The organism is Variovorax xiamenensis, assembly GCF_050916385.1.
Taxonomy (GTDB): domain Bacteria; phylum Pseudomonadota; class Gammaproteobacteria; order Burkholderiales; family Burkholderiaceae_C; genus Variovorax.
Genome location: NZ_CP139038.1, coordinates 509,483 through 621,935 on the forward strand (window position 1 = coordinate 509,483; position 112,453 = coordinate 621,935).

The following is a 112,453-nucleotide window of genomic DNA, read 5'->3' on the forward strand; positions in this document are numbered from 1 at the left end:
GGCCGGAGAGCCACCACGCGGTGGCCTTGCTCTTCGATGCGCTCATGCTGCAACGGCCTTGTCTTCCGCCGGCAGCAGCCGCATGCAGTGCGCCGGCCAGTCGATGCCGGTGCGGCTGCCTTCCGCGAGAGCCTCGCGCCCGTCGTTGGGGCTCAGCACCATGAGCTCGCCCACCGCGGTCGCCACGCGGTAGAGCCACTGGCTGCCGAGGAAGAAGCGCTCCAGCACCTCGCCGTCGATGCGGCCCCGGCCCGGCGCCACCAGCTGCAGCTTCTCGGGCCGCACGCTCAGCAGCGCGGCGGCGTCGACGCTGAAGCCCGTGTCGTCCACGTCGAGCGAGAGCGCGCCGACCTCCACGCAGGTACGCTCCGCGCCGCTGCCCGACACGCGGCAGTCCAGCAGGTTGGCCTTGCCCACGAAGGTGGAGATGAAGCGCGTGCTCGGGTGCTCGTACACGCGCTGCGGATGGTCGATCTGCGTGGCACGCCCGCCTTCCATCACCACCACGCGGTCGCTGATCGACATGGCTTCGCTCTGGTCGTGCGTGACCATCACCGTGGTGGTGCCGACCTTGCGCTGGATCTGGCGCAGCTCGAACTGCATCTCCTCGCGCAGCTTGGCGTCGAGGTTGGACAGCGGCTCGTCCAGCAGCAGCACCGGCGGCTCAATGACGAGCGCGCGCGCCAGCGCCACGCGCTGCCGCTGGCCGCCCGAAAGCTCGCGCGGGTAGCGCGCGGCGTGCTGGTCCAGATGCACCAGCGCCAGCGCCTGCTTCACCCGTTCGGTGCGCTCGGCCTTGGGCATCCTGCGCATCTCCAGGCCGAAGCTCACGTTGTCGGCCACCGTCATGTGCGGGAAGAGGGCGTAGGTCTGGAACACGATGCCCAGCCCACGCGAGTTGGCCTTGGCGTGCGTGATGTCCTTGCCCGCGAGCTCGATGCGGCCGCTGCTGACGGCCTCGAAGCCCGCGATCATCTGCAGCGTGGTCGTCTTGCCGCAGCCCGAGGGGCCGAGCAGCGAGACGAACTCGCCCTTTTCCACCGAGAGATTCATGGCCGACACCGCGCGGGTGGCGCCATAGAACTTGGTCACGTCGGTGAGCTGTAGGAATGACATGGAACGGGCCTTTCTTCGGGGGCGAAAAAGATGGCTTCGGGCACCTTGCCTCGGCTTGGTGCGGGCCATGGACAGCTTGCTGTTCTTGATTCACTCTATTGCAACGATTGCGCCAGATCGCCTCGGGTATTCCATTAATCAGAATATTTCTTCAAATTATTCCGTTTAACGGAATATGATGGCCGCATCAGCCAAATCGAATTCCGCAGGAGGAAGGTATGGAGAGCACTTCGGCGGCACCCGCCGTCAGCAGCAGCGGCGTGCCGCGCGTCTTTTCGGTGATCCGCGCGCTCGGCGCGGTGCAGGCCGAGGGCGGCCGCGTGACCCAGATCGCACGCTCGGTGGGCCTCACGCAGGCCACCACGCACCGTTTGCTGCAGTCGCTCATGGCCGAGGGCATGGTCGAGCAGGACGAGCGCAGCAAGCTCTACCGCCTGAGCATCGATTTCTTCGCGCTGGCCGCGAGCGCCGGCAACCCCGGCGACCTGCGCTCCATCTGCCGTCCCGTGCTGCTGCGCCTGTGCGCCAGCCTGGGCGACAGCATCTTCCTGCTCGCGCGCAGCGGCTTCGACGCCGTGTGCCTCGACCGGAGCGAGGGGCCGTTCCCCATCCGCTCCTTCACCGGCGACATCGGCGGGCGCATCGCGCTGGGCGTGGGGCAGGGCGCGCTCGCGATCCTCGCCTTCCTGCCCGAGGCCGAGCGCGAGGAGGTGATCCGCTTCAACCTCTCTCGCGTGCGCGAGTACGGCGTGTACGACGAGGTCTACCTGCGCACCGAAATCGAGCGCGTTCGCCAGGCCGGCTTCGCGGGGCGCAACACCGGCCTGCTCGAAGGCATGGCCGGCGTGGCCGTGCCGATCCTCGACCGCGAAGGGCGCGCGGTGGCGGCACTGAGCGTGGGCACCATCGCCGACCGGCTGAATGCGGACCGCATGCCGACGGTGGTCGAACTGCTGAAACGGGAGGCCGCGACCATCGGGCCGAAGATCAATCCCTTCGACGCGACGCTGAGGCGGCCCGCGCAGAGCCTGGCGGGGTCGCCTGCGGGGCAGAAGATTCCCTTGCCCGAGGCGCCGGGGCCGGGCTGAACAAGGAGCCGACCATGAACAACCCCTCGATCCTCTACCCCGTCTTCGCCCTCGCGGCCCTCACCGGCATGGTGCTGCTGCTCATTCCCTTCACGCGCGTTCGCGCCGTGCTGCGCCGCGAGATCCGGGCGGCCGATTTCAGGCTGGGCGAGTCGGAGGCCGTGCCCGATGCGGTGCGCCTGCCCAACCGCAACTACATGAACCTGCTGGAGCTGCCGGTGCTGTTCTACGTGGTGTGCCTGATCTTCTACGTGGCGGCGCAGCCGACGCCCGCGGCGGTGTGGCTGGCCTGGGCCTACGTCGGGCTGCGGGCGCTGCACAGCGCTGTGCACCTGACCTACAACCATGTGCTGCACCGGCTCGGCCTGTTCGCGGCGAGCAACGTGCTGCTGGTGATGCTGTGGATCCTGGCGGCGACCCGGCTTGTGCGCTAGGCGCACGTCAACGGCCTGGGATCCTTCCTGAAACGCATCAGGTCCTTCCATATTTTCATTAGGCAATCGGGCGGGATTCGCTGATATTGGCCGGATTACGCCCCTCGGCCCTCGTTGCCTTCCTGTTCCCTTCCGTCCATCTGCCTCCCGGAGCGCGTCCATGTCCGAATCCCAAGCCCCCGTTTCCGTCGCCACCGAAGTCGAACAGCTGCTGCAGCGCCTCGGCGTGCCCCGCAGCGCCCACACCGGCGGCGAGCTGACGGTGCGCTCGCCCGTCAGCGGCGAGGTGGTTGCGCAGGTGCCGCAGACCTCGCCGGCCGAGGCCACGGCGGTGATCGGCCGCGCGCACGAGGCCTTCAAGGCCTGGCGCAACGTGCCGGCTCCGCGCCGCGGCGAGCTGGTGCGCCTGCTGGGCGAGGAGCTGCGCGCCGCCAAGGCCGACCTGGGCCGCCTCGTCACGCTGGAGGCCGGCAAGATCCCGTCCGAAGGCGCGGGCGAGGTGCAGGAAATGATCGACATCTGCGACTTCGCTGTCGGTCTCTCGCGCCAGATCTACGGCCTCACGCTGGCCACCGAGCGCGCCGAGCACCGCATGATGGAAACCTGGCACCCGCTGGGCGTGTGCGGCGTGATCTCGGCCTTCAACTTTCCGGTGGCCGTGTGGTCGTGGAACGCGGCGCTGGCGCTGGTGTGCGGCGACCCGGTGGTGTGGAAGCCCTCCGAGAAGACGCCGCTGACCGCGCTGGCCGTGCATGCCATCGCGCAGCGTGCCATCGAGCGTTTCGGCGACGCGCCCGAAGGCCTGCTGGGCCTGCTGCTGGGCCAGCGCGACATCGGCGAGCTGCTGGTGGACGACCACCGCGTGCCGGTTCTCTCGGCCACCGGCTCGACCGCCATGGGCCGCCAGGTGGGGCCGAAGCTGGCCGCGCGCTTTGCCCGCGCGATTCTGGAGCTCGGCGGCAACAACGCCGCCATCGTCACGCCCTCGGCCGACCTCGACCTCGCGCTGCGCGGCATCGCCTTCGCGGCCATGGGCACGGCCGGCCAGCGCTGCACCACGCTGCGCCGCCTGTTCGTGCACGAGAGCGTGTACGACCAGCTGGTGCCCAAGCTGGCCAAGGTCTACGGCAACGTGCAGGTGGGCGATCCACGCGAGGCCGGCACGCTGGTCGGACCGCTGATCGACCGCGCCGCCTTCGACGGCATGCAGAAGGCGCTCGGCGAAAGCCGCGAGGCCGGCGCCAAGGTGCACGGCGGCCAGCGCGTGGAAGGCATCGGCACGAAGGACGCCTACTACGTGCGCCCCGCGCTCGTGGAGCTGAAGTCGCACGAAGGCCCGGTGCTGCGCGAGACCTTCGCGCCCATCCTGTACGTGGTGCGCTACAGCTCGCTCGACGAGGCCATCGAACAGCACAACGCGGTGGGCGCGGGCCTGTCGTCGTCGATCTTCACGCTGAACATGCGCGAAGCCGAGCGCTTCATGTCGAGCTCGGGCTCGGACTGCGGCATCGCCAACGTCAACATCGGCCCGAGCGGCGCCGAGATCGGCGGCGCCTTCGGCGGCGAGAAGGAAACCGGCGGCGGACGCGAAGCCGGCTCCGACAGCTGGAAGGCGTACATGCGCCGCGCGACCAACACCATCAACTACTCGACCGCCCTGCCTCTGGCGCAGGGCGTGACCTTCGACATCGGCGACTGACCGATCGCTTCGCGGACTGTCCGGGCCTGCCGCTTCGCGCGCCAGGCGGGCAGCCGCATGCATTCATCGCAACCAGAACCACAACCAGGAGACAGAAAAAATGAGGATTTCCTTCAAGGCCATCGCTGCCGCAGCCGCGCTGCTGGCACTTTCGCTCGGCGCCACGGCCCAGACCGCCGCCGGCGGCACGCTCGACAAGATCAAGTCCAGCGGCAAGGTGGTGCTCGGCGTGCGCGAAGCCTCGCCGCCCATGGCCTACATGCTGGGCGCGGGCGAGAAGTACGTGGGCTACCACGTCGAGCTGTGCGAGCGCGTGCTGAAGGACATCGCTCCGCAGGCGAAGCTCGAGTACATGGCCGTGACCGCGCAGAACACCATCCCGCTGGTGCAGAACGGCACGCTCGACATCGGCTGCGGCCCCACCACCAACAACACGGCGCGCCAGCAGCAGGTGGCCTTCGCGCTCACCACCTACGTGAGCGAGGTGCGCATGGCCACCAAGGTCGACTCGGGCATCACCAACCTCGACCAGCTCGCGGGCCGCAACGTGTCGGCCTCCACCGGCACCACCGCCGTGCAGCTGCTGCGCAAGCGTGAGCGCGCGCAGAACGTCTCGTACAACACCATGCTCGGCAAGGACCACCTCGAGAGCTTCCTGCTGATGGAGTCGGGCCGCGCCGATGCCTTCGTGCTCGACGACAACCTGCTGGCCGGGATCATCGCGAACTCGAAGAACCCGTCGGCCTACCGCATCGTGGGCGAGCCGCTGGGCTCTGAGCCGATCGCGCTGCTCTTCCGCAAGGACGACCCGGCCTTCAAGGCCGCGGTGGACGACTCGCTGCGCCGCATGATGAAGAGCGGCGATCTCGAGAAGATCTACACCAAGTGGTTCGTGGCGGCCATTCCGCCGAAGAACACCAGCCTGAACCTGCCGATGAGCACCACGCTCAAGCAGCTCATCGCCGAGCCCAACGACAAGCCGCTGGAGGCCTACACCAAGTGACAGCAGATACCGTTGCCTTCTCTCCGGCGCAGCGCGTGCGCGCCATCGGCGTCTCGGAGATCCTGCGCATCACCGACCACGCCAATGCGCTGAAGCGCGCGGGCCGTCCGGTGATCGTGCTGGGCGCGGGCGAGCCCGACTTCGACACGCCGCAGAACGTGCGCGAAGCCGCGGTGCGCGCCATCGGGCGCGGCGACACGCGCTACACCGTGCTCGACGGCAGCCCGGCGATGAAGGCAGCGGTGCAACTGAAGTTCAGGCGCGACAACGCGCTCGACTTTGCGCTCGACGAGATCAGCGTGAGCGCGGGCGCCAAGCAGGTGATCTTCAACGCGCTGATGGCCAGCCTGAACCCCGGCGACGAAGTCATCCTGCCTGCGCCGTACTGGACCTCGTACGCGGACATCGTGCAGATCTGCGGCGGCGTGCCGGTGCCCGTGGCCGGCACCGAGGCCAACGGCTTCCGGCTCGATGCCGCGCAGCTCGAAGCGTCCATCACGCCGCGCACGCGCTGGCTGTTCCTGAACTCGCCCTCGAACCCGAGCGGCGCGGCCTACAGCGCCGACCAGCTGAAGCTGCTGTGCGAGGTGCTGTTGCGCCATCCGCAGGTCTGGGTGCTGGCGGACGACATCTACGAGCACATCCTCTACGACGGGCTGGCCTTCGCGACGCCCGTGGCGGTGGAGCCGCGGCTGCGCGAGCGCACGCTGACGGTGAACGGCGTGTCCAAGGCCTATGCGATGACCGGCTGGCGCGTGGGCTACGGCGCCGGTCCGCGCGCGCTGATCGCGGCCATGGCCGTGGTGCAGAGCCAGACCACTTCGTGTCCTTCGTCGGTCAGCCAGGCCGCAGCCATCGAGGCGCTGACGGGGCCACAGGACATCGTGGCCGAGCGCTGCGCCGACTTCCAGGCGCGGCGCGACTTCGTGGTCGCCGCGCTGAACCGCGCGCCGGGCCTGCACTGCCGCGTGCCCGAAGGCGCGTTCTACACATTCGCGAGCTGTGCCGGCGTGCTCGGCAGGCGTACCCGCGGCGGCGCGCTGCTGCAGACCGACAGCGACTTCTGCCGCTACCTGCTGCAGGACTTCGAGGTCGCGGTGGTGCCGGGCAGCGTGTTCGGGCTGGCGCCGTACTTCCGGATCTCGTATGCGACCTCGATGGCGCAACTGGAAGAGGCCTGCAAACGCATCGCCGCCGCCTGCGAAGCGCTCGAGTGATCGATCTCCTTCATCTCATCGGAAAAACTCCATGACCACACCCCGCACCGGCGGCCAGATTCTGGTCGACCAGCTCATCACCCACGGCGTCGAGCAGCTCTTCTGCGTGCCCGGCGAGAGCTTTCTCGCCGTGCTCGACGCGCTGCACGACGCCTCCATCGAAGTGACCGTGTGCCGCCAGGAAGGCGGCGCGACGATGATGGCCGAGGCGCAGGGCAAGCTCACCGGCAAGCCGGGCGTGTGCTTCGTCACGCGCGGGCCGGGCGCCACCAATGCGTCGGCCGGCGTGCACATCGCGCACCAGGACTCGACGCCGCTGCTGCTGTTCGTCGGCCAGGTCGCGCGCGACGCGCTGGGCCGCGAGGCCTTCCAGGAGCTGGACTACGGCGCGGTGTTCGGCACCATGGCCAAGTGGGTGGTGCAGATCGACGACCCCGCGCGCGTGCCCGAACTGGTGTCGCGCGCCTTCCATGTCGCGACTTCGGGCCGCCCCGGGCCTGTGGTGATCGCGCTGCCGGAGGACATGCTGACCGAGGCCGCGACGGTGGCCGACGCGCAGCCCTACGCCGTCACCGAAACCCATCCCGGCGCGGCGCAGATCGCCGAGCTGCAGCAGCGGCTGTCGCAGGCGCAGCGGCCGGTGGTCATCCTGGGCGGCAGCCGCTGGTCGGAGAAGGCATCGCGGCAGTTCGCGGACTTCGCGGCGGCGTTCTCGCTGCCCGTGTACTGCTCGTTCCGCCGCCAGATGCTGATGTCGGCCGATCACCCGAGCTATGCGGGCGACCTGGGCCTGGGCGCGAATCCGCGCATGCTGGAGCGCATCCGCAATGCCGACCTGGTGCTGCTGGTGGGCGGGCGCCTGTCGGAAGTGCCGTCGCAGGGCTACGAGCTGCTGTCCATTCCGCAGCCGAAGCAGGCGCTGGTGCACGTGCATGCCGATGCCGACGAGCTCGGCAGGCTGTATCGACCGGCGCTGGGCATCCACGCCACGCCGCAGGCTTTCGCCGAGGCCGTGTCCACGCTGCGGCCCGCGCGGGTTGCCGCATGGCAGGCGGAAACGAAGACCGCGCGCGAAGACTTCCTGCGCTGGAGCGACCCGTCGCCCATCCGCATTCCGGGCCCGCTGCAGATGGGCGAGGTCATGAAGCACCTGCGCGAGGTGCTGCCGGCCGACACCATCTTCTGCAACGGCGCGGGCAACTTCGCCACCTGGGTGCATCGCTTCTGGCCGTTTCGTTCGTATGCCAGCCAGCTCGCGCCCACCAGCGGCTCGATGGGCTACGGCCTGCCGGCCGGCGTCGGTGCCAAGCGCCTCTGGCCGCAGCGCGAGGTGGTGGTGTTCGCGGGCGACGGCGACTTCATGATGCACGGTCAGGAGTTCGCGACCGCCGTGCAGTACGGCCTGCCGATCATCGTGGTGCTGCTGGACAACGCCATGTACGGCACGATCCGCATGCACCAGGAAAGGCACTATCCGGGCCGCATCAGCGCCACGCAGCTGAAGAACCCGGATTTCCGCGGCTATGCCGAGGTGTTCGGCGGCCACGGCGAACGCGTGACCAGCACCGAGGAATTCGGCCCCGCGCTGGCCCGCGCCAGGGCCAGCGGCAAGCCGGCGATCCTGCATTGCCTGCTGGACCCGGAAGCAATCACGCCCGCCAGCACGCTGCAGTCGATTCGCAGGGCCGCGCTGGCCGCGGACTGAGCCGGCAGCGTCAGCGCAGGCCGCCTACGTATCGGGGCGGGGGCGTGGGCGGCTGGCCGTCGGGCTGCCGCGCCGCCAGCCGGGCGGCGCGTGCCAGCGGCTCCATCGCCTGCTCCAGCCGCGTGGCGAGCAGGTAGAGCTCCTCGTCCTTGGTGTCGGCCGCGTGCGCGCGGGTCATGCGCACGATCTCGGCGGCGTACTCGGCGTTGGTCGCCATCCATTCGGTGTCGGTCACGCGGCCGTGCTTTCGCCGCAGCGCCACGTGAAGGCGGGCGGCGAGGGCGATGCGTTCGCTTTCGGACATGGATGGCATGGTTCCTCCGTCGGTAGGTCAACTGCTCCCGAGATGTTCCCTGTGCTGTGCAAGATCGAGGCCCAGCAGCTCGCTGTCGGCATCCACGCGCAGGCCGACCATGACGTGCACCAGGAACAGCACCACCGCCGTCCCCGTCGCACTGAAGATGGCCACGCTGCCGACCGCGATCGCCTGCGTCAGCACGTCGCCGGTTGCGCCCGAGATGCGCGGGTCGGCGAACACGCCCGTCAGCAGCGCGCCCACGATGCCGCCGATGCCGTGCACGCCGAACACGTCGAGAGAGTCGTCCGCGCCCAGCAGGTGCTTCAGGCCGGTGGCTCCCCAGTAACAGGCCAGCCCGGCGATGGCGCCGATGGCCAGGGCTGCCGGCGGCGTGACGAAGCCGGCCGCCGGCGTGATGGCCACCAGACCGGCCACCAGGCCCGAGCACAGGCCCAGCAGCGACGGGCTGCGCCGCACGATCCACTCGCCGAGCATCCAGCTCATGGCGCCGGCGGCCGCCGCGATGTGCGTCACCAGCATGGCCAGCCCCGCGCGGCCGTCGGCCGCCACCGCCGAGCCGGCATTGAAGCCGAACCAGCCCACCCAGAGCAGGCCTGCGCCCGTCATGGTGAGCGCCAGGTTGTAGGGCTCGAAGGCTTCGCGGCCATAGCCCTTGCGCGAGCCGAGCGCGTAGGCGCACACCAGCCCCGCGATGCCCGCGTTGACGTGCACCACCGAGCCGCCCGCGAAGTCGAGCGCGCCCATCTGCGCGAGCCAGCCGCCGGGCTCCCACACCCAGTGGGCGATGGGCGCGTACACCAGCACGCTCCACAGCAGCGCGAACCACAGGATCGCCGAGAAGCGCATGCGCTCGACGAAGGCGCCGAGCACGAGGGCCGTGGTGATGATCGCGAAGGTGAGCTGGAACATCGCGTAGACCGGCTCGGGCACGTTGGGCGCCACGTGGCTCACCGCGAGCTGCCCGGCCTCCTTCAGGTACTCGAAGCCCGAGAACCAGAGGCGGGCGGTGCCGCCGAGCCAGGGCCAGCCCTCGGTGAAGGCCAGCGAATAGCCCACCGCGAACCAGGTCAGCGAGACCGCCGAGGCGATCGCCACCACTGCCGCCATGGTGGCCAGCACGTTCTTGCGGCGCACCATGCCGGCGTAGAAGAGGGCGATGCCGGGCAGCGTCATCAGCAGCACCAGCGCGGTCGAGGTCATCATCCATGCGGTGTCTGCCGCGTTGATGGAGGCTTGCGGTGCCAGGGCCATGGTCGCTTTTCTTCTTCAAGTGATGGACTCAGGCGCCCCGTGCACAAGTCGTGCCACGTCGTTAACTATCAGAAACACTTTGGTTTGCAAACCTGGCTTCCTCGGTAAGGCAAAGCGGGTAATTCCCAATGCACTGAGGAGGTGCGTGCCCCTAAAGTCTGCGCACTCGCGAACGGGCCCTGCTCGTGTGCCGAGGGTCCGAGGAGACAATCCCCCCAAGCAACAAGAAAAATCTTCAAAGGCTCCGTACGAGATGCCTGTTCGACTTTGGAAGGCGCCGCTGGTCGGCGCCTTTTTTATTTGCGCCAACGCTTGAGGCGCGGGCCTTTTTAGCTACTTTTTCGATAGCACCGGGGTGAGACAATCCACCCCCTATGGAAATGCTGGTGGTGACGGGCGCCTCTGCGCTCGCGGGTTTTGTCGATTCGATCGTGGGCGGGGGCGGGCTGATCCTGGTGCCCGCGCTGTTCGCCGTTTTTCCGGGCGCACCGCCCGCGACCCTGCTGGGCACCAACAAGAGCGCGTCCATCTGGGGCACGGCAGCCGCCGCCGCCCAGTTCAGCCAGCGGGTGCAGATGCGCTGGGGCGCCCTGTGGCCGGCCGCGCTGCTGGGCTTTGCGGGCTCGATGCTGGGCGCCTGGGGCGTCACCATGTTCCCGGGCGACTTCCTGCGCAAGGCGCTGCCGCTGATCCTGCTGGGCGTGCTGCTGTACACGCTGGCGCGCAAGGACATGGGCCGTATGCACGCGCCGCGCTTCTCCGGGCGCGCCGAGACGCTGGCGGCCTGCACCATCGGGCTGTCGATCGGGCTGTACGACGGCTTCTTCGGGCCGGGCGCGGGGAGCTTCCTGGTGTTCCTCTTCGTGCGCTGGATGGGCTACGACTTCCTCAACGCCTCGGCCTCGGCCAAGATCATCAACACCCTGACCAACGCCGCCGCGCTGATCCTGCTGGCCGCCAAGGGCCACGTCTGGTGGCACTACGGGTTGGTGATGGCGGTGGCCAACGTGGCCGGCAGCCTGCTGGGCACGCGGGTTGCGCTGAAGCACGGCGCCGGCTTCGTGCGCGTGGTGTTCATCGTGGTGGTGAGCGCGCTGATACTGAAGACCGCCTACGACGCATTCCTGAAATAGCGAAACACGAAAGTCGCCCGATGCCTCCCTCCGAAGACCCAGCCGAGCCGCCTGTCTCCGTCAGCTTCTGGCAGGCCTTCGGCTACTGGCTCAAGCTGGGTTTCATCAGCTTCGGCGGGCCGGCCGGGCAGATCGCGCTGATGCACCAGGAGCTGGTGGAGCGCCGGCGCTGGATCTCGGAAAAGCGCTTCCTGCACGCCCTCAACTACTGCATGCTGCTGCCCGGCCCCGAGGCCCAGCAGCTCGCCACCTACATCGGCTGGCTCATGCATCGCACCTGGGGCGGCATCGCGGCGGGCGTGCTGTTCGTGCTGCCCTCGCTCTTCATCCTGATCGCGCTGTCGTGGGTCTACATGGCCTACGGGCAGGTGCCGGCGGTGGCGGGGCTGCTGTACGGCGTGAAGCCGGCGGTGACGGCCATCGTGCTGTTCGCGGCCTGGCGCATCGGCTCGCGGGTGCTGAAGAACGCGTGGCTCTGGGCGATCGCGGCGGCCGCCTTCGTGGCGATATTCGCGCTGCAGCTGCCGTTTCCGCTGATCGTGCTGGTGGCCGGGGCCATCGGCTACCTGGGCAGCCGGGTGGCACCCGAACGCTTCGCGCCGGGCGGCGGGCATGCGGCGTCGGCGGCCTCGGCCGGCCCGGCGCTCATCGACGACGACACGCCGACGCCCGCGCACGCGCGCTTCGGCTGGGGCCGCTTCTGGCGCGTGCTGGGCGTGTTCCTCGCGCTGTGGCTGGGCGCCATGGGTGCGCTTACCGCGCTGTACGGCTGGCACGGCACGCTCACGCAGATGGGCTGGTTCTTCACCAAGGCCGCGCTGATGACCTTCGGCGGCGCCTACGCGGTGCTGCCCTACGTGTTCCAGGGCGCGGTCGACCACTACGGCTGGCTGGGCGCCACGCAGATGATCGACGGCCTCGCGCTGGGCGAGACCACGCCGGGGCCGCTCATCATGGTGGTGTCCTTCGTGGGCTTCGTCGGCGGCTGGAACCAGGCGTTGTTCGGCGCCGGGTCGCTCTTCACCGCCGGCGCGGTGGCGGCAACGGTGGTGAGCTTCTTCACCTTCCTGCCGTCCTTCCTGTTCATCCTGCTGGGCGGGCCCTTCATCGAATCGACGCACGGCAACCTGAAGCTCACCGCGCCGCTCACGGCCATCACCGCGGCGGTGGTGGGCGTGATCGTCAACCTGGCAGTGTTCTTCGCCTGGCACGTGCTGTGGCCCAAGGGAGCCGGAGGGGGCTTCGACGCGGCATCGGCGGCGATCGGGCTGATCGCCGCCGTGGCGCTGTTCCGCTTCAAGGCCGGGGTGATCCCGGTGGTGCTGGGCTCGGCCCTGCTGGGGCTGGCGTGGCAGCTGTTGCTGCTGCCACTGCTCGTGCGCTGAAGAGGATCAGTCCTCGACGAAGGCCTCTTCGCGCTTGGCCTTGATGGCCGGCAGGAGCACGATGCCCAGCAGCAGCACCGCCGCGACCAGCAGCCCCGCCGACAGCGGCCGCGTGACGAACACGCTCCACGCGCCGCGCGACAGCAGCAGCGCCCGGCGCAGGTTCTCTTCCATCATCGGCCCGAGGATGAAGCCCAGCAGCAGCGGCGCAGGCTCGGTGCGCAGCTTGATGAACAGATAGCCGATGAAGCCGAAGGCCGCCACCATCCACACGTCGAAGGTGTTGTTGTTGGTCGAGTACACGCCGATCGCGCAGAAGAGAACGATCGCCGGGAACAGGAACTTGTAGGGCACCGTCAGCAGCTTGATCCACATGCCGATCAGCGGCAGGTTCAGGATGATCAGCATCGCGTTGCCGATCCACATCGAGGCGATCAGGCCCCAGAAGAGCTCGGGGTTGCTGGTCATCACCTGCGGACCGGGCTGGATGTTGTGGATGGTCATCGCGCCCACCATCAGCGCCATCACCGCGTTGGGCGGAATGCCCAGCGTCAGCAGCGGGATGAAGGAGGTCTGCGCGCCGGCGTTGTTGGCCGACTCGGGCGAGGCCACGCCGCGGATGTTGCCCTTGCCGAACGGGACTTCGCCGGGGCGCATGCGGATCTTCTTCTCCAGCGCATAGGAGGCGAACGAGGCCAGCAGCGCGCCGCCGCCCGGCAGGATGCCGAGTGCCGAGCCCAGCGCCGTGCCGCGCAGCACCGCGGGCAGCATGCGCTTGAAGTCGTCCTTGGTGGGCCACAGGCCCTTGACCTTGTGCGTGAACACCTCGCGCTCGTCGTCGGGCTGCGAGAGGTTGCCGATGATCTCGCCGTAGCCGAACACGCCCATGGCGATGACCACGAAGCCGATGCCGTCGGTGAGCTCCGGGATGTCGAAGCTGTAGCGCGCCACGCCCGAGTTGACGTCGGTGCCGACGATGCCCAGCAGCAGGCCCAGCACGATCATCGCCACCGCCTTCAGCAGCGAACCCGAGGCCAGCACCACCGCGCCGATCAGGCCAAGCACCATCAGCGAGAAATACTCGGCCGGGCCGAACTTGAAGGCCAGCTCGGTCAGCGGCGGCGCGAAGGCGGCCAGGATCAGCGTGCCGACGCAGCCGGCGAAGAACGAGCCGAGGCCCGCGGCCGCAAGTGCCGGGCCTGCGCGGCCCTGCCTCGCCATCTGGTAGCCGTCGATGCAGGTGACCACGGACGATGACTCGCCCGGCAGGTTCACCAGGATGGCCGTGGTGGAGCCGCCGTACTGCGCGCCGTAGTAGATGCCGGCCAGCATGATCAGCGCCGACACGGGCGGCAGCGCATACGTGGCCGGCAGCAGCATCGCGATGGTCGCGACCGGGCCGATGCCCGGCAGCACGCCGATCAGCGTGCCCAGGATGCAGCCGATCAGGCAGTAGAGCAGGTTGGTGAAGGTGAACGCGACGCCGAAGCCGGTCGCGAGGTTGCTGAAGAGTTCCATGGCGGTGTTCTCCTCAACCAGCGATGAAGGTGGGCCACACCTGGATCTGCAGCTTCAGCGCCCAGATGAACGCCACGTAGCTGCCGGCCGCCAGGATGGTCGCGAGGATCAGCACGTCGCGCAGCTTGAAGTGCTCGCCCGCCATGCTCGAGATGATCGTGAGCGCGTAGATCGCGATGATCATCCCCATGGCCGGCAGCCCGATGCTGGGCAGCCCGCCCAGCAGCACGCCGAAGGCCAGGTTCGCGCCGAGCACGAAGGCCAGCGGCTTCCAGGCCCACTTGCCGATCGGGTCGCCGTCGGTGGTCTCGACCACCAGCGCCTGGAACATGATGATCGCGCCCAGCACCGCCAGCAGGATGCCCAGCATGAGCGGGAAGTAGCCCGGCCCCATGCGGGCGCCGTCGCCGATGGTGTAGGTGGTGGCGCCGATGGCGAAGGCGCCCCCCACGGTGGTGAACATGACTCCTGAAAAGAAGTCCGCCTGACTCTTTATCCGCATGTCTCGCTCCTCTTGTTATGGAGGAATGAGGGTCGGTCCGCGGGCCTGACCGTTGGCTGACCAGTGCGGTACGAACAAATGCGTACCGCATGGCAAGGGTTCTTCCCGGTTCGGGCGTTTTCCCCAATGAAAAAAGCTCCCGAAGGAGCTTTTCATCCAGAGGCCCGAAGGCCCTGAAGGGAGGAGAGCGGGAGGGCTCAGTAGCCGCCGCGGCCACCGCCGCCGTAGCCACCACCGCCGCCACCGTAACCGCCGCCACCGCTGCGGTCGCCGCCGTAGCCGCCACCACCGCTGCGGCCGCCGCCACCGTAGCCGCCGCCACCACCGCCGTAGCCGCCGCCACCGCTGCGGGGGGGACGGGCTTCCATCGGACGGGCTTCGTTCACCGTCAGGGCGCGGCCCTGCAGGGGCTGGCCGTTCATGGCTTCGATGGCTGCGAGTGCTTCGGCATCCGTGCCCATTTCGACGAAGCCGAAGCCCTTCGAACGGCCGGTGTCACGTTCCATCATGACCTTGGCGCTGACGATGGCACCGAACTCGCCGAAGGCTTGTTCGAGGTCGTTGTCACGCACGGAGTAGGCGAGGTTGCCTACGTAGAGTTTCTTGCCCATTGAGGGACTCCTGATTCAAACCAAACAAAAACAAAAAGCGATGGAGTCCCAGAATCACAACAAACAAAATGCGCTGTGGCGCGAAACTGACCGATCACCGAATTACGTGCACGGGAGCCGCAAGGCCCGCTGACACGTAGCGGGCATTATCCAGCCCGATTTGCAAAAAAACAGGGTGAATTTGTGTGTTATGGGGAAACTCCCCGGACAGACGGGCGGTTTCGCAACGGTTTGAGCAGGTCCGAAAGCCCGTTGTGGTCTATTTCATGCATCAGCGCGAGCAGCCTGCCGATCTCTCCCGAGGGAAAACCCTCGCGTGCGAACCAGTTCAGGTAATTTCCGGGCAAATCGGCAATCAGCGTGCCCTTGTGCTTGCCGAAGGGCATTTCGAGTGTCACCAGCCGTTGCAGGTCTTCGGGGTTCATCGCGTGCTCAGCCTCCCGTGCGTTTGACCGTGTGGCCCAGCTTCGCGAGCGCGGCGATCACCGTCTCGCGGTGGTCGCCCTGGATTTCGATCGTGCCGTCCTTCACCGTGCCGCCCGTGCCGCAGGCCGCCTTGAGCTGCTTGCCCAGCGCCAGCAGCGCCGCCGCGTCGAGCGCCACGCCCTTGACGACGGTCACGCCCTTGCCCTTGCGCCCCTTGGTCTCGTGCGACACGCGCACAATGCCGTCGGTGGCCGGCGTGCTGCGCGCCTTCTCGAGTTCCTTGCAGCGGCAACGGGCCACGGGCTCGCCGCATCCGGGGCACATGCGTCCGCCCCCGTCGGTGGAATACACCAGGGTGCTGCCGCCGGACTGGCTGGCGCGCTGCTGTTTCATCGTCGACATCCGATACGCCTCTTCGTACTTTCTTTCGCTGGTTTCCGCTCTCTGCCCGCTGCGCTCATCAAAAAACACATGCCATTCGATTCACTGGGCCTGGCCCCCGCGCTCGTGCAGGCTGCCGCCCGAAGCGGCTTCGCAACGCCGACGCCCATCCAGGCCGCGGCCATTCCCGCGATTCTGCAAGGCCGCGACGTGCGGGGCTCGGCGCAGACCGGTTCCGGCAAGACGGCCGCATTTTCCCTTCCCCTGCTGCAGCGCCTGGCCTCGCAGCCCGCGCAGGGCCCGCGCCGCGTGCGCGCGCTGGTGCTGGTGCCCACGCGCGAACTCGCGGGCCAGGTCGGCGACACCATGCACGACCTGGCGCAGCACCTGCCGCAGCGCCTGAAGATCGTCACGGCCTTCGGCGGCGTGTCGATCAACCCGCAGATGATGAGCCTGCGCGGCGGCGCCGACATCGTCGTCGCCACGCCGGGCCGACTGCTCGACCTGGTGGAGCACAACGCGCTGAGGCTCGACGCCGTCGCCATGCTCGTGCTCGACGAGGCAGACCGCCTGTTCGACCTGGGCTTCGCCGAAGAACTCGGCCGCATCCTCGAACTGCTGCCGAAGCGGCGCCAGAACCTGTTCTTCTCCGCCACCTTCCCGCCGGCCATCCAGGCACTGGCCGACCGCATGCTGCACGACCCCGCCATCGTCGACGTGCAGGGCGAGCCGGGCACCGCGCCCGACATCGTGCAGCGCGTGATCGAGGTCGACGCCAGCCGCCGCACGCAACTGCTGCGCCACCTGCTCGTGCAGCACGAGAACGAATGGGGCCGCGTGCTGGTCTTCGTCGCCACGCAGCACGCGGCGCAGACCGTGGCCGAGAAGCTCTACCGCAACGGCATCTACGCCGTGCCCTTCCACGGCGACATCGCGCAGGGCACGCGCAGCAACATCCTCTCGCAGTTCAAGCAGAGCCGGTGGGACGTGGTGATCGCCACCGACCTCGCCGCGCGCGGCATCGACATCGCGCAGCTGCCCGTGGTCATCAACTACGACCTGCCGCGCTCGCCGACCGACTACATCCACCGCATCGGCCGCACCGGACGCGCGGGCGAAAGCGGACTGGCGATCAGCTTCGTGAGCGCGGCGACCGAGGCGCACTTCCGGCTGATCGAGAAGCGCAACGGCCTGAAGCTGCCGCGCGAGCGCGTCGAGGGCTTCGAGCCGACGGAAACCGCGCCGCCGGTGGTCGATGCCTCGGGCACGGGCGGCATCAAGGGGAAGCGGCCGAGCAAGAAGGACAAGCTGCGCGCGGCGGCTGCGCTTGCTGCCGCGAAGGGGGACGCTGCCGGGAAGAACGACTGAGCAGCGGCGACGACCGACCGACGCTGATCAGCCCGCCGCGTAGTCCACCTGGTGCCGCGCGATCCGCAGGTCGCCCAGCTCTTCCCGCACCCGCAGATGCGCCGGATGCGTGGCATAGCCGTCCAGCGAGGCCTGGCTGTCGAACTCGCTGTAGAGCACCACGTCGCAGGCGTAGTCCACGCGGCTCGAGTCGATGCCCACTTCCATGTGCAGCAGGCCCGGGATCTGTCCGCGCAGCGATTCGAACTTGTGCTTGAGCAGCTGCGTGGCCTGCTGTTTCTGCGCCGGCGAATCGGCGCGCAGGTTCCACATCACGATGTGCTTGAACATGGATCGGCTTGTCTGGAAATGAAGAAGGAGCGAAAGCAGTGCGGCCGATCGTAGGCACGCCGCGCGCGAAACACCAGACGCCGCGCGGGGCGCCGGTGAAGAACAGTTTTCCGCTTTCGCGTCGTCAGGCGGGCTTGGACAGGAAGCTCGCCAGCAGGTCCACCGGCAGCGGGAACACGATGGTCGTGTTCTTGTCGGCGCCAATCACCGTGAGCGTTTCGAGGTAGCGCAGCTGGATGGCCTGCGGTTCCTGCGCCAGCACGCGCGCGGCCCTGGCGAGCTTCTCGGATGCCTGCAGCTCGCCTTCGGCGTGGATCACCTTGGCGCGCCGCTCGCGTTCGGCCTCGGCCTGGCGCGCGATGGCTCGCACCATCGATTCGGTCAGGTCGATCTGCTTGATCTCCACGTTCGACACCTTGATGCCCCATGACGCCGTCTGCGCGTCGAGCGACTCGCGCACGTCGAGGTTGAGCTGTTCGCGCTCGGCCAGCATGTCGTCGAGCTGGTGCTTGCCCAGCACCGAGCGCAGCGTGGTCTGGGCCAGCTGGCTGGTGGCGTTGAAGAAGTCCCTGACCTGGATGATGGCTTTCTCGGCGTCGACGATGCGGAAATAGACCACCGCGCTGACCTTCACCGACACGTTGTCGCGCGAGATCACGTCCTGCGTGGGCACTTCGAGCACCACGGTGCGCAGGTCCACGCGCACCACCTGCTGGATGGCCGGTATCACGAGCACCAGGCCGGGCCCCGAGACCTTCGAGAACCGTCCGAGGGTGAAGACGATGCCGCGTTCGTACTCCCGGAAGATCCAGATCGCGGAAAAGAGCAGCACCGCCAGCAGGACCACGATGACGGCGCCGGTGACTGCGGTGAGAGAGAGCATGACGGTCTCCTGCAACCCAGCGAAAGCGCTGGATGGTTGGACACCCGGCGCGCGGCGGCGTTCCGCGCGGCGCCTACCAGCCCATCTGCCTGGCCGCCAGCTCCTTCATGATCTCCTCGGCCCCGCCGCCGATCATCATCACCTTGACTTCGCGGTAGACGCGTTCGCTCACCGTGCCGCGCATGAAGCCCATGCCGCCGAGGATCTGCACTGCCTGGTCGGCGCAGAACTGCATGGTCTGCGTCGCGTGGTTCTTCAGCATGCAGATCTGCGCGACCCACTCGGGCGCGTTGTGGTGCCCGGCCGCTTCCAGCGCATCGCCTTGCGCAGACACGGCCTCTATCCACGCCTCGGTGGAGGCGATGCGCATCTGCATGTCGACCAGCTTGTGGCGCACCGCCTGGTGCCCGATGAGCGGAGCGCCGAAGGCCTTGCGCTCGCGCGCCCAGGCCAGCGCCTCGTCGAGGCAGGCCTGCGAGAAGCCCAGTGCGCCCGCGGCGAGGCCGATGCGCTCGCCGTTGAAGTTGCCCATGATCATGCGGAAGCCTTCGCCTTCGTTCCCGAGCAGGTAGCGCGCGGGCACGCGCACGTTGTCGAAGTGCAGCGTGGCAGTGTCGGAGCACAGCCAGCCCATCTTCGAGAGGCGCGTGCGCGTGAGGCCCGGCGCGTCGCCCGGCACCAGCAGCATCGAGATGCCGCCCGCGCCACGGCCCTCGCCGGTGCGCACGGCCACCGTGATCCAGTCGGCGCGCATGCCGGAGGTGATGAAAGTCTTCTCGCCGTTGACGACGTAGTGGTCGCCATCGCGCCGCGCCGTCGTGCGCAGCGCCGCCACATCGGAGCCGCCGCCGGGCTCGGTGATGGCGAGCGCCGCGATCTTCTCGCCGCGCAGCACCGGCGGCACGACCTCGCCGCGCACCGCGTCGCTCGCATGCAGCACCACCGGCGGCAGGCCGATGTTGTGCGAGAACAGGCTCGCGAGCACGCCGCCGCTCTTGCCATGGCGCGCGAGTGCGATCCACGCGGGCAGCTTGAGCGAGTACGAGGCGGGCGTGCCGCCGAGTTCTTCCGGATAGCCCAGGCCCAGCAGGCCGAGTTCGGCGGCGCGCGCATAGAGCGTGCGCGGAAACTCGCCCGCGTCGTCCCACGCTTGCACGTTCGGCGCGATCTCGCTTTCGGCGAAGCGCCGTACCGTGTCGGCGAGCGCGGCGCGGTCGGCTTGCAGTTCGGCGTCCATGCCGTGTTCAGCCGCGCGGCGGCCGCTTGGCGATGCCCATGGTCTTCGCGAGGATGCCCAGCATCACCTCGTCGGCTCCCCCGCCGATGGAGCCCAGCCTGCCGTCGCGATACAGCCGCGAGACGCGGTTCTCGAGCGTGAAGCCCATGCCGCCCCAGAACTGCAGGCAGGTGTCTGCCACCTGCCGCGTGAGCCGGCCGGTCTTGAGCTTGGCCATCGACGCGAGTTCGAGCACGTCTTCGCCCTTCACGTGCAGGTCGCAGGCGCGGTAGGTGAGCGCGCGCAGCGCCTCCACCTCGGTCTTGAGCTCGGCCAGCTTGAACTGCACCCACTGCTGGTCGGCCAGCGTGGAGCCGAACATCTGGCGTTGCTGCGCCCATTCGATGGTCTGCGCGATGCAGTCTTCCATCGGCTCCAGCGAACTCGCGGCCGCCCAGAGCCGTTCTTCCTGGAACTGCTGCATCTGGTAGACGAAGCCCTGGCCTTCCTCACCGATGCGGTAGCGCTGCGGCACGCGCACGTTGTCGAAGTAGATGAGGCCGGTGTCGCTCGAATTCATGCCGATCTTGCGCAGCTTCTTCGCCTTCTCGATGCCGGGGCTGTCCATCGGCACCATCACGAGCGACTTGTTGCGGTGCACGGGCCCGTCGCCGGTGTTGACCAGCATGCACATCCAGTCGGCCTGCAGGCTGTTGGTGATCCACATCTTCTGGCCGCTGATGAGATAGTCACCGCCGTCCTTGCGTGCGTGGCTCTTCAGGCCCGCCACGTCGCTGCCCGCGCCGGGCTCGCTCACGCCGATGCAGCCGACCATGTCGCCAGCGATGGCGGGGGCGAGGAACTCGCGGCGCAGCTCGTCGCTGCCGAAGCGCGCGAGCGCGGGGGTGCACATGTCGGTCTGCACGCCGATGGCCATCGGCACGCCGCCGCACGAGATATGGCCCAGCGCCTCGGCCATGGCCATCGCGTACGAGTAGTCCAGGCCCGCGCCGCCGAAGGCCTCGGGCTTGTTCAGGCCCAGCAGGCCGAGGTTGCCGAGCTTCTTGAAGACTTCGTGCGCGGGAAAGATCTCGGCTTCTTCCCACTCGTCCACGTGCGGGTTGATCTCGTCGTCGATGAAGCGGCGCAGGGTCTTCTGGATCTCGAGGTGTTCGTGGCTGTACTGCATGAAATGGTCTCCGGTCGATCTTTCGTTCGTCTGTTCTCTCGTTGTTCTCTACTTGTCCTGGAACACGCGCGGCGCCTGCGCGAGATGGAAGCCGTCGAAGGGCTTCACCGCGCGGCGCTCCCGCGCCTGCGCGTCGGGAAGCGCCATCGGCCAGCCCATACGCACCTGCGGGCGGGCGCCGTCCACGCGCAGCACGCTGCCACTGATGAAGCTCGCGGCCGGGCCCAGCAGGAAGACGATGGCGGCGGAGGTCTCGGCCTCGTTGCCGAAGCGCCCGGCCGGCACGGTCTTGCGCATGGCGCGCAGCATGTCGCCTGCCTCGGGCGGGTAGTGGTCCATGCCGCTCGATGCGATGTAGCCCGGCGCCACCGCGTTCACGCGCACGCCGCTCGCGGCCCATTCGAGCGCGGCTGTCTCGGTGAAGCTCACCATGCCCGCGCGCGCCGCGCCGCTGTGGCCCATGTTGGGCATGGAGCCCCACATGTCGGCCACGATGTTGACGATGGCGCCGCCGTGGGCCTGCATGCTCTGCAGGAAGCACTCGCGCGCGACCAGGAAGCCGCCCGTGAGGTTGGTGTGGATCACCGCCTCCCAGCCCTTGGCCGAGATCGCATGCAGCGGCGTGATGTACTGGCCGCCCGCGTTGTTCACCAGCCCGTCGATGCGGCCGTGCACGGCGACGATGCCCGCGACGGCCTCGCGCACCGCGTCCTCGTTGCGGATGTCGAAGGCCTGCGTGGAGGCCTTGCCGCCGGCGGCCTCGATCTCGGCGCGCACCGCGTCGAGCTTCTCGGGCTTGCGCCCGACCAGCACCACCTGCGCGCCCAGCGCGGCGAGTTCGTGCGCGGTGCAGCGGCCGATGCCGGAGCCGCCGCCGGTGACGACGACGACCTGCCCGTCGAACAGGCCGGGCGCGAAGACGGAACGGTAGTGGGAAGAGGCTGAGGTCATGCGTTTGGCTTTCGGAAAGGCGTGGAGGCGAGCACCGTCATGCATCGGCGACCTGCGCGACCACGTGGCGCGCCGCCACCTGCGCGCCCACCGCGACATGCAGGGCGACCCGGCCGGCGCGCGGCGCGCAGTGCACGTGCTCCATCTTCATCGCCTCGAGCGTGACGAGCGGCTGGCCCGCCGCAACGGCGTCGCCCTCGGCCACCAGCAGCGCGATCACGCGGCCGTTCATGGAGGCGCGCAGCAGGCCGTCGCCTCCGTCGGCATCGGCGCGGGTTGCGGCGACGTGCGTGAGGTTGTCGAGCCGGTGGGCCTGGCCGTCGTGGTGGAAGAACACGCGGCCGTCGTGCCGCGCGACGAAGGCCTGCGCGGAAAGTCCGTTGAAGGAGAAGCGCAGGCTGCCGTCGCCGGGCAAGGCGAGCAGAGCGAGCTGCACCGGTTCCTTGCCGTCGAGCGCGATGTCGAAGCGGCCGGCGCCGCGCGGCGTCACGCGTGCCGCGTGCACCGTGCCGTCGAGCTCGAAGCGCAGGGCGTTGGGCAGCGTGTGCGCCAGCGGAGAGGGCCAGCCGCGTTCGCCGAGCTGGAGCAGCAGCGCGGCGAGCAATGCGGCGCGGGTCCGGGCCGGCTCGTCATCGGCGAGCAGCGCGTCGATGTGATCGGCCACGAAGGCGGTCGTCGCCGCGCCGTTCGCGAAGACCTCGTGCGACAGCGTGCGCTGCAGCAGCTGCTGGTTGGTCGGTATGCCGAGCGCGACGGTGTCCTGCAGGCCGGCCAGCAGCCGCTGCCTCGCGTCCTCGCGCGTGCGGCCGCTCGCCACCAGCTTGGCGATCATCGAGTCGTAGAAGGGCGGCACCTCGGCGCCGTCGCGCAGGGCGTGCTCGGTGCGCAGCGCGGTAGAGGGCCGCCATGCCGCGAGCGTGCCGCCCTGGGGCATGAAGCCTTGCTTCGGGTCTTCGGCGCACAGGCGCACCTCGATCGCGTGGCCGGCGATGCGCACGTCCTGCTGCGCGATCGGCAGGGGCTCGCCGGCCGCGACGCGCAGCTGCAGTTCGACCAGGTCGAGTCTGGTCACTGCCTCCGTCACCGGATGCTCCACCTGCAGCCGCGTGTTCATTTCCATGAACCAGTACTGGCCATCGGCGTCGAGCAGGAATTCGAGCGTGCCCGCGCCTTCGTAGGCGATGGCCTTCGCCGCCGCCACGGCCGTGGCGCCCATGCGTTCGCGCAGCGCTTCGGAGACGGCGGGCGAGGGTGCTTCCTCCACCACCTTCTGGTGCCTGCGCTGCACCGAGCAGTCGCGCTCGCCGAGATGGATGGCGTTGCCGTGCCGGTCGGCGAACACCTGCACCTCGACATGGCGCGGTGCGACGATGGCGCGCTCCAGGATCACGGTGGCGTCGCCGAATGCATTGAGTGCTTCCGACTGCGCGCTGCGCAGTTGCTCGGCGAAGTTCGCGGCCGAGGTGACGAGCCGCATGCCGCGTCCGCCGCCGCCGGCCGTGGCCTTGATCATCACGGGCCAGCCGATGCGCGCGGCTTCGGCGGCGAGCGTCTTCTCGCCCTGGTCCTCGCCCTGGTAGCCCGGAATGCAGGGCACGCCCGCCGCCTGCATCAGCCGCTTGGCGCCGGCCTTGTCACCCATCGCGCGGATGGCCTCGGGCGAGGGGCCGATGAAGACCAGCCCGGCATCGCGGCAAGCCTGCGCGAAGGCCGCGTTCTCGGCGAGGAAGCCGTAGCCCGGATGCACCGCGTCGGCGCCGCTGGTGCGTGCGGCCTCGATGATCGCGGCGATGTTCAGGTAGCTCTGCGCGGGCAGGGGCTCGCCGATGCACACCGACTCGTCGGCGAAGCGCACGTGCTCCGAGCCGGCGTCGGCGCTGGAGTACACGGCCACGGTGCGAAAGCCCATGGCGCGCGCGGTGCGCATCACGCGCATCGCGATCTCGCCGCGGTTGGCGACCAGGATCTTGCGGAACCTGGCGATGGTGCTGTTATTGGTGGTGTTGCTGCTCATGGACGTGCCACCCCGAACTGCATGGGTTGCGTCGTGCGCGCATCGGCGTCGCGGCACACCGAGAGAACTTCGGCCAGCACGGCGCGCGTGTCGCGCGGGTCGATCACGCCGTCGTCCAGCAGCAGGGCGCTGGTGGTGAACACGCTCATCTGCCGGTCGAAGCGCTCGATGACCTGCTGCTGCATCGCGTCGATCTTCGACTGGTCGACCGCGCCCTTTCGCGCCATGCCTGCCTCCATCACGATCGCCATGGTCTTCGCCGCCTGCTCGCCGCCCATCACGGCGGTGCGCGCGTTGGGCCAGCTGAAGCAGAAGCGCGGCGCGAAGCCCCGGCCGCACATGCCGTAGTTGCCCGCGCCGTACGAGGCGCCGCACAGCAGCGTGACCTGCGGCACGGTGGCATTCGAGACGGCCTGGATCATCTTCGCGCCGTGCTTGATGATGCCGGCCTCCTCGTGTGCGCGGCCCACCATGTAGCCGGTGATGTTCTGCAGGTAGACGATGGGCGTGCGCGACTGGCAGCAGGCCTGGATGAAGTGCGTGGCCTTGGTGGCGCCGTCGGAGTCGATGGGGCCGTTGTTGGTGATGATGCCCACGGCGTGCCCCTCGAGACGGATGTGGCCGCAGACGGTGGCGCTGCCGTAGTGCTCGCTGAACTCCAGGAACTCGGAGCCGTCGGCGATGCGCGCGATGACCTCGCGCATGTCCACCGGCCGCCGCCCGTCGGTCGGCATGATGCCGAGCAGGTCGTCGGCGTCGTAGCACGGCGGCGCGAACCGGCGCGGTTCTTCGTCGCGTGCCCAGTCGATGCCGCCGAGGATCGAGCGGGCGATGCGGATGGCGTCGCGGTCGTCCTCCGCGAGGTAGTCGCCCAGGCCCGAGATGTGGGTGTGCATGACCGCGCCGCCGAGCTCTTCCTCGGTGGCGATCTCGCCCGTGGCCGCCTTCAACAGCGGCGGCCCCGCGAGGAATGCGCGCGTGCGGTCGCGCACCATCACGATGTAGTCGGAAAGCCCGGTCTGGTAGGCGCCGCCCGCGGTCGAGGAGCCGTGCGTCACCGTCACCACCGGCAGCCCCGCGGCCGAGAGCCGCGCGAGGTTGCGGAAGATGTTGCCGCCGCGCACGAAGTCCTGCACGCGGTAGTGCATGAGGTTGGCGCCGGCGCTTTCCACCAGCTGCACGTAGGGCAGCCTGTTCTCCAGCGCGATCTCCTGCACGCGCAGCTGCTTGTCCAGGCCCATGGGCTGCAGCGCGCCGGCGTCGATGCCGGAGTCGGAGGCGTTGACCATGCAGCGCACGCCCGAGACGTAGCCGATGCCGGAGATCAGTCCTCCGCCCGGCACGCTCTTCGCGAGATCGGGGTTGTCCTGTCCCAGTCCCGCGAGCGAGGCCAGCGGCAGGAAGGGCGCGCCGGTGTCCAGCAGCAGTGCGATGCGCTCGCGCGGCAGCAGTTGCCCGCGCCTGGCGAAGCGCTCGGCCGAGGCGCCGGAGGCCGCGACGGCGCGGGCTTCATGCTCGCGCACCTGGCCGAGCAGCGCCAGCATGCTGGACTGGTTGGCCTGGAAGGTGTCGCTGGCCGCTTGCAGCCGTGATTCGATGACTGGCATGTGAGAGTCCGTGCAGATCGTTTTTCTTGCTCTGCACGGACTCTAGGACGCGGGCGCCGCGCCCGCTTGCGCTTACTGGCTGGTGCCCGCCGGCCCTCCGGCGCGCATCTCAGCCGGCACGCACGCGCCGGGCGGCGACCGGGGCGTCGAGGCTGCTGCCCGTGACCACCCAGTAGATGAAGATCAGCACCGCGCCGGCCGTGCCGAACACCGTGAGGCCCATGTAGCTGCCGCCGATGGCCAGCGCGTCGACCGGCGCCGCGGCGGTGCAGACCATGCTGGCCGCGCTCATGCCCACGTAGTGCATGGTGCAGACCGCCACGCCCATCACCGCGGCGGCCGCGACCTTGTGCGTGAACTTGCGCAGGTTGAAGGCGAGCCAGAGGGCGGCTCCGGCGGCGGTGACGGCGATCAGCACCGACAACCCGACCGTCGCCAGGTCGAGGTTCATCGAGGCGCGCATGTTCATCGCGAACATGCCCATGTAGTGCATCACGCACACGCCCAGGCCTGCCAGCAGGCTGCCCGCGAGCCAGCCCGGCTTGCTGAACTTGCGCCGTCCGCCGGCCATGTACAGCGCGATGCCCGAGATCAGGATGGCCGCCACCAGCGACACCACCGTGAGCGGCATGTTGTACGAAATGGCTACTGGCAACCGGTACGCCAGCATGCCGATGAAGTGCATCGACCAGATGCCGATGCCGCCCAGCGCCACCGCCGCGCAGGTCACGACGGCGAGGTTGGGCTTGCCGTCCGCGCCGACCATCCGGCCGGCGCAGATCAGGGCCACCAGCGAGCCCGCGAAGGAGATGAGGAAGGAGAGCGCCACCATGCCCAGGGAGTACTCGGGCGACAGGATCTGGCCTACGACGAGCGGAGTCATGCGATGTCCCTTTCAGGTCAAAAGAGCGTTTCGCGGACCCCCGGTCGCCGGATGCGAACGGGACGCCGCAAGACGTCCCGCGCAGTCTGTAATGTTTGTTTTAAAAAGTAAACTGAAATTTACACTTATTGTTACGCTACCTTACCGGGCTGATTCGATATATCGCATTGTTGCGGTCGGCCGCCATGTAGACCGTGCCGTCGCGGCCCACTGCGACGCCCGTGACCACGTAGGGCGGCGGCAGTCCGGGGCCGGGCGCAAGGCCGATCGGCAGGTTCTCGGCAATGGTGCGACGGCTGCCGTCGGGCGCGATTTCCACCAGCCGCCGCGCCGCGCTCTCGGCGACGATGAAGCTGCCCCAGGGCGTCTGCGCCAGGCCCTCGGGCAGGGCCAGCCCCTCGGCCACCGCGCGCAGCGGGGCGCTGGCATCCAGCGGAATGCGCAGCAGCCGGCCGGCCGCCTCGGTCACGTAGAGCGCGCCGTCCTGGCCGACGATCATCTGCACCGGGCCGTTCAGGCCGCTGGCGAGTACTGACTTTTGCGCGAACTTCGGCCCGCTGGCGCGCGTGATGCTGCCGGTGGCGATCTCGGCGTAGATCACGCTGCCGTCGGGCATGGGAATGGCGTCGAACGGCGCCTTCAGGCCGTGGATGGTCTCGACCGTCTTCAGCGTCTGCCGGTCGACCAGCTGCACCGAGCCCGTGAACCACGAGCTCAGCGCGAAGAGCTTCGGCGACAGGCCGACGGCGAATGGGTAGTCCAGGTCGGGGTCGCGCTGCATGCGGAACACGTCGCGCACCTCGCCGTTGCGCACGTCGACCTGGCGGAAGCCGAAGACGTCGGCCACCCAGAGGTCGTCGCCGTCGATCTTCATGCCCGCCGGCGCCGCCACCTTGCCGCTGGTGAGCGTGCGCAGCTCGCCGGTGGCGGGGTTGAAGGCCTGCACTTCGTTGTTGGCCATGTTGGAGACGTAGATCGTCCCGTCCGGGGCGATGGCGAGGTTGTCCAGCGACGGCTGCAGCTGCTTCGCGACCGTCTTGCGGCCCGTGGCCAGCTCCACCCGCACCAGTTCGCCGCTGCGCGCGTCGACCACCCAGAGGTTGCCCTTGCCGTCGAGGTTGGCGGCCGCCGGAATCCTGAAGCCGTCGGCGATCACGGTGAGGTTGCCGTTGGCCGGATCGATCTTCACCACCTGGCCCTTGAACCACAGCGGCCCGTAGAGCATGCCGTCGGGCCCCACCTCGAAGCCGTTGAAGCCGCCCATGTCCTTCCTGATGAGCCGCGGCGGCTTCTGGCCCTCGCGGTCGATCTCCCACAGCGCGTCGCCGAGGAACACCTGCGAGGCGTAGAGCTTGCCGTTGCGGCGGTCGAAATCGAGCGAGTTGAGGCCGGGCAGGTCCTTGGCCAGCACGCGCATGGGGGCGGTGTCGCTCTCGCGGTAGCGCAGCATGCCCATGAGGTAGTTGGTCCATGCCAGCTCGCCCTTCGGGCCCACGGCGATGTCGTCGGCCTGGCCTTCGGGCGCATCGATGAATATCTTCGCCGCGCCGGTGTTGCGGTCGACTTCCCACATCGTGTTGCCCAGCACCGAGCCCGCGAGCAGCCGGCCCTTGGCGTCGATGGCCAGCCCGTGCACCCCGGCGAAGGCCGAGGGCGCGACCAGCGCCTCGGGCGCCGCCCACGAGGCGGGCCGGGTCGTCTGGTCCGCCGGCGCGGGCCGCGTGGCGGCGGATGCGGCAGGCGAGGCGGGAGCCTTGGGCGGGGCCGACGTCGGCGGCGCGAGGCTGCTGCAGGCGCCCAGCAGGGCGAGGGTGGCGGTCAGCGCAAGGGCGCCGATGCGTCGACGGGGCATGGTTGGCTTCTCCTCTTGTGGATGCTGCGGATGCGCGCAGCAGTCTAGGAGCAGGAAGGCGCCGCGGAGTCCCGGCGGGGACAGGATGCGGACTTTCGTTCGCTGTGGATTACCCGCGGCCTTCAGCCGCACTTCAGCCTGCGGATCAGCCGCGCAGGAGTTGCGTCGCGGTATGGATCAGCAGCCCCACCAGCCCGCCCACCAGCGTGCCGTTGATGCGGATGAACTGCAGGTCGCGCCCGATGTGGCGCTCGAGCTCGACCGTCATCTCCTGCGCGTTCCACTCGCCCACGCGCTCCTCGATGTAGCGGCGGATGTCCTCGCGGTAGCGCTCGATGGCCAGCGGCGCGGCCGCCTCGATCTGCTCGTTGATCCAGCGGCGGATGGCCTCGTCGCCCTGCAGCCGCGTGCCCAGCGCGGCCGCCATCGAGGCAATGCGCCGGCGGATGGCCGAGTCGTTGCGGCCCAGGTCGTCGTGCAGCCATGCGAGCAGTTCGCCCCACAGCCCGTGCAGGTAGTCGCCCAGCGCGGGGTGCGCGACAAGCTCCGCGCGGATCTGCTCGCCGCGCTGCTGGAACTCGGGGTCGAGCTTCAGGCGCACCACGAAGTCGTCGACGAAGTGGTCGAAGCGCCTGCGCATCGGATGGTCGGGTTCGGCCGCGAGCTCGCCGATGGTGCGCGCCACCGCCGCGACGATCTTGCGCGTGGCCAGCTTGGCCGCCACCTGGTCGAGGCCTACGTAGCGCAGCGTCTTGATCTCGCGCGCGATCGCGTCGGTGATGTGCGCCTGCACCTCCTCGCCTTCGAGCAGGCCGGCCACCTGCTGCAGCACATCGTCGAGCAGCGCCTGGTGGCGCCCGCCTGCGGTGAGCGCATCGAGCGCCTGGCCGGTGAGGCGCGAGAGGTCAATCTTCGCGAGGCCTGCCGCGGCGGCGCGGCCCATGAAGTCGCGCACGCGCTCGTCGTCGAAGGCCGAGAGGCCGTAGCGCGTGGCGGCCACGCCCCATTCGCCGAGTTTCTCGCCGCTGGCGGGCCGCGCCAGCCATTCGGCGACGCGGCCGGCCGCGTCGAACTGCCGCAGCTTGGCGAGCACCTGCGCGGTGCTCAGGAAGTTGTCGCAGATGAAGCCCGCGAGCTTGGCGCCGATGCGGTCCTTGTTGCTCGGGATGATGGCCGTGTGCGGAATCGGCAGGCCCAGCGGATGGCGAAAGAGCGCCACCACCGCGAACCAGTCGGCGATGGCACCGACCATCGCGGCCTCGGCGAAGGCCGCCACGTAGCCCCAGGCCGCATGCTGGTCGTGCAGCACGCTCGCCACCGCATAGAGCAGCGCGGCGCCGCACAGCAGGCCGAGCGCGACGCGCTTCATGCGCCGCGACGCGTCGATGTTGCCGCCGTTCTCAGCCAATGCTCGGCGTGGATGCCAGGCGCTCCATGAACAGCTCGCAGCGCGCGAGTTGTTCGAGGCTCACGAACTCGTCGGGCTGGTGCGCCTGCTCGATGCTGCCGGGGCCGCACACCACGGTGGGGATGCCGGCGTTCTTGAAGAGACCCGCTTCGGTGCCGAAGGCCACCAGCGTGGTGCGCTCCTCGCCCGAGAGGCGCTGCGCCAGCTTGGTGATGGGGTTGTCGGCCGCACCCAGGAAGCTCGGGATCTCGCAGATGGTTTCGAAGCTGAAGCCCGTGTCGGGCGCCACCTTCTTCATCGCGGGTTCGAGGCTGCCAGCGTAGGCGACCACCTCGGCCTGCATCTTGCCTGCGTCGGCGGTGGGCAGGTCGCGGAATTCATAGCGGAACTCGGCGTCGCGCGGCACCACGTTGTCGGCGATGCCGCCATGGAACTGGCCCACGCTCGCGGTGCTGAAGGGCACGTCGAAGCCTTCGTAGCGCGGCTCGCTGCGCTCGAAGCCCTCGGCCATGTCGCGCACCTTGCCGATCACCCGGGCCGCCATCTCGATGGCGTTGACCGACTTCGGCGTGAGCGAGGAGTGCGCCTCCTTGCCGCGCACGCAGCACTTGTAGCGGTACACGCCCTTGTGCGCGATGGCGGGCACCATGCTGGTGGGCTCGCCCACGATGCAGGCGATGGGCTTGATGCCGGCGTCGCGCATGTCGGCGATGAGTTCCTTCACGCCGAAGCAGCCGATCTCTTCTTCATAACTGAAGGCGAAGTGCACCGCGAAGGGCGAGTCGCTTTCCAGGAAGCGCTTCGCGTTCGACAGCGCGATGGCGATGAAGCTCTTCATGTCGGCCGAGCCGCGACCGTAGAGGCGCTCGTTCTGCACCACGGCCGAGAGCGGATCGACGCTCCAGTCCTGGCCGTCCCAGGGCACCGTGTCGGTGTGGCCCGAGACGATCACGCCGGCTGGCTTGCCTTCGCCCAGCGTGGCGAAGAGGTTCGCCTTGGTGCGTTCGGCGTTGTAGGTGATGCGGCTCTTGACGCCCAGGGCCGCGAGGTGGCTCTGCGCGAAGTCGATCAGTTCGAGGTTGCTGTTGGCACTGACGGTGTTCATGCGCACCAGGGTCTGGGCCATCAGCAGGCTTTGGGGGGAAAGCGTGTGGAGCATGCAACACATTCTCCCGGAAGTCGGCGCCGTGCGTGCATGGATGTCGAAGCTGTCACTCCGAGCGGGTACCCTGCGCCTCCCATCCAGACGGAGAAACCCCGACCATGCGCACTTCTCTTCAGATCGCCCTGACCTCCACCGCAGCCCTTGCCCTGGCGGCCTGCAGCAGTACCGGCCCCTCCGGCGGCGGCAACAAGCTGCTGACGCTGGACGGCAATCCGCCGCTGGTCATTGCCCATCGTGGTGCATCGGGCTATCTGCCGGAGGAAACCCTCGAAGCCTATGCCCGCGCCATCGAGCTCGGCGCCGACGTGATCGAGATGGACCTGATCTCCACCAAGGACGGCGTGCTCATCGCCCGCCACGACCCCAACCTCGCCATCAGCACCGACGTCGCCAGGCACCCCCGCTTCGCCTCGCGCAAGAAGACCATCAAGGTCGACGGCGAAACCCAGACCGGCTGGTTCAGCAACGACTTCACGCTGGCCGAGATCAAGACCCTGGGCGCGATCTCCACCGACCCCGAGCGCCCGCGGCAGTTCGACGGCAAGTACAAGGTGCCGACCTTCCAGGAAATCATCGACTTCGCCAAGGCCAAGTCGAAGGAAACCGGCCGCACCATCGCCATCTATCCCGAGACCAAGAACCCGACCTACTTCCGCGACCTCGGCCTGCCGATGGAGGACAAGGTCATCGCCGCCATCAACGCGGCCGGCTGGAACAGCAAGACCGCGCCCATCTACGTGCAGTCCTTCGAGCCGGGCAGCCTCAAGTACATGAAGAGCAAGGGGCTGAACACCAAGCTCATCCAGCTCATCGACGGCGACAGCGTCGACATGAAGACCGGCGCCGTGACCTTCGCGGTGCCCAGCGACCGTCCCTACGACTGGACCAAGGCCGGCGACAAGCGCAACTTCGACGTCATGGTCACGCCCGCGGGCCTGGCGGAGATCAGGAAGTACGCCGACGGCATCGGCCCCTGGAAGCGCTACATCGTGAGCGTCAAGGGCACCATCGGCGCGGACGGCAAGCCGGTGGACGTCAACAAGGACGGCAAGATCGACGACGCCGACGCGACCTCGATGGCGCCCACCTCGCTGATCGCCGACGCCCACAAGGCGGGCCTGTTCGTGCACCCCTTCACCTTCCGCAACGAGTCGCGCCGACTGGCCTCCGACTACGGCAAGGACGGCAAGAACGAATACGGTGCGTACTACAAGCTCGGCGTGGACGGTGTCTTCACCGACTTCACCGACACCGCGCTGGCCGCGCGCGCCGACTACCTCAAGAGCATCGGACGCTGATCGATCAGGGTATCGTCGGGGGCATGACCACCGACGACCTCTCCCCGCGCGACCTCGAACTGCTTCGCATGGCCATCCGCCTGTCGGATGAATCGAAGGCGCGCGGGCGCCATCCCTTCGCCGCGCTGGTGGCGAACGAGCATGGCGAGGTCGTCGTCACCGCGGGCAACAACTCGATGCCGCCCGAGGGCGACCCCACGCAGCACGCGGAGCTGGTGGCCGCCGCGCAGGCCGCGCGGCTGCTCACGCCCGAGGAACTCGCGCGCTGCACGCTCTTCACCAGCGCCGAGCCCTGCTGCATGTGCGCGGGCGCGATCTACTGGACCAACATCGGACGCGTGGTCTATGCGCTTTCCGAGCACGCGCTGCTCGGCCTGACCGGCGACCATCCCGAAAACCCGACCTTTTCGCTTCCCTGCCGCGAAGTCTTCGCGCGCGGGCAGCGGCGCGTCGAGGTCGTGGGGCCGCTGCTCGAGCAGGAAGCAGCCGCACCGCATGTGGGCTTCTGGAGCGGCGCGCACTGAAGGAGGGCACGGCGGATGGCCGCCTTGCCTCTGCTTGACCTCCAGCGCATGAGGACTGCGCGCGACTGAGCGTTTTCCGCGGTGCCTCGCGACGCCATAGTGGATAGACTGGCGTTTTGAGACGACACCCCATGAAACTCATCGACTCGCTCGTCACGCAGGCGGCAGGCATCGCCGCCATCCGACGTGACCTTCACGCACACCCTGAACTCTGCTTCGAAGAAGTCCGCACCGCCGACGTGGTGGCAGGCAAGCTCACCGAATGGGGCATCCCCATCCACCGCGGCCTGGGCACCACCGGCGTGGTGGGCATCGTCAAGAACGGCACCAGCAACCGCGCCGTCGGCCTGCGCGCCGACATGGACGCACTGCCCGTCACCGAGCTCAACACCTTCGCCCACGCCAGCAAGCACCATGGCAAGATGCACGCCTGCGGGCACGACGGCCATACGGCCATGCTGCTCGCTGCTGCGCAGCACCTGTCGAAGAACCGCAACTTCGACGGCACCGTGTACCTCATCTTCCAACCCGCTGAAGAGGGCGGCGGCGGTGCCCGCGAGATGATCAAGGAAGGGCTCTTCGAGAAATTCCCCATGGATGCCGTCTTCGGCATGCACAACTGGCCCGGCATGAAGGCCGGCCAGTTCGCGGTGAGCCCCGGCCCGGTGATGGCCTCGGGCAACAAGTTCTTCGTCAACGTGGTCGGCAAGGGCGGCCACGCGGCGCTGCCGCAGACAGGCGTCGATCCGGTGCCGATCGCCTGCGAGATCGTGCAGGCCTTCCAGACCATCCTCACGCGCAAGATGAAGCCGACCGATTCGGCCGTGATCTCCGTCACCACCATCCACGCGGGCGAGACCAACAACGTGATTCCCGACAACTGCGAGCTGTCGGGCACGGTGCGCACCTTCTCCATCGAGGTGCTCGACATGATCGAAGCGCGCATGAAGCAGATCTGCGACCACATCTGCGCCGCGCATGACGCGACCTGCGAGTTCCGCTTCGAGCGCTACTACCCGCCCACCATCAACACCGAAGCCGAGGCCGACTTCGCGCGCCGCGTGATGGGCGACGTCGTCGGCCCCGAGAACGTGCTGAAGCAGGAAGCAGCCATGACCTCGGAAGACTTCGCCTTCATGCTGCAGGCCAAGCCCGGCGCCTATGCCTTCATCGGCAATGGCGACGGTGCGCACCGCGACGTGCACCACGGCGAAGGTCCCTGCACGCTGCACAACGCGAGCTACGACTTCAACGACGATCTGATCCCGCTGGGCGCCACCTGCTGGGTGCAGATCGCGGAGCAGTTCCTCAGGAAGCCCGGCGGCACCGCCGCCTGATCGCCCAGCCACCGAGAAAGGTCCAGCGCCACATGATCGGAATCGCCGAAGCCTTTTCGCCGCGCTATGCACAGGCGCGCCAGAAATTCCTGCAGGGCTGCGTGAGCGCCGGCCTCACGGTCGAGCCGCATGCGCACCCGCTCAAGGGGCGCGAGGGCGAGGAGCTCTCGATGGACGTGGCGCTCGACGGCAAGCCCGATGCGCAGAACCTGCTGATCGTGAGCAGTGCATGCCACGGCGTCGAGGGCCATTGCGGCAGCGGCGTGCAGGTGTTCGCGCTGCACGACGCCGAATGGCGCGAGAAGGCGAAGGCGCAGGGCGTGTCGGTGCTTTACGTGCATGCGCTCAACCCGCACGGCTTCTCGTATGGCCGGCGCGTGACGCACGAGAACGTCGACCTGAACCGCAACTTCCTCGACTTCTCGAAGCCGGTGCCGGTCAATGAGCCGTACGCGAAGCTGCACGAGCTGCTGCTGCCCGACACCTGGCCGCCCACGCCGGAGAACCAGGCGGCCATCGACAAGTGGATCGGGAAGCATGGCGCCACCGCCTACCAGGCGGCCGTGACCAGCGGGCAGTACCAGTTCGACGACGGCCTGTTCTACGGCGGCAAGGCGCCGACCTGGAGCAACAAGACCATCCGCGAGGTGCTGCGCCGCCATGCGGGCAATGCGAAGCGCATCGCGTGGATCGACTTGCACACGGGGCTGGGCCCGAATGGCCTGGGCGAGCGCATCTTCGCCTGCCGCGACGACAAGGTCGCCTATGCGCGCGCCAACGCGTGGTGGGGCACGCCGGCGGCGCCGGTCACCTCCATCTACGACGGCTCTTCCACCTCGGCGCTGCTGCGCGGGCTGATGTGGGATTCGGTGTACGAGGAGTGCCCGCAGGCCGAGTACACCGGCATCGCGCTCGAATACGGGACGCTGCCCATGCTCGAAGTGACCGGCGCGCTGCGCGCCGACCACTGGCTGCACAAGCACCCCGAGGCGCCGGCCGACCTGGCCGACGGCATCCGGGCGCGCATGGTGGAGGCGTTCTACACGGACACCGACGCCTGGCGCGGGCAGATCGTCAGCCAGGCGCGCCAGGCCATGTTCCAGGCCGTCGACGGGCTGAGCTGACCCACCCCCAGGCTTCGCGCACTTCGTGTCGCTTCGCCAACCCCTTCAAGGGGGCAATACCTGCGGCCCGGCAAAGCCGGTTCCGCGGTATTCCACGAAAGAACTTCAGGTCCTGACGCGGCCGTCGCCCGTCAGCATCGAGAGCTCGACGAACTTCGAGCCCACGTGGTTCTTGGCCGAGAACGACACCTCGAAGCCGCCGAACTGCTGGCGGTCGATGCTTTCCAGCCCGGCGATCAGGCTCTCGCGCGTGGGCTTGCCCGGCGCCTTGCGCAGGCCTTCCACCAGCACCTTCGCGGCGAGGTAGCCCTCCAGGCTCGAGAAATTGACGCTGGCGCCGTTGACCTTGCGCGCCGCCTCGGCGAACTCGCGCGCCAGCGCATTGGCCTGGTTGTAGGGCGAGGGCACCACCTGGGTGATCATCACGCCGGCGCCGTCCTTGCCCAGCTCGTCCGCCAGCGCCTGCGTACCGACGAAGGACATGTTGAAGAAGGTGCCGCCGTAGCCCGCCTTGCGCGCTTCGCGGATGAAGGTCGCGCAGGCCTTGTATGCGCCCACCTGCACCACCGCGTCGGGCCGCGCCGCGACGATGGCCTTCACGGCCTGCGCCACGTCGGCCGAGTTGCGCTCCACCGTGGCCAGCGCGACCGGCTTGAGCTGCTGCTCGCCGAGCGCCAGCGTCACGCCGTCGAGCCCGGCCTTGCCGTAGGCGTCGTTCTGGTAGAAGACCGCGATCTTCTTCAGGCCCAGGTGGGTGAGCTGCTTCACCATCAGCGCCGTCTCGTCGTTGTACGAGGCGCGCAGGTGGAACACGTTCTTCTGGAAGGGCTCGCGCAGCGACATCGCGCCGGTGAAGGGGGCCACGAAGGGCACCTTGTCCTTCACCGCCAGCGGCAGCGCGGCCAGGCTGGTCGGGGTGCCGATGTAGCCGAAGAGGGCGAAGACGTCCTCCTCGATCAGCTTCTGCGTGTTGGCCGCGCAGCGGTCGGGCTCGTAGCCGTCGTCCAGGTTCTTGATGACCACGTTGCGGCGGCCCGGCTGGGCGTTGTACTGGTCCAGGAACAGCTTGGCGCCCTGGTGGAACTGGATGCCCAGCTGCGCCGCCGGGCCGGTGAACGGCGCCGACTGGCCCAGCATCAGCGGCGTGTCGCCCTGCGCCCGGGCGATGCCGAAGCCGCCCAGCGTGGCTGCCGCGCCTGCGGCCAGCGAAAAATGACGTCGATTCAACAACATGATGAAAACCCACTCCTGCGCTCTGACTCGCGCACAAATTAGACTTGCCCGATGGCCCACGCACCGGATACCTCGCTCGAAGAAGCGCCCTCCCAGCCCGCAACGACCACCGTGCTGGGCGCATGCCCGCACGACTGTCCGGACACCTGCGCGCTGGTCACCACCGTCAGGGACGGCGTTGCGGTGAAGCTGCAGGGCAACCCGGCCCATTCGCACACGGGCGGGGTGCTGTGCACCAAGGTGTCGCGCTACATCGAGCGAAACGACCATGCGGAGCGGCTGATACAACCCCTGAAGCGGGTCGGCCCCAAGGGAAGCGGCCAGTTCGAGCCGGTGAGCTGGGATGCCGCCCTGGACGACATCGCCGCGCATCTTCAAGTATTACAGGGAAAACCCGAAGCTATTGTCCCCTATAGCTATGCGGGCACCATGGGCCTGGTGCAGGGCGAGTCGATGGACAGGCGCTTCTTCCACAAGCTGGGCGCCACCCTGCTGGACCGCACGATCTGCTCGATGGCCGGCGGCGAGGCCATGCTCTACACGCTGGGCGGCAAGGTCGGCATGCGCATCGAGTTCTTCGCCGAGGCGAAGCTCATCCTGATCTGGGGCAGCAATTCCATCGCCAGCAACCTGCATTTCTGGCGCCACGCCCAGGCCGCCAAGCGCGCAGGCGCCCGGCTGGTGTGCATCGATCCGCGCCGCACCGAGACCGCCGACAAGTGCGACGAGCACATCGCCCTGCTGCCCGGCACCGACGCCGCGCTGGCGCTGGCCCTGATGCACGAGCTGATCGTGAACGACTGGCTCGACCACGACTACATCGCCAACCACACCCTAGGCTGGGAGCAGCTGCGCGAGCGCGCGCTGCAATGGCCGCCGTCGCGCGCGGCCGAGGTCTGCGGCATTCCCGAGGAGCAGATCGTCTCGCTCGCGAAGGCCTACGGCACCACGAAGCCGGCCGCCATCCGCCTGAACTACGGCATGCAGCGCGTGCGCGGCGGCGGCAACGCGGCCCGCGCCGTCGCCTGCCTGCCGGCGCTGGTGGGCGCCTGGCGCGACCGCGCGGGCGGCCTGCTGCTGAGCAGCTCGGGCCATTACCCGGTGGACCGCGCCGCGCTGCAGCGCCCCGACCTGCTGGCCGGACGCAAGCCGCGCACCATCAACATGAGCACCATCGGCGACGCGTTGCTCGACACCGCCAATCCGGTGAAGGCCATCGTGGTCTACAACAGCAACCCGGTGGCGGTGGCGCCCGAGTCGGCCAAGGTGGCGGCTGGCTTCGCGCGCGAAGACCTCTTCACCGTGGTGCTGGAGCAGTTCCGCACCGACACCGCCGACTACGCCGACTACCTGCTGCCCGCCACCACGCAGCTGGAGCACTGGGACATCCACTGCAGCTACGGCCACACCGACGTGCTGCTGAACCGCCCGGCCGTGGCGCCGCGCGGCGAGGCCCGCAGCAACGCCTGGGTGTTCCGCGAGCTGGCGAAGCGCATGGGCTTCGACGAGCCCTGCTTCTCCGATTCCGACGAGACGCTGTGCCGCACCGCCTTCGCCGAGCGCAACATCGATTTCTCCGAGCTGATGGCCCAGGGCTTCAGCAGCCTGAAGCTGCCCGAGGCTCCGTTCGCCGCAGGCCGGTTCCCCACGCCTTCGGGCCGCTGTGAATTCTTCAGCGACCGCCTGCAGGCCATGGGCATGGACGGCCTGCCCGACCACGTGCCCAACTGGGAGCCGGCAGGCAGCTCCACCGAATTCCCGCTGGCCATGATCTCGCCGCCGGCGCGCAACTTCCTCAACTCGACCTTCGTCAACGTGACGAGCCTGCGCGCCATCGAGGTCGAGCCGCTGCTCGAGATCCACGAGGCCGACGCCGCCGCGCGCGGCATCGAGGACGGGGCGACGGTGCGCGTGTTCAACAAGCGCGGCGAGCACCGCTGCCGCGCCGAGGTCTCGCGCCGCGCGCGCCAGGGCGTGGTGCACGGCATGGGCATCTGGTGGCGCAAGCTCGGCATGGACGGCACCAACGTCAACGAGCTCACCAGCCAGCGCCTGACCGACATCGGCCGCGGGCCGACCTTCTACGACTGCCTGGTCGAAGTCGAGAAGGTGTGAGGCCTCTTCGCGTTCTTCCGGCGCTTGCGTTCGCCGGCTCGCTGCTCCTGCTCACCGGCTGCGCCGACCTCGGCTACTACTGGCAGTCCGCCAGCGGCCACATCGGCATCATGCGGGCCGCCAAGCCGGTGCCCGAGTGGCTGGCCGACCCCTCGGTGTCGGCGGCGCTGAAGGCCAAGCTCGAGCTCACGCAACGCATACGCCGCTTCGCCTCCAGCGAACTCGGGCTGCCGGACAACCCCAGCTACAAGTCGTACGCCGACCTGCATCGCCCCGCGGCCGTGTGGAACGTGGTGGCGGCACCGCCGTATTCGCTCACGCTCAAGAGCTGGTGCTTCCCGGTGGCGGGCTGCGTGGGCTACCGCGGCTACTACAGCGAGGAAGCGGCCAAGGCCGAAGCCGAGGAGCAGAAGAAGCAGGACCTGGAAGTGGCCGTGTACCCGGTGCCCGCGTACTCCACGCTGGGCTGGATGAACTGGGCCGGCGGCGATCCGCTGCTGTCCACCTTCATCGGCTACCCCGAGGGCGAGCTCGCGCGCATCGTGTTCCACGAGCTCGCGCACCAGGTGCTCTACGTGGCCGGCGACACGGTGTTCAACGAGTCGTACGCCACGGCGGTCGAGCGCATCGGCGGGGCGATGTGGCTGCAGCGCGAGGCCGGCGAGCCGGCGCGGCGCGAATACGCGCAGTTCGACGCGCAGCGCCAGGAGTTCCGCGCGCTGGCGCTCGACACCCGCCGCGCCTTGACCAAGGTGTACGAGTCGCCAGAAGCCAAGGCCAAGGACTGGGCGAAGGTGGAAGTGATGAAGCAGGCAGCCATGGCCGACTTCCGCGATCGCTACGCGAAGCTGAAGGCCGGCTGGTCGGGCCCGCGCCAGAACGCCTACGACGCCTGGGTGGCGCGCGCCAACAATGCGGCCTTCGGCGCGCAGGGCGCGTACGACGACCTCGTGCCCAGCTTCGAGAAACTCTTCGAGCGCGAAGGCCGCGACTGGCCGCGCTTTTACACTGAGGTCCGGCGCATCGCCGCGCTGCCGACCACGGAAGAACGTCGCTCGGCCCTGCAGGCGGCGACCGGCATCCTGCAAACCCACTACAGCCCGGAACAGAAAAACGGAGATCACGGTGCCTGACATCCATATCGAACGCAACCACACGCTGGGCATCGCGAGAGCGCGTGTCGTCGCACGCAAGTGGATACAGCAGGCCGAACAGGAGTTCGGCCTCGAATGCGTCTACACGCAAGGCGAAGGCTGCGACACCGCCACCTTCACGCGCGCCGGCATCGACGGCACCGTCGAAGTCACCGACACCACCTTCAAGCTCGACGCGACGCTGGGCTTCCTGTTCAGCAGCTTCAGCGAAATGATCGAGCAGAAGATCACGCGCAACCTCGACGCGATGCTCGACGCCCCGCGAGGCGGCGGCACCCGCCTCGCCTGAGGCCCTCCGGCTTCAGACGATGGTGTAGCCGCCGTCCACCGGCAGCGCCACGCCGCTCACCATCGACGCGCCGTCGCCCAGCAGGAAGAGGATCGGCGCCACCACTTCATCCACCTGCGCGAAGCGGCCCAGCGGAATGTTCTTCAAGGCGGCCGCGCTCTTGGCCGGATCGGACCAGGCCTGCTCGGCCATCGGCGTGAGCGTGACGGTGGGGTTCACGCTGTTCACGCGGATGCCGTGCGGCCCGAACTCCAGGCACAGCGATCGCGTGATGGCGTCCATCGCGGCCTTCGAGGCGCAGTAGCAAAGGTGCGCATCGAGCGCGACCAGCGCGGCCTGGCTCGACACGTTGACGATGCTGCCGCGCACGCCGGCCGCGATCATCGCCTTGCCGCAGCGCGAGGCCACCAGCGCCGCCGCGCGCGCGTTGACGGCCATCACCGCGTCGAAGCTGTCGGCCTGCAGTTCGATGGCGGATTCGAGCAGCGCGATGCCGGCGCAATTCACCACGAGATCGAAGGCGGACAGGGCAGCGAGCGCGCGCTCCAGCGCCGGCGCATCGGCCACGTCGAGCACCAGCGGCGTGCAGCCGGCTTCGTTGTGCAGCGCCGCCAGTGCCGCGGCATTGCGCCCGATGGCCGTGACCTGTGCGCCCGCCTGCGCGAGCCGCACCGCCACCGCGCGGCCGATGCCGCTGCTCGCGCCGGTCACGAGGGCGCGGCGTCCGGAGAAGTCGAAGGAAATGGTCATTTCAGCCGCTGCATCGCATCGCGCAGCGCGGGGTAGAGCGATTTGTAGATGTCGAAGCGTTCGCGATACACGGCCTGCGCGCGGGGCTCGGGCCGCGCCCGCTCCACCAGCGTGACCCAGCCGCGCTCGGCGGTGGCCGCGTCGACCAGTCCGGCGCCGAGCGCCGCGAGCATCGCCGCGCCCAGTGCCGCTTCCACTTCCTGCTCGATGGTGAACACCGGGTAGCCCGTGATGTCCGCCACGATCTGCATCCAGAGATCGGAATGCGCCGCGCCGCCGACCACGATCAGCCGGTCGTCCAGCGGCTGGCCGCTCTGGCGGCCGGCCTCGATGTTGTGCTGCAGCGCGAAGCTCACGCCCTCGAGCACCGCGCGGTACAGGTGCGCGCGGCTGTGCGCGAGCGAAAGCCCGATGAACGCGCCCTTGGCCTGTGCGTCCCAGATCGGGCTGCGCTCGCCCATGAGGTAGGGCAGGAACACCAGGCCCTCGGCACCGGGCGGCACGTCGACCGCCTTGCGCTCGATGAGCGCGTGCGCGTCCTCGCCGGTGCGCGCCGCCTCCGCGATCTCGGCCTGGCAGAAGGCCTCGCGGAACCAGGTGACCGCGGCGCCCGCCGTGATCGCGCCGCCGAACACATAGCTGCGGTCCGCGCCGCGGTACACGTGCGGCATGGTGATGAGCTTGTGCCGCGCATCGACCGTGGGGCTCACGAAGCCCCAGCACATGCTGGTGCCGATCATCGCCACGTGGTCGCCGCTGCCGGTGACGCCCGCGCAGAAGGTGGCGACCGCCGCGTCGACCCCGCCCGCCATCAGCGGCATGCCTTCGGCAAGGCCCAGCTTCGCGGCCCATTCGGCACCCAGAGCGCCGACCACGTCGCTCGACTCCACGAGGCGTGGCGGCATCATGCGCGACGGAATGCCGAGCATGCGCATCGCTTCTTCCGACCACTGCCGGCGCGCCGCGTCGTACACGCCGCCGATGTTGCCGGCCGAGCTGTGGTCGACAGCGAGCTCGCCGGTGAGCCGCCAGTTGACGTAGCTGTTGGGCGGCAGGAAGTGGCGCGTCTTCGCCCACACCTCGGGCAGGTGCTCGCGCACCCACAGGATCTTGGTGAAGCCGTAGTAGCTGTCCACGCCGTTGCCGGTGATGGCCTGCAGCCGCGCCACGTCGACATTCGCGTTCACCGCGTCGACCTCGGCGGTGGCGCGCCGGTCCATCCAGATCAGGCAGGGGTGCAGCGGGCGCATGCCGTCGTCGACCGGGATGCCGGCGCCGCCGTAGAGGCTGCTCACGCACATCGCGGCGATGTCGGAGGGCGCGACGCCGCTGCCGGCCACGCAGGCGCGCACGCTCTCGCACACCGCGTCGAACCACACCTCGCAGTCCTGCTGCGCCCACAACGGCTTCGGCGTCTCGGGCTGGTAGGCCACGCTGTGCTGCGAATGCACCTTGCCGTCGATTCCGACGAGCAGGCACTTGGTGCTCTGCGTGCCGATGTCGACGCCGATCACGTATTTCATGGTGTCCTCTGGCTGGTTGTCTCTCAGGATCGGGGCTGCGGCTTCAGCAGCACCTTGATGGAATCCAGCGAGTTTGCCAGCGCGAAGGCGCGCTCCCATTCGGTCAGCGGAAAGTCGTGCGTGACGATGCCCTTCGAGGTGACGAGCCCGCGCGCCAGCAGGTCGATGGCCACGGGGTAGCAGTACGGCCCCAGGTGCGCGCCGCGCACGTCGAGCTCCTTGCGGTCGCCGATGATCGACCAGTCGGCGCTGGTCTCGGAGCCGAACACGCTGAACTCCACGAAGCGGCCGAGCTTGCGGATCATCTCCAGGCCCTGCGTCACGCCCGCGGGCACGCCGGTGGTCTCGATGTACACGTCGCAGCCGTAGCCGCCGGTCAGCCCTTTGACGATGGCGTCGGCGTTCTCGGTCTTCGGGTTGATGACGACGTCGGCGCCGTACTGCTTCGCGAGCGCGAGGCGCTCGGGCACGAGGTCGATCACGACCAGCTTCTTCGGCGTCTTCAGCGCGGCCACCTGCACCATCATCAGCCCCAGCGGACCGGCGCCGGCGATCACCACCACGTCGTCGAGCTGGATCTCGCCGCGGTTCACCGTGTGGATCGCGCACGAGAGCGGCTCGATGATGGCCGCGTCTTCCAGCGAGATGCCGTCGGGAATCCTGTGCACGCGGGCGGTGGGCGGCAGCCGCATGTAGTCGGCCATGCCGCCGTCGGCCACGATGCGCTGGAAGCCGAAGATGTTGTGCACCTCGCACATCCAGTACTTGCCCGAGGTGCAGAAGCGGCACTTGCCGCAGGGCACGATCTGCTCGGCGATCACGCGGTCGCCTTTCTCCACGCCGAAGTGCTCGGCCGCGCCTTCGCCCAGCGCCTCGACGTAGCCGAAGAACTCATGGCCCGGGATCACCGGTGCCTTCACCCACGAGGGCTGCCCGTCGCCGCCCCAGAACATCTTCGCGCCCGAGTGGCACTTGCAGTCGGAGGCGCAGATGCCGCATGCGGCGATGGAGATCAGCAGCTCGTTGGCGCCGATGACCGGCATGTCGACGGTCTCGAGCCTGTAGTCCTTGGGGCCGTGGCAGACGACGGCCTGCATGGAGGCGAGTTGCGAGATGGCGCCCGAGGTACCGGGCTGGAGCTTTTGATAGGACACGGGATTCCTTGAGGTCTTGGAAGGGAACGAGGGGGCAGGCGACGGGGAAGTCAGCGCTTGGCTTCCCGGCTGATGAAGATGGCGAGCAGCACGATGCCGCCCTTGATGATCAGTTGCAGGTACGGCGACACGCCGATCATGTTCAGGCCGTTGTTCAGCACGCCCAGCAGCAGCGCGCCGACCAGCGTGCCCACGATGGCACCGCGTCCGCCCGCGATGGAGGTGCCGCCCATCACCACCGCGGCGATGGCGTCGAGCTCGAAGCCCACGCCCACGCCGGGCTGCCCGCTGGTCACGCGCGAGGCCTGCACGATGCCGGCCACCGCTGCGGTGAAGCCGCTGAGCGCGTACACCAGCAGCTTGTAGCGCGACACCCGCACGCCCGACAGCCGCGTGGCTTCCTCGTTGCCGCCGATGGCGTACACGTAGCGGCCGAAGGGCGCCATGTTCAGCAGCACGTAGGCCGCGAGGTAGGTCGCCAGCATGATGAGGATCGGCACCTTGATGCCCGCCAGCACGCCGCCGCCGAGGAAGGCGAACGAGTCGGGCAGCCCGTCGATGGGGTAGCCGCCCGTGTAGATCAGTGCGATGCCGCGCGCGATGCCCATGGTGGCCAGCGTCACGATGATGGGCGGCATGCGCAGGTAGGCCACGCAGTAGCCGTTGAAGAGGCCGATCACCACGCCCACGCCGAGGCCCAGCGGCACGGCGAGCACCGGCGGCAGCCCGAACTGCACCATCAGCCCCGAGGCCAGCGTGCCCGAGAGCGCCACCACCGCGCCCACCGAAAGATCGATGCCGCCGGTGAGGATCGCGGCCGTCATGCCCACCGCGATGATCGCGTTGATCGACGACTGCAGCGCGATGTTCTGCAGGTTGCTCCACGAGAGGAAGTTGTCGGTCGCCACGATCATGAAGACCGAGATCGCGACCAGGCCCACCAGCGGAAGAAAGGCCGTCGAGCGGCGCAGCCGGGTGAAGAGCCCGCCGGCGGGAACCGGCGGCACGGGATGGGTGGCGGTGGCGTTCATTGCAGGCCCCCTTTGGTTGCGTGGCGCATGATGTCGCCGGAGTTGATGGAGTCGCCCTCGAGCGTGGCCACGATGGAGCCGCCCGAGAACACCGCGACGCGGTCGCACATGCCGACGATCTCGGGCAGCTCGCTGGAGATCATCACGATCGACTTGCCCTGCCGCGTGAGTTCGCGCATGAGCCCGTAGATCTCTGCCTTGGCGCCTACGTCGATGCCGCGCGTGGGCTCGTCGAAGATCAGCACCTCGCAATCGTGGCCGAGCCAGCGCGCGATCACCACCTTCTGCTGGTTGCCGCCCGAAAGCGTGGCCACGCGGGTTTCGATGCCGGGCGCCTTCACGCCGACGCGGCGCGAGAGCTCGGCGGCCGAGCGCTCTTCCGAGGCCCTGCTGACCAGCCCCGCGCTGCGGTGCCTGCCCAGGTTGTTCAGCGAGATGTTGAAGCGGATCGTGAAGTCGGTGATGAGCCCTTCCACCTTGCGGCTCTCGGGCAGCAGGCCGATGCCGTGCTCCAGCGCCTGCGTCGGGTCGTCCAGCCGCACGGGCACGCCGTTGCGCAGCACCGTCTTGCGATGGGCGCGGTCGGCGCCCATCATGCCCAGTGCCAGCTCCGTGCGGCCCGAGCCGACCAGGCCCGCGAAGCCGAGGATCTCGCCTTCGTGCAGCTCGAAAGCGTTGACGGGCCCGCCTTTCGAGAGCTGGATGTGCGGCACTTCCAGCACCTTGCGCCCGCGCGGCGCGGGCTGCGGCTTCGGCGGAAAGCTGTGCTCGATGCGCCGGCCCACCATCATCTCGACCAGCGCATCGACGTTCGTCTCGCCCACTTCGGCGTGCCCCGCGTTGGCGCCGTCGCGCAGCACGCTGATGCGGTCGCACACCTCGAAGATCTCGTCGAGGTGGTGCGAGATGAAGATCATCGCCACGCCCCTGGCGCGCAGCTCCCGCATGATGTTGAACAGATGCCCGGCCTCGTTCGGCGTGAGCGTGGCGGTGGGCTCGTCGAGCACCAGCAGGCGCGCCTTCAGCGACAGCGCCTTGCCGATCTCCACGAACTGCTGCTGCGCCACCGAGAGGCGGCAGATGGGCGCGTCGAGGTCGATGTGCACGCCCAGTTCGTCGAAGAGTTCGCGCGCCGAGCGCTTCATCGCCGCCTTGTCCATCAGCCCGAAGCGGTTCTTCAGGTAGCGGCCGAGGAAGATGTTCTCCACCGCGTTCAGGTACGGGATGAGGCTGAACTCCTGGAAGATGATGCCGATGCCCGCCGCGATCGCGTCGTTGTAGCCCGCGAACCTGCGCTCGCTGCCCTCGATGAGGATGCGCCCCTCGTCGGCCTGGTGGATGCCGCCGAGGATCTTCATCAGCGTCGACTTGCCCGCGCCGTTCTCGCCGAGCAGCGCGTGCACCTCGCCCTTGCGGATCGAGAGGTCGATGCCCGAGAGCGCCTTCACGCCGGGAAAGCTCTTCGAGACGCCTTCGAGCCGTAGCATTTCGGCTGTGTCTTCCATGGCCATGCCTCGCTCGGATGCGCCTTACCAGCTGAAGGTCTTCGCGCCCTCGGCGTCGATCAGCTTCACGTCGACAGGCACGGCGGCCGGCACGTTGGCGCCCCACTTCTTCGCCAGCGCGATGCCGATGGCCAGGCGGATCTGGTCGCGCGGGTACTGCGCGGTGGTGGCGATGAACTTCGAGCCCGGCTTCTGCATCGCCTTGATGGCCTCGGGCGCGCCGTCCACGCTGGCAAGCTTCACGTCCTTGCCGCTGGCCTCGATGGCCGCGAGCGCGCCCATGGAGCCGCCGTCGTTCACGCTGAAGATGCCCTTGAGGTCCTTGTTGGCCTGCAGGATGTTTTCGGTCACGGTGAGCGCGGTGGCGCGCTCCTGCTTGCCGTTCTGCGTGCTCACCACCTTGATGCCGGGGTACTTGGCGAGCGCCTCGCGGCAGCCCTTCACGCGCTCCAGGATCGGCACCACCGGGATGCCGTCGAGGATGGCCACGTCGCCCTTCTCGCCGATGTTCTTCGCGAGGTAGTCGCAGGCCAGCCGGCCGGCGTCGGTGTTCTTCGAGCCCACGAAGGAATCGACCGGGCCCTGCGCGTTGGCGTCCACCGCCACCACCACCAGGTTCGCCTTCTTGGCCGAGCGCACGGCCGACTGCACGCCGGTGGAGTCGGTCGGGTTCAGCAGCAGGATGTCGACCTTCTTCTGGATCATGTCCTCCACGTCGCCGATCTGCTTGGCCACGTCGTGCCGCGCGTCGGTGGTGACCACGGTCGCGCCGATGCTGGCGGCGGCTTCCTCCAGCGCCTGCTTCATGGTCACGAAGTAGGGGTTGTTGAGCTCCTGGAAGGTCATGCCGATGCGCAGCGGCTGCTTCGCCGCCTGGGCCTGCGCGGCCGAAGTGCCGCAGGCCAGCGCGGCGATGCATGCGGTGAGGGCGGTGGCTTTGAGAAGTTTCGTCATGGTGGCTGTCTCCTTGAGGTTGTCGCTGTCGATGAAAAACGCTGGCAAAGAGTCGCCCTGCGCGGCGCCCTGATGCGCCGCGCCGGAAACGACGCGGGGGAACGGTGGTGGCGGTGGCGCCGTGCGCTACGGCGGGCTGGCGGCGCGCGAGGCGGCTGCCTGCATGCGGTGGAACTTGCGGAACTTGGTCGGCGGCATGCGCTTGTGCAGCAGGAACTGCCGGTTGAAGTTCGACACGTTGTTGAAGCCCACGTCCATGCAGACGTCGAGCACGGGCTTCTCGCTGTTGGTGAGCAGCTCGCAGGCGCGGCTGATGCGCAGCCGGTTCACGTAGCGTACGAAGGACTGGCCCGTGTGCTTGCGGAAGGAGCGCGAGAACGCGCTCGGGCTCTGGCCCACCAGCTCGGCCAGCATCGGCTCGCGCAACTCGTCGCCGAGGTTGGCGGCGATATGCGCCAGCACGTTGTTGATGGCGTGCGACATGAAGGCCTTGGGGTCGGGCTTGAAGGCGGGGCTGGCGAGGCGCTGGCGGTCCTGGCCCTCGGCCAGCAGCTCGAGCAGCGACAGCAGCAGGATCACCCGGCGCAGGCCGCGCGCCTCCAGCAGCGATTCCATGATCGGCTTGGCCGCCGCGGCGGTCTCCGCCGAGAACAGCAGGCCCGAGCCCGACTCGGCCAGCAGGGGCTCGACGCGCTCGAACTCGGGGAAGGTCGCGGCCATGCTCTGCACCAGCGCGGCCGGGAACTGGATCACGATGCCGCGCCGCTCCACGCTCTGGCCGGCGGGCACGTCGCTGATCCAGTTGTGCGGAAGGTCGGGGCCCATCAGCACCAGGTTGCCCGGCTCGAAGTGGCCCACGTGGTCGCCCACGAAATACACGCCCTGGGTTTCGACGATGAGCTGGATCTCGTACTCGGGATGGAAGTGCCAGCGCACCGTGCGGTACGGGTATCCGTGCGCCCAGCAGGTGAACGATTCGTCACCGCGGACTTCGACGATTTCCAGGTCGGGTTGCATGGGGCGGACTGTACGAATCGCTCCCGACGCCAACAACCTGAGATAGCGCCCGGAGTTGATACTTTCTTGACCTCCGCGGGGCTGCCATAGGCCGGCGCATCCTGCCGCATTGCGCCGCAGCAAGGGCCTTTCTCCCCGGGGAGCGGGGCGGGCGAAGGCGGCCATTGCTGCACTGCGGAATCGGCCCGGCCGGCGGTGTCAAGAATTCATAGGTGTTTTCCCGCCCCGAAGCGTCTCGACCGAGCCATTGCGGCGGCGCGGCACACTCGGGCGCATGACGACGACCACCGCTTCCTCCACCCCCAACGCATCCGCTTCGGCAGCCGGCCCGCTGGCCGGCCTCAAGGTCATCGAGCTCGGGCAGCTCATCGCCGGGCCTTTTGCCGCGCGCACGCTGGCCGACTTCGGCGCCGAGGTCATCAAGATCGAGCCGCCCGGCGCGGGCGATCCGCTGCGCACCTGGCGGCTGCTGAAGGACGGCACCTCCGTCTGGTGGCAGGTGCAGTCGCGCAACAAGCGCTCGCTGGCGCTGGACCTGCGCGAGGCCGAGGCGCAGGCCATCGTGCGGCAGCTCGCGGCCGAGGCCGACGTGCTGGTCGAGAACTTCCGCCCCGGCGCGATGGAGGGCTGGGGCCTGGGCCCCGACGAGCTGCTGGCCGCCAACCCCGCGCTCGTGATGCTGCGCATCAGCGGCTACGGCCAGACCGGCCCGTATCGCGACCGCCCCGGCTTCGGCGTGGTGGCCGAGGCCATGGGCGGGCTGCGCCATCTCACGGGCGAGCCGGGCCGGGTGCCGGTGCGCGTGGGCGTTTCGATAGGCGACACGCTGGCCTCGCTGCACGGCGTGATCGGCGTGCTGATGGCGATGCAGCACCGGCACGCGACGGTGAGCGCCGAATATCCCAAGGGGCGCGGGCAGGTGGTCGACGTGGCGCTGTACGAGGCGGTCTTCAACTGCATGGAAAGCCTGCTGCCGGAATACGGCGCCTTCGGCGCGGTGCGCGAGGCCGCCGGCAGTGCGCTGCCGGGCATCGCGCCGACCAATGCTTACCGCTGCGCGGATGGCGGCTATGCCATCGTCGCGGGCAACGGCGACAGCATCTTCCGCCGGCTCATGGCCTGCATCGGCCGGCCCGATCTGGCGGCCGACCCGGCGCTGGCCGGCAACACGGGACGCGTCGCGCAGGTGGAAATGCTGGACGCCGCCATCGGCGACTGGGCCGCGCAGCGCACGGTGGGCGAGGTGCTGGCGGCGCTCGACGCGGCGCACGTGCCGGCCGGGCGCATCTACACCATCGCCGACATCGCGGCCGATCCGCACTACGCCGCGCGCGGCATGCTGCAGCAGGTACGCATGGCCGACGGCAGCGATCTCGCGGTGCCCGGCTTCGTGCCCAAGCTGTCGCTAACGCCGGCCAGCCACCGGCACAACGCGCCGGCGCTGGGGGCGGACACCGACGCGGTGCTGAAGGAGATCGGGCTGAGCGCCGACCAGATCGCGGCGCTGCACGAGCGGGGGATCGTGGGCTAGTTCGTCACGGGGCGATTCACGGGCGCGAAACCGCCGTCGTGCGATAAAGCGGCAAAGGAGAGAGTCCATGGCTGCAGCAGCGAACGAGCGACGGGAAGTCCGCAAGCGCGACAACAACGGCAATCTTCCGCCGGCGAAAAGCGAGCTTTCGGAGTCGGACGAAAAGAAGCTCGAGCGCCTGCTGCAGGAGCTTCGCCTGCGCCGCATGGCGCTGGAGCCGAAGTTCTCCGACGACGTCATCGTCTGGCCGCCGCGCAGCGCGGAGGAGGGCGGCGCGGAGCTGGCGACGCTGAGCGCGATCAACCTCGGCAACGCGGCGGATGCGATCGGCGAAGGCGTGCGCGGCCGCGGCGCGCCGAGGATGAAGCTCGTCAAGCAGGTCGAGGGCGTGTCGGTGATGCGCGCCAATTCGTCCGCCCTGCTGGCCATGCGCCGCAACACGCCGGGGCTGCGGATCGCGCCGGCCGCGTGGGCCTACCTGCAGTACATCCGCCCGCTGGGCGACGAGCTGGAGGCGAGCGCGATCCAGGTCGCGGCGGGCACCAAGGTCAAGCGTTTCGAAGTGCGTTTTGCCGACCCGCGGGGCAAGCCGGTGGCGGGCGTGCGCGTGAAGGCGCTCGTGGACTGGGACGGCGCGCACGTGCCGGCGGTGACCGACAGCCAGGGCATCGCGAACCTGGGGATTCCGGTGCTCTATCCGCGCGTGGAAATGATCCTGGTCGAGCCGGAGCACACGCACTGGTCGGTCTTCGTGAAGGGCTTCGACCGGGTCGACGCGCCGAAGCGGCTGAACGTGCTGGCGGCGCCGCTGGTGCCCGACAGCTTCCAGCTGCTGGCGAACTACGCGCCCTACGACCCGCAGGCGGGCGCGGGCGTGACGGTCGGCGTGATCGACAGCGGCGTCGGGCCCCATGCAGCCGTTGCCGTGGCGGGCGGCGGCTGCTTCGTCACCGGCGAGAACCCGGCGGATTTCCTCGACAACGGCATCGGGCACGGCACCCACGTCGCCGGCATCATCGCGGGCCGGATGGCGCCGGACACCGGCATCTACGGCCTGGCGCCCGCCTGCCGGCTGCTGGCCTACCGCGTCTGCCCGAAGAGCGGCGAGCGCGGGCGCGCCAAGTCGACCGACATCGCCAGCGCCCTCGACCGGGCGATCGCCGACGGCTGCCACATCGTCAACATCAGCATGGGCAGCCTGGAGCCGATGCCGGAGATGCCCGACATCCTCGAGAAGGCGCGCAACGCGGGCGTGGTGGTGTTCGCCGCCACCGGCAACGACGGCCAGCCGCTCTTGCGCTACCCCGCCCGCTACAGCCACACGCTGGCCGTGGGCGCGCTGGGGCGCGACGGGACTTTTCCGGCGGATTGCCCCGAGAGCTTCCAGGAAAGCGAGATCCGCCGCCGCAAGGAATTCGTCGCCGAGTTCTCGAACTACGGGCTTTCCACCGATTTCATCGGCCCCGGCGTGGCGGTGCTGTCGGCCTTTCCGGGCGATCGCTACGCCATGATGTCCGGAACTTCGATGGCCACGCCGTACTCCTCGGGAATGGCGGCCCGTTTGTTGTCAGGGGATAGCAAGCTGCTTAACATGCCAGGAGGCCCCGAAAAGGCCGACGCCATCGTCAGGATGCTGTCCAAGGCAGCCAAAAAGGTGGGTTGGCCGGCCGAGTACGAAGGTTTTGGAGTTCTGAAGTGACCAGCATCGTGTTGACCTACACAGGCAGTCCCCGCAAGAAATTGTCGGCGCAAGCACGGCTGCGCCGCTGCGTGCCGGGCGTGGTGCTGACGGCCAAGACCAGCACCCTGATGGAAGCCCAGGTCGACGAGGAGCAGCTCGCCGTCCTCGAGCAGAACCCGGAATGGGCCGTTTCCCAGCCCACCTTCGCGGAAATCCGCAAGCCTGTCTTCAACCTGAAAAACGCCAGGGCCAAGCTCGCGAAGTAGTCGCGAAGCGATTGCGCAACACGCATCCACCGGGGCCGAAGACGGCCCCGTCGTTTTTGGAGGGAGCCTTTCCATGTCCGATGCAGACATCCAGGTCGTGAGCAGCTCGTGGGCCGGCATCCAGCGCGTCGCCACGACGCCGAAGCCGCCGGAGTTCTTCCGGGGCCGCCAGGGCTACGCGCCCGGCTTCCTGGGGGACGACGGGCACGTGGAGCTGCCGGCCATCGGCGAGTCCATTTCCATGGACGACATCGCCACGCTGGAAGACGGCTCCTTCGAGCTCAAGTACCAGCACTTCAGCACGGTGCAGTGCATCTCGCGGCGCGTGCCGCTCTACTCGGCCTGCAACATCGACGGCGCGAAGTCGAAGAACGTTCCGCGCCACGACACCTGGAACTACGACGGCCGCATCAGGAAGGAATACCAGATGCTGCGCGAGGCCTACGGCCCCGGGCAGGACGGCAAGTTCTCGCGTGGCCACATGACGCGCCGGCAGGACCCGAACTGGGGCCCGCTCGCGACGGCGCAGCGGGCCAACATCGACACCTTCTTCGCCACCAACGCCTGCCCCCAGTGGCAGCCGTTCAACGACGGGCTCTGGGGCGACCTCGAGGACTACGTGCTCGGCAACGCCCAGGGCGACGACAAGCGCATCAGCGTCTTCACCGGCCCCATCCTGCGGCCGGACGATCCGGAGAGATTCGGCATTCGCATTCCGCGCGACTTCTGGAAGGTGGTCGCCTTCATCAGCGAGGCGACCGGCGAGCTGAGCGCCATCGCCTACCTGATGAGCCAGGGCACCTACCTGGATTCGGGCGTGGCGCGCGACCTGGAAGACTTCGGCACCTCGCAGCGCCCGCTTGCCTTCATCGAGGCCGAAACCGGGCTGCGCTTCGAGAGCCTGGAAGGCCGCGACGTGCTCGACGGCGCGGACCTTTCCTTCGTGCAGCCCATCCGGCGCTTCGCCGATACGAAGCTGCCGGGCTGAGCAGGCCGGTCGATCAGCCGCGCAGCGATTCGATCAGGTCGATGTACTTCTGCTTGGCCTCGTCGGCGCTCAGGCCCTTCTGGGCCGTCCACGCGTCCCACTTGGCGCGTGCGACGATGTCGCTGAAGCTGGGCTTCTTGGCGGTGTTGTCGCCTTCGGTGGCCTGCTTGAACAGGGCGTAGATCTTCAGCAGCGTCGGGTTGTCGGGGCGCTCGGCGAGCAGCTTGGAGTTGGCCTGGGCGGCTTCGAAGAGGGCGTTGAGGTCGGACATGTGGTTCAGGAAGATGGAAAGCGGAAAGCCTGCATCTTAAATCCTGCGGTACACAACCGTACCGGCGCTATCCCGCGTTCGACTGGCGGCGGCTCAGTCCCGCAAACCTGCCCGCGCCAGTTCCACGTCCAGCCGCTCCCGGGCGTCCGCCGGCTTCAGTGCCGCCGCCTTCTCGTAGAGCCGCGTCGCCTCGCCCATGCGCGATTCGCCGTGCAGCATCAACTGAGCGCGGGCGTATTCCATCATCCCGGCGGCCGAATGCGGGTGCAACTCGAGGCCGCGCTCGAACAGTTCGAGCGAGGTTTCGGAGCGCACGCCATAAGTCATGCGCCCCACCAGCGCGCCGACCTTGTCGATGACTTCCGCGTGGAACGAGGCCAGCGCGAGATGCGCGTCGGCGTGCCGTGGCTGCAGCTCGATCACCCGCTCCAGCGCGCCCTTGAGCTTGCTGCCCAGCCCCTGCGCCAGCGCGCGCGCCACGCTGATGCCCTGGCTGTAGCGGCCCAGCGCATACGACTGCCAGTAGAGCGCCTGGCAGTTGTCGGGCTCGGAATCGACCTGCGCGCCCGCGCGCTCGATCACCTGGCGGAACATCGCGAGCCGCACCGATTCGCGCGGCTCCAGGTAGTTGGCGTAGATCGCGGTCGCCTGGTTGGCCAGCGCCATTCCCTCGGGGCCCTGCAGCAGCCCGATGGCCGCGGCGCGCTCGAATTCGCCGCTGTGGTACAGCGCCCAGCCCTCGGCGAGCGCCGAGCCTTCGGCGGGCACCGGCAGTTCGTGGCCGGCGTGCAGGCGCGGCCAGTTGGGCAGCACGCTGCGCGCGTCGTAGCGGGGAGAGTCGGCCCAGGGCAGGGGAGTCCAGGGTTCGGTGCCGGCATTGGGGTTGGCTGCGCCGGAGGACATCAGCGAGAGCGGTTTGAAATCGTGGTGGGGCATGGTTCTAGACCGCCATATCGACAGGGGAAGCCGCGGCGCCGGCATTGCCGCTGCCGGGGTCCTCGCCGTTGTAGGCATTGCCGAGCGCCAGCAGATGCCTTCGTTGTTCGCGCCCCAGGTAGGGCGCCAGCAGGTGCAGCGCATGGAGGCCGCCGCGCATCAGCGCGCCCTGCGCGTGCTCGGGCTCCAGCGCCTCGCGCGGGTTGCGCACGTATTCGTAGCTCAGCCAGTAGGTCAGCACCACCACCATGCTCTGCGCGAGCGTGTCGACCTCGTGCACGTCGATCTCCAGGTGGCCGGCACGGCTCAGGCCGGCGATGAGCTGGCGGATGGCGCGCGCCTTGTTCTTCAGCACCAGCTGGAACTGGGTCTCCAGCCGCCGGTTCTTGCTCAGCAGGTCGTTGAGGTCGCGATAGAGAAAGCGGTAGCGCCAGATCAGCTCGAACAGGCTGTGCATGAAGAACCACGCGTCCTCCACGTCGTTCACGCCCTCGCTGGCGTGCAGCAGTTCGTCGAGCTCGGCCTCGTAGGCTTCATAGAGCTTGTTGATCAGCTCTTCCTTGGCCGGGTAGTGGTAGTAGAGATTGCCGGGGCTGATGTTGAGCTCGCTCGCCACGAGCGTCGTCGAGACGTTCGGCTCCCCGAAGCGGTTGAACAGGTCCAATGCGGCTTCGAGGATGCGTTGCGCTGTGCGGCGTGGCGCCTTCTTTGCCATGTCGGTGCCCCCGGATGTCTCGTTCGTATCTCTTGGGGACACTCTAGCGTATGTGCACCGCACCATGAAGGCACGGGACATGTTTTGCGGCGACGGTTTTCTTGTGCGGTGCCGCAATCGCGGCCGCCCCGTGGGCGGCCTGCGCGGGGTCAGCCGGCCTTGCTGCGGCGCAAGGTTTTCTTGGCAGCGGGCGCGGCCGCCTTGCGGGCCGCGGTCTTGCGCGCGGCGGTGGCGGTGCCCTGCTGGGCCTTCTTCAGCTGGGCTTCGAGCGCCTCGACGCGCGCCTGCAGTGCGGCCATGTCGGCGGCGCTGGGTGCGCCCAGCTTCTCCATCGCGCGCGCCACGCGCTCCTCGAAGATGTTCTCCAGCTTGCCCCACTGGCCGGCGGCCTTGGTGCCGAACTCGCTGGCGAAGCCGGCCATGCGCTGCTGGGCCTGGGCCAGGGTTTCCTCGGCGGCCTGCTGGGTCTTCTTCTGCATGCCGGCGCCGTCGCGCACCAGCGCCTCGAAGGCCTTGCTGCCTTCCTGCTGCATCTTGGCGAAGGCACCGAGGCCGGCAAGCCAGATCTGCTGGGCGGAATCCTTGATGCGGTCGGCGGCCTTGCCGTTTTCGTCGTCCTGGGTGGCCATGCGATTTCTTCCTTTGCGTGCAAACAATCGCCTGACTCTAGCCGCCCGGCGCGCTCTTCATTAGAGCTTCGCGTCTATGGGGCCAAGCTCCCCGGGGAACGCTCAGACCGTGCCGCCGGCCGCGCGGCTGGCATCCAGGTGCGCCTTGGCGCGCTCGGCCAGTGCCATTTCGCCGGGCGTGCCGGGCACGTAGGCCTCGACCGGCAGCGGCCGGCCGTGCGAGTCGACCGAGACGAAGACGATCAGGCATTCGGTGGTCTTCTCCATCGCGCCGCCCTTCATGTCGCCGCTGCGCACCTCGACCGAGATGTTCATGCTGGTGTTGCCGGTGTAGGCGAGGCGGGCCTCCACCTCGACGAGGTCGCCGATCATGATCGGCCGGTGGAATCGGATGCTGCCGATGAAGGCGGTGACGCAGTAGCGCTTGGCCCAGCTGGTCGCGCAGGCGTAGCCGGCCTCGTCGATCCACTTCATGACGGTGCCGCCGTGGACCTTGCCGCCGAAGTTGACGGTGCTGGGCTCGGCGAGAAAACGCAGGGTGATCGAGGACATGGGAGGCCGCCTTTGGTGAATATGGCTGTGACTATGGGGTGGGGAGCCGCGATTATGCGAGCGGGCATCGGCCTGCGGATGCCGCCGGTCGTCCCGGCGTGCACGCTCAGCTGCCGCTGAACAGCTGCGCCAGCGTGCGCCGCAGCCAGGCATTGCCCGGGTCGGCATGGAAGCGCTCGTGCCAGTGCTGCTTCACCGCGTAGTCCGACAGGGCGAAGGGCGGCTCCAGCAGCTTCACCGGCTCCTGCGTGGCCAGCACCTTGCCGAGGATGCGCGGCACCACCACCAGCAGCTCGGTCTGCGCCACGATGCGCGCCACGCTCAGGAAGCTCGAAAGCCGCACCACCACGTTGCGCTTCAGGCCCAGCCGCGCGAGCGTGGTATCGACGATGGCGTGCCCCGTGCCCGAGGTCGACACCACCGCGTGCGCCTCGGCCTCGAAGCGCTTGCGCGTGAGCTTCGTGCCGATGCGCGGATGGTTCCTCGCCGCCAGGCACACGAAGTTCTGCATGAAGAGCGTCTGCTGGTAGAAGCCCGCGTCCAGCTGCGGCATGAAGCCCACGGCGAGATCGACTTCGCCGTCCTGCAGCCGCCGGCCGCTGATCGTGGAGATGATCTCCGTCTCGATGTGCACCCCCGGCGCCGCGTGCCGCAGGTGGTCGAGCAGGCCCGGCAGCAGCACCACCTCGCTGATGTCGGTCATGCAGATGCGAAAGCGCCGCTGCGCCTGAGCCGGGTCGAAGCTGCTGCGGTTGCCCTGTGCCTGCGCGATCTGGGCCAGCGCCTCGCGCAGGTTCGGGTAGATGCGCTCGGCGTGCGGGGTCGGTTGCATGCCCTGCGCGGTGCGGGTGAACAGGCGGTCGTCGAAGTGGGCGCGCAGCTTGTTCAGCGCGGTGCTGGCCGCCGCCTGCGCCATGCCCAGCCGCTCGGCCGCCTTCGAGACGTTGCCGGTCTTGTAGACCTCGTCGAACACGGCGAGCCATTCGAGATCGAGCTTCGACATGCGGGCCTCCTGTCTGCTTACGGCAAAAGACACCATTATCGAAATTTCGAATTCCGTGTATTGGCTGTCGGTCTTGAGGAAATAGTGGTGCGAGCCAACAATGCCGCCAACGGAGACACCCGCCCCATGAAACCCGCCCCCTCGAATGCGGCCGAGCGCCGCGATTACTACGACCGCATCCGCCCGCTGCACCTCACGCCGCTGTGGGAATCGCTGCACGCGCTCGTGCCGCGCGAGCCGCAGACGCCCTGCGTGCCCGCGCTGTGGCGCTACGACGAGATCCGTCCGCTGCTGATGGAATCGGCAGACCTCATCACCGCCGAAGAGGCCGTGCGCCGCGTGCTGGTGCTCGAGAACCCGGCGCTGCCCGGCAATTCGTCGATCACGCAGTCGCTCTATGCCGGGCTGCAACTCATCATGCCGGGCGAGGTCGCGCCTTCGCACCGCCATGTGCAGTCGGCGCTGCGCTTCATCGTCGACGGCAAGGGTGCCTACACCACGGTGGGCGGCGAGCGCACCACCATGTACCCGGGCGACTTCATCATTACGCCCTCGTGGGCTTGGCACGACCATGGCAACGAGGGCATCGGCGGCAGCGTGGAGCCGGTGGTGTGGCTCGACGGCCTCGACATCCCGATGCTGCGCTTCTTCGACGCCGGCTTCGCCGAGAACGACGACTCCAAGGTGCAGCACGTCTCGCGCCCCGAGGGCAACAGCCTCGCGCGCTTTGGCCACAACATGGTGCCGGTGCGGCACGACCACGCGTCGGCCACCTCGCCGATCTTCAACTACCCCTATGCGCGCAGCCGCGAGGCGCTGGCGCAGCTGCAGAAGCAGGAAGCGCCCGACGCCTGGCTGGGCCACAAGCTGCGCTACATCAACCCGCTGACGGGCAGCTCGCCGATGCCGACCATCGCCACCAACCTGCAGCTGCTTCCCAAGGGCTTCGCCGGCAAGGCGCACCGCGCGACCGACGGCGCCGTCTACAGCGTGGTCGAGGGCCACGGCACGGCCGAGATCGCCGGCCAGCGTTTCTCGTTCGGCCCGCGCGACACCTTCGTCGTGCCCTCGTGGGCGACGCTGAAGCTGTCGTCGCCGGGCGAAGACGCCGTGCTCTTCAGCTTCTCCGACCGCCCCGTGCAGCAGGCCATGGGCATCCTGCGCGAAGCCTTCCTCGAAGACGCCTGAAGCACCAGGCGAACAGTCCCGATTCTTTCTTTCTGACCGTGTGCCGCCCCGAGCGGCAGGAGCCCCTCATGTCCTTCGTCTTCACGCCTCCTTCCATCGTCGGCCTGCCCATCGTGGGCTCCGACCAGCAGTTCCCCGTGCGCCGCGTCTACTGCGTGGGCCGCAACTACGCGGCCCATGCGCGCGAAATGGGCTTCGACCCCGACCGCGAGCCGCCTTTCTTCTTCTGCAAGCCGAACGACGACGCCTCCGTGGTGCCCGTGTTCGACGGCAAGGGCGCGTCCATTCCCTATCCGCCGCTCACCAGCAACTACCACTACGAGGCCGAGCTGGTGGTCGCCATCGGCAAGGGCGGCAGCAACATCCCGGTCGAGCAGGCAGCCAGCCACATCCACAGCTACGCCGTGGGCCTGGACATGACCCGCCGCGACCTGCAGATGAAGATGCGCGAGCAGGGCCGCCCGTGGGAGATCGGCAAGGCCTTCGACTTCTCCGCGCCCATCGCGCCGCTGCGCACGCTGGCCGACGTGGGCGAGATCAACGCCGGCGCCATCGTGCTCGAAGTGGACGGCGAGGTGCGCCAGAAGAGCGACATCACGCACCTGATCTGGTCGGTGAACGAAGTCATCGCCAACCTCTCGACGCTCTTCACGCTGCAGCCCGGCGACCTGATCTTCACCGGCACGCCAGAAGGCGTGGGCGCTGTGAAGCCGGGTCAGACGATCAAGGTGAGCATCGAGCGCCTGCCGTCGCTGACCGTCCGAATCGACTGACTGAATCCTCCGGAAAGCGCGGGCCCGCCATGACTCCATCGAAGAACCCTCCCACCGTGCTGCTGGTCGGCGGCGGCATCGGCGGCATGGCCGCCGCGCTGGCGCTCGCGCGCCTGGGCGTTTCCATCGACCTGCTCGAGCAGAGCGCCACCATCGGCGAGATCGGCGCCGGCCTGCAGCTCGGCCCCAATGCCTTCGCCGCGCTCGACGCGCTGGGCGTGGGCGAGGCGGTGCGCCGGGGCTCGGTGTTCACCGACCGGCTGGTGATGATGGACGCCGTCGACTGCGGCGAAGTGGCCTCGGTGCCGGTCGGCGAGGCCTTCCGCGCGCGCTTCAGGAATCCGTATGCGGTGAGCCATCGCGCAGACCTGCACGGTGCGATCCATGAGGCGGTGAAGCAGCATCCGCTGATCCGCTTCCACACCTCGGCGCAGGTCGAGTCCATCGACACCGGCGCCCAGGGTGTCACCGCCGTCACGCGCGACGGCCGGCGTTTCAAGGCCGACGCCATCGTGGGATGCGACGGCGTGAAGTCGGTGGTGCGCAGCAAGCTCATCGGCGATGCGCCGCGCGTGTCGGGCCATGTGGTGTATCGCGCCGTGGTGCCCGCGGCCGACATGCCCGCCGACCTGCGCTGGAACGCGCCCGTGGTCTGGGCCGGCCCCGACTGCCACCTGGTGCACTACCCGCTGCGCCACGGCGAGCAATACAACCTGGTCGTCACCTTCCACAGCCGCGAGAAGGAAGAGTGGGGCGTGACCGACGGCAGCAAGGAAGAAGTGCTCTCGTACTTCGAGGGCGTGCATGCGCGCCCGCGCCAGCTGCTCGATCGCCCGACCTCGTGGCGCCGCTGGAGCACCGCCGACCGCGACCCGGTCGAGCGCTGGAGCGAAGGCGCTGCCACGCTGCTGGGCGACGCGGCGCATCCCATGATGCAGTACCTCGCGCAGGGCGCGTGCATGGCGCTCGAGGACGCCGTGACGCTCGGCGAGGCCGTGAAGGCCTGCGGCTTCGACATGCCCGCCGCCTTCAAGCTCTACGAGGCGGCGCGCGTTGCCCGCACGGCGCGTGTGGTGCTGTCGGTGCGCGAGATGGGGCGGCTCTATCACGCCAAGGGCGTGGAGCGCCTCGTGCGCAACAGCCTGTGGCCGGGCCGCACGCCCGAGCGCTTCTACGATGCGGTCGAATGGCTCTACGCCTGGCGGCCGGAGCGCTGCCTGGACGACGCGCCGGAGTCGCTGCGTCCTTCGGCCGCGGCCGTCGCCGAAGCCGTGGCGACGCTCTCGCCGCACTGAAGCAGCTTTTTCTTTCAGCAATTCATAACCATCGAGGCCGAAGGCCCAGGAGACAACGACATGAATTTTTCGCGCGCACTGCTGACGGGCCTCCTGGCCCTGACGGCCACCACGGGAGCGCTGGCGCAAGCCGCCGACTATCCGAGCAAGCCCGTGACCCTGGTCACGCCCTTCGCCGCCGGCAGCGGCCCCGACGCGGTGCTGCGCCTCGTCTCCGACAAGCTCTCGCGCCTGTGGAACCAGCGCGTGGTCATCGACAACCGGCCCGGCGGCGGCGGCTTCATCGCCATCGACCAGGCCCGCCGCGCCGCGCCCGACGGCTACACGCTGCTGCAGCTCGACAGCGAGCACATCGCCGCGCTGCCGCACCTGTACAAGTCGCGCAACTTCGTGACGCTGCAGCACTTCGACCCGGTGGCATCGCTCTTTCGCACGCCCTTCTTCGTGGCCGTGGCCACCGAGTCGAAGTGGAAGAACATGGGCGACCTGATCGCCGCCGCCAAGGCCAACCCCGACGGCATCGTCTACGGCTCGTGGGGCGTGGGAAGCCCGGGCCACCTGGGCGCGCAGCAGCTGGAGGCACTCACCGGCATCCGCATGCGCCACGCGCCGTATCGCGAGGTGTCGCAGCTCTACTCCAACGTGGGCACCGGCGAGGTGCCGTGGGCCTTCGCGAGCATCCCGTCGAGCCAGGGCATCTACAAGGCCGGCAAGCTGCGCTACATCGCGGTCGCGGCGAGCAAGCGCATCCCGCAGATGCCCGACGTGCCGACCATGGCCGAGGCCGGCGGACCTGCATCGCTGGAGGTGAACTCCTTCGTGTCGCTGCTCGCGCCCAAGGGCGTGCCGGCGGCCATCAAGGCGAAGATCAATGCCGACGTCGCCAAGGTCATCGCCGATCCCGAGATCCGCGCCCGCTTCGACACCTTCGCCTTCGAGCCGCTCGCATGGTCGCCCGAGGAAATCGAGCGCAATGCCGAGGCCAAGTCCAAGGTGTACGGGGAGCTGGTGCGCAGGGGCAACATCAGCCTCGAATAGCGGAGGGCTCGGCTTGCCCGGTGTCTTCCTAGGCAGTTAAGCTGGCCCTCTTTGGTTTTGACAACTTTTTCACACTTTTTCTCCATGCACGCCACCAAGAGAGCCCTTTTGATCGCCTGCGGCCTGGCCGCCGCTGCCGCGCTGCCGCTGAGCGCCAGCGCACAGAACGCCGCCTGGCCGACCAAGCCGATCCGCCTGCTCGTGGGCTTCCCGGGCGGCTCCACGCCCGACATCGCCGCTCGCACCATCGCCGAGCCGCTGTCGAAGGCGCTGGGCCAGCCGATCGTGGTCGACAACAAGGCCGGCGCCTCGGGCAACATCGCGGCCGACCAGGTGGCCAAGGCCACCGACGACCACACGCTGGGCATCGTCATCAACGGCAACCTCACGTCGTCGAAGATGCTGTATCCCAAGCTGCCGTACGACCCGGTCAAGGACTTCACGTACCTCTCGCTGATCGCGACCGCCCCGCTGGTGCTGGTGGCGCAGAACAACCTGCCCTCGGGCGCCGCCTTCTTCGACGAAGGCCGCAAGGCCGGCGACAAGTGGAACTACGGCTCGGTGGGCATCGGCTCCGTCGGCCACCTGGGCATGGAACTGCTCAAGACCCGCGTGCCCGGCTTCAAGCCCGAGCACGTGCCTTACCAGGGCAACCCGCAGGTCATCACCGCGATGCTGGGCGACCAGGTGCAGATGGGCCTGATCCCGCCGGGCGTGGCCATGCCTCAGATCAAGGCCGGCAAGCTCAAGGCCATCGGCCTCACGGGCGGGCGCAGCGCGCTGGTGCCCGAGATCCCGCCGCTGTCCGACGCCGGCGTGAAGGACTTCAACCTCGAGGTGTGGGTGGCGCTGCTGGGCCCGGCCAACCTGTCGAAGGTGGCGCAGGCACGAATCAGCCGTGAACTCGAGATCGTGATGAAGAGCCCCGACGTGCGCCGCAAGCTCTTCGAGCAGGGCTGGCAGGCCGTGGGCACCTCGCCGGACGGCATGCGCACGCGCGTCAACGAAGAGGCCGCGATCATGACCAAGATCATTTCCGCGCGCGGCATCAAGCTCCAGTAATGACAGTCCAGACATTGAACGAACCGGCGCGCACGCTGCCGGTGTTCGGCGAATACGACGTGGTGGTGGTCGGCGGCGGCCCCGCCGGCATCGCGGCCGCCGTGAGCGCCGCGCGCCATGGCGCCAGCACGCTGCTGGTGGAGCGCTACGGCTTCCTCGGCGGCATGGGCACGGCCGGCGGCGTCACCAATTTCGCGGGCCTGTACGGCAAGCGCAAGGGCGAGATGACGCAGCTGGTGCGCGGCGTGGTCGACGAACTCATCGACCGCATCGCCGCGCTCAACGGCATGAACCAGCCGCAGAACGGCATGGGCGGGCGCATCTGCGTGCGCTCGTACGACACCTCGGCCTACAAGCTCGCCGCCGACCAGCTGCTCGGCGAAGCGGGCGTGAAGCTGCTGTTCCACGCGCTGGCGGCCGCCGTCGTGCTCGACGGCAAGCGCATCGCGGCACTGGTGGTCGAGACCAAGTCGGGCCGCCAGGCCATTCGCGCCAATGCCTTCATCGACGCCAGCGGCGACGCCGACGTGGCCGCCTTCGCGGGCGTGCCCTTCGAGGTGGGCGACGGCCACGGCAGCGGGCTCTTCCCGACCACCATGTTCCGCATCGGCCAGGTCGACGCGCCGGCCGCACTGGAGGCGGTGGGCGAGTTCAAGGCCATCAACGACTTCATGGCGCGCGCCGAGCAGCAGAAGCCGGGCGTCTACAAGTTCCCGCGCGAAGGCGCGATCCTGCGGCCCAACAAGGACCCGCGCGAGTGGCGCGCCAACGTCACGCAGATCCGCAATTCGCAGGGCCGGGCGATGAACGGCGTCGACGCGCGCGAACTCACCGAGGGCGAGCTCGAAGGCCGCCGCCAGATCACGGAGTACTTCAGGTTCCTGCAGGCCGAGGTGCCGGGCTTCGCGCAGTCGGCCATCGTGGAGATCGCGCCGCAGGTCGGCATCCGCGAGACGCGGCGCATCCAGGGCCTGTACGCGCTCGGGCGCGAGGACATCCTGGGCTCGGCGAAGTTCGACGACAACATCGGCCTGAACGCCTGGCCCATGGAAATGCACGCCGACGGCCGCATCGAGTGGGCCTTCCCGCGCGACGAAGCCAACGCCTACAACCACCTGCCGTGGCGCATGCTTGTGCCGCAGACGCTCGACAACCTGCTGGTGGCCGGGCGCTGCGCATCGATGACGCACGAGGGCCAGTCGGCCGCGCGCGCGAGCGGCGGCTGCTTCGTCATGGGGCAGGCCGCGGGCACGGCGGCGGCGTCGCTGGGCGGCGGCGCGTTCGCCGGCGTGGACGTGGCGGCGCTGCAGCGGAAGCTGGCGGCCGACGGCGTCGACCTCGACCGCTGAGCGCGGCGGCGCGCTAGAGTCCGGGGCTTGATGAACTCGAACCCCGGACGAAACGTGCACTTCCCTTCGCTGTCGACACCCGCGCGCCGCACCCTCCTGGCGCTGTCCTGCGCCGCCATCGGCCTCTCGCTGGCCGGCTGCGCCAGCACTCCCGAAGGCGAGCCGGTGCACGGCAAGGACCGGCTGCTGAGCTTCTTCGCGGCCAAGGACGGCCGCAAGGTTGCCATCGCCGGCGAGAACTACCACTACGTGTTCGACGGCGATCCTTCCGTGGCAGCGCTGCTGCGCTGGGAAGGGCGCACCAAGGTCACGCCCGCGCTGCTGGGCGAGCTCAAGGTGGCGCGCAACCAGAGCTTCGAGGGCCAGTACGTGCTGATGGCCTTCGACGCCGACCTGACGCCCGAAGAGCGGGCCTTCCTGATCCAGACCGGCTTTGCCAAGACCGACGCGAAATTCGGCGACCGGCCCGGGCCGTCGCTGCGCTACTTCGGCACCGTCTACGGCAAGCGCTATGCGGCGGTGCCGCTGAAGTCGGCCGACACGGTCGACTTCTCCCGGCGGCAGTACCTGGGCTACGTCGAGCAGGAAACGCTCAGCGCCCCCTTCAGCAAGGCCGCGCCTTCGCCGCTGGTGTATGCGGACGACGGTTCGCTGCTGCTGTCCGGCGTGCCGGTGCGCGTGGTGCAGGGCGGTACGGACTACGGCTGCCGCGCCCGCCTCATGGGCGTGTGCTTCTACAAGTAGCCGGAGGCTGCTGACAGGCCCGCGACAGCCAGCGGGCGCGGGCTTTGCTATGGTCGAGGGTTGCTTTCCGATTGCTTTCCCCTCCGATGACCACCGATTCAGCCACCGCCTCCCGCCTCGTCAACGAACTCGTCGCGCTCATGCAGCTCGAGCCACTGGGCGGCGACCGCTTCAGGGCCCAGAGCGAGGACATCGGCACGCCCGCCGTGTTCGGTGGCCAGGTGCTGGGCCAGTCGCTGATGGCCGCGAGCCTCACCGTGGGTGCCGAGCGCCCCGTGCATTCGATGCACGCCTATTTCCTGCTGCCGGGCGAGCATGCGCCCATCGAGTACAGCGTCGATCGCGTGCGCGACGGCCGCAGCTTCACCACCCGACACGTGGTGGCGCGCCAGCAGGAGCGCATCATTTTTGAAATGTCGGCCTCGTTCCAGACGGTGGACGAGGGCGTCGAGCACCAGTTCGACATGCCCCAGGTGGCCGGCCCCGAGGGCCTGATCAGCGAGCTCGACCAGCGCATCGCCCTCGGCGACCGCCTGCCGGAGCCCTGGCGCACCAAGGCGATCCAGCCGCACGGCATCGAGTACCGCCGCGTCGATCCCGAGGACCTGATGGCGCCGCTGCCGCGCCCGACCTCGGCGCAGAGCGCCATCTGGATGCGCGCCATCGCGCCGCTGCCCGACGACCCGATGGTGCATCGCGCGCTGCTGGCCTACGCCTCCGACCACGGCCTGCTGCGCGCGGCGATGCTGCCGCACGGCCTGAGCTTCATGAGCGGGCAGGTGCGCCCCGCGAGCCTCGACCACGCGATGTGGTTCCACCGCGATTTCCGCATGGACGACTGGCTGCTGTACGTGCTCGATTCGCCCAGCGCGGGCGGTGCGCGCGGCCTGTGCCGCGGCAGCCTCTATGCGCGCGACGGCCGGCTCGTGGCCTCGGCCGCGCAGGAGGGCATGCTGCGCATCAGGAAGCCGGCGGCTCGTTCGTGATGAGCGTGGGCGGCAGCCCGTCGCGGCTGCGCTCGTCGAGCAGCCGCTGGTAGTTGTCGCGCAGCAGGATGCCGGCGTAGTACACGTGCTCGCGCATCAGCTGCTCGGCGCGGGCCGCGTCGCCTGAGATCACGGCCTGCACGATGCGGTGGTGGTCGTCGTGCGAGCGCAGGATCACGCCGTGGTCGTTCCACAGCATGATCCGGTCCGACGCGAAGGGCACCGCCTGCGCCTGCGCGCCGAAGCGCACCACCCACGGGTTGCGCGCGCCGTGCATCAGCGTGTTGTGCAGCTTCACGTTCATCTGCTGGTAGGGCGCGAGGTCTTCCACCAGCAGCTTTCCCTTGGCAAGTATTTCGTCGCCCTCGCGCAGGCATTCGCGCAGCAGGGCGGCGGTGGGCTCGTCCACGCCCAGCGCCGCGAAGCGCCGGCAGGCCAGCCCCTCCAGCACCGCGCGCACCTCGTAGGCCGCGAGGATGTCCTCGAGCGCGAAGGCGCGCACCAGGTATCCCTTCTTCGGCTGGTGGTCGATCAGCCCTTCCATCGCCAGCGCGGCCAGCGCGGCGCGCACCGGCGTGCGCGACACTTTGAGGCTTTCGGCGATCGGCACTTCCTCCACGCGCATGCCCGGCGAAAGCCTGCCGTGAAGGATCCAGGTGCGCAGCGTCTCTGTGACTTGTTGGGAGAGTGTGTCCATGTCAGGTATACATGATGCCGTGAAATTGAACGAATAGTTCGAGTTGTTAGGGTAAACGAGGGCGCATGAATGATTTCATGTATACACAATGCGGCCCTCGATCAACTTTCAAGCCGCTCTTGCGCGGCCCGGAGACCCTTCAGCCCATGGCGGACCATCATGCACAACCCCACGGCCGGCTGGCCCTCGTGACCGGCGGCGGCCGGGGCATCGGCGAGGCCGTGTGCCGCCGGCTCGCGGCCAGCGGCTATCGCGTCGTCGTCGCCGACATCGACGGCGGCAACGCGCGCGCCGTGGCGCAGTCGCTGGGCGAGGGGCACCACTTCCGCCAGTTCGACGTGAGCGATGAAGCGGCCGTCGAGGCCGTGTTCGACGACATCGAGGGCAGCATCGGCCCCGTCGCCGCGCTGGTCTGCGTGGCCGGCGTGCTGCTGATGCCGGGCGGTGAGCGCTCCCTCATCAAGGACACCACGCTCGAAGACTGGGAGCGCACCTTCGCCGTGAACGCGCGCAGCGTCTTCCTCTGCGGGCGTGCATACCTGCGCCGGCGCGAGGCGAAGCCCGTGGCGCACGGGCGCATCGTCACCTTCGGCTCGGTGGCGGCGCAGCTCGGCGGCTATCGCTCCAGCGCCACCTATATCGGCGCCAAGTCGGCGGTGCTGGGGCTTACCAAGGCCATGGCGCGCGAATCGGCGCACATGGGCATCACCGTCAATTCGGTGGCACCGGGCCTGATCGACACCGACATGCTGCGCGGCACCGTGCGCAGCAGCGGCGCGCTCGACGCGGCCGCCGCCAACATCCCGCTCGGGCGCATCGGCACGGTGGACGACGTGGCGGGCGCGGTCGACTATCTGGTCTCGGAACAGGCGGCGTACATCACGGGCAACGTGATCGACGTCAACGGCGGCTACCGCATGCAGTGACACGGCAACGCACCGGTCCTTCACCCCTTCATTCCAACGAACGGAGACAGCTCATGAAAAAGAACTTCCTGATTTCTGCATTGGCCCTGGGCGCAGTGCTCTGCGCGGCCTCGCCCGCCGCGCTCGCGCAGGCCGAGCCCGGCCTGACCGACAAGACCATCAAGATCGGCATGTTCTCGCCGATGTCGGGCGCGTCGATGAACTACGGCTTCGACGTCATCAACGCCGCGAAGATGTACTACGACAAGGTCAACAAGGAAGGCGGCGTGAACGGCCGCAAGATCGAGCTCGTGGTGGAGGACGACCGCTGCAACGCCAACGACCTGCTGGCCGCGGTGAAGAAGCTCACCGAGCAGGACCAGGTGTTCCTGCTCAACGGCGGCTCCTGCTCGGCCGCCGTGGTGGGCGCGCGCGAATACGTCGAGCGCGCGAAGATCCCGCTGGTCATGCTCAACGCCTCGGGCGACGGCGCGCTGTATCCGCCCTCGAAGTACATCTACGGCGCGTTCTCCATCTCGCAGCACGCGGTGGGCGGCTCGATGGTGCAGTTCGCGAGCGAGCACCTCAAGGCCAAGAAGATCGGCTACATCAACCACGACGACGCCTACGGCGGCTGGAACCTGGAGTCGGCCCAGGCGCAGGCCAAGGCGCTCGGCGGCATCGACCTGCAGGTGCAGTCCGTCAACCCGAACATCACCGACGTCACGGCGCCCATGCTGAAGATCAAGGCCGCCAACCCCGACGTGCTGCTGCTCACCACCTACGCGCGCCCCGTGAGCCTGATCGTCAAGCGCGCCTTCGAGCTGGGCTTCAACAAGCCCATCGTGCTGGCCGTGAATTCCACCGCCGACCTGAAGCAGCTGGTTGAGAACGTGGGCAACAAGGACGCCTTCAAGAACGTCTACATCCAGGAAGTGCTGGCCGACGTGCCCGGCGGTCCCAAGCTGAAGTGGGTGTACGACATGTACAAGGCCTCCTACCCCGACCTGGCCTCCAAGCCCGGCTACCCGCAGACCTACATGCCCTACGGCATTCCCTCGGCCATGGCGGTGGTCAACGCGCTGAAGGCGGCCGGCCCCAGCCCCACGCGCGAGAAGGTGCTCACGGCGCTGTCGACGATGAAGTTCGACTCCGGCGTGATGGCCGGCCCCATCGAGTTCGGCCCCGACGACCGCGCCGCGCAGGAAGCGGCCATCTACATCAAGTTCGACGGCAGCAACATGGCGCTCGTGCCCGGCAGCTACAAGAGCGTGTGGAAGTACAAGCCCTGAGGGCGGCTGCGATCTCATGAGCCTTTCCGACATCTGGCTTTTCGTGCAGCAGGGCGTGCTGTCCGGCATCGTGACCGGCAGCGTCTATGCGCTGCTTGCGGTAGCGATCGTCATGGTTTTCAAGACCACCGACGTGCCGAACTTCTCGCAGGGCGAGATCTTCATGGCCGGCGGCTACGCCGCGCTCTTCCCGCTGGTGGTGTGGGGCTGGCCCTACTGGGGCGCGGTGCTCGCGAGCATCGCGGTCACGGCATTGCTCGCCGCGCTCTTCCAGCGCGTGGTGATGCAGCGCGTGACCGCCTCGCGCGGCGTGGGCGTGCAGCTGGTGATCGCCACGCTGGGCTTCGCCTACCTGCTCAAGGGCCTGGTGCGCAAGACCGGCCTGGGCGATACGCCGCGCTCGCTGCCTTCGCTCGTGCCACAGGACCCGATCATGATCGGACAGGCATCGCTCACGCTGCTCGACCTCGCCATCTTCGGATCGGCCGTGGTGGTGATGGTGCTGCTGTACCTGATGTTCACGCGCACCCGCACCGGCCAGGCCATGCGAGCGGTGGGCATGAACCCGCGCGGCGCGCAGATCGTGGGCGTGAAGCTCGGCAGCATCCGCATGCAGATCTGGGCGCTCACGGGCGTCATCTCGGCCATCTCGGCGCTGCTCATCACGCCCAAGATCCTCATCACGCCGGACATCGGCCACATCGCTATCCTCGCCTACGCGGCAGCCATCGTCGGCGGCTTCACCAGCCTGCCGGGCGCGGTGGTGGGCGGCTTCATCATCGGCATCGTCGAAAACCTGGTGGGGCTCTTCATTTCGTCCAACGCCATCGTGGTCGCGCCCTTCGTGGCGATCATGGTGGTGCTGCTGGTGCGCCCGCAGGGCCTGCTCGGCGGAAAGCCGCAGGTGAAGAAGGTATGAGCGTGTCTTCCGCTTCTTCTTCCCCTTGGCGTGATCGCGCGGTGCTGCTGGCCATGGCGCTGGTGCTCGCGGTGCTGCCATTCACCACCAGCGGCTACGTGCTGTACGTGGTCAACCTGCTGATGGTGTTCACCGTGCTCGCGCTCGGCATGCACCTGGTCATCGGCGAGACGGGGCAGTTCGCGCTCTCGCACGCGGCCTTCTTCGGCATCGGCATCTACACGGCCGGGCTCATCAACAACCAGTGGCAGCCGCCGTTCTTCGTCTCGATCCTCGCGGGCGCGCTGCTCTCGGCCGCGCTGGGCTGGGTCATCGGCCTGCTGGCGCTGCGCATGCGCGACATCTACCTCGCGCTCGCCACCTTCGCCTTCGGCGAGGCGATGCAGTGGGTGTTCCTGAACTGGGAGTCGGTGACCAACGGCTCCAACGGCCTGCAGATGAAGCCGGCTTCGCTGGGCGGACTGCAGCTGATGAACGACCTGCAGGCGTATCCCTTCGTGGTGGCCATCGCGGCACTGATGCTGTGGCTCACGGTGGCGCTGTCGCGCTCGCGGCTGGGCTCGGCTTTCCGCGCGGTGCGCGAGAGCGACGTGGCGGCCGTTGCCATGGGCGTGAATACGCGCGCGGTGAAGGTCACGGCCTTCGTGCTGTCGGCGGCCTTCGCCGGCGTGGCGGGCGGCATGTACACGCTCTTCACCTCGTTCATCCATCCGGAGAGCCTGGGTTTCCAGACCACCATCCTGATCCTCACGATGGTGGTGGTGGGTGGCCTCGGCTCGGTGCGCGGCGCGGTGGCGGGCGCCATCGTGTTCGGCCTGGTGTCGGAGCTGCTGCGACAGGCGCCGTCGTACCAGGAAATCATCTATGGCGGCATCCTCATGCTCTTCATGATGTTCCTGCCCAAGGGCATGGCGTCGCTGTTCGCGGCTCGCCGCAAGGCGCAGCGCGCCACCTCGGTCAACGCGGCGGAGGCCACGCGATGAGCGCGACGGCATTCCTCGACGTGCGCGACATCAGCGTGGTGTTCGGCGGCCTCAAGGCGGTGAACGGCCTCTCGTTCCAGGTGGAGCAGGGCCGCATCCACGCGCTGATCGGACCGAACGGCGCGGGCAAGTCGACCACCTTCAACTGCATCTCGCGCTTCTACACGCCCAGCAGCGGCAGCGTGGTCTTCGAAGGCCAGGAGCTCACGCGCGTGGCGCCGCACCGCATGGCCTCGCTGGGCATCGCGCGCACTTTCCAGAACCTGGAGCTCTTCGCCGAGCTGTCGGTGCTGGAGAACGTGCTGCTCGGCACCCATTCGCGCGCCGCCGGCACGCTGGGCCGCCTGCTGCGCCGGCCCGACCGCGAGACCGAGGACTACGCCCTGCACCTGCTGGAGCGCGTGGGCCTGGCCGACGAGCGCGACCAGCCCGCGCGCGACCTCGACTTCGGCCGCCAGAAGCTGCTGGAGCTGGCGCGCGCGCTGGCCATCAAGCCCAGGCTGCTGCTGCTCGACGAGCCCGCGGCGGGCCTGCGCAACCGCGAGATCGAAAGCCTCGACCGGTTGCTGAAGGAGCTGGTGGCGAGGGACGGCATCACCGTGCTGCTGGTCGAGCACGTGATGCAGCTGGTGATGTCGATCTCGGACCGCATCACCGTGATGGCCTTCGGCGAGAAGATCGCCGAGGGAACGCCTTCGGAAATCGGCAGCAATGCGCGCGTGATCGAGGCCTATCTGGGCAAGGGAAACGGGAAGGGAGCCGCGCATGGCTGAGGAAGCACTGTTGTCGCTGCGCGGCATCTCCGCGGCGTACGGCCGCATCCAGGCGCTGTGCGACGTGTCGGTGGAAGTGCCCGAGGGGCAGATCGTCGCGCTGCTCGGCAGCAACGGCGCGGGCAAGACCACCACGCTCAACTGCATCTCGAACATCGTCGACTGCACGGAGGGCGAGGTGCGCCTCGCGGGCGAGCGCATCGACCGCCTCGGCTCCGACGCCCTGGTGAAACGCGGCATCGTGCAGGTGCCCGAGGGCCGGCAGGTGTTTCGCGACATGAGCGTGCGCGAGAACCTCGACCTCGGAGCCTACCTGCGGCGCGACCGCGCGGGCATCCGCAACGACCTGGAGGCGGTGTACGGCATGTTCCCGCGCCTGAAGGAGCGGCAGGGCCAGATGGCCGCCACGCTCTCGGGCGGCGAGCAGCAGATGCTGGCCATCGGCCGCGCCGTGATGGCGCGCCCGCGCGTGATGCTGTTCGACGAGCCGTCGATGGGCCTCTCGCCGCTGCTGGTGGAGCAGATGTTCGGAATCATCGAGCGGCTGCACCGCGAACAGAAGATCACCATCCTGCTGGTCGAACAGAACGTGCAGCTCGCGCTGGCGGTGTCGAGCTACGGCTACATCCTGGAGAACGGCGAGATATCGCTGCACGGCCCTGCTTCGCAACTGGCCGACGACGAGGCCGTGCGCCGCGCCTACCTAGGCGTCTGACGGCGCCTTCGCAAAAGGAAACTTCATGCTTCTCGAAGACAAACTCGCGCTCGTCACCGGCGCGGCGCGCGGCCTGGGCGAGGCCATCGCGCGCCGCATGGCGGCCGAAGGCGCGCGCGTGCTGGTGGTGGACCGCGACCTCGACGTGGCGCGGCAAGTGGCTGCATCGATCCGCGAGGCTGGCGGCCGCGCCGATGCAGAAAGCGTCGACGTGAGCGATGCCGCCGCCGTCGATGCGCTCGCTGCACGCATCGCCGCATCGCACGGCGACATCGAAATCCTGGTGAACAACGCCGGCATCTCCGCGCGCTCGAAGTTCGACGAGCCCGGCGCGCGCGAGGCCTGGGACCGCGTGATGTCGGTCAACCTGCAGGGCGTGTTCAACGTGACGCAGGCCTTCGTGCCGGCGCTCAAGCGCACGCAGGGCAACATCGTCAATCTCTCTTCCATCGTGGCCTTCGGCGCGGGTATTTCCTCGGCCGGCTACGTGGTGGCCAAGGGCGGGGTGCGTTCGCTCACGCAGGTGCTGGCGCGCGACCTCGCACCGTACGGCGTGCGCGTGAATGCGGTGGCGCCGGGCCTGATGGTCACCGACATGACGGCCGGCCAGCGCGAGACCGAGCACGGCACCGATTGGTATTTGACCCGTGTGCCGGTCAAGCGGCACGGCGAGGCCGACGAGATCGCCGGGCCCGTCGTCTTTCTCGCTTCCTCGATGGCGAGCTACGTCAACGGCGTGGTGCTGCCGGTCGACGGCGGCTACCTGGCGGTCTGACGGCTGCCTTCCAACGGAACAAACATGAACAACAGCAGTGAAGAAAAGCCGCTCGTCCTCGTGACCGGCGGCGCCAGCGGCATGGGTCGCGCCATCGTCGAGCGCATGGCGCGCGACGGCTGGCGCGTGGTGATGGCCGACTACAACGGCGAGCTCGCGCAGCGCGAGACCGATGCGCTGCGCGCCGAAGGCCTCGACGTGGAATGCCGCGCCATCGACCTGACCGACGAGCCGGCGGTTCGCGCGATGGTGCAGGCGCTGCCGCCGCTCACCGCGCTGGTCAACAACGCGGGCATCTTCGACGAGCGCAAGTTCATGGACGTGAGCTCCGCCGACTTCCGCCGCATGTACGAAGTCAACCTGCTTGCAGTGGCCACGCTCACGCAGGAGGCCGCGCGCAAGATGGCCGACGGCGCGCGCATCGTCAACATCGCCTCGCGCGCCTACCTGGGCGCGAAGAACCACCCGCACTACGTGGCCTCGAAGGCCGCGCTGGTGGGCTACACGCGCGCCAGCGCGATGGAGCTGGCGCCGCGCGGCATCATGGTCAACGCCATTGCGCCGGGGCTAGTCGACACGCCGCTGCTGCGCGCGCTCTCGCCCGAGCGGCTGGCCGCGCAGCTCGCGCTGCAACCCACGGGCGCGGCCGGCCGGCCCGAGGACATCGCCAACGCCGTGGCCTTCTTCGCATCGCCCTCGACCTGCTTCGTGACCGGGCAGGTGCTTTTCGTCGACGGCGGCAAGTCGCTCGGCGGATCGGGGGCCTGATGGCGCAGCAGCAAGACGAGAAGACCACGTACGACGTCGTGGTGATCGGCAGCGGCGCGGGCGGGCTCTCGGCCGCGCTCACTGCGAAGCTGGAAGGGCTCGACGTGCTGGTGGTCGAGAAGACCGACCGCATCGGCGGTTCCACCGCGATCTCCGGCGGTGCCGTATGGGTGCCGCTCAACGATCAGGCGGAAGCAGCCGGCCATCCCGACACGCGCGAGAAGGCGCTGACCTATCTGCAGAACACCGTGGGTGCCGCCGGCGACGAGGCGCTGCGCCACGCTTTCCTCGACGCCGGCCCGCGCGCGCTGCGCTACCTGCGCGAGCGCACCGACGTGAAGCTCGCGGCGCGCACCTACTCGCCCGACTACTACCCCGACCGCGAAGGCGCCGCCATGGGCGGGCGTTCGCTCGACCCCATCGAGTTCGACGGCCGCCTGCTCGGCGCGCACTTCAAGACCCTGCGCGATCCGCTGCCCGAGTTCTGCGTGCTCGGCGGGATGATGGTCAACATGACCGACGTGAAGCACCTGCTCGGCGTCTGGCGTTCGTTCGCTTCGTGGAAGCACGGCGTGAAGCTGGTGCTGCGCTACTTCGGCGACAGGCTGAGCGGCCATCACCGCGGCACTCGCGTGCTGCTGGGCAATGCGCTGGCGGCGCGGCTCTTCCACGGCGTGCTGAAGCAGGGCATTCCGTTCTGGCTCGACACGCCGGCATTGGGGCTCGAGCAGGACGCGGGCGGCAAGGTCACCGGCGTGAAGCTGCGCCGCGATGGCAAGGAAATCACCGTGCATGCGCGTCGCGGCGTGGTCATCGCCACCGGTGGATTTCCGTGGAATGCGGCGATGCGCGGCCAGCACTATCCGGCGCCCACCGGGCCGTATTCGATGTCGCCGCAGGACAACGCGGGCGAGGGCATCGCCATGGCACGGCAGGCCGGCGGCACGCTCGGCACCGGGCACGCGGGGCCGGCGCTGTGGGCGCCAGTCTCGCTGCTCACACGGCCCGATGGCAGCGTGCTGCGCTATCCGCACCTGGTGTGGGACCGCGCGAAGCCCGGGCTCATCGCGGTCGATGCGCGCGGCGAGCGCTTCGTCAACGAGTCGACCTCGTACCACGAGTTCGTGCGCGGCATGTACCGCGCGAACGACAAGGCCACGAGCATTCCGGCGCTGCTGGTGTGCGACAGCGACTTCGTCGAGAAATGGGGCCTGGGACTCGCACTGCCCGGCGGCCGGCCGCGCGAGCATCTGGTGCGCGCGGGATATCTCTTCCGCGCCGACACCCTGCAGGACCTGGCGAAGCAGGCGGGCGTGGACCCGGCCGGGCTTGCACGCACCGTCGCCGCATACAACCCGCCCGCCGCGCAGGGGCAGGACCCGGCCTTCGGCAAGGGCGGCGACGCCTACAACCGCTACCTCGGCGACCCCGAGCACCAGCCCAACGCCTGCCTCGCCCCGCTGCAGAAGGCGCCGTTCTACGCGGTGAAGGTGTACCCGGGCGACATCGGCACCGCGCTCGGCATCCGCGCCGACGGCAACGCCCGGGTGCTCGATACGCAGGGCGCTCCCATCGCGGGCCTCTACGTGGCCGGCAACGACATGCATTCGGTGATGGGCGGCGAGTACCCCGCGCCTGGCATCACGCTCGGCCCCGCGCTAACCTTCGGCTGGGTGGCCGGCATGCATCTGGCGCACGGCTCCGAGGCTCAGCTCTGAAACACAAGCTCCCCGCATCATCATCATGAAAATCTTCTTCTCTCCTGCTTCCCCCTTCGTGCGCAAGTGCATGGTCGTGGCCCACGAGCTCGGCATTGCCGACCGCATCGAGAAGCTGCCGAGCGCGGCCGGCCCGGTGAAGCGCGACGCCACCATCATTCCGAAGAACCCGCTCGGCCAGGTGCCCACCTTCATCACCGACGACGGCCAGGTGCTGTTCGACAGCCGCGTGATCTGCGAGTACCTCAACGCCACGCAATCGGGCAAGCTGTTCCCGTCCGACGGCAAGGAACGCTGGGCTCGCCTCACCGAACTCGCGCTCGCCGACGGCATGACCGGCGCCGCATTGCTCGCGCGCTACGAGAACGTGCTGCGCCCCGAGGAGCTGCGCTGGGCCGACTGGACCGACGGCCAGCTCGCCAAGGTGCGCACGGGCCTCGAATGGCTGGAAACCGCCGCGCCTTCATTCGGCGACCGCGTCGACATCGGCACCATCGCCTTCGGCTGCGCGCTGGGCTACATGGACTTCCGCTTTCCCTCGGTGGACTGGCGCGCCGAGGCGCCGAACAGTGCGAAGTGGTTCAAGGCGTTCAACCAGCGGGCTTCGATGCAGGCGACGTTGCCCACTGCCTGAGTTTTTTTGTTCGGGGTGCGATCACGCCGACGGGGGACATTCGCGGAGGGGAGTACCCGGCGGCCTGTGCACGCACCCCGGACACAGCCGAAAGTCTCCACTTGGCAGGAGATCCGAATCCTTGGCTAAATGCGAGCTCTCGCATGAACCAAGGAATCCCGAATGTCTTCTGAAGACCAGAAAAAAGTAGCCATCGTCACGGCAGGCGGCAGCGGCATGGGCGCCGCCGCGGCACGCAAGCTCGCCGACGACGGCTTTCGCGTGGCCATCCTGTCGTCGTCGGGCAAGGGCGAGGCGCTGGCCGCCGAGCTCGACGGCATCGGCGTGACGGGCTCGAACCAGTCGAACGACGACCTGAAACGCCTCGTCGACAAGGTGGTGGCCGAGTGGGGCCGAGTCGACGTGCTGGTCAACAGCGCCGGCCATGGCCCGCGCGCGCCCATCCTCGACATCACCGACGAAGACTGGCACCGCGGCATGGACGTGTACCTGCTGAGCGCGGTGCGCCCCGCGCGGCTGGTCGCGCCGCTGATGGTGCAGCAGGGCGGCGGCGCCATCATCAACATCTCCACCTTCGCGGCCTTCGAGCCCGATCCGGTGTTCCCCACATCGGGCGTGTTCCGCGCCGGCCTCGCGGCCTTCACCAAACTCTTCGCAGACACCTATGCAGCGAAGAACGTGCGCATGAACAACGTGCTGCCGGGCTTCATCGACAGCCTGCCAGAGAAGGCCGAGTTCCGCTCGCGCATTCCGATGGGCCGCTACGGCAAGAGCAGCGAGATTGCAGCCGTCATCGGCTTCCTCGCGTCCGAAGGCGCGGGCTACATCACCGGGCAGAACCTGCGCGTGGACGGCGGCATCACGCGATCGGTGTGAGGCTTCCATGAAGACCCCCGCACAGGCGCTGGAGAATGCGCACCGCACCGTCCAGTCGTACGACGCGCATGCCCGCGAGTACAACGCGATCGTGGCTGAACATCCGCTGCAACCCGAAATCGCGGATTCGATGCGGCGGATGATGGAGTTCGTGCCCGCCGACGGCAGCGTGCTCGAGATCGGCTCCGGTCCGGGGCGCGACGCCGACTTCGTCGAGTCCCTGGGCGGCGTGGTCCGGCGCACCGACGCGGCGCAGGCATTTCTCGATCTGCAGGCGCAGCGGGGCAAGAAGGGCGATCTGCTCGACGTCGTGACCGATGCGCTGGGCGGGCCGTACGACGCCGTCCTCGCGATGTGCGTGCTGATCCATGTCGATCGCGCGCAGGTCCCCGGGGTGCTGCGCAAGGTCTTCGATGCGCTCAGGCCTGGCGGCGTCTTCCTGGTGTCCATGCGCGTCGGTGAAGGCGAGAAGACCGGCGAGTACCACACGGTGTGCTGGGATAAGGACCGGTTCGCCGCAGAGCTCGTGGCGGCCGGCCTGCACCCCTGCTGGGAGATGGAGCGCATCGGCCGCAACGACGAGGCGTGGGTCTACTTCCTCGCACGTCGCCCGCAGCAGCCCTGAGCCGGCAAGCGCATCGTCTCGTTCCTGCTCAGCCGAAGGGGTTGGCCGTCGCGAACCACAGGCCGATGCCGGTCGCGATGATGAACGCCCCGTCGGTCACGCCCGCCACCAGGAAGAACTTGGTCTGCAGCGTGTCGACCAGCTCGGGCTGGCGTGCGGTGCTCTCCAGGAACTTCTGGCCGACCAGTCCGATGCCGAGGCATGAGCCGAGGGCGGCGACGCCGATCAGCAGGGCCACTGCGAGGGGAAGGATGTTGAAGCCGGTCATGGTGTTTTCTCCTGGTTGGTTGGTGAATCGAGGCACTGATTGCTTCCTCGATGGACGTACTTTCCCAGAGCGGCTGCGCACGGTCCATGACGTGTGAGGTCATGGCCGGCGCGCAGCCGATGCGGCGCGACAAAGAAAAAAGCCGCCCGTGAAACGGGCGGCTCCTTCGCGGAATACCGCGGAACCGGCTTCGCCGGGCCGCAGGTGTTGCCCCCTGCAAGGGGGTTGGCGCAGCGACACGAAGTGTCGCGAAGCCTGGGGGTTTACGGAAGCTGCGTCCAGTTCTGGTTGTTGCCGCCGTTGCAGGTCCAGGTGATCAGCGCCGTGTCCTGTGTGGTCGAGCTGTTCGGCACGTCCAGGCACGAGCCCGAGGCCCGGTTGCGCAGGGTCGCGCCGACCACGCTCCACTGCGCCGTGTTACCGGACGAGCAGGCCACCTGCACCACGGCCGCGTTGGTGGTCGCGGTGCCGCTTTGCGCCAGGCACAGGCCGCTGTGCTCGGCCTTGAACTGCACGAAGCCGTCGTTGGTCTGCGTCACGGTGAAGCGCTCGTTGCCGGCGTTGCCGCACGGCCACTGCACCACCGTCGTGCCGCTCGTGGTCGCCGCGCCCTTGACGTTCACGCACAGGTTGCTGTGGTTCGAGCGGATGCGCGTGACCACCGGCGTCGGGTCGTTGTCCAGCGAGCGCACGTATTCGCGCAGCGCCACCACGTCGTTGGACGGCAGGCTGGAGGCGTTGCCGTGGCCGCTCGTGAGAACGTCCTGCAGCGTGGCCGCCTGGCCGTTGTGGAAGAACGCGGTGGTGTTCCACGTGCCCAGCAGCGTCGGCGTGTCGAAGCCCACGCCAGCCAGCGGCTGGTTCATGCCCTTGCCGGAGGATGCCTGGATCGTGCCCACGTCATGCCGCACGCCGTCGCGGAAGGTGGCGCCGGTGTGGCAGGTCGCGCACTGGGCCGTGTTGAACACGGTCTGGCCGCGCGCCGCGTCCACGCTGAGGCTGCCGTCCGCCGCACGCGCGGGGCTGCGCATGTACTTGGTCAGCGAGGTCAGGTAGGCCGCGAGGTCGTCGAGCTGCGCGCTCTTGCCGGCCTTGGGCGCGCCCAGCGGGTCGGAGGTGGCCGCGAAGTCCGCGTTCGTCAGGAAGCCGGTGCCGCCGAACTCGTTGCGGATGTCGTTCTCGAAGTCCTGCACCTCGTCGAAGTTGGCCGTCCAGTGCAGCTTGCCGTGGCCCAGGCCGCGCCGGCCCTGCAGGCTGATGGTGCGGCGCAGGCCTTCGCCGCGCTGGGTGAAGTCCCACACCATGCCGTCGTCGCCGCCGTCCGCATGGCAGCTCGCGCAGGAGATGTAGTTGTCCTTGCTCATGCGGCGATCCGACGCGTTGTAGAACACCTGCTTGCCGCGCAGCGCCGCCGGCGACATGGGCTCCGCAGCCACCGTCGACACGGTCTGCAGGAAGGTCGGCACATTGGTCTCCGACGACAGCACCGTCGCCACGTCGTGCACCGTCACCGAGCGCGCCAGGAAGTTGTTGACGAACAGCCGCTTGCGCGTCGCGTCGAGGTACAGGCCGTGCGGCGCGCTGCTGGCGTTGATCTCGCCGCGCACCGCGCGGCTGTACGGATCGACGATGGCGACGCGGTTGCCTTCCATCTGCGCGACGAACAGGTAGTCGCCCGAGGGGGAGAAGAGCGCCGCGCGTGCCGGTGCCCGGTCGTCGAAGTCGATCTGCTCGCCGAACTCTTCCGCCGCCGTCTGCAGGTTGACCTGCGACAGGATGGAGCGCACCGTCTGGTCGTGCACCAGGTTGTTGCCGTCCCGGTACTTGCCGCGCACGATGTTGTCCTTCTTCGAGGGCAGCACGGCGCGCGCGCCGTCGGGCGAGATCACCACCTGGCTCAGGTAGTTGGCCACGCCGCGCGCGCGGCTCTCGGTGTCCACCGTGGTGGTGTCCACCGGCAGCGCGACGGTGCTGATGGCGCTCATGCTCTGCAGGTTCACCTTGTGCAGCTGGCCGCCAGTCATCTTCGACTTGAAGCGCGTGACGTAGGCCACCTGCGAGCCCGACTCGACCGCGATGCCGCGCAGCGCGCCCTCGAGCGCGACCGCGCCGGTGGTGGTGCCGTTGCTCGGGTTGAAGCTCATCAGCACCGACTTGCTTTCCATCGTCAGCAGACCCTTGGTGCCGTCGGGCGTGAAGGCCACGCCGTAGGGGCCGCTGCCGTAGGCCAGCGGCACGGTGGCCGAGAGGCTGCCGTCGGCGGCATTGAGCACCACCAGCTTGTCCTCGCCCTGCACCGTGACCCAGATGCGTCCGTCGGGACCGACGGCCAGCGTCTTCGGCTCGTCGCCCACGCGCACTTCCCAGCGCTTGACGAGGCTCTGTGAGTCGATGGCGGCGACCGTGCCGCTGTCGGGGTTGACCGAGTACACCGAGTTCGCGTCGCCCGCGATGTTGGTGGTGTGCGTGGGCGCCTTCGCCGTCACCGGCATGATCACCGTGAGGTTGTAGGCGTAGAAGGTCTCGCGGCCGCTGGCGTCCTTCACCGTCAGCGTCACCGTGAAGTGGCCGGGGCGCGTGTAGGTGTAGCTGTAGTTCGCCTGGTTCGAGTAGGCCGTCTGCGTGCCGTCGCCGAAGTTCCAGCGGTACTGCGCGCCGCTGCTGCCCAGCGTGGCCGGGTTGAACACCAGCTGGCCGTTGACCAGCTTGGGGCCGCCGCCGATGCCCGGGTCGCCGATGATGGCCTGGCCGCGCAGCGTGTTCACGTCGGTGTCGCTCAGCACGCGGCCGTAGACGCGCACTTCCGCCAGCGTGCCCTTGAAGAGCGCCGCGTTGCCCTGGATCTGGCCGAGCACTGCGAACTTGTTCGGCAGGCCCTTGTTGCCGGTGGGGCCGGTGGAGGTGGTCTTCGTGCCGTCGACGTACACGGCCTGCGCGCCGGAGGCGGCGTCGCGCGTCATCACGACGTGGTGCCAGGTGCCGTCGTTCACCGCCGCGGTGGAGGTGGTGCCGCCGTCGTTGCCCACCGAGAGCTTGATGCGCCCGCTGTTGTCGAGCCAGCCCCAGAACACGTCGTCGGCGCCGCCGGACTGGTCGCGCCCGAAGATGCCGGGCGCGGTCCACGAGTTCGGGCCGCCGGCCTGCGTGGTCTTCATGTAGAAGCTCAGCGAGGCGCTGCCGCCCAGCACGGTGGCCACGGTGTCGCTCTTCAGCGGCACGCCGGCCGTGCGGTTCGCGAAGTTCAGGCCGATGCTCTCGAAGGCGTCGCCGGTGGCGGGCGTGCCGTTGTTGGCGCCGATCTGGTCGGAGAGGTTGCCCGCCAGCGTCCAGTAGTGCATCAGGCCGATCTCGGCGGCGTTGCCGGTGTGGAACACCGACTTGTAGTCCGCGCCGATGGCGTTGCCCGCATAGTCCTTCACGCCGTTGGCCGGCAGGAACACTTCATAGCTGGTGCCGGGCTGCAGCGGCTGCGCGGGGTGGAAGTTGATGATGCCCAGCTGCACGCTGTAGGTGCCCGCCAGCGTGTTGCCGCCCACCGGGCGCACGATGAAGGTGTTGGAGTTCACGCTCTCGGGCCGGATGCTGTCGCTCATGCCCAGGCCGATGCGCGAGGTCAGCGCCTGCTGCTTCGCGTTGTTGGCGGGCGAGACCTGCCTCACTTCCGGCTTGGTGGTGTCGGGGTCGACCTGATGCACGACGAAGCCGCTGCCCGAGCCGTGGTCGTTGCCCACGAAGATCAGGTTGCCGAAGGCGGCGACCTGGCCGTTGTCGGAGTGCGAGAAGTTCGGATCGTCCTCGCGCAGGATGCTGCCGCGGCCCACCTCGACGTGGTTCAGCGGATTGCTCACGTCGACCTTGTGGATGTAGGTCTGCGCGCCCTGGATGACGTAGTTGTCCTGCGTGGCGCAGTAGAGCTGCTCGTCGATGACGAGGCGGTTGTCCTCGGCCAGGAAGTGGGCGCGGTCGCTCAGGTCGTAGCTGTACATCTTCGCGCCGCCGCCGCGCGCCGAGGCGTGCAGCGTCTTGCCGTCGAAGCAGGTCGCGTAGTAGTTGGGGTTGGAGCCCACGGTGTCCAGCACCTTGGGGTTGAGCGGATCGGAGATGTCGAGGCTGGAGAAGCCCGCGGTGTTGTCCATCGAGGTCAGCACCATGTGGTTGCCCATGGTGAAGATCGGGCCGATGCGGAAGCCGCCGAGCTCGCCGGTGGGCACCGGGTTGGGCTTGCCGGTGCCGCGGTTCGCCACCACGGCGTTGGCGGGGTCGGTGGCATCGACGATGAAGATGCCGCGGCCCGCCGACGCCACGTACAGGTAGGGCGCCTGCCACCAGAGCTGCCAGGCCACGTTCTCGTAGTCGCCGCCGTTGACGCCGGGCAGCGCGAGCTTCTTCACCTGCTTGATGTCGTTGACGTCGGTGAAGTCCCAGAACTCGACGCCGTTGATGCTGGGCAGCACCACGTACGTCTTGCCGCCGATCTTCGCGGTGCCGAAGGAGTGCGTCTCGCGGAACTCCTGCGTGCGGCCCTCGGGCTCGTAGATCTTCTTCACGAGCTTGATCTGGCGCGGGTTCGAGATGTCGTACAGCAGGAAGCCGCCCGGGCCGAGGCCGCTGTCCGGCGCGAAGGAGGTCAGGAAGTAGCCGTTGACCATGATGCCGGCGTTCATGCCGTAGTCCTTGCGGCCGGGGTAGGTGGCGGGCACCTCGCGCGACTCGTAGGCACTGCTGTGCGCCGGGTCGAGCGGGTGTGCCGCGCTGGTGATCATCGAGACCGGCTTGAACAGCTCGGCCGAGGTGTAGGTGAGATTGCCGAGGCCCGGTCCCTGCAGGGGGAGAGGATCGGCCACGGCTTCGGCCATCGCCGTCGCCATGTTGTTCAGGGTCGTCATCGGACTGACCCCCGTGATTGCCGCGTGCGTCAGCAGCGTGACGAACGGCAGCAGGAACGCCATCAAGTAATACCGGATTTTCATCGTCGCCTCCAGGTTGTTTGAAGTCCGCAGGGGAACCGTTTTCTTCTTGGCCAACTAACTCCGTGTTTGTCTTGTCTTGTCTCGTCGTCTCTCTCGTCTCTTCCTCTTGCCCGCCTGCGCGCGTGGCAGAAAAACGCGCGCGCAGGACGCACCCCGGCGGGCGACGCATCCGTCGCCCGCCGTGAGCTCTCTTCCTTCTTTCTTCCTCCTAAAGAGGGCGCGTCTTCGTCATGTCATTTCGCGCCACCCGATTCGTAGATGTCCCATGCCTCCTTGGCGCTGGCGCCGCGGTGGATCATGGCCATCAGCGCGTCCACCACCGCCGACGGATTGCCGTGCTGGTAGACGTTGCGCCCGTACACCATGCCGACGGCGCCTTCGTCCATCAGCACGCGCGAGCGCGCGAACACTTGCTGCAGGTCCTCGCGGCCGCCGCCGCGCACGAGCACGGGGCAGCGTGCGGCCTGCACCACGCGGTGGAAGTCCGCGGGATTGGTGGTGGGGTCGGCCTTGATGATGTCGGCACCCATGTCGCGCGCCAGGCGCACCAGCGTGACGATCTTCTCGGCGTCGCCGTCCACCGAGTAGCGGCTGCCGGCCGAGGGCGCCTGCATCACCAGCGGCTCGATCATCAGCGGCATGCCGTAGCGGTCGCAGTCGGCGCGCACGCGCGCGATGTTCTGCACGCACTGGCGGAACAGGTCGGGCTCGTCGGGCAGCATGAAGAGGTTGACCACCACGCAGGCGGCGTCCTGCTGAACCGCGGGCAGCACCGGGTCGTGCTCGTTCTGCAGCACGGCCCACATCACGCGGTGGCGCGTGGCGTTGTAGGGGTTGCCCATGTCGATGCGCATCACGAGGGCCGGCTTGTCGCGGCCCGGGCGGTCCTGCAGCAGGTCGGACTGGCCGTAGTTGAGCTGGATCGCGTCGGGGCGGGCGGCCACGAGGCGCTCCATTACCGAGGGCATGTCCTCGAGGCCGTCGAGGAAGCTGGGCTCGTTGCACACGCCGTGGTCGAGCGCGATGTCCAGGCAGCGCCCGTTGTTGAGCAGCCTGTTCAGGCGTGCGGTCTTGTCCTTCGACATACGGAAAGAAGTCCTTGTGTGTTGGTGTGACAGAAAAAAGAAGGCCGCTCAGGCCAGCGAGCCCAGGTGCCTGCCGGCTGCCGCGTCGATCAGCTCCAGCGCGGCGTCGTGCAGGCGCACCGAGCCGGCGCCCGCGTTCTCGATGGCCTGCTTGCTCACGCGCGCGCCGCACAGCGCCACGGAGATGCTTCCGCGCGCCAGCGTCCAGGCGATCATGAGTTGGCCGAAGGAGCATTCGAGCTGCTTGCGCAGCGGCTCCAGCTCCTCGAAGAAGGCCTTGAGCTTCGCGCGGTTCTGCGCGCTGAATCGCGGGTTGGTGGCGCGCTGGTCGTCGCCGGTGAACTTGCGCTGGGGGTCGATGGGGCCGGCGAGCAGGCCGAGAGCCAGCGATGAATAGCCCAGCACCGCCACGTTGTGCTCGGTGCAAAGCGGCACGAGCGTCTGCTCGATCTCGCGGTCGATCAGGCTGTAGCGCTCCTGCGCGGCGTCGACGGGGCCGTAGCGCAGGTACTCGGCCAGCGTCTCGGGGCTCACGTTGCTCACGCCGATGGCGCGGATCTTTCCCTGCTTCTTGAGTTCGAGCAGCGCGTCCATGGTCTCGGCCACGGGCGTGGTGGCGTCCTGCCAGTGGGTGATGTAGAGGTCGATGTAGTCGGTCTGCAGGCGCTTCAGGCTCTCTTCGCATTCATGGAAGATCGACTCGCGCCCGAGGTAGCGGTACACCGGATGGCCGTCCTCTTCGAAGAAGTGCGTTCCCTGTTGGGTGTGCCAGACCAGGCCGCACTTGGTGGCGATCACGGCCTCGTGGCGCCGGCCCTTCAGCGCGGTGCCGACGATGCTCTCTGAGCGCCCGAGGCCGTAGGCCGGCGCGGTGTCGATCAGATTCACGCCCGCGTCCAGCGAGGCCTGGATGGCGAGCACGGCGGCCGCGTTGTCGCCGCCGCCCCACATCCAGCCGCCCATGGCCCAGGTGCCCAGGCCGATGGCGGAGCACTCGATGCCCGAGGGGCCGAGGGTGGTCTTCTTCATGTTCGATGCGTTGCTGCTGTTGCTCATCGCTTGGTCTTTCTCGTGTTCATGAGGTGGTCGATGGTCACGGCCGCGAGCAGGATCACGCCCTTGATCACGTCCTGCCAGTAGGGCGACACGTCGAGCAGGATCAGCGAGCTGGTCACCACCGACAGCAGCGCCAGGCCCAGCACTGCGCCGAGCACCGTGCCCGAGCCGCCCTTGAGGCTGGCGCCGCCGATCACCGCGGCGGCGATTACATTGAGTTCCATGCCCACGCCGAAGGTGGGCGTGGCGGCGCCGAAGCGCGCGGTGTAGATCACGCCCGCGAGGCCGGCCGAGGCGGCGCACAGCACCGTGACCCAGAACTTGACGTGGCCCACGCGGATGCCCGAGTAGAGCGCCGCCTTCTCGTTGCTGCCGGTGTAGAACACGCGGCGCAGCAGCGAGGAGCGGCGCAGCACGAAGTCGCTCACCACCACGATGGCCAGGAAGATCAGGATCACCGCCGGAACGCCGAAGAGCGTGCCCTGGCCGATGAACTTGAACTCGGCCGGCAGCGAGAACAGCGACTGGGGCGTGCCCTGCGTGAGCGCCAGGCACAGGCCGCGCACGATCACCATGAAGGCCAGCGAGGCGATGAAGTGGTTCAGCCCGATGCGCGTGACGCAGCCGCCGATCATCGCGCCGATCATGGCGCTGGCTGCAATGGCGATGAGCCCCGCCGTCCACGGATCGAACCCCATGAGGAAGAGCTTGCCCGTGACCACCATCGCGAAGCACACCACCGAGCCCACCGACAGGTCGATGCCGCCGACGATCAGCAGGATGGTCATGCCCACCACCACGATGCCCTCGATGGAGAACGACAGCAGCATCGCGCGCACGTTGTCCCAGGTGAGGAAGTAGGGCGAGGCGAAGCTCATGCCCACGCACAGCGCGGCGATGATGAGCAACAGGCCCAGCTCGCGCATGCTGGCAAGTCTGCTGGCGGGTTTCACGGGGCCTCCTCCTCCCGACTGGCGTGGCTGGAGACCGGGGGCGGTCCCCGCATCGAGTTGTGCTGGGTAATTCATGCTGTCGCTTCCTCTTCGCAAAGTCCGGAGGCCAGCCGCAGCAGCGCCTCTTCCGTCATGTCCTTGTCTTGCACCTCGCCGGCGAGCCGGCCGTCGCGTATCACCAGCGCGCGGTCGCACAGCCCGATGATCTCGGGCAGCTCCGAGGAGATCACGATCACGCCCACGCCCTGGCTGGCCAGGTCGCGCAGGATGTGGTGGATCTCCGACTTGGCGCCCACGTCCACGCCGCGCGTGGGCTCGTCCATCAGCAGCACCGACGGGTTGGTGGCCAGCAGCTTGGCGATGGCCACCTTCTGCTGGTTGCCGCCCGACAGGCTCGCCACGTCGATGTCCACGCCGTCCGACTTGAGCTTGAGCCGCGCGCCGAGGCTCACGGCCAGCTTGTGCTCGGCCGCGCGCTGCAGCAGGCCGAAGCGCGAGCTGACGCGCGCGAGCGCCATCGATGCGATGTTCTGCGCGATCGGCAGGTCGAGATACACGCCCGCCGCCTTGCGGTCTTCGCTGAGGTAGGCGATGCCTTCGCGCAGCGCGTCGCTGTATTTGCGGATGGTGAGCGGCCTGCCGCGCAGGCGCACGCTGCCGCCGCGCGCCGTACGCAGGCCGCAGATGGTCTCGGCGAGCTCGCTGCGGCCGGCGCCCATGAGGCCCGCGATGCCGAGGATCTCTCCGCGCTTCAATCTGAACGACACGCCGTGCACGCGCTCGCCGTCGGCGATGTCCGTCACCTCGAGCACGTGCTCGCCCGATGCGGGCTCTTCCTGCTTCGGTGGGTAGTAGTTGCCCAGGTCGCGCCCCACCATGCGGCGCACCAGGCCGTCGGCGTCGAGTTCGGCCAGCGGGCCGCTGTGCACGTGGCGGCCGTCGCGAAGCACCGTGACACTGTCGCAGTGCGCGAAGATCTCCGCCATGCGGTGGCTGATGTAGATGATGCCGATGCCCTGCGCCTTGAGGTCGTGCAGCACCCTGAAGAGCGCGGCCGACTCGTTGTCGGTCAGCGCGGCGGTGGGCTCGTCGAGGATCAGCACCTTGCAGTCGAGCGTGAGCGCCTTCGCGATTTCGATGAGCTGCTGCGTGGAGATGCTCAGGTCCTTCACCAGCGCCGCGGGGTCGACGTCCTGGCCCAGCCGCTGCAGCACCTTGGCGGCGCGTTCGTTGAGGCTCGCGTAGTTCATCCACGCGCTCTTGCCGGCGTTGATCTCCGGCATGAAGATGTTCTCGGCCACCGTGGCGTCGCCGCACAGGGCGATCTCCTGGTGCACCAGGCCGATGCCCAGGCGCATCGCGTGCGCCGGGCCGTCGATGACCACCGCCTGGCCGTCGAGCGAGATGGTGCCCTCGTCCGGCTGGTGGATGCCGTCGATGATGTTCATCAGCGTGGACTTGCCCGCGCCGTTCTCGCCGCAAAGGGCGTGGATCTCGCCGCTGCGCAGCGAGAAGTCCACGCCCGTGAGCGCGCGCGAAGCGCCGAAGCGCTTGCTGATGCCGCGCAGTTCGAGCAATGCGCTCACTGCGTTCACTCGCCGATTCCCTTGGTGCCGCGGCGGGCGAGGTACTTGTCCCAGTAGAAGTCGTCGGCGTTGGCCTTGCTGACCACCGACAGGCCGTTGTCCAGGAAGGGCACGGCCATCGGGTTGGTGCCGTTGCGCTTGGCGTCGTTCATCGGATCGATGAGGCCGGGGTTCTTGGCCAGGAACAGCATCATCATGCCCATGTAGCCCTGCATGCCCTGGTTGGGGTTGATGGCGCCGAACACGTCGCCCGACTTGATCATGTCGAGGATCTTGGCGTTCACGTCGCAGCACATCACCTTGATGTTCTTCTTGGTCTCCACCTTGGCCTGCGCCGCGCCGAGGGCCGAGTTGGCTTCCGGCATGAAGAGGGCGCCCAGGTTCGGGTTGGCCTGCGCGAGGCTCAGCACTGCCTGGTAGGCCTTGTTCGGGTCCTGGTTGCTGGCGGCGCGGCCGACCAGCTTCATGCCGGGGTGCTTGGCCTTCATGCGGTTGACGAATGCGGTGATGCGGCGGTCGTGGTTGTCCTGGCCGGGGTTCTCCAGCACCGCGTATTCGCCCTTGCCGCCCAGCGAGGCTGCGATGGCGTCGGCCGCCTGGTTGCCCTCGCGGTCGTTGTCGGAGGTGACGAAGGAGGTGCGCTTGGAGTTCGGCGAGTCGGCCGCGAAGGTGACGACCGGGATGCCCATCGCCGCGGCGCGGTTGATCGGCTCGATGAACGGATCGGGGTTCATCGGGTGCAGCAGGATGCCCGCGGGCTTGCGCGCCAGTTCCTGCTCGAAGGACGCGAGCTGCTTGTTCACGTCGTACTCCGGCGTGCCGGTGTAGCGGGTGCGAACGCCCAGCGTGCGGCCGAGCTGCTTCATCATTTCGTAGACCGGAAACCAGTACTCGACCCCCGACACCATCACGTTCATCACGTAGACGTCGCTCGAATTGCCGCGCAGGCCGCCTGCCGCGGCGGGGGCAGCCGCCTGCTGCTGCGCGAACGCGCTTGCGCCGGCCAGGCCGATGCCGGCTGCGGCTGCGGACTTCAGGAAATTACGCCTCATTTTTGTCTCCTCACGTTGGGTGGCACAGCTTGTGGCTGCCGCTTTTCAGGGCAGCCCTTGGAACCTCTTTGTCACATCAGTTGTTATGACAGGCTAGAATGTACGCGCTGGCCGTTTGCAGGGATAACTAGGGGAAACGCTACTGGCAACGCGCTTTTATTCAGCCGAAGCTGTTATGACATGAAGCCAAACATACTGATCGGCATCGACATGGGGTCGAGCAGCCTGAAAGCCCTGGCCCTGGAAGCCGGGAGTGGCCGCAGCGTCGCCCTGTCACGAATGCCATTGCCGCACGACCGGCTGCCCGGAGGGGGATGCGAAGTGGGGGCCACGGCCATCCGCGCGGCGCTGACCCACGTGCTGCGCGACGTCGCCCATCAACTCGGAGACCGCGTGGCGGAGGTCCGCGCCATCGGCTGCACCGGCCATGGCGCGGGGCTCTATGCGCTCGACGCGCGCAACGAACTCGTGGGCGGGCGCGCCGTCGCCTCCACCGACCAGCGCGCCGACGCGCGTGCCCGTTCCCTCGCGCTCGGCCACGGCCCGGCGCTCTTCGCCGACGTGGGCTGCCAGCCCTGGCCCGGCCAGCCCACGGTGATCGCCGCCGAGCTGCTGGGCACCGATGCCGTGCAGCGCGGCGCGGTGCGCCGGCTGATGTTCGCGAAGGACTACCTCGGCTTCCTGCTGACCGGAGAGATCGCGACCGATGCGAGCGATGCGAGCACCGCAGGGCTGGTATCGATCGCGACGGGCACATGGTCCCAGGCGGCCTTCGACGCCTCGGGCATTGCCGACCTCGGCCCGCGCGCCTTCGGTCCGCTGGTGCCCAGCGGCGGGCTCGTCGGCAGGCTGCTGCCTTCGGAAGCCGCGCTGTGCGGCCTGCCTGCCGGCGTTCCCGTGGCGATGGGCGCCATCGACCTGCTCGCCTCGATGACCGCGATCTGCGCCGAGGGGCGCTCGCGCGCGGTGTCGGTCTTCGGCACCTGGTGCGTGAACGCCGTCATCGGGCCGGTGATCGAGCCCAAGCCCGCGGTGGCCGCCGTCGTCAACTTCGGCCGCGAGGACAAGCGCCTCTACATGGAGAACAGCCCCTCGTCGATGGCCAACATCGCCTGGCTGGCCGGTGTGCTCGGGCTGCCCGATTCGCGCGCGGTGGTCGACCTGGCGATGTCGGTGCCGCTGGGTGCCGGCGGCCTGCGCTTCCTGCCTTTCGTCAACGGCGGCGGTGGCGTGACTGCGGGCTTCGTCGGCCTCAAGAGTCATCACACGCGCGGCGACATGGCGCGTGCCGTGGTCGATGCGGTGGCCGCGCTGCATGCGCGCCACGTCGCGCGGCTCGCGGCCTGCGGGCTGCCGGTGTCCGCATGCACCGTGCTCGGCGGCGGCGCGAGCGACACGCGCCTCGTGCGCCTGCTGGCGGGCTTCCTCGGCCATCCGGTGGAGCGCTGCGCCGACGACGAAACCGGCGCGCGCGGCGCCGCCATCTACGCCGCCATGTCGCAGGGCATCGACCGCGCGGAGCAGGGCAGCGCCCTGCTCGCACCCTGCGACACCGTCGAACCCGACGCCGCCCAGGCGCGCGCCCATGCCGACTTCAATGCCGGCTTCAACGAACTGATCGACACCATGTCTCCTGTGTTTTCCCATCTGGCGGGAGGTGCCCGATGAGCGCGTGGCAACTGCCCTTCGTGCGCCCCGCATCGCTGGCCGACCGTCATTTCTCCACCGTCATCATCGGCGCCGGCATCAACGGTGTGGGCGTGTTCCGCGACCTGTGCCTGCAGCGCGTGGACTGCCTCATCGTCGACAAGGGCGACTTCAGCGCGGGCGCCAGCAGCGCGCCCTCGCGCATGATCCACGGCGGCCTGCGCTACCTGGAGAACGGCAGCTTCTCGCTGGTGGCCGAGGCCACGCGCGAGCGCAACCTGCTGCTGCGCAACGCGCCGCACCTGGTGCAGCCGCTGAAGACGGTGGTGCCGCTGTCGAGCTTCTTCGGCGGCCTGATGAGCAGCGCGCTCAAGTTCTTCGGGCGCAAGCCGCCGCAGCGCACGCGAGGCCTGCTGGCGGTGGCCGCGGGCCTGCGCCTGTACGACCTGCTGGGCCGCCGCCAGCGCGTGATGCCCAACCACCGCATCAGCCGCGTGCCGCCGGGCGACCGCAGCCTGTTCCGCGCGGCGGTGCGCTGGACGGCCACCTTCTTCGACGCGTGGATCAGCCACCCCGAGTGGCTCATCCTCGAGCTGATCGGCGACGCCTGCCGCGACCAGCCGCGCTCGGCCGCGGCCAACTACTGCCGCGTGATGGGCTGCGCGGGCAACATCATCACGCTGCGCGACGAGATCACCGGCGCGCTGGTGCGCGTGACGGCCGACACCGTGGTGAACGCCAGCGGCGCCTGGCTGGACCGCAGCACCGCGGTGCTCGGCGGCGGCGGCCCGCGCGTGATGGGCACCAAGGGCTCGCACCTGGTGCTCGACCATCCTGCGCTGCGCGACGCGCTCGAAGGCCGCATGGCGTACTTCGAGGCGGTGGACGGGCGCGTGTGCATCGTCTATCCCTTCCTCGACCGCGTGCTGGTGGGCTCCACCGACATTCCGGTGGACGACCCCGACAAGATCGTGACCGAGCCGGAGGAGGTCGACTACCTGCTCGAGGTGCTGGCGGAGGTGTTCCCGAACCTGCGCTTCGGCCGCGGCGATGTCGTCTACACGTATGTCGGCGTGCGGCCTCTCGCGCGCTCCGACGCCGACAAGCCGGGGCAGATCTCGCGCGACCACTCGGTGGTGCTCGATCCGCCGAGCGCCACGCGCGACATTCCGGTCATCGGCCTTGTCGGCGGCAAGTGGACGACCTTCCGGGCGCTCGCGGAAGAGGCGGTCAACGAAGTGCTGAAGCAGCTGGGCCGCCCCCGCACGGCGTCGACGGACATGCTGCCGATCGGCGGCGGCGCCGAGCTGCCGGCCGACGCGCAGGCGGTCGAGCGTTTTCTCGATCGCCTGGTCGCAGCCTCGGGCATGAGCCGCACGCGCGCCCAGGTGCTGCTGCGGCGCTACGGCTCCAAGGCGCTGCCGCTGGCGCAGCGCCTCGCGGCCTCGGGCGACATGCCGCTGCGCCACGCGCCCGGCTACTCCGTCGCCGAGCTGTCGTACCTCTGTCTCGAAACCGGCGTGGTCCATCTCGACGACCTCGTGATCCGCCGCACGCTGCTGGCCATCCGCGGGCTCGTCACCGACGCCGCGCTGGCCGAGATGGCGGGCATCGCCGCCGAGGCGCTGGGCTGGGACGCGGCACAGCAGCACGCCGAGCTGAAGGCCTGCGCCACCGCGCTGCGCGAGCGCCACGGCGTGCCGCTTTCGCCGGTGGCAGCCGATGCGCCGGCATCTTTCGATGCATCATTGACGACTCCTCAGGCCCTGGGCCAACCCTCGACGTGAACTCTCCGACCGAAATTTCGACCGTGCTCGACCGCGACTCCGAGTCGCCCCTGTGGGCCCAGTTCCGCGACGCGCTTCGCATGCAGATCCTGCAGGGCGTGCTGCCCATCGGCGCCAAGCTGCCGTCCGAAGCGGAGCTCGGCGAGCAGTTCGGCATCTCGCGCATCGTGGTGCGCGAGGCGCTGGCCGACCTGGTGCGCAACAACCTCATCTACAAGATCAAGGGCCGGGGCGCCTTCGTTTCGGCGCGCGAGCGCGACGAAGATTTCGTCTCCACCGTGCTCGGCTTCTCCGACGAGATGGAGCGCAAGGGCCGCTCGGTGCGCACGCAGATCCTCACGCAGGAACTGCGCGCGCCCAACGAGCAGGAAGCGGCCTCGCTGGGCCTCACCGACGACACGCAGGTGGTGGCGCTCAAGCGCCTGCGCAGCGTGGACGGCGAGCTGCGCCTGCTGGTGGAAACCGTGGTGCCCGCCGACCTCGCGCCGGGCCTGCACCGCACGCGCCTGGACGACCGCTCGCTCTACGACGTGCTGCGCCGACAGTACGGCCTGCGTCTCGTGCGCGCCGAGCGCTGGATCGACGCCGTGCTGCCCGACGCCGACACCTGCGCGCTGCTCAATTTGCCGCAGCCCGAGCCGCTGCTGCGCATCGAGTCGATCGCCTACGGCGCCAACGGCAGGCCGCTGGAGCACTACCGCGCACTGCACCGCTGCAAGACCAGCCGCCTGCACGTGCAGACGACGACCTGAGATTTCGCTTCAGCTCCTGGCCGCCTTCGAGGGCCAGAGCACCGAGGCGATGGCCACCATCATGAGCGCCACCGCCACCCAGTCCTGCCAGTGCACGACTTCGCCCAGCCACACCGCGCCGCTGAACACGCCGAGCACCGGGATGAACATCACGCTCAGCGTCGAGGCGATGGGCGGCAGGCCGCGCGCGAGGTAGAACCATGCGGCGTGCGCGAAGCCGAAGATCAGCACTGCGTTGTAGCCGATCGATGCCCATGTCACGCTGTTCGGCCAGTAGAGCTGGTCGCGCTCGAAGAGCAGCGAGAGCACCGTCATCACCACGGCCGTCATCGCCGTCATCCAGAACGAGAGCGTTAGCGTCGGCAGGCCGATGCGCGTGTGCCGCAGCAGCTGCGTGCCCAGCGCCCACGTGGCCGCGGCCACCAGTGCCAGCGCCACGTAGCCGGGCCGGCCCGAGAGATTCGTGAGCTCGTGCCACAGCAGCAGGCCCACGCCGACCGCGCAGGCACCCACGCCGAGCCACGCTCGCCGCGTGAGCACGGCCGAGAACAGCAGCGCGCCGATGACGGCGGAGAACACCGGCATCGTGTAGCCCAGGATCGCCGCACGCCCGCCCGAGAGCGCCTTCACCGCGAGGATGATGCAGGCGTGCCAGACGAACATATTGGTGGCGCCCAGCCACACCAGCTCGGGCCACGCGCTGCGCGGCACGCGGAACGGCACCTTGAGCCACACCAGCGCGAGTGCCAGCACCGGCAGCCCCAGCCAGATTGAAGTCGCGCGAAAGCCCAGCGGCGGATAGTCGGCCACGCCGAGCTTCATCACCGGCCAGTTGAAGCCCCACGCGAGGGTCAGGAGAACGAGGAGGACGAACTGGCGCGGGGTGAAAGAGGGCATGGGGCGCGATTGTGGCGCGCCCCGTGCATTCCTGCTGGGGCGCGGCTACTTCAGCAGCCGCTTCAGGTACCGTCCCGTGTGGCTCGCCTCGTTCGCCGCGATGTCCTCCGGCGTGCCCTGGCCCACCACCGTGCCGCCGCCGGCGCCGCCTTCGGGGCCCATGTCGATGAGCCAGTCGGCGGTTTTGATGACGTCGAGGTTGTGTTCGATCACGACGATGGTGTTGCCTGCGTCGCGCAACTGGTGCAGCACCTTCAGCAGCAGCTCGATGTCGGCGAAGTGCAGGCCGGTGGTCGGCTCGTCGAGGATGTAGAGCGTGCGGCCGGTGTCGCGCTTGCTGAGCTCCAGCGCGAGCTTCACGCGCTGCGCCTCGCCGCCCGAGAGCGTGGTCGCCGACTGGCCCAGCTTGATGTAGCTCAGGCCCACGTCGAGCAGCGTGCGCAGCTTGCGCTCGATGGTCGGCACGGCCCTGAGGAAGTCGTGCGCGGCCTCGACCGTCATCTCCAGGATCTGCGCGATGTTCTTGCCCTTGTAGAGCACCTCGAGCGTCTCGCGGTTGTAGCGCTGGCCGTGGCATACCTCGCAGGGCACGTACACGTCGGGCAGGAAGTGCATCTCGACCTTGACCACGCCGTCGCCCTGGCAGGCCTCGCAGCGCCCGCCCGCCACGTTGAAGCTGAAGCGGCCCGGCCCGTAGCCGCGCTCGCGCGCGGTGTTGGTCTCGGCCATGAGTTCGCGGATCGGCGTGAACAGGCCCGTGTAGGTGGCCGGGTTGCTTCGCGGCGTGCGGCCGATGGGGCTCTGGTCGACGTTGATGACCTTGTCGAAGTACTCGATGCCTTCCACCGACTCGTGCGCGGCCGGTTCCTCGTGCGCGCGGTAGATGGTGCGCGCGACCGCGGTGTAGAGCGTGTCGTTCACCAGCGTTGACTTGCCCGAGCCCGACACGCCCGTCACGCAGGTCAGCAGGCCGACGGGGAAGGCCACGCTCACGTTCTTCAGGTTGTTGCCGGTGGCGCCGACCACGCGGATTTCCTGCAGGTCGGTCTGCGTCGCCAGGTGCGCGGCCTCGCGCGCGGCACGGCGCTCTGCGGCGGGGCTGGGCGGGAAGCGCGGGGGCTTCTTGCCTTCGTGGAAAGCGGGCTGCTTCACCGCCGGCAGCCACGCGGTGCGGTGCTTCGGCACTTCGATCTTGCGCACGCCCGAGAGGTACTGGCCGGTGAGCGATTCGGGGTTGGACGAAACCTCGGTGTAGGTGCCCTGCGCCATCACGCGGCCGCCGTGCACGCCGGCGCCGGGGCCCATGTCGATCACATGGTCGGCGGCGTGGATCATGTCCTCGTCGTGCTCGACCACGATCACGCTGTTGCCGATGTCGCGCAGGTGCTTCAGCGTGCCGATGAGGCGGTCGTTGTCGCGCTGGTGCAGGCCGATGCTGGGCTCGTCGAGCACGTACATCACGCCCGTGAGGCCCGAGCCGATCTGCGACGCGAGGCGGATGCGCTGCGCCTCGCCGCCCGAGAGCGTCTCGGCGCTGCGGTCCAGGCTCAGGTAGTTCAGGCCCACGTCGTTCAGGAATTTCAGGCGCAGGCCGATCTCGCGCACCACCTTGTCGGCGATGTCGGCCTTGGCGCCGCGCAGCTTGAGCTTCTGGAACCAGTCGAGCGAATCGCGCAGCGTGAGGCGGCTGAGCTCGAAGATCGCCATGCGCGGGCGCTCGGCGCCGTTGTCGGCGGTGCTCTCGTCGACCAGGAACACGTTGCGCGCCTCGGGCCGCAGTCGCGAGCCGCCGCAGTCGGGGCAGGGCTGCAGGTTGCGAAAGCGCGCGAGGTCTTCGCGCACCATCACCGAGTCGGTCTCGCGGTAGCGCCGCGTCATGTTCGGGATGATCCCCTCGAAGGGATGCTTCTTCGTGAGCTTCTTGCCCGCGAAGTTGCCCGACTCCATGGTGTAGTTGAACTTGATCTCCTCGGCGGCCGAGCCGTGCAGCAGCACGTGCTGCACCGAGGCGGGAAGCGATTCGAAGGGCGCGTCGACGTCGAACTTGTAGTGCTTCGCGACGCTCTCGATCATGCTGAAGTAGTAGCCGTTGCGGCGGTCCCAGCCCTTGACGGCGCCGCTGGCCATCGACAGCGAGGGAAAGGCCACCACGCGCGCCGGGTCGAACACCTCGCGGTTGCCCAGGCCGTCGCAGGTCGGGCAGGCGCCCACGGGCGAGTTGAACGAGAAGAGGCGCGGCTCCAGCTCCGACAGCGAGTAGTGGCAGATGGGGCAGGCGAACTTGGCGTTGAACAGGTGCTCCTTGTCGGGCGCGCCCTCCGCGCCGAGCTCCAGCGCGATGGCGCGGCTCTCGGCCAGCCGCAGCGCGGCCTCGAAGCTCTCGGCCAGGCGCTGCTGCATGTCGGGGCGCGCGCGCAGGCGGTCGATGACGACGTCGATGTCGTGCTTCTCGGTCTTCTTGAGCTTGGGCAGGTCGTTGTATTCGTAGGTCTGCCCGTCGACGCGGAAGCGCACGTAGCCGGCGGCCTGCATCTCGGCGAAGAGCTCGAGGAACTCGCCCTTCTTCTCGCGCGCCACGGGCGCCAGGATCATCAGCCGCGGCTCGTCGGGCAAGGCCAGCACCGCATCGACCATCTGCGACACCGTCTGCGCCTGCAGCGGCAGGTGGTGCTCGGGGCAGTAGGGCGTGCCGGCGCGCGCGTACAGCAGGCGCAGGTAGTCGTGGATCTCGGTCACCGTGCCCACGGTGGAGCGCGGGTTGTGGCTGGTGGCCTTCTGCTCGATGCTGATCGCGGGCGAGAGGCCCTCGATCACGTCGACGTCGGGCTTGTCCATGAGCTGCAGGAACTGCCGCGCGTAGGCCGACAGGCTCTCCACGTAGCGCCGCTGTCCTTCGGCATACAGCGTGTCGAAGGCCAGGCTCGACTTGCCCGAGCCCGACAGGCCGGTGATGACCACCAGCTTGTTGCGCGGGATGTCGAGGTCGACGTTCTTCAGGTTGTGGGTGCGCGCACCCCGGATGCTGATGCGCTGCTGCGCCAGCACCGCGCCGAGGTAGGTATTGCGTTCGAGTTCCGCGTCGCGAGCGCTTTCCGCGTCGGCGTATTCAGTGGCTTTTGAATTCAAGGGGGCGATCGTCCGAGGGCAACCGGACATGATAGACCGCCCGCGATTTCATGGCGAGGGGGAGGGAACCGGCGGTTCGGACTTCGGGGTTTCTGCCGGCGGAGGGTGCACCGCTTCGGTGCCGGCGGAGGTGTTGATCGCCCGGCCCACCATGTGCTCGGCCAGCGTGTCGTACAGCGGGCGGCTGATCATGCGGGAGATCAGGCTGGCCAGCATCGCGGCGGCCATCAGGCTCAGCACCATCGAGTGGCCGTCGACCATTTCCATCACGATGATGAAGGCGGTCAGCGGCGCCTGCGTCACCGCCGCGAGGAACCCGGCCATGCCCATGGCGATGAGCGCCGGACCCTGCTCGCTGCCGGCCAGCCGGGCCACCGCGTCGCCGATGCCCGCGCCGATGGACAGCGACGGCGCGAAGATGCCCCCCGGCACGCCGCACCACGCCGTGAGCCAGGTGGCGACGAACTTGAGCACGGTGTAAAGCGGCGTGAGCTCGTCGTGGCCCTGCAGCATCTGCTTGACCGCCTCCGAGCCCGCGCCGAAGGTGACGCCGCCCGTGACCAGCCCGATGACGGCCACCGCCAGCCCGCCCACGGCCGCGAAGCGCACCGGAAAGCGCGCCCGCCAGCGATTGAAGCGCCCGGGCGCGCCGGTGAGCGAGGCGATCAGCAGCCGCGCGAACAGCCCGCCCGCGGCGCCGCTCAGCAGCGTGACCAGCAGGCCGGGGCCGAACACGTCCCAGCCCAGCCGCGGCACGCGGATCACGCCGAAATAGCTGATGTTGCCGAAGGCCGAGACAGCCACCAGGCCCGCCAGCACGATGGCCGTGATGATCAGGCCGCTGGAGCGCGCCTCGAGTCGGCCCGATAGCTCCTCGATGGCGAACACAACGCCCGCCAGCGGCGCATTGAAGGCCGCCGCGATGCCGGCCGCGCCGCCTGCCACCAGCAGCGCGCGCCCGTCGATGGCCGTGTTGGGCGACAGCCAGCGCCGCGCATGCTGCATCACGCCGGCCGCCACCTGCACCGAAGGCCCTTCGCGTCCTATCGAGAGGCCGGCCGCGAAGCCCGCCACGCCCAGCCCGATCTTGGCGACCGTGAGCCGCAGCGAGGCGAACACGAAGCGCCGTTCGCCGGGCAGGGCCGGATGCAGGGCGGCCTTGATCTGCGGAATGCCGGAGCCGCCCGCGCCGGGAAAGAAACGCAGCGTGAACCAGACGATGCCGGCCGTGAGCAGCGGCGTCGTCAGCAGCACGGCCCAAGGCCAGGCGCGGTAGAAGCGGTGGAACTGGCCGAAGACCCAGTCGCTGGCGAGCGTGAAGCCCACCACGAAGAGCCCCGCCGCGATGGCGTAGCCCAGCACGATCGCGCGGTCGAGCCAGACACGCCCGCTCGACAGCTCGGCGCGCAGATGCTCGAAAAAGTCAGGTTCCCGATTCATCGCAAAGTCCCATTCTGGCATCCGGCGGGAGTGCGGGCAGCCGCCTTGGGGCACAATCGAGGGTTCTTCTCAACCTTCTCCTCCATCTACTTATCAGGGGCAGTGCATATGGCATCGGTCAATAAAGTCATCGTCGTCGGCAATCTGGGGCGCGACCCCGAGATGCGTACATTCCCGAGCGGCGACCAGGTCGCGAACGTCACAGTGGCCACCACCGATCGCTGGAAGGACAAGCAAAGCGGCGAAATGCGCGAAGCCACCGAGTGGCACCGCATTGTCTTCAACGGCCGCCTGGCCGAAATCGCCGGCCAGTACCTGCGCAAGGGCTCGCAGGTGTATGTCGAAGGAAGCCTGCGCACGCGCAAGTGGACCGACAAGGACGGCATCGAAAAGTACACCACCGAAATCCGCGCCGACCAGATGCAGATGCTGGGCAGCCGCCAGGGCCAGGGCGGTCCGTCGGGTCCTAGCGATGACGACGGCGGCTATGGCGGTGGCGGCGGCTACTCGCAAGGCGGCGGCGGTGGCGGTGGCGGCTACGCCCCGCGCGCGCCTGCCGCAGCACCGCGCGCTCCGGCGCCGGCTCCGCGCCAGGCTCCGGCCAAGTCGTCGTCGGGCTTCGACGACATGGACGACGACATTCCGTTCTAGAGCCGACTTTTCGGTTCGTGATTGAAGGGCCTGCTCTTTCGAGGGCAGGCCCTTTGCACTTCTCAGGGCCTGCCGAGCGTCGCCAGCTTCTTCCTGGCCGCCTGCAGAAGGCCGCTCCGTTCGACAGGCAACGCCGCCTTGGTGTCCCCGAGCGCGATGATCTCGTGCACGGTGCTCGCGGAAAGCTTCGACGCCAGCGGATCGCGCGGCGACATGCCGTTGAGCCGGGCGAGCGGAATGACGTGCACATTGAGGTGCCGTCCCATGGTCTTCGAAAGCTTTTGGCAGGCCGCCGCCATGGTGGCTTCGTCGGGAACCAGCTGACCATGCGCGACCAGCAGTTCGATGGTGCCCTGCGCGTCCTCGCCCAGCACGAATGCGCGCACGACCGAATCCTTGAACTTGGAGCGCAACATGGAGCGGATCGGCTCCGCCGCGGCGAACGACCGCCGCGCGATGCTGCGCAGCTGGTCGTGGAAGACGAAGGAGCGGTCGATCTGGATGGTCTCGGGCTGCTCGGCCTTCGCGGCCTGCCGCTTCACGATGCCGCTGCCGACCAGATGCCCGACGGTGGCGGTGGCTTCCGGCTCCGCCAGCCTGGCGCGTCGCGCGAGTTCGACGGTGGGGAACTGCTCATCGGCTGGCGCCGCATACAAGACCGTGAGCAGCTTCTGTACTTCGGGAGAAAAAAGAAAATCCGCGGCGCTCATCCTTGCCTTGTTGCTGCTGACACGAAGCCCGCATTATCCGAGCCTCATCCGGCGGCAGCCCGGGCGCCGGCGCATGACGAGGACCGCGCCCGCCCGTGTTCGCGCAGGCCGCGCAGGTTCACCTCCATGCCCGTGCTCTCCTGCTGCTCGTGCAGCCATTGCACGACGCGCTCGGCGCGCCTCACGCCGATGCCCCGCACCGGGTACCACCAGGTCAGGCCGGCATCGTTGATGCGTTGCGTCAGCTGTTCCAGCGTGCCGAAGCCGGCCTGCGCGAGCCTTTCGGACAGCAGCGGGTCGAACCAGGCGGCAACGCTGTCGTGCGCCTGGGGCGCGTCTGCGCGAGATTGAAGAAGTGTGTCCATGGTGTCTCCCGGCGCGGAACGGGGAGAGTGACGGCCCGCGATGATTCCGCGCGTGTTGTGGATCGGATCGGCTGTGCTTTGCACGGGGCATGCCAGTGCGCCTGCGCGTTGATCCACAAGAGATTTCCTGGTTCGCCGGTCGGGCGGTGTAATTTATTCAGGCAAATGTCGTGTCCAATTTTCGGACACATGTCTGTCGGCCGATCAGGGTTTACTAGGTCCAGGGCCTTGCCACCAGCCCGCCACCAGCCCCGAGAGGCATAGTTGCCAGCTCCGGCCCCACACTCGGAACTCCATGGACCTGCGCACCCTCCGCTACTTCATCGCCGTGCTCGAAGCCGGCAGCCTCTCCCGCGCGGCGGGGGCGCTCTACGTGGCGCAGCCCGCGCTCACGGCGCAGATCAAGAAGCTGGAAAGCGAACTCGGCGTGCAGCTCTTCGAGCGCTCGCATGCAGGCGTCACGCCGACATCCGCCGGGCTTCGGCTCTACGAAGATGCCCGCCGCCTGCTGAGCGACGCGGACGCCATGCGCGAGCGCATCCAGCGCCTGCCGCAGGGGCCCGAGGGTTCGGTCACGCTGGCCATTCCGTTCCTGCTCGCCTCGTTGCTCATGGGGCCGGTGCTGGCCGCGCTCAAGGAGTCGCATCCGCGCGTGCGCGTCTTCGTGCTCGACGGCCTGAGCCTGACGGTGTGCAAGGCCGTGCTGGAGCGCCGCGCCGACGTGGGCATCCTGGTGGACACCCCGCCCCTGGAAGGGTTGCGCTGCAGGCCGATGGCGCAGGAGGGCATGTACTTCTGCGGACGCGATACCGGCGGCCACGTCGGCCGGCTGCTGCGCACGCCGCCCGCGCCCCGGCGGCGCTCCGCGAAGGCGGATGCCCGCGTCGCGCCGCCTGCGTATCCGCTGATCGACCTGGCCGATGCCGCGGCGCAGCCGTTGGTGCTGCAGTCGCGCCGCTTCGCGATCCGGCAGGCGGTGGAGGGCGCGGCGAGCGCCCGCGGCGTGCCGCTGAACATCGTCCACGAGCACGACTCCGCGCGCGTGATCCGCTCGCTCTACCTCAACGGTGCCGGCTTCACCTTCGTGCCGGCCTGCGCGCTGAACGACAGCCCGCCCTCGGGCGACGGCTGGGTGGTCGCGCGCGTGGTCAACCCCGAGCTGTCCCGCGCATACACACTGGTGACAACCGAACGGCCGCTCGATGCCGTCACGCAGGTGGTGGTCGATGCACTGGCGTCGCAGGCGCAGCGCCTGATCGAGCAGCGCAGGTGGATGGCCGAGTGGACGATGAACGGCTGACCGCCGCGGCGCGGCCTCGCGCGGCAGGCCATCAATTCCCTTGATGGCCCCGGATCAGCAAACAGTATTTCTCCTGCAGCCCCGCTTCTGGAAAAGTGCCGGCAACCGCAAAGGCGGAACGGCGACAGGCGAATTGCCGGTCGCGGCATCCAGGAGACGAGCATCAATCCCCCATCCATTTCCTCACGGCGCTTGGTCGCCAATGTCGGCGCACTCGTGGCGCGCAGCGCGCGTGCCAACGGCCGGCGCGTCGCGGTGACGAGCCCCGCGCGCACTCTCACCTACGCGGAGCTGGAGCAGCGCAGCAACCGCCTTGCCAACGCGCTGCTGGGCCTCGGCCTGGCGCGCGGCGACCGCGTGGGCATCTACCTGGCCAACTGCGCCGAGATCGTCGAGATCGAGATCGCCTGCTACAAGGCGGGCCTGGTCAAGGCGCCGTTCAACTCGCGCCTGTCGCCGAGCGAAGTGGGCGAGATCGCCGCCAACAGCGAGGCCGCGATCATCGTCACCACCAGCGAACGCGCAGAGAGCTTCCGCGCGCACATCCGCGGCGAGATGCCGCGCCTGCTGCTGCTCGACGGCGACGCCGCGACGAACTACGACGCCGCGCTGGCCCGCGCCAGCGATGCCTTCACGCCGGTGGAGGTTCATGCCGACGAGCTCGCGGTGCTGCACTACACCTCGGGCTCCTCGGGCGTGCTGAAGGCCGCGATGCAGACCTTCGGCAACCGGCTCGCGCAGCTGCGCAAGTTCCTGATCCGCTCCGAGGGCATGCACGAAGGGCACATCCTCGGCCTCGTGGGGCCGGTCACGCACGCATCGGGCATGCAGATCGTGCCGGCGCTGTGCAGCGGCGTGACGATCCGCCTCTTCTCGGGCTTCGAGCCGGGGCGCTTCATCGCCGACATGCGCGCCGACCGCGTGACGCACACCTTCATGGTCCCCACCATGATCAACATGCTGCTGGCCGAGCTCGAAGGGCAGTACCGCCCGCTGCCCGACCTGCAGCGCCTGGGCTACGGCGCCGCGCCGATGGCGCCGGCGCGCATCCTCAAGGCCATGGACGTGTTCGGCCCCGTGCTCTCGCAAGGCTATGGCGCGGGCGAGACCACCTCGGGCGTGTGCGCGCTGACCACGCACGACCACCTGCATGCCCGCGCCGAGCGGCCCGAGCGCCTGGCCTCCTGCGGCCGCCCCTTGCTCGAGTGCGACGTGCGCATCCTCGACGACGAAGGTCAACCAGTGGCCACCGGCGAGATCGGCGAGATCGTGGTCGGCGGCGAGGACATCTTCGCCGGCTACTGGCGCGCGCCCGAGCTGACGGCCGAGGTGCTGAAGAACGGCCGCTATCACACGGGCGACCTCGCGCGCATGGACGAGGAGGGCTACGTCTACATCGTCGATCGCAAGAAGGACATGGTCATCAGCGGCGGCTTCAACGTCTATCCCTCCGAGGTCGAGGCGGTGCTGTTCCAGCACGAGGCGGTGCAGGAAGCCTGCGTGTTCGCGATTCCCGACGACAAGTGGGGCGAGTCGGTGGCGGCGCACGTGGTGCTCAAGCCCGGCCGCGCGGCGGAAGGCACGGCCATCGACGCCTTCTGCGGCGAACGGCTGGCCGGCTTCAAGCGGCCGCGCCACATCGAGTTCGTGGCCGCGCTGCCGAAGAACCCCAACGGCAAGGTGATGCGCAAGGCGGTGCAGGCACCGTACTGGGCAGGCCAGGAGAGGATGGTGAACTGAGATGGATGCGACGACGACACCCGCGATCGCTTCGGCGCCGGTCTTCGCGGGCCCCTTCGAGGGCTCGGAGCGCGCCGCGGAAGTCATCCTGCGCGTGCAGGCTTTCCTGAACGGCGAGCTGGCTGAACTGGCGCGCGAGCACGACGTGGACAGCGAGCGCGGCGCTCCACGCGAGCTGCTGCAGCGCGTGTGGAAGCGCTCGCGCGAGCTGGGCTTCTACGGCATGACGCTGCCCGAGAAGATGGGCGGCCTGGGCCTCTCGGTGCTGGACCATGCACTCATCAAGGAAGCGATCTACGCCACCGGCTCGCCCTTCGCGCCGCACGTGTTCGGCGAACTGAGCGGCCCGCCGCGCGTGGGTGCGCTCGCGCGCTTCGCGACGCCGTGGCAGATGCGGAACTTCATCGTGCCGGTGGCCGAGGCCGAAAAGGCCATCTGCTTCGCGCTGACGGAAGAGCAGGCCGGCTCCGACGCCGGCGCCGTGCAGACGCACGCGGTGCGCGACGGCGACGACTACGTCGTCAACGGCCGCAAGCGCTTCATCTCGGGCGCGCCCTTTGCCGACTTCGCGGTGCTGGTCGCCTCCACCGCCACCGACCCCGCGCAGCGGGAGGTGTCCGCCTTCTTCGTCGACCTGAAGGCGCCCGGCGTGCGCGTGGAGTCGGGCTACAAGACCATGGCCGGGCAGTCGGGCACCGGCAACATCGTGTTCGAGAACGCGCGCGTGCCGGCCGCCAATCTCATCGGCGAGCAGGGCCGGGGCCTGGCGCTGGCGCTGGGCCGCATCACCGTCAACCGCCTGCTGCACTGTCCCGCGATGGTCGGGCTGGCGCAGGTGGCGCTGCGCGACGCGCGCGACTACGCGCTGCAGCGAAAGCAGTTCGGCCGCGCCATCGGGCAGTTCCAGGCCATCCAGCACATGCTGGCCGACATGGCGACCGAGCTGGCGGCGGCGCGCGCGCTGATGATCCACACCGCGCGCCAGATCGACGCCGGCTCGGATGCGCGCGCCGAGGCCTCGATGGCCAAGCTGTTCTGCTCCGAGACCGCCTTCCGCGTGGCCGACCGCGCGGTGCAGATCCACGGCGGCGAAGGCATCGTGCAGGGCCGGCGCGTGGAATTCCTCTTCCGACTGCTGCGCATGTACCGCGTGCTCACCGGAACCAGCGAGATCCAGCGCAACACCATCGCCAGGGAGCTGCTGGCATCCGAGGCGGGCTGAGAAGAAAACGGGACAAGACAGGACGAGGCTGGCGGCGCATCGCCGCCTTCCGGATTCCACGAAGACAGGAGACAAGACAATGACCGATCCGTATCGCCGCAAGGTGCTGGGGCATGCCCTGGCCGCCATGCTGCTGCCTCTTGGCGCCGGCCTCGCGCGCGCCGACGAGGCCTACCCGAGCCGTCCCATCAAGTGGGTGCTGCCCTACCTGGCCGGCACCGGGCCCGACATCACCGCGCGCATCCTGGCCGAGGCCGTGGCGCCGGTCATCGGCCAGCCGGTGGTGATCGAGAACAAGGCCGGCGCGGCCGGCAACATCGGCGCGCGCATCGTCGCCAAGGCGCCGGCGGACGGCTACACCTGGATCTACTCGGCCGCGCCCATGGCCGCCAACATGCGCATGTACAGGAACCCGGGCTACGACGCGCTGAAGGACTTCCGCCACGTGATGCGGCTGGCGAGCTCGGACGTGGTGCTGGTCGTGAACGCCAGCTCCGACATCCGCAGCCTGGCCGACCTGGTGGCCAGGGCCAAGGCTCACCCCGGGCAGCTCGCGTATGCCTCGGGCGGGGTGGGCACGCCGTCGCACCTTGGCGTGGAGATGCTGCTCGCGGCCGAGAACGTCAGCTCGCTGCATGCGCCCTACAAGGGCGCGTCGGAACTGGTCAACGCCGTGCTGGGCGACCAGGTCGTGTTCGGCATGCCGATCTTCAGCGTGGCCTATCCGCAGATCCTCGCCGGCAAGCTGCGGCCGCTGGCGGTGGCGGGTGCCCGGCGCAACCCCGTGCTGCCGCAGGTGCCCACGCTGGCCGAGCTGGGCGTGAAGGGCGCGGAGCTCACCTCGTGGGGCGGCATCTCGGTCCCGGCGGGCACGCCCGATGCCGTCGTGCAGCGCATCCGCGCGGCCTTCGAGAAGGCGCTGGCGCAGCCCAGGGTGGTCGCGGCGCTGCAGGAGCAGGGCGGCAGGGTCGACATGCAGGACAGTCCGACCTACACCACCGGCTTCACTAAAGAGATGGTATTCACCGAGGCCATGATGAAGAGGGTAGGGCTGGAGCCGCTCTGACATTGCGTGCCGCGAGCATGACTTTGGGCACTTACGGTGCCATGCGGGCGGCACATAGCATCCGGAGATGACAGAGACCGACAGGCCCGCATCCACGACTCCGGAGACATCGCAAGACCCCGCCCGGCCGCGCGCCATCCTGGTCGTCGACGACCACGACCTGGTGAGGATGGGCGTGTGCGCGCTGCTGGAGGCCAACGTGTCGGCGACGCCCCTGGAGGTGCTCGAGGCCGGCAATCTCGCGGAAGCGATGGCCGTCTATGAAGACAACCAAGACGCGATCGAGCTGGTGCTGCTCGACCTGGCCCTGCCCGACACGCAGGGCCTGAGCGGCCTCATGGAATTCCGAGCGCGCCATCCCGCCGCGCGCATCGTGGTGCTCTCGGGCACCGGGACCACATCGCTCGCGCAGGACACGCTCGCGCAAGGGGCCATGACCCTGGGCGCCTTCGCATACCTGCCCAAGTCCGCGACGCTGCGCGAGGTCGTGAGCTTCATCCGCGCCTGCGGGCTGCTGGGCGGCGACGCGGTGAACTACCAGCCTCCCGTCGTTGCGGCGCCGGCCGATGCCGTGGCGCCCTTGTCCAGCAACGCCAGGCACAAGCTCACGAAGCGGCAGCTGCAGGTGCTCAACTGGCTGCTGGAAGGAAAGAGCAATCACGAAATCGCCGTGCTCGCCGACATCAGCGAAGGCACGGTCAAGAACTATGTGGCGGGCATCCTGCTGCAGTTCGGCATGCGCTCGCGCGCGCAGTTGATCAGCAGCCTGCGCTGAGCCCTGCGCGGGCAGGAAAAACGGGGCTCGATGAAGACCCCGAGGGGAGACAAGGGAAATGAACGACGACCATCCGGCCCCCGGGCGACTGCCCGTCGACGCCACGCTCGAGATGCGCGTGCTGCGCGAGCACGTGGCCTCGCTGTACGCGGGCCACACCACGGCCATCGTGGCGCACATGGGCTTCGCCATCGGCATCGGGTGCTTCGGCTACTTCTATGTGGACCCGGCCTTCAGGCTGCTGATCGTCGCGCTGATCACGACCATCGTGCTGGTCGACATTTACGCCATCGCCACGCCGCGCTGGACGCCGCAGGTGCCGCTGTCCGACAGTCCCTACTGGGCGAGGAAGTACACCCGCATCGTCACCGTGATCAGCACGGTGACCGCGCCCAGCAGCCTCTTTCTCGTGAGCATCCAGGATTCGATGCTGACCACCTTCGTCACGGTGGTCATCATGGGCAGCTGGACCCGCGCCGTGCAGGCCCGCTGGCCGCTGCGCACGGCGATGTTCGGCTACGGCATTCCGATGATGAGCGGGCTGATCATCTCGCTCGCGTGGTACGGCGGCGCGCTCAACTGGTTTCTTGCCGGCTTCGCCTTCGTCAACCTGGTGCTGACGCTGAGCGAGGGCGTCAAGCAGAACAGGCGGCTGACGGCCACGCTGATCCTGCAGTTCGAGAACGAGGCCCTCGCGGCCCAGCTGCGCGAGCAGATCGCGGCCACCGAGCGCGCGAGCGCCGAGAAGACTCACTTCCTGGCCGCCGCCAGCCACGACCTGCGCCAGCCGATGCATGCCATCGCGCTGTTCGGCGCGGCGCTGGGCAACACGCTGCGCCACCGGCCCGAGGTGAGGAACGTCGAGCGCCTGATGCGCTCGGTCAACGCGCTCGGCGCTTCGCTGGACACCATGCTCGACATCTCCCGCCTCGACGCGGGCGTGGTGCAGCCCCAGCCGCACGCGCTGGAGCTCGACGAGCTGTTCCTGCCGCTGCACAACACTTTCTCCGTACAGGCCGAGCGCAAGAGGCTGCAGCTGCGCGTGCGCGCCAGCGGCCTGTGGGTGCACAGCGATCCGCAGCTGCTGTATCGCATGCTCTCCAACCTCGTCGACAACGCACTCAAGTACACCCGCCACGGCGGCGTGACGGTGGCGGCGCGCAGGCGCGGCGAGCAGGTGTGGATCGAAGTGCGCGACACCGGCATCGGCATCGCCGCGGAACAGGCGGACCGGATCTTCGAGGAGTTCTACCAGGTGAACAACCCGGGGCGCGACCGCTCGCGCGGCCTGGGCATCGGCCTGTCGATCGTGCGACGCCTCGGCCGGCTGCTCGATCATGCGGTGCAGCTGCGATCGCGCCCCGGACGCGGCACGTGCTTTCGCCTCACGGTGCCGCTGGCCGACCCGGCGGATGCATCGCAGGAAAGCCCCCCGGTGCAGGAGTTCGAATCGCCCGTGCGCCATTTCTTCCAGGTGCCGGAGCTGGGAGGCCGGGTGCTGCTGATCGACGACGAGGAAGACATCCGCGAAGCGATGACCGAACTCATGCGCGCCTACGGCATCGACGTGGTGGCGGTGGCCGACGAGGCCGAGGCCGTGGAAGTGCTCATGCAGCCCGACGCCGACGTGAACCCCGTGGCATTGCTGATGTGCGACTACCGCCTGGCCGAGGGCGCCGAGGGGCTGCAGGTCGGGCTCCGGCTGCGCGATCGTTTCCGGCTCGACGCGCCGATGCTGCTGATCACTGGCGAGACCGCGCCCGACCGCCTTCAGCGCGTGCGCGAGTGGGGCGTGCCGGTGCTCTTCAAGCCGGTCAGCGCGGCCACGCTGATGCAGGCCATCGTCGAGCTCGTGCACGTCGATGCGCGCGCGGACAGCGCCTGAGCTCGCCGCGAGGCCGGCGAACTGGCACTGACATTCCTGGGCGCGCCGCGCATCGGCGTGACAGCGAATGTCAGGCCAATACATGCGTTTCCGACGCAATGCATGCGATTGCATTCACCCCTGCGCGCAATGGCACGCCGTGCGGCGGCGCACGCGCTTGGGCATGCATGTTGCTGAATCATCTCTTTACAGATTTCGGCAAGGATGCATTCGTTGGACGACGACAACCAGAACGGCTTCTCCCTGGATCGCCGCGTTTTCTTCCTGGGCACTGCGAGTGCCCTGGCCCTTGGAACCACGGCCTGCGGTGGCGGAGGAGGCAGCTTCTCCTTTCCGCTGGCGGGCACCGGCGCGCAGACGACGACCACTGCCACCGGTGCTGTCGACACCACTGCCACGGCTACCGACCCCGCATCGGCGACGCCTGCCGCGCAGGCCCGGAAGTTCATCCACCCCGGGCTGCTGCACACCGAGGCCGACTTCGAGCGCATGCGCCAGAAGGTCGCGGCGCAGGCGCAGCCATGGCTCGACGGCTGGAACGCGCTGACGTCGAACGGCCGCTCGCAGCTGGGCGCGACGCCAAGGCCATTGGCCACGGTGATCCGAGGCGGAGACGACTCGAACTTCGCGCAGATGTACATCGACATCGCGCGCGCCTACCAGCTCGCGCTGCGCTGGAAGGTCTCGCAGGACAAGCGCTATGCCGACCTCGCGGTCGTCTTCCTCAACGCATGGTCTTCGACGATGACCACGCTCACCGGCAACTCCGACCGCTTCCTCGCGGCGGGCATCTACGGCTACCAGTTCGCCAACGCGGGCGAGATCATGCGCAGCTACGAGGGCTGGGCCGCGAGCGACTTCGCGCGCTTCCAGGACATGATGCTCACGCTGTTCTATCCGCTCAACCACAGCTTCCTGCTCGACCACAACGGCTCGGAGATCACCAACTACTGGGCCAACTGGGACCTGTGCAACATCGCCTCGATGCTGGCCATCGGCGTGCTGTGCGACCGCACGGACATCTACGACGAGGCGATGAGCTACTTCAAGGCCGGCCAGGGCAACGGGGCGGGCCTGCAGGCGGTCTATCACGTGCATCCCGGCTACCTCGGCCAGTGGCAGGAAAGCGGCCGCGACCAGGGCCACTGCACGCTGGGCATCGGCCTCGCGGCCGCGTTCCACGAGATGGCGTGGAACCAGGGCGACGACACCTACGGCTACGAGAACAGCCGCTTCCTCGCGGGCGCGGAGTACGTCGCCAAGTCCAACCTCACCGACAGCAGCACCGGCACCTTCTACACCGTGCCCTACTTCACCAACGTCAACAGGCAGGGCACGCAGTCGGTGCTGTCGACGGCGGGGCAGGGGCACCGGCGCGTCGTCTGGGAGAGCATCTACAACCACTATGCGAACCGCCTGGGCGTCGCCACGCCCTACAGCCTGCTGCAGGCCATCCAGATGCGGCCGGAGTCCGATGGCGGCAACGGCGACCAGCTGGGCTTCGGCACGCTGACCTTCACGCGCGACCCGCTCGCGGCACAGGGCAAGCCGAGCGGCCTCACGGCGCGCGTGCGCGGCACGCAGGTGCTGCTGTCGTGGTGGGGCTGCCCCGACGCGCAGAGCTACACCGTCAGGCGCGCAAGCACTGCCGGAGGGCCCTACACCGACATCGCATCGGGCATCACCGACACGCTCAGCTTCATTGACAGCAGCGTTGCGGCTGGCGATGTCTGGTACTACGCGGTCGTCGCGATGAGCGCTTCGGGCGAGAGCGCGGCTTCCAACGAGGAGCGCGCGGCGATCAAGGCCGAGCTGCTGCTGCAGCTGAAGTTCGATGAATCCACAGGCACGCAGGCCGCCGACGCCATCGGCCGGTTCGCGGCCGGCGAGCTGCAGGGCGATGCGACGTGGACCGCCGGACGCCAGGGCAACGCCGTCGCCCTCGGGGGCACGAACGGCTACGTGGCACTGCCGGCGGGCGTGGCGAAGAGCTTCGCCGACTTCAGCATCACCGCGTGGCTCTACATCGACACCCTCGCGACGTGGTCGCGCGTCTTCGACTTCGGCTCGGGCACGCGCCGCTACATGATGCTGACCGTGCGCAACGGCAGCGGCGTGCCGCGCTTCTCCATCACCACCGAGCACGGCTACAACGAGCAGGTGATCGACGGATCGGCGGCGCTGCCCACCGGCCGCTGGGTGCACGTCGCGGTGACGGTGTCGGGCACGCTCGGCACCTTGTATGTCGACGGCGTCGAAGTCGCTTCCAACGCGCAGATGAGCCTTGCGCCCATCGACCTCGGCGCGACCACGCAGAACTGGCTGGGCCGTTCGCAGTACGCGAGCGACGCCTATCTGAAAGGCCGCATCGACGATTTCCGCATCTACGGCGGCGCGCTGGGCAGCGCGGGAGTGGCGGCGCTGGCGTTGTAGGCGTTGTACGCGGCGCGCCGGTCGCCGCTTCAGCTGCTCTGCCGCACCATCAGCTCGAAGCCCAGGTCCATCGTTCGCTCGGCGACCGTTTCTCCGCGCATCAGCGCCAGCAGCATCGCGGCGGCGCGTTCGCCGATCTCCTGGCGCGGGGTGCGCACGGTGGTCAGCGGCGGCAGCATCTGGTCGCTGCCGCCCAGATCGTTGAAGCCGGCGATCGCCACGCGCTGCGGCACTGAAACGCCGGTGCGCAGCGCGGCGAGCAGCCCGCCCTGGGCGAGGTCGTCGTTGCAATAGAAGATGGCGTCCACGTCGGGGTGGCGCGCGAGCAGGTCCTCGAACTGGCGGCCGCCCAGCGCCATGGAGGTCGGGCCTGGCACCAGCAGTTCGAGCGCCGGATCGTGGCAGCCGGCGGCGCGCAACGCCTCGCGATAGCCTTCCAGGCGCAGCATCACGCGCGGATCGAGCTGGCCGGCGGCATACGCGATGCGCCGGCGGCCTCGCTGCAGCAGGTGCTGCACGATGGCACGGCCCGCGTCCTGCTGCGAGAACCCCACGCTGTGGACGCCGGGCTCGGTGGAGGTTTCCATCAGGTACACGCAGGGCGCATTGGCGCGCTCCAGCGTCTGCACGGCCGCGGCGCTGCGGTCGAAGCCCGTCAGCAGCACGCCCGCCGGCCGCTGCGAGAGGTAGCTGCGCAGCAGCGCCTCTTCCTGCGCCGGGTCGTAGTGCGTCACGCCGATCAGCGACTGGAAGCCGTGCGGCGACAGCGCGTCCTGCACCGCCTCGAGCAGCTCCACGAAGAGCTGGTTGGTCAGCGAGGGGATCAGCACCGCCACGTGCGAACTGCGCGCCGAGGCCAGCGCGCGCGCCGCCACGTTGGGCACGTAGCCGAGCTGGTCGACCGCCGCCTGCACCCGTGCCTGCAGCTCGGGCGCCACGTTGCGCGCGCCGCGCAGCGCCCGCGACACGGTGATCGGGCTCACCCCGCAGGCGCGCGCCACGTCGTCCAGGGTGACGTGGCTGGAAGAGCGGGAGCGCGGGCGGTCGGGGGTGTCGGCCATGGTCGGTCGGGTCTCAGGGTTAATACCAATCCGGATTTGGATAGCGCTGTCCTAGGATAGCGCTATCCCAGCCCATGGCCGATTCGGATAAACCCGAGCGCACACCAGAGCTGGCTTTTTTTGAATTGTGCGGGATAGCGCTATCCGGAAGCTGTCCCACCCGCCGGGCCGCCGTCTTGCCTTCTTCTTCTTTCTTGGAAGGCCCGGATTCAGGAGACAACCCATGTTCGGAATGAGCCAAGAGATCTTCCTGCTCGTCGACGCCCTGGTGGCGATCCTCGGGCTGATCCTTCTGATCACGCGCTGGCGCGTGCACCCCTTCATCGCGCTGACGCTGGCCGCCGGCTTCCTCGGCCTGACATCGGGCATGCCGGTGGACAAGGTCATGAAGTCCTTCCAGGACGGCTTCGGCGGCGTGCTGGGCTTCGTGGGCATCGTGCTCGGCCTGGGCACCATGCTCGGCAAGATGATGGCGGAGTCGGGCGGCGCCGACCGCATCGCGCGCACGCTGATCGACGCCTTCGGCCGCGAGCGCGTGCACTGGGCGATGATGTTCGCGGCCTTCCTGGTGGGCATTCCGCTGTTCTTCGAGATCGGCTTCGTGCTGCTGATCCCGCTGGTGTTCATCGTGGCGCGGCGCACCGGCGTGTCGCTCATCCGCATCGGCATTCCGCTGCTGGCGGGCCTGTCGGTGGTGCACGGCCTGGTGCCGCCGCATCCGGGGCCGCTGCTGGCCATCGGCGTCTTCAATGCCGACATCGGCAAGACCATCTTCTACGGCCTGATCGTCGGCCTGCCCACCGCGATGATCGCGGGCCCGATCTTCGGCAAGTTCATCTCGAAGTACGTGCCCGGCGAGGCCTCGCCCGAGCTGATGGAACAGCTGGCGCGCGAGCCCGAGGCGCGCGAGCTGCCCGGCTTCGGCATCACGCTGCTCACCGTGCTGCTGCCGGTGGCGCTGATGCTGCTGAAGACCTTTGCCGACGTGGCGCTGGACGAGAAGAACGTCGTGCGCCAGTGGATGGACTTCATCGGCCACCCGATCACCGCGCTGCTGGCGGCGCTGCTGCTGTCGCTCTACACCTTCGGCGTCGCGCGCGGCTTCACGTCGAAGCAGATCATGAAGTTCGTCGACGACAGCCTTGCGCCCACCGCGGCCATCGTGCTGATCATCGGCGCGGGCGGCGGCTTCAAGCAGATGCTGGTGGCCAGCGGCGTGGGCAACGCGATCGGGCAGATGGCGCTGCATGCGCAGGTCTCGCCGATCCTGCTCGCATGGCTGGTGGCGGGGCTGATCCGCATCGCCACCGGCTCGGCCACCGTCGCCACCATCACCGGCGCGGGCATCGTCGCGCCGCTGGCGACCATGGTGCCGGGCGTGAACCGCGAACTGCTGGTGCTGGCCACCGGCGCAGGCTCGCTGATTCTTTCGCACGTCAACGACGCGGGCTTCTGGCTGGTGAAGCAGTACTTCAACATGACGGTGGCAGAGACCTTCAAGACCTGGACCGTGATGGAAACGCTGATCTCGGTCGTGGCCATCGTCTTCATCATGCTGCTGAGCATGGTCGTCTGAGGAAACGAGCCATGGGCCGCATCGTCATCGGCGTCGACATCGGAACCACCAGCACGAAGGCCGTGGCCTTCACGCCCGCCGGGCGCGTGCTGGCGCACGACACGATCGAATACCCGCTGCTGCAGCCCGAGGCCGCGGCCGCCGAGCAGGACCCGGAGCAGATCTTCCGCGCGGTGCTCGCGGCCATCGCCAGCTGCGTGAAGCAGTGCAAGGCCGCGCCTGCCGACGTGCTCGCGGTGTCCTTCAGCGCGGCGATGCACAGCCTGATCCTGGTCGACGACGCGGGCGCGCCGCTCACCAACAGCATCACCTGGGCCGACCACCGCGCCTCGGCCTGGGCTACCCGCATCCGCGACGAGTGGGACGGCCTCGCGATCTACCGCCGCACCGGCACGCCGATCCATCCGATGTCGCCGCTGGCCAAGCTGGTGTGGCTGCGCCACGAGCGCCCCGAACTCTTCGCGCGCGCAGCGCGCTTCGTCGGCATCAAGGAGTACGTGTTCTTCAGGCTCTTCGGCCAGTGGCAGGTCGACCACTCGATCGCCTCGGCCACGGGGCTCTTCGACATCGTGCGGCTCGACTGGGACGAAGCGGCGCTCGCGCTCGCCGGCGTGAGCGCCGGGCAGCTCTCGAACCCGGTGCCGACCACATGGCACGTCGAAGGCCTCGCGGCCGACGTGGCCGCGCAACTGGGCCTGTCG

The 112,453-nt window shown here is 68.7% G+C and carries 101 protein-coding genes (2 of these 101 cut by a window edge); 53 read left to right on the forward strand and 48 right to left on the reverse strand.

The window, feature by feature from the left end; translation table 11 throughout:
* On the reverse strand, positions 1-46 hold the beginning of the coding sequence (locus SFB74_RS02200; RefSeq protein WP_432729031.1) for an ABC transporter permease. It extends 815 nt beyond the left edge of the window; 46 of the gene's 861 nt are visible here — the first part of the coding sequence; it begins with the start codon at positions 44-46; its stop codon lies off the left edge, out of view.
* On the reverse strand, positions 43-1,116 hold the full coding sequence (locus SFB74_RS02205; protein WP_432729033.1) for an ABC transporter ATP-binding protein: 1,074 nt from the start codon (positions 1,114-1,116) through the stop codon (positions 43-45). Before SFB74_RS02205 ends, SFB74_RS02200 begins: the two co-directional genes overlap by 4 nt.
* 218 nt (positions 1,117-1,334) lie before the next feature.
* Between SFB74_RS02205 and SFB74_RS02210 the strand changes: the two genes are divergently transcribed.
* From SFB74_RS02210 to SFB74_RS02235, 6 genes are all read left to right on the forward strand, one after another.
* Complete coding sequence (locus SFB74_RS02210) at positions 1,335-2,204, forward strand: IclR family transcriptional regulator (protein ID WP_432729035.1); 870 nt, start codon at positions 1,335-1,337, stop codon at positions 2,202-2,204.
* Positions 2,205-2,218: 14 nt separating this feature from the next.
* Positions 2,219-2,638: an MAPEG family protein gene (locus tag SFB74_RS02215; protein ID WP_432729037.1), complete on the forward strand. Its 420-nt coding sequence runs from the start codon at positions 2,219-2,221 to the stop codon at positions 2,636-2,638.
* Positions 2,639-2,798: 160 nt separating this feature from the next.
* Complete coding sequence (gene amaB / locus SFB74_RS02220; RefSeq protein ID WP_432729038.1) at positions 2,799-4,337, forward strand: L-piperidine-6-carboxylate dehydrogenase; 1,539 nt, start codon at positions 2,799-2,801, stop codon at positions 4,335-4,337.
* 100 nt (positions 4,338-4,437) lie between these two features.
* Entirely contained in the window at positions 4,438-5,340 is a 903-nt protein-coding gene (locus SFB74_RS02225) for an amino acid ABC transporter substrate-binding protein (protein ID WP_432729039.1), read from the forward strand.
* The gene (locus tag SFB74_RS02230; RefSeq protein ID WP_432729041.1) at positions 5,337-6,557 is read left to right on the forward strand and encodes a pyridoxal phosphate-dependent aminotransferase; all 1,221 of its coding nucleotides are present in this window, start codon (positions 5,337-5,339) and stop codon (positions 6,555-6,557) included. The genes SFB74_RS02225 and SFB74_RS02230 overlap by 4 nt, the downstream gene beginning before the upstream one ends.
* 31 nt (positions 6,558-6,588) lie before the next feature.
* On the forward strand, positions 6,589-8,262 hold the full coding sequence (locus SFB74_RS02235; protein WP_432729043.1) for a thiamine pyrophosphate-binding protein: 1,674 nt from the start codon (positions 6,589-6,591) through the stop codon (positions 8,260-8,262).
* A 10-nt stretch (positions 8,263-8,272) separates the two neighbouring features.
* Here SFB74_RS02235 and SFB74_RS02240 read toward each other — a convergent pair whose 3' ends face one another.
* A complete protein-coding gene (locus SFB74_RS02240; RefSeq protein ID WP_093206947.1) occupies positions 8,273-8,575 on the reverse strand; it encodes a hypothetical protein in 303 nt (100 codons plus the stop codon).
* An 18-nt stretch (positions 8,576-8,593) separates the two neighbouring features.
* Positions 8,594-9,832: an ammonium transporter gene (locus SFB74_RS02245; RefSeq protein ID WP_432729045.1), complete on the reverse strand. Its 1,239-nt coding sequence runs from the start codon at positions 9,830-9,832 to the stop codon at positions 8,594-8,596.
* Between the two features lie 374 nt (positions 9,833-10,206).
* Here SFB74_RS02245 and SFB74_RS02250 point away from each other — a divergent pair, with 374 nt between their 5' ends.
* Together SFB74_RS02250 and chrA are read left to right on the forward strand one after the other, a co-directional pair.
* Positions 10,207-10,965, forward strand: coding sequence for a sulfite exporter TauE/SafE family protein (locus SFB74_RS02250; protein WP_432729046.1), 759 nt, complete (start codon positions 10,207-10,209; stop codon positions 10,963-10,965).
* A 20-nt stretch (positions 10,966-10,985) separates the two neighbouring features.
* Positions 10,986-12,350 carry a chromate efflux transporter gene (gene chrA, locus SFB74_RS02255; protein ID WP_432729047.1) on the forward strand — a complete coding sequence of 455 codons (1,365 nt, stop codon included), beginning with the start codon at positions 10,986-10,988 and terminating at the stop codon, positions 12,348-12,350.
* Between the two features lie 6 nt (positions 12,351-12,356).
* Here chrA and SFB74_RS02260 read toward each other — a convergent pair whose 3' ends face one another.
* The 5 genes from SFB74_RS02260 to SFB74_RS02280 form a co-directional block, all read right to left on the reverse strand.
* Positions 12,357-13,868 (reverse strand): tripartite tricarboxylate transporter permease, encoded by a 1,512-nt coding sequence (locus SFB74_RS02260; protein WP_432729048.1) that lies wholly within the window; start codon positions 13,866-13,868, stop codon positions 12,357-12,359.
* A gap of 13 nt (positions 13,869-13,881) precedes the next feature.
* Positions 13,882-14,370: a tripartite tricarboxylate transporter TctB family protein gene (locus SFB74_RS02265; RefSeq protein WP_432729049.1), complete on the reverse strand. Its 489-nt coding sequence runs from the start codon at positions 14,368-14,370 to the stop codon at positions 13,882-13,884.
* Between the two features lie 197 nt (positions 14,371-14,567).
* Positions 14,568-14,981, reverse strand: coding sequence for an RNA recognition motif domain-containing protein (locus tag SFB74_RS02270; protein ID WP_432729050.1), 414 nt, complete (start codon positions 14,979-14,981; stop codon positions 14,568-14,570).
* Between the two features lie 188 nt (positions 14,982-15,169).
* Complete coding sequence (locus SFB74_RS02275) at positions 15,170-15,406, reverse strand: DUF3820 family protein (RefSeq protein WP_125948806.1); 237 nt, start codon at positions 15,404-15,406, stop codon at positions 15,170-15,172.
* Positions 15,407-15,413: 7 nt separating this feature from the next.
* Positions 15,414-15,809 (reverse strand): translation initiation factor Sui1, encoded by a 396-nt coding sequence (locus SFB74_RS02280; protein ID WP_432729051.1) that lies wholly within the window; start codon positions 15,807-15,809, stop codon positions 15,414-15,416.
* A 69-nt stretch (positions 15,810-15,878) separates the two neighbouring features.
* Between SFB74_RS02280 and SFB74_RS02285 the strand changes: the two genes are divergently transcribed.
* Positions 15,879-17,156 (forward strand): DEAD/DEAH box helicase, encoded by a 1,278-nt coding sequence (locus SFB74_RS02285; RefSeq protein ID WP_432729052.1) that lies wholly within the window; start codon positions 15,879-15,881, stop codon positions 17,154-17,156.
* Positions 17,157-17,183: 27 nt separating this feature from the next.
* Here the strand turns inward: SFB74_RS02285 and SFB74_RS02290 are convergent, their stop codons facing one another.
* From SFB74_RS02290 to argE, 11 genes are all read right to left on the reverse strand, one after another.
* A complete protein-coding gene (locus SFB74_RS02290; RefSeq protein WP_432729053.1) occupies positions 17,184-17,486 on the reverse strand; it encodes a Dabb family protein in 303 nt (100 codons plus the stop codon).
* Positions 17,487-17,610: 124 nt separating this feature from the next.
* Positions 17,611-18,369 (reverse strand): slipin family protein, encoded by a 759-nt coding sequence (locus tag SFB74_RS02295; RefSeq protein WP_432729054.1) that lies wholly within the window; start codon positions 18,367-18,369, stop codon positions 17,611-17,613.
* A 73-nt stretch (positions 18,370-18,442) separates the two neighbouring features.
* Positions 18,443-19,606 (reverse strand): acyl-CoA dehydrogenase family protein, encoded by a 1,164-nt coding sequence (locus SFB74_RS02300; RefSeq protein ID WP_432729055.1) that lies wholly within the window; start codon positions 19,604-19,606, stop codon positions 18,443-18,445.
* Between the two features lie 7 nt (positions 19,607-19,613).
* A complete protein-coding gene (locus SFB74_RS02305; protein WP_184640254.1) occupies positions 19,614-20,774 on the reverse strand; it encodes an acyl-CoA dehydrogenase family protein in 1,161 nt (386 codons plus the stop codon).
* Positions 20,775-20,822: 48 nt separating this feature from the next.
* Positions 20,823-21,725 (reverse strand): SDR family oxidoreductase, encoded by a 903-nt coding sequence (locus SFB74_RS02310; RefSeq protein ID WP_432729056.1) that lies wholly within the window; start codon positions 21,723-21,725, stop codon positions 20,823-20,825.
* Positions 21,726-21,762: 37 nt separating this feature from the next.
* Positions 21,763-23,739, reverse strand: a complete 1,977-nt coding sequence (locus tag SFB74_RS02315; protein WP_432729057.1) for an acetyl/propionyl/methylcrotonyl-CoA carboxylase subunit alpha — start codon at positions 23,737-23,739, stop codon at positions 21,763-21,765.
* Complete coding sequence (locus tag SFB74_RS02320) at positions 23,736-25,346, reverse strand: acyl-CoA carboxylase subunit beta (RefSeq protein WP_432729058.1); 1,611 nt, start codon at positions 25,344-25,346, stop codon at positions 23,736-23,738. Before SFB74_RS02320 ends, SFB74_RS02315 begins: the two co-directional genes overlap by 4 nt.
* A gap of 109 nt (positions 25,347-25,455) precedes the next feature.
* On the reverse strand, positions 25,456-26,229 hold the full coding sequence (locus SFB74_RS02325) for an MHYT domain-containing protein (protein WP_432729059.1): 774 nt from the start codon (positions 26,227-26,229) through the stop codon (positions 25,456-25,458).
* 136 nt (positions 26,230-26,365) lie between these two features.
* Positions 26,366-28,081, reverse strand: coding sequence for a hypothetical protein (locus SFB74_RS02330; RefSeq protein ID WP_432729060.1), 1,716 nt, complete (start codon positions 28,079-28,081; stop codon positions 26,366-26,368).
* A gap of 145 nt (positions 28,082-28,226) precedes the next feature.
* Complete coding sequence (locus SFB74_RS02335; RefSeq protein ID WP_432729061.1) at positions 28,227-29,489, reverse strand: DUF445 domain-containing protein; 1,263 nt, start codon at positions 29,487-29,489, stop codon at positions 28,227-28,229.
* On the reverse strand, positions 29,482-30,648 hold the full coding sequence (gene argE / locus SFB74_RS02340) for an acetylornithine deacetylase (protein WP_432729062.1): 1,167 nt from the start codon (positions 30,646-30,648) through the stop codon (positions 29,482-29,484). The genes SFB74_RS02335 and argE overlap by 8 nt, the downstream gene beginning before the upstream one ends.
* A 104-nt stretch (positions 30,649-30,752) precedes the next feature.
* Here argE and SFB74_RS02345 point away from each other — a divergent pair, with 104 nt between their 5' ends.
* The 4 genes from SFB74_RS02345 to SFB74_RS02360 all read left to right on the forward strand — a co-directional run bounded on the left by SFB74_RS02345 (position 30,753) and on the right by SFB74_RS02360 (position 34,937).
* Positions 30,753-31,952 carry a glycerophosphodiester phosphodiesterase gene (locus SFB74_RS02345; protein ID WP_432729063.1) on the forward strand — a complete coding sequence of 400 codons (1,200 nt, stop codon included), beginning with the start codon at positions 30,753-30,755 and terminating at the stop codon, positions 31,950-31,952.
* A gap of 23 nt (positions 31,953-31,975) precedes the next feature.
* On the forward strand, positions 31,976-32,476 hold the full coding sequence (locus SFB74_RS02350; RefSeq protein ID WP_432729064.1) for a nucleoside deaminase: 501 nt from the start codon (positions 31,976-31,978) through the stop codon (positions 32,474-32,476).
* Positions 32,477-32,607: 131 nt separating this feature from the next.
* Positions 32,608-33,813 (forward strand): M20 aminoacylase family protein, encoded by a 1,206-nt coding sequence (locus SFB74_RS02355; protein ID WP_432729065.1) that lies wholly within the window; start codon positions 32,608-32,610, stop codon positions 33,811-33,813.
* A 32-nt stretch (positions 33,814-33,845) separates the two neighbouring features.
* Positions 33,846-34,937, forward strand: coding sequence for a M14 family metallopeptidase (locus tag SFB74_RS02360; protein ID WP_432729066.1), 1,092 nt, complete (start codon positions 33,846-33,848; stop codon positions 34,935-34,937).
* A 105-nt stretch (positions 34,938-35,042) separates the two neighbouring features.
* Here the strand turns inward: SFB74_RS02360 and SFB74_RS02365 are convergent, their stop codons facing one another.
* The gene (locus SFB74_RS02365) at positions 35,043-36,170 is read right to left on the reverse strand and encodes an ABC transporter substrate-binding protein (protein ID WP_432729068.1); all 1,128 of its coding nucleotides are present in this window, start codon (positions 36,168-36,170) and stop codon (positions 35,043-35,045) included.
* Between the two features lie 51 nt (positions 36,171-36,221).
* Between SFB74_RS02365 and SFB74_RS02370 the strand changes: the two genes are divergently transcribed.
* From SFB74_RS02370 to SFB74_RS02380, 3 genes are read left to right on the forward strand one after another with little or no spacing between them, the layout of a single operon-like run.
* Positions 36,222-38,285 (forward strand): molybdopterin-containing oxidoreductase family protein, encoded by a 2,064-nt coding sequence (locus tag SFB74_RS02370; RefSeq protein WP_432729070.1) that lies wholly within the window; start codon positions 36,222-36,224, stop codon positions 38,283-38,285.
* Positions 38,282-39,418, forward strand: a complete 1,137-nt coding sequence (locus SFB74_RS02375) for an aminopeptidase (protein WP_432729071.1) — start codon at positions 38,282-38,284, stop codon at positions 39,416-39,418. The genes SFB74_RS02370 and SFB74_RS02375 overlap by 4 nt, the downstream gene beginning before the upstream one ends.
* Entirely contained in the window at positions 39,411-39,728 is a 318-nt protein-coding gene (locus SFB74_RS02380) for a polyhydroxyalkanoic acid system family protein (RefSeq protein ID WP_432729072.1), read from the forward strand. Before SFB74_RS02375 ends, SFB74_RS02380 begins: the two co-directional genes overlap by 8 nt.
* Before the next feature lie 12 nt (positions 39,729-39,740).
* Here SFB74_RS02380 and SFB74_RS02385 read toward each other — a convergent pair whose 3' ends face one another.
* The 7 genes from SFB74_RS02385 to SFB74_RS02415 all read right to left on the reverse strand — a co-directional run bounded on the left by SFB74_RS02385 (position 39,741) and on the right by SFB74_RS02415 (position 47,662).
* Positions 39,741-40,478: an SDR family oxidoreductase gene (locus SFB74_RS02385; RefSeq protein ID WP_432729073.1), complete on the reverse strand. Its 738-nt coding sequence runs from the start codon at positions 40,476-40,478 to the stop codon at positions 39,741-39,743.
* Positions 40,475-42,001 carry an FGGY-family carbohydrate kinase gene (locus SFB74_RS02390; RefSeq protein ID WP_432729074.1) on the reverse strand — a complete coding sequence of 509 codons (1,527 nt, stop codon included), beginning with the start codon at positions 41,999-42,001 and terminating at the stop codon, positions 40,475-40,477. Before SFB74_RS02390 ends, SFB74_RS02385 begins: the two co-directional genes overlap by 4 nt.
* 23 nt (positions 42,002-42,024) lie before the next feature.
* Entirely contained in the window at positions 42,025-43,098 is a 1,074-nt protein-coding gene (locus tag SFB74_RS02395; protein ID WP_432731861.1) for a zinc-binding dehydrogenase, read from the reverse strand.
* 107 nt (positions 43,099-43,205) lie between these two features.
* Positions 43,206-44,186, reverse strand: coding sequence for an ABC transporter permease (locus SFB74_RS02400; RefSeq protein ID WP_126472395.1), 981 nt, complete (start codon positions 44,184-44,186; stop codon positions 43,206-43,208).
* On the reverse strand, positions 44,183-45,691 hold the full coding sequence (locus tag SFB74_RS02405) for a sugar ABC transporter ATP-binding protein (RefSeq protein WP_432729075.1): 1,509 nt from the start codon (positions 45,689-45,691) through the stop codon (positions 44,183-44,185). The genes SFB74_RS02400 and SFB74_RS02405 overlap by 4 nt, the downstream gene beginning before the upstream one ends.
* Before the next feature lie 24 nt (positions 45,692-45,715).
* Positions 45,716-46,645, reverse strand: a complete 930-nt coding sequence (locus SFB74_RS02410) for an ABC transporter substrate-binding protein (protein ID WP_432729076.1) — start codon at positions 46,643-46,645, stop codon at positions 45,716-45,718.
* Between the two features lie 126 nt (positions 46,646-46,771).
* The gene (locus SFB74_RS02415; protein WP_432729077.1) at positions 46,772-47,662 is read right to left on the reverse strand and encodes a helix-turn-helix domain-containing protein; all 891 of its coding nucleotides are present in this window, start codon (positions 47,660-47,662) and stop codon (positions 46,772-46,774) included.
* 274 nt (positions 47,663-47,936) lie between these two features.
* Here SFB74_RS02415 and SFB74_RS02420 point away from each other — a divergent pair, with 274 nt between their 5' ends.
* From SFB74_RS02420 to SFB74_RS02435, 4 genes are all read left to right on the forward strand, one after another.
* Positions 47,937-49,193, forward strand: a complete 1,257-nt coding sequence (locus SFB74_RS02420; protein ID WP_432729078.1) for a CaiB/BaiF CoA transferase family protein — start codon at positions 47,937-47,939, stop codon at positions 49,191-49,193.
* A 67-nt stretch (positions 49,194-49,260) separates the two neighbouring features.
* A complete protein-coding gene (locus SFB74_RS02425; protein ID WP_432729079.1) occupies positions 49,261-50,892 on the forward strand; it encodes a S8 family serine peptidase in 1,632 nt (543 codons plus the stop codon).
* On the forward strand, positions 50,889-51,140 hold the full coding sequence (locus SFB74_RS02430; RefSeq protein ID WP_432729080.1) for a hypothetical protein: 252 nt from the start codon (positions 50,889-50,891) through the stop codon (positions 51,138-51,140). The genes SFB74_RS02425 and SFB74_RS02430 overlap by 4 nt, the downstream gene beginning before the upstream one ends.
* A 73-nt stretch (positions 51,141-51,213) precedes the next feature.
* Positions 51,214-52,128: a DNA/RNA non-specific endonuclease gene (locus tag SFB74_RS02435; protein WP_432729081.1), complete on the forward strand. Its 915-nt coding sequence runs from the start codon at positions 51,214-51,216 to the stop codon at positions 52,126-52,128.
* 13 nt (positions 52,129-52,141) lie between these two features.
* Here the strand turns inward: SFB74_RS02435 and SFB74_RS02440 are convergent, their stop codons facing one another.
* From SFB74_RS02440 to SFB74_RS02465, 6 genes are all read right to left on the reverse strand, one after another.
* Positions 52,142-52,399 carry an acyl-CoA-binding protein gene (locus SFB74_RS02440; protein ID WP_184640215.1) on the reverse strand — a complete coding sequence of 86 codons (258 nt, stop codon included), beginning with the start codon at positions 52,397-52,399 and terminating at the stop codon, positions 52,142-52,144.
* A 93-nt stretch (positions 52,400-52,492) separates the two neighbouring features.
* On the reverse strand, positions 52,493-53,335 hold the full coding sequence (locus SFB74_RS02445; protein ID WP_432729082.1) for a hypothetical protein: 843 nt from the start codon (positions 53,333-53,335) through the stop codon (positions 52,493-52,495).
* Between the two features lie 4 nt (positions 53,336-53,339).
* Positions 53,340-54,050, reverse strand: coding sequence for a TetR/AcrR family transcriptional regulator (locus SFB74_RS02450; protein WP_432729083.1), 711 nt, complete (start codon positions 54,048-54,050; stop codon positions 53,340-53,342).
* 149 nt (positions 54,051-54,199) lie between these two features.
* Positions 54,200-54,679, reverse strand: a complete 480-nt coding sequence (locus tag SFB74_RS02455) for a phasin family protein (RefSeq protein WP_432729084.1) — start codon at positions 54,677-54,679, stop codon at positions 54,200-54,202.
* 102 nt (positions 54,680-54,781) lie between these two features.
* Complete coding sequence (locus SFB74_RS02460; RefSeq protein ID WP_432729085.1) at positions 54,782-55,231, reverse strand: acyl-CoA thioesterase; 450 nt, start codon at positions 55,229-55,231, stop codon at positions 54,782-54,784.
* Positions 55,232-55,337: 106 nt separating this feature from the next.
* Positions 55,338-56,234, reverse strand: a complete 897-nt coding sequence (locus SFB74_RS02465; protein WP_432729086.1) for a LysR family transcriptional regulator — start codon at positions 56,232-56,234, stop codon at positions 55,338-55,340.
* A 126-nt stretch (positions 56,235-56,360) separates the two neighbouring features.
* On the opposite strand from SFB74_RS02465, the gene gtdA reads away from it, so the two are divergent.
* The 8 genes from gtdA to SFB74_RS02505 all read left to right on the forward strand — a co-directional run bounded on the left by gtdA (position 56,361) and on the right by SFB74_RS02505 (position 64,669).
* Positions 56,361-57,422: a gentisate 1,2-dioxygenase gene (gene gtdA, locus SFB74_RS02470; protein ID WP_432729088.1), complete on the forward strand. Its 1,062-nt coding sequence runs from the start codon at positions 56,361-56,363 to the stop codon at positions 57,420-57,422.
* A 68-nt stretch (positions 57,423-57,490) separates the two neighbouring features.
* On the forward strand, positions 57,491-58,195 hold the full coding sequence (locus SFB74_RS02475) for a fumarylacetoacetate hydrolase family protein (RefSeq protein WP_432729089.1): 705 nt from the start codon (positions 57,491-57,493) through the stop codon (positions 58,193-58,195).
* Positions 58,196-58,224: 29 nt separating this feature from the next.
* Positions 58,225-59,490 (forward strand): 3-hydroxybenzoate 6-monooxygenase, encoded by a 1,266-nt coding sequence (locus SFB74_RS02480; RefSeq protein ID WP_432729090.1) that lies wholly within the window; start codon positions 58,225-58,227, stop codon positions 59,488-59,490.
* Between the two features lie 60 nt (positions 59,491-59,550).
* Entirely contained in the window at positions 59,551-60,528 is a 978-nt protein-coding gene (locus tag SFB74_RS02485; protein ID WP_432729091.1) for a Bug family tripartite tricarboxylate transporter substrate binding protein, read from the forward strand.
* A gap of 84 nt (positions 60,529-60,612) precedes the next feature.
* Complete coding sequence (locus tag SFB74_RS02490) at positions 60,613-61,590, forward strand: Bug family tripartite tricarboxylate transporter substrate binding protein (protein WP_432729092.1); 978 nt, start codon at positions 60,613-60,615, stop codon at positions 61,588-61,590.
* Positions 61,590-62,939 carry an FAD-dependent oxidoreductase gene (locus SFB74_RS02495; RefSeq protein ID WP_432729093.1) on the forward strand — a complete coding sequence of 450 codons (1,350 nt, stop codon included), beginning with the start codon at positions 61,590-61,592 and terminating at the stop codon, positions 62,937-62,939. The genes SFB74_RS02490 and SFB74_RS02495 overlap by 1 nt, the downstream gene beginning before the upstream one ends.
* Before the next feature lie 54 nt (positions 62,940-62,993).
* Positions 62,994-63,683, forward strand: a complete 690-nt coding sequence (locus tag SFB74_RS02500) for a hypothetical protein (RefSeq protein WP_432729094.1) — start codon at positions 62,994-62,996, stop codon at positions 63,681-63,683.
* 86 nt (positions 63,684-63,769) lie between these two features.
* On the forward strand, positions 63,770-64,669 hold the full coding sequence (locus SFB74_RS02505) for an acyl-CoA thioesterase (RefSeq protein ID WP_125948850.1): 900 nt from the start codon (positions 63,770-63,772) through the stop codon (positions 64,667-64,669).
* On the opposite strand, the gene SFB74_RS02510 is transcribed toward SFB74_RS02505, so the two are convergent.
* Entirely contained in the window at positions 64,644-65,366 is a 723-nt protein-coding gene (locus SFB74_RS02510; protein ID WP_432729095.1) for a GntR family transcriptional regulator, read from the reverse strand. The genes SFB74_RS02505 and SFB74_RS02510 overlap by 26 nt on opposite strands.
* Positions 65,367-65,512: 146 nt before the next feature.
* Here SFB74_RS02510 and SFB74_RS02515 point away from each other — a divergent pair, with 146 nt between their 5' ends.
* The 12 genes from SFB74_RS02515 (at position 65,513) to SFB74_RS02570 (ending at position 76,349) form a co-directional block, all read left to right on the forward strand.
* The gene (locus SFB74_RS02515; RefSeq protein WP_093209126.1) at positions 65,513-66,292 is read left to right on the forward strand and encodes an SDR family NAD(P)-dependent oxidoreductase; all 780 of its coding nucleotides are present in this window, start codon (positions 65,513-65,515) and stop codon (positions 66,290-66,292) included.
* A gap of 53 nt (positions 66,293-66,345) precedes the next feature.
* Complete coding sequence (locus SFB74_RS02520; RefSeq protein WP_432729096.1) at positions 66,346-67,563, forward strand: ABC transporter substrate-binding protein; 1,218 nt, start codon at positions 66,346-66,348, stop codon at positions 67,561-67,563.
* 16 nt (positions 67,564-67,579) lie between these two features.
* On the forward strand, positions 67,580-68,482 hold the full coding sequence (locus tag SFB74_RS02525) for a branched-chain amino acid ABC transporter permease (RefSeq protein WP_093209123.1): 903 nt from the start codon (positions 67,580-67,582) through the stop codon (positions 68,480-68,482).
* Complete coding sequence (locus tag SFB74_RS02530; RefSeq protein ID WP_432729097.1) at positions 68,479-69,465, forward strand: branched-chain amino acid ABC transporter permease; 987 nt, start codon at positions 68,479-68,481, stop codon at positions 69,463-69,465. Before SFB74_RS02525 ends, SFB74_RS02530 begins: the two co-directional genes overlap by 4 nt.
* Positions 69,462-70,238 carry an ABC transporter ATP-binding protein gene (locus tag SFB74_RS02535; protein WP_432729098.1) on the forward strand — a complete coding sequence of 259 codons (777 nt, stop codon included), beginning with the start codon at positions 69,462-69,464 and terminating at the stop codon, positions 70,236-70,238. The genes SFB74_RS02530 and SFB74_RS02535 overlap by 4 nt, the downstream gene beginning before the upstream one ends.
* Positions 70,231-70,953: an ABC transporter ATP-binding protein gene (locus tag SFB74_RS02540; RefSeq protein WP_432729099.1), complete on the forward strand. Its 723-nt coding sequence runs from the start codon at positions 70,231-70,233 to the stop codon at positions 70,951-70,953. The genes SFB74_RS02535 and SFB74_RS02540 overlap by 8 nt, the downstream gene beginning before the upstream one ends.
* 25 nt (positions 70,954-70,978) lie before the next feature.
* A complete protein-coding gene (locus SFB74_RS02545) occupies positions 70,979-71,728 on the forward strand; it encodes an SDR family NAD(P)-dependent oxidoreductase (RefSeq protein ID WP_432729100.1) in 750 nt (249 codons plus the stop codon).
* A gap of 24 nt (positions 71,729-71,752) precedes the next feature.
* Complete coding sequence (locus SFB74_RS02550) at positions 71,753-72,496, forward strand: SDR family NAD(P)-dependent oxidoreductase (protein WP_432729101.1); 744 nt, start codon at positions 71,753-71,755, stop codon at positions 72,494-72,496.
* Positions 72,496-74,214, forward strand: a complete 1,719-nt coding sequence (locus SFB74_RS02555; protein WP_432729102.1) for an FAD-dependent oxidoreductase — start codon at positions 72,496-72,498, stop codon at positions 74,212-74,214. The genes SFB74_RS02550 and SFB74_RS02555 overlap by 1 nt, the downstream gene beginning before the upstream one ends.
* Positions 74,215-74,239: 25 nt before the next feature.
* Positions 74,240-74,848 carry a glutathione S-transferase gene (locus tag SFB74_RS02560; RefSeq protein ID WP_093209103.1) on the forward strand — a complete coding sequence of 203 codons (609 nt, stop codon included), beginning with the start codon at positions 74,240-74,242 and terminating at the stop codon, positions 74,846-74,848.
* A 162-nt stretch (positions 74,849-75,010) separates the two neighbouring features.
* Positions 75,011-75,724, forward strand: a complete 714-nt coding sequence (locus tag SFB74_RS02565; protein WP_432729103.1) for an SDR family oxidoreductase — start codon at positions 75,011-75,013, stop codon at positions 75,722-75,724.
* A gap of 7 nt (positions 75,725-75,731) precedes the next feature.
* On the forward strand, positions 75,732-76,349 hold the full coding sequence (locus SFB74_RS02570) for a class I SAM-dependent DNA methyltransferase (RefSeq protein ID WP_432729104.1): 618 nt from the start codon (positions 75,732-75,734) through the stop codon (positions 76,347-76,349).
* A gap of 28 nt (positions 76,350-76,377) precedes the next feature.
* On the opposite strand, the gene atpE is transcribed toward SFB74_RS02570, so the two are convergent.
* The 7 genes from atpE to SFB74_RS02605 form a co-directional block, all read right to left on the reverse strand.
* Positions 76,378-76,617: a F0F1 ATP synthase subunit C gene (gene atpE / locus SFB74_RS02575; protein WP_012745530.1), complete on the reverse strand. Its 240-nt coding sequence runs from the start codon at positions 76,615-76,617 to the stop codon at positions 76,378-76,380.
* Positions 76,618-76,880: 263 nt separating this feature from the next.
* Positions 76,881-81,587: an RICIN domain-containing protein gene (locus tag SFB74_RS02580; protein ID WP_432729105.1), complete on the reverse strand. Its 4,707-nt coding sequence runs from the start codon at positions 81,585-81,587 to the stop codon at positions 76,881-76,883.
* A gap of 233 nt (positions 81,588-81,820) precedes the next feature.
* The gene (locus SFB74_RS02585; RefSeq protein WP_432729106.1) at positions 81,821-82,672 is read right to left on the reverse strand and encodes a class I fructose-bisphosphate aldolase; all 852 of its coding nucleotides are present in this window, start codon (positions 82,670-82,672) and stop codon (positions 81,821-81,823) included.
* Positions 82,673-82,720: 48 nt separating this feature from the next.
* Positions 82,721-83,701 carry an aldo/keto reductase gene (locus tag SFB74_RS02590; protein WP_432731862.1) on the reverse strand — a complete coding sequence of 327 codons (981 nt, stop codon included), beginning with the start codon at positions 83,699-83,701 and terminating at the stop codon, positions 82,721-82,723.
* A 23-nt stretch (positions 83,702-83,724) separates the two neighbouring features.
* Positions 83,725-84,756, reverse strand: coding sequence for an ABC transporter permease (locus SFB74_RS02595; protein ID WP_432729107.1), 1,032 nt, complete (start codon positions 84,754-84,756; stop codon positions 83,725-83,727).
* Positions 84,753-86,276: a sugar ABC transporter ATP-binding protein gene (locus SFB74_RS02600; protein ID WP_432729108.1), complete on the reverse strand. Its 1,524-nt coding sequence runs from the start codon at positions 86,274-86,276 to the stop codon at positions 84,753-84,755. The genes SFB74_RS02595 and SFB74_RS02600 overlap by 4 nt, the downstream gene beginning before the upstream one ends.
* The gene (locus SFB74_RS02605; RefSeq protein ID WP_432729109.1) at positions 86,273-87,319 is read right to left on the reverse strand and encodes a substrate-binding domain-containing protein; all 1,047 of its coding nucleotides are present in this window, start codon (positions 87,317-87,319) and stop codon (positions 86,273-86,275) included. Before SFB74_RS02605 ends, SFB74_RS02600 begins: the two co-directional genes overlap by 4 nt.
* A gap of 180 nt (positions 87,320-87,499) precedes the next feature.
* On the opposite strand from SFB74_RS02605, the gene SFB74_RS02610 reads away from it, so the two are divergent.
* From SFB74_RS02610 to SFB74_RS02620, 3 genes are read left to right on the forward strand one after another with little or no spacing between them, the layout of a single operon-like run.
* Complete coding sequence (locus SFB74_RS02610) at positions 87,500-88,987, forward strand: FGGY family carbohydrate kinase (protein ID WP_432729110.1); 1,488 nt, start codon at positions 87,500-87,502, stop codon at positions 88,985-88,987.
* Positions 88,984-90,753, forward strand: coding sequence for a glycerol-3-phosphate dehydrogenase/oxidase (locus SFB74_RS02615; RefSeq protein ID WP_432729111.1), 1,770 nt, complete (start codon positions 88,984-88,986; stop codon positions 90,751-90,753). The genes SFB74_RS02610 and SFB74_RS02615 overlap by 4 nt, the downstream gene beginning before the upstream one ends.
* Positions 90,750-91,505: a GntR family transcriptional regulator gene (locus SFB74_RS02620; RefSeq protein WP_432729113.1), complete on the forward strand. Its 756-nt coding sequence runs from the start codon at positions 90,750-90,752 to the stop codon at positions 91,503-91,505. Before SFB74_RS02615 ends, SFB74_RS02620 begins: the two co-directional genes overlap by 4 nt.
* A 9-nt stretch (positions 91,506-91,514) precedes the next feature.
* Here the strand turns inward: SFB74_RS02620 and SFB74_RS02625 are convergent, their stop codons facing one another.
* From SFB74_RS02625 to SFB74_RS02635, 3 genes are read right to left on the reverse strand one after another with little or no spacing between them, the layout of a single operon-like run.
* Positions 91,515-92,402 carry a DMT family transporter gene (locus SFB74_RS02625; protein ID WP_432729114.1) on the reverse strand — a complete coding sequence of 296 codons (888 nt, stop codon included), beginning with the start codon at positions 92,400-92,402 and terminating at the stop codon, positions 91,515-91,517.
* Between the two features lie 45 nt (positions 92,403-92,447).
* The gene (gene uvrA, locus SFB74_RS02630) at positions 92,448-95,558 is read right to left on the reverse strand and encodes an excinuclease ABC subunit UvrA (RefSeq protein ID WP_432729115.1); all 3,111 of its coding nucleotides are present in this window, start codon (positions 95,556-95,558) and stop codon (positions 92,448-92,450) included.
* 18 nt (positions 95,559-95,576) lie between these two features.
* The gene (locus SFB74_RS02635; protein WP_432729116.1) at positions 95,577-96,968 is read right to left on the reverse strand and encodes a chloride channel protein; all 1,392 of its coding nucleotides are present in this window, start codon (positions 96,966-96,968) and stop codon (positions 95,577-95,579) included.
* Between the two features lie 108 nt (positions 96,969-97,076).
* On the opposite strand from SFB74_RS02635, the gene ssb reads away from it, so the two are divergent.
* Positions 97,077-97,619 carry a single-stranded DNA-binding protein gene (gene ssb, locus SFB74_RS02640; RefSeq protein ID WP_432729117.1) on the forward strand — a complete coding sequence of 181 codons (543 nt, stop codon included), beginning with the start codon at positions 97,077-97,079 and terminating at the stop codon, positions 97,617-97,619.
* A gap of 62 nt (positions 97,620-97,681) precedes the next feature.
* Here ssb and SFB74_RS02645 read toward each other — a convergent pair whose 3' ends face one another.
* Both SFB74_RS02645 and SFB74_RS02650 read right to left on the reverse strand, forming a co-directional pair.
* Complete coding sequence (locus SFB74_RS02645; RefSeq protein WP_432729118.1) at positions 97,682-98,329, reverse strand: hypothetical protein; 648 nt, start codon at positions 98,327-98,329, stop codon at positions 97,682-97,684.
* Between the two features lie 44 nt (positions 98,330-98,373).
* Positions 98,374-98,694, reverse strand: a complete 321-nt coding sequence (locus tag SFB74_RS02650) for a phage integrase family protein (protein ID WP_432729119.1) — start codon at positions 98,692-98,694, stop codon at positions 98,374-98,376.
* 295 nt (positions 98,695-98,989) lie between these two features.
* On the opposite strand from SFB74_RS02650, the gene SFB74_RS02655 reads away from it, so the two are divergent.
* The 7 genes from SFB74_RS02655 (at position 98,990) to SFB74_RS02685 (ending at position 109,115) form a co-directional block, all read left to right on the forward strand.
* Positions 98,990-99,994: a LysR family transcriptional regulator gene (locus SFB74_RS02655; RefSeq protein WP_432729120.1), complete on the forward strand. Its 1,005-nt coding sequence runs from the start codon at positions 98,990-98,992 to the stop codon at positions 99,992-99,994.
* 147 nt (positions 99,995-100,141) lie between these two features.
* Positions 100,142-101,734, forward strand: a complete 1,593-nt coding sequence (locus tag SFB74_RS02660; RefSeq protein ID WP_432731863.1) for an AMP-binding protein — start codon at positions 100,142-100,144, stop codon at positions 101,732-101,734.
* Between the two features lies 1 nt (position 101,735).
* Entirely contained in the window at positions 101,736-102,956 is a 1,221-nt protein-coding gene (locus SFB74_RS02665; RefSeq protein ID WP_432729121.1) for an acyl-CoA dehydrogenase family protein, read from the forward strand.
* Positions 102,957-103,035: 79 nt separating this feature from the next.
* Positions 103,036-104,022 carry a Bug family tripartite tricarboxylate transporter substrate binding protein gene (locus SFB74_RS02670; protein ID WP_432729122.1) on the forward strand — a complete coding sequence of 329 codons (987 nt, stop codon included), beginning with the start codon at positions 103,036-103,038 and terminating at the stop codon, positions 104,020-104,022.
* A 67-nt stretch (positions 104,023-104,089) separates the two neighbouring features.
* Positions 104,090-104,797 (forward strand): response regulator transcription factor, encoded by a 708-nt coding sequence (locus tag SFB74_RS02675; RefSeq protein ID WP_432729123.1) that lies wholly within the window; start codon positions 104,090-104,092, stop codon positions 104,795-104,797.
* Positions 104,798-104,855: 58 nt separating this feature from the next.
* The gene (locus SFB74_RS02680; RefSeq protein ID WP_432729125.1) at positions 104,856-106,682 is read left to right on the forward strand and encodes an ATP-binding response regulator; all 1,827 of its coding nucleotides are present in this window, start codon (positions 104,856-104,858) and stop codon (positions 106,680-106,682) included.
* A 204-nt stretch (positions 106,683-106,886) separates the two neighbouring features.
* Entirely contained in the window at positions 106,887-109,115 is a 2,229-nt protein-coding gene (locus tag SFB74_RS02685) for a LamG-like jellyroll fold domain-containing protein (RefSeq protein WP_432729126.1), read from the forward strand.
* 29 nt (positions 109,116-109,144) lie between these two features.
* Here the strand turns inward: SFB74_RS02685 and SFB74_RS02690 are convergent, their stop codons facing one another.
* On the reverse strand, positions 109,145-110,176 hold the full coding sequence (locus tag SFB74_RS02690; protein WP_432729127.1) for a LacI family DNA-binding transcriptional regulator: 1,032 nt from the start codon (positions 110,174-110,176) through the stop codon (positions 109,145-109,147).
* Positions 110,177-110,399: 223 nt separating this feature from the next.
* Between SFB74_RS02690 and SFB74_RS02695 the strand changes: the two genes are divergently transcribed.
* Complete coding sequence (locus SFB74_RS02695) at positions 110,400-111,752, forward strand: GntP family permease (RefSeq protein ID WP_432729128.1); 1,353 nt, start codon at positions 110,400-110,402, stop codon at positions 111,750-111,752.
* An 11-nt stretch (positions 111,753-111,763) separates the two neighbouring features.
* A protein-coding gene (gene gntK, locus SFB74_RS02700; RefSeq protein WP_432729129.1) for a gluconokinase crosses the window boundary here: on the forward strand, positions 111,764-112,453 show its 5' end (the start). The gene runs 870 nt beyond the window's last position; only the first 690 of its 1,560 coding nucleotides appear in the window; its start codon is at positions 111,764-111,766; its stop codon lies beyond the right edge, outside the window.

Excerpts from the sequence above, each read along its gene's own strand:
- SFB74_RS02215 (WP_432729037.1), top strand. The coding sequence starts at position 2,219 with ATGAACAACCCCTCGATCCTCTACCCCGTCTTCGCCCTCGCGGCCCTC.
- SFB74_RS02390 (WP_432729074.1), bottom strand. The coding sequence starts at position 42,001 with ATGAAATACGTGATCGGCGTCGACATCGGCACGCAGAGCACCAAGTGC.
- SFB74_RS02285 (WP_432729052.1), top strand. The coding sequence starts at position 15,879 with ATGCCATTCGATTCACTGGGCCTGGCCCCCGCGCTCGTGCAGGCTGCC.
- SFB74_RS02395 (WP_432731861.1), bottom strand. The coding sequence starts at position 43,098 with ATGCAGGCCGTCGTCTGCCACGGCCCCAAGGACTACAGGCTCGAGACC.
- SFB74_RS02295 (WP_432729054.1), bottom strand. The coding sequence starts at position 18,369 with ATGCTCTCTCTCACCGCAGTCACCGGCGCCGTCATCGTGGTCCTGCTG.
- SFB74_RS02495 (WP_432729093.1), top strand. The coding sequence starts at position 61,590 with ATGACAGTCCAGACATTGAACGAACCGGCGCGCACGCTGCCGGTGTTC.
- SFB74_RS02270 (WP_432729050.1), bottom strand. The coding sequence starts at position 14,981 with ATGGGCAAGAAACTCTACGTAGGCAACCTCGCCTACTCCGTGCGTGAC.
- SFB74_RS02485 (WP_432729091.1), top strand. The coding sequence starts at position 59,551 with ATGAATTTTTCGCGCGCACTGCTGACGGGCCTCCTGGCCCTGACGGCC.
- SFB74_RS02555 (WP_432729102.1), top strand. The coding sequence starts at position 72,496 with ATGGCGCAGCAGCAAGACGAGAAGACCACGTACGACGTCGTGGTGATC.
- SFB74_RS02515 (WP_093209126.1), top strand. The coding sequence starts at position 65,513 with ATGGCGGACCATCATGCACAACCCCACGGCCGGCTGGCCCTCGTGACC.
- SFB74_RS02615 (WP_432729111.1), top strand. The coding sequence starts at position 88,984 with ATGAGCGCGTGGCAACTGCCCTTCGTGCGCCCCGCATCGCTGGCCGAC.
- SFB74_RS02455 (WP_432729084.1), bottom strand. The coding sequence starts at position 54,679 with ATGGCCACCCAGGACGACGAAAACGGCAAGGCCGCCGACCGCATCAAG.
- SFB74_RS02610 (WP_432729110.1), top strand. The coding sequence starts at position 87,500 with ATGAAGCCAAACATACTGATCGGCATCGACATGGGGTCGAGCAGCCTG.
- SFB74_RS02350 (WP_432729064.1), top strand. The coding sequence starts at position 31,976 with ATGACCACCGACGACCTCTCCCCGCGCGACCTCGAACTGCTTCGCATG.
- SFB74_RS02695 (WP_432729128.1), top strand. The coding sequence starts at position 110,400 with ATGTTCGGAATGAGCCAAGAGATCTTCCTGCTCGTCGACGCCCTGGTG.
- SFB74_RS02420 (WP_432729078.1), top strand. The coding sequence starts at position 47,937 with ATGACGACGACCACCGCTTCCTCCACCCCCAACGCATCCGCTTCGGCA.
- SFB74_RS02440 (WP_184640215.1), bottom strand. The coding sequence starts at position 52,399 with ATGTCCGACCTCAACGCCCTCTTCGAAGCCGCCCAGGCCAACTCCAAG.
- SFB74_RS02250 (WP_432729046.1), top strand. The coding sequence starts at position 10,207 with ATGGAAATGCTGGTGGTGACGGGCGCCTCTGCGCTCGCGGGTTTTGTC.
- SFB74_RS02475 (WP_432729089.1), top strand. The coding sequence starts at position 57,491 with ATGTCCTTCGTCTTCACGCCTCCTTCCATCGTCGGCCTGCCCATCGTG.
- ssb (WP_432729117.1), top strand. The coding sequence starts at position 97,077 with ATGGCATCGGTCAATAAAGTCATCGTCGTCGGCAATCTGGGGCGCGAC.
- SFB74_RS02675 (WP_432729123.1), top strand. The coding sequence starts at position 104,090 with ATGACAGAGACCGACAGGCCCGCATCCACGACTCCGGAGACATCGCAA.
- SFB74_RS02510 (WP_432729095.1), bottom strand. The coding sequence starts at position 65,366 with ATGGACACACTCTCCCAACAAGTCACAGAGACGCTGCGCACCTGGATC.
- SFB74_RS02650 (WP_432729119.1), bottom strand. The coding sequence starts at position 98,694 with ATGGACACACTTCTTCAATCTCGCGCAGACGCGCCCCAGGCGCACGAC.
- atpE (WP_012745530.1), bottom strand. The coding sequence starts at position 76,617 with ATGACCGGCTTCAACATCCTTCCCCTCGCAGTGGCCCTGCTGATCGGC.
- SFB74_RS02680 (WP_432729125.1), top strand. The coding sequence starts at position 104,856 with ATGAACGACGACCATCCGGCCCCCGGGCGACTGCCCGTCGACGCCACG.
- SFB74_RS02225 (WP_432729039.1), top strand. The coding sequence starts at position 4,438 with ATGAGGATTTCCTTCAAGGCCATCGCTGCCGCAGCCGCGCTGCTGGCA.
- SFB74_RS02590 (WP_432731862.1), bottom strand. The coding sequence starts at position 83,701 with ATGAAGAAGACCACCCTCGGCCCCTCGGGCATCGAGTGCTCCGCCATC.
- SFB74_RS02275 (WP_125948806.1), bottom strand. The coding sequence starts at position 15,406 with ATGAACCCCGAAGACCTGCAACGGCTGGTGACACTCGAAATGCCCTTC.
- SFB74_RS02545 (WP_432729100.1), top strand. The coding sequence starts at position 70,979 with ATGCTTCTCGAAGACAAACTCGCGCTCGTCACCGGCGCGGCGCGCGGC.
- SFB74_RS02280 (WP_432729051.1), bottom strand. The coding sequence starts at position 15,809 with ATGTCGACGATGAAACAGCAGCGCGCCAGCCAGTCCGGCGGCAGCACC.
- SFB74_RS02570 (WP_432729104.1), top strand. The coding sequence starts at position 75,732 with ATGAAGACCCCCGCACAGGCGCTGGAGAATGCGCACCGCACCGTCCAG.
- amaB (WP_432729038.1), top strand. The coding sequence starts at position 2,799 with ATGTCCGAATCCCAAGCCCCCGTTTCCGTCGCCACCGAAGTCGAACAG.
- uvrA (WP_432729115.1), bottom strand. The coding sequence starts at position 95,558 with ATGTCCGGTTGCCCTCGGACGATCGCCCCCTTGAATTCAAAAGCCACT.
- SFB74_RS02505 (WP_125948850.1), top strand. The coding sequence starts at position 63,770 with ATGACCACCGATTCAGCCACCGCCTCCCGCCTCGTCAACGAACTCGTC.
- SFB74_RS02315 (WP_432729057.1), bottom strand. The coding sequence starts at position 23,739 with ATGAGCAGCAACACCACCAATAACAGCACCATCGCCAGGTTCCGCAAG.
- chrA (WP_432729047.1), top strand. The coding sequence starts at position 10,986 with ATGCCTCCCTCCGAAGACCCAGCCGAGCCGCCTGTCTCCGTCAGCTTC.
- SFB74_RS02585 (WP_432729106.1), bottom strand. The coding sequence starts at position 82,672 with ATGTCGAAGGACAAGACCGCACGCCTGAACAGGCTGCTCAACAACGGG.
- SFB74_RS02525 (WP_093209123.1), top strand. The coding sequence starts at position 67,580 with ATGAGCCTTTCCGACATCTGGCTTTTCGTGCAGCAGGGCGTGCTGTCC.
- SFB74_RS02300 (WP_432729055.1), bottom strand. The coding sequence starts at position 19,606 with ATGGACGCCGAACTGCAAGCCGACCGCGCCGCGCTCGCCGACACGGTA.
- SFB74_RS02320 (WP_432729058.1), bottom strand. The coding sequence starts at position 25,346 with ATGCCAGTCATCGAATCACGGCTGCAAGCGGCCAGCGACACCTTCCAG.
- SFB74_RS02645 (WP_432729118.1), bottom strand. The coding sequence starts at position 98,329 with ATGAGCGCCGCGGATTTTCTTTTTTCTCCCGAAGTACAGAAGCTGCTC.
- SFB74_RS02325 (WP_432729059.1), bottom strand. The coding sequence starts at position 26,229 with ATGACTCCGCTCGTCGTAGGCCAGATCCTGTCGCCCGAGTACTCCCTG.
- SFB74_RS02670 (WP_432729122.1), top strand. The coding sequence starts at position 103,036 with ATGACCGATCCGTATCGCCGCAAGGTGCTGGGGCATGCCCTGGCCGCC.
- SFB74_RS02535 (WP_432729098.1), top strand. The coding sequence starts at position 69,462 with ATGAGCGCGACGGCATTCCTCGACGTGCGCGACATCAGCGTGGTGTTC.
- SFB74_RS02260 (WP_432729048.1), bottom strand. The coding sequence starts at position 13,868 with ATGGAACTCTTCAGCAACCTCGCGACCGGCTTCGGCGTCGCGTTCACC.
- SFB74_RS02520 (WP_432729096.1), top strand. The coding sequence starts at position 66,346 with ATGAAAAAGAACTTCCTGATTTCTGCATTGGCCCTGGGCGCAGTGCTC.
- SFB74_RS02345 (WP_432729063.1), top strand. The coding sequence starts at position 30,753 with ATGCGCACTTCTCTTCAGATCGCCCTGACCTCCACCGCAGCCCTTGCC.
- SFB74_RS02655 (WP_432729120.1), top strand. The coding sequence starts at position 98,990 with ATGGACCTGCGCACCCTCCGCTACTTCATCGCCGTGCTCGAAGCCGGC.
- SFB74_RS02235 (WP_432729043.1), top strand. The coding sequence starts at position 6,589 with ATGACCACACCCCGCACCGGCGGCCAGATTCTGGTCGACCAGCTCATC.
- SFB74_RS02425 (WP_432729079.1), top strand. The coding sequence starts at position 49,261 with ATGGCTGCAGCAGCGAACGAGCGACGGGAAGTCCGCAAGCGCGACAAC.
- SFB74_RS02355 (WP_432729065.1), top strand. The coding sequence starts at position 32,608 with ATGAAACTCATCGACTCGCTCGTCACGCAGGCGGCAGGCATCGCCGCC.
- argE (WP_432729062.1), bottom strand. The coding sequence starts at position 30,648 with ATGCTCCACACGCTTTCCCCCCAAAGCCTGCTGATGGCCCAGACCCTG.
- SFB74_RS02415 (WP_432729077.1), bottom strand. The coding sequence starts at position 47,662 with ATGCAACCCGACCTGGAAATCGTCGAAGTCCGCGGTGACGAATCGTTC.
- SFB74_RS02690 (WP_432729127.1), bottom strand. The coding sequence starts at position 110,176 with ATGGCCGACACCCCCGACCGCCCGCGCTCCCGCTCTTCCAGCCACGTC.
- SFB74_RS02450 (WP_432729083.1), bottom strand. The coding sequence starts at position 54,050 with ATGGCAAAGAAGGCGCCACGCCGCACAGCGCAACGCATCCTCGAAGCC.
- gtdA (WP_432729088.1), top strand. The coding sequence starts at position 56,361 with ATGAAACCCGCCCCCTCGAATGCGGCCGAGCGCCGCGATTACTACGAC.
- SFB74_RS02365 (WP_432729068.1), bottom strand. The coding sequence starts at position 36,170 with ATGTTGTTGAATCGACGTCATTTTTCGCTGGCCGCAGGCGCGGCAGCC.
- SFB74_RS02445 (WP_432729082.1), bottom strand. The coding sequence starts at position 53,335 with ATGCCCCACCACGATTTCAAACCGCTCTCGCTGATGTCCTCCGGCGCA.
- SFB74_RS02480 (WP_432729090.1), top strand. The coding sequence starts at position 58,225 with ATGACTCCATCGAAGAACCCTCCCACCGTGCTGCTGGTCGGCGGCGGC.
- SFB74_RS02245 (WP_432729045.1), bottom strand. The coding sequence starts at position 9,832 with ATGGCCCTGGCACCGCAAGCCTCCATCAACGCGGCAGACACCGCATGG.
- SFB74_RS02385 (WP_432729073.1), bottom strand. The coding sequence starts at position 40,478 with ATGACCATTTCCTTCGACTTCTCCGGACGCCGCGCCCTCGTGACCGGC.
- SFB74_RS02205 (WP_432729033.1), bottom strand. The coding sequence starts at position 1,116 with ATGTCATTCCTACAGCTCACCGACGTGACCAAGTTCTATGGCGCCACC.
- SFB74_RS02665 (WP_432729121.1), top strand. The coding sequence starts at position 101,736 with ATGGATGCGACGACGACACCCGCGATCGCTTCGGCGCCGGTCTTCGCG.
- SFB74_RS02605 (WP_432729109.1), bottom strand. The coding sequence starts at position 87,319 with ATGAGGCGTAATTTCCTGAAGTCCGCAGCCGCAGCCGGCATCGGCCTG.
- SFB74_RS02290 (WP_432729053.1), bottom strand. The coding sequence starts at position 17,486 with ATGTTCAAGCACATCGTGATGTGGAACCTGCGCGCCGATTCGCCGGCG.
- SFB74_RS02400 (WP_126472395.1), bottom strand. The coding sequence starts at position 44,186 with ATGAACGCCACCGCCACCCATCCCGTGCCGCCGGTTCCCGCCGGCGGG.
- SFB74_RS02565 (WP_432729103.1), top strand. The coding sequence starts at position 75,011 with ATGTCTTCTGAAGACCAGAAAAAAGTAGCCATCGTCACGGCAGGCGGC.
- SFB74_RS02625 (WP_432729114.1), bottom strand. The coding sequence starts at position 92,402 with ATGCCCTCTTTCACCCCGCGCCAGTTCGTCCTCCTCGTTCTCCTGACC.
- SFB74_RS02405 (WP_432729075.1), bottom strand. The coding sequence starts at position 45,691 with ATGGAAGACACAGCCGAAATGCTACGGCTCGAAGGCGTCTCGAAGAGC.
- SFB74_RS02490 (WP_432729092.1), top strand. The coding sequence starts at position 60,613 with ATGCACGCCACCAAGAGAGCCCTTTTGATCGCCTGCGGCCTGGCCGCC.
- SFB74_RS02530 (WP_432729097.1), top strand. The coding sequence starts at position 68,479 with ATGAGCGTGTCTTCCGCTTCTTCTTCCCCTTGGCGTGATCGCGCGGTG.
- SFB74_RS02540 (WP_432729099.1), top strand. The coding sequence starts at position 70,231 with ATGGCTGAGGAAGCACTGTTGTCGCTGCGCGGCATCTCCGCGGCGTAC.
- SFB74_RS02305 (WP_184640254.1), bottom strand. The coding sequence starts at position 20,774 with ATGCAGTACAGCCACGAACACCTCGAGATCCAGAAGACCCTGCGCCGC.
- SFB74_RS02580 (WP_432729105.1), bottom strand. The coding sequence starts at position 81,587 with ATGAAAATCCGGTATTACTTGATGGCGTTCCTGCTGCCGTTCGTCACG.
- SFB74_RS02265 (WP_432729049.1), bottom strand. The coding sequence starts at position 14,370 with ATGCGGATAAAGAGTCAGGCGGACTTCTTTTCAGGAGTCATGTTCACC.
- SFB74_RS02635 (WP_432729116.1), bottom strand. The coding sequence starts at position 96,968 with ATGAATCGGGAACCTGACTTTTTCGAGCATCTGCGCGCCGAGCTGTCG.
- SFB74_RS02210 (WP_432729035.1), top strand. The coding sequence starts at position 1,335 with ATGGAGAGCACTTCGGCGGCACCCGCCGTCAGCAGCAGCGGCGTGCCG.
- SFB74_RS02685 (WP_432729126.1), top strand. The coding sequence starts at position 106,887 with ATGCATTCGTTGGACGACGACAACCAGAACGGCTTCTCCCTGGATCGC.
- SFB74_RS02360 (WP_432729066.1), top strand. The coding sequence starts at position 33,846 with ATGATCGGAATCGCCGAAGCCTTTTCGCCGCGCTATGCACAGGCGCGC.
- SFB74_RS02595 (WP_432729107.1), bottom strand. The coding sequence starts at position 84,756 with ATGAATTACCCAGCACAACTCGATGCGGGGACCGCCCCCGGTCTCCAG.
- SFB74_RS02560 (WP_093209103.1), top strand. The coding sequence starts at position 74,240 with ATGAAAATCTTCTTCTCTCCTGCTTCCCCCTTCGTGCGCAAGTGCATG.
- SFB74_RS02330 (WP_432729060.1), bottom strand. The coding sequence starts at position 28,081 with ATGCCCCGTCGACGCATCGGCGCCCTTGCGCTGACCGCCACCCTCGCC.
- SFB74_RS02310 (WP_432729056.1), bottom strand. The coding sequence starts at position 21,725 with ATGACCTCAGCCTCTTCCCACTACCGTTCCGTCTTCGCGCCCGGCCTG.
- SFB74_RS02465 (WP_432729086.1), bottom strand. The coding sequence starts at position 56,234 with ATGTCGAAGCTCGATCTCGAATGGCTCGCCGTGTTCGACGAGGTCTAC.
- SFB74_RS02370 (WP_432729070.1), top strand. The coding sequence starts at position 36,222 with ATGGCCCACGCACCGGATACCTCGCTCGAAGAAGCGCCCTCCCAGCCC.
- SFB74_RS02550 (WP_432729101.1), top strand. The coding sequence starts at position 71,753 with ATGAACAACAGCAGTGAAGAAAAGCCGCTCGTCCTCGTGACCGGCGGC.
- SFB74_RS02410 (WP_432729076.1), bottom strand. The coding sequence starts at position 46,645 with ATGACGAAACTTCTCAAAGCCACCGCCCTCACCGCATGCATCGCCGCG.
- SFB74_RS02240 (WP_093206947.1), bottom strand. The coding sequence starts at position 8,575 with ATGCCATCCATGTCCGAAAGCGAACGCATCGCCCTCGCCGCCCGCCTT.
- SFB74_RS02435 (WP_432729081.1), top strand. The coding sequence starts at position 51,214 with ATGTCCGATGCAGACATCCAGGTCGTGAGCAGCTCGTGGGCCGGCATC.
- SFB74_RS02460 (WP_432729085.1), bottom strand. The coding sequence starts at position 55,231 with ATGTCCTCGATCACCCTGCGTTTTCTCGCCGAGCCCAGCACCGTCAAC.